This is a genomic window from Skermanella mucosa, from assembly GCF_016765655.2.
GTDB classification, from domain to species: Bacteria; Pseudomonadota; Alphaproteobacteria; order Azospirillales; family Azospirillaceae; genus Skermanella; species Skermanella mucosa.
On record NZ_CP086106.1, the window covers coordinates 115,343 to 230,685 of the forward strand.

Annotated in this window: 98 protein-coding genes, 12 pseudogenes and 3 other annotated features (2 of these 113 running past the window's edge); of the genes and pseudogenes, 55 read left to right on the top strand and 55 right to left on the bottom strand. The window is 61.9% G+C overall.

Translation table 11 applies throughout. The features are described from left to right. From JL100_RS00520 to JL100_RS00580, 14 genes are all read left to right on the top strand, one after another. Nucleotides 1-1,397, top strand: the final stretch of a protein-coding gene (locus JL100_RS00520; RefSeq protein ID WP_202684868.1) for an efflux RND transporter permease subunit. The gene continues 1,783 nt to the left of window position 1, outside the view; the window shows 1,397 of its 3,180 coding nt (coding positions 1,784-3,180); the start codon falls outside the window, past its left edge; its stop codon occupies nt 1,395-1,397. 11 nt (nt 1,398-1,408) lie between these two features. Then, on the top strand, nt 1,409-1,756 hold the full coding sequence (locus JL100_RS00525; RefSeq protein ID WP_202684869.1) for a copper-binding protein: 348 nt from the start codon (nt 1,409-1,411) through the stop codon (nt 1,754-1,756). Nucleotides 1,757-1,989: 233 nt separating this feature from the next. Beyond that, nucleotides 1,990-3,285, top strand: coding sequence for an ABC transporter ATP-binding protein (locus JL100_RS00530; protein ID WP_228420992.1), 1,296 nt, complete (start codon nt 1,990-1,992; stop codon nt 3,283-3,285). Nucleotides 3,286-3,351: 66 nt separating this feature from the next. Next, nucleotides 3,352-3,801 (top strand): hypothetical protein, encoded by a 450-nt coding sequence (locus JL100_RS00535; protein WP_202684871.1) that lies wholly within the window; start codon nt 3,352-3,354, stop codon nt 3,799-3,801. Between the two features lie 194 nt (nt 3,802-3,995). Continuing rightward, a complete protein-coding gene (locus JL100_RS00540) occupies nt 3,996-4,565 on the top strand; it encodes a hypothetical protein (RefSeq protein ID WP_228420993.1) in 570 nt (189 codons plus the stop codon). A 126-nt stretch (nt 4,566-4,691) separates the two neighbouring features. Beyond that, nucleotides 4,692-7,067, top strand: a complete 2,376-nt coding sequence (locus JL100_RS00545; RefSeq protein WP_202684872.1) for a heavy metal translocating P-type ATPase — start codon at nt 4,692-4,694, stop codon at nt 7,065-7,067. A gap of 945 nt (nt 7,068-8,012) precedes the next feature. After that, nucleotides 8,013-8,624 carry a Spy/CpxP family protein refolding chaperone gene (locus JL100_RS00550; protein WP_202684873.1) on the top strand — a complete coding sequence of 204 codons (612 nt, stop codon included), beginning with the start codon at nt 8,013-8,015 and terminating at the stop codon, nt 8,622-8,624. A gap of 50 nt (nt 8,625-8,674) precedes the next feature. Continuing rightward, nucleotides 8,675-8,881, top strand: a complete 207-nt coding sequence (locus JL100_RS36745; RefSeq protein WP_202684874.1) for a DUF2933 domain-containing protein — start codon at nt 8,675-8,677, stop codon at nt 8,879-8,881. Nucleotides 8,882-9,292: 411 nt separating this feature from the next. After that, on the top strand, nt 9,293-9,658 hold the full coding sequence (locus JL100_RS00555) for a hypothetical protein (protein WP_202684875.1): 366 nt from the start codon (nt 9,293-9,295) through the stop codon (nt 9,656-9,658). Between the two features lie 91 nt (nt 9,659-9,749). Continuing rightward, nucleotides 9,750-11,207 (top strand): multicopper oxidase family protein, encoded by a 1,458-nt coding sequence (locus tag JL100_RS00560; RefSeq protein ID WP_202684876.1) that lies wholly within the window; start codon nt 9,750-9,752, stop codon nt 11,205-11,207. A 30-nt stretch (nt 11,208-11,237) separates the two neighbouring features. Continuing rightward, the gene (locus JL100_RS00565) at nt 11,238-11,654 is read left to right on the top strand and encodes a DUF411 domain-containing protein (protein ID WP_202684877.1); all 417 of its coding nucleotides are present in this window, start codon (nt 11,238-11,240) and stop codon (nt 11,652-11,654) included. Between the two features lie 23 nt (nt 11,655-11,677). Next, a complete protein-coding gene (locus JL100_RS00570) occupies nt 11,678-12,121 on the top strand; it encodes a c-type cytochrome (RefSeq protein ID WP_202684878.1) in 444 nt (147 codons plus the stop codon). Between the two features lie 32 nt (nt 12,122-12,153). Further along, on the top strand, nt 12,154-12,915 hold the full coding sequence (locus JL100_RS00575; RefSeq protein WP_228421456.1) for an SCO family protein: 762 nt from the start codon (nt 12,154-12,156) through the stop codon (nt 12,913-12,915). Continuing rightward, nucleotides 12,912-13,781, top strand: coding sequence for a F510_1955 family glycosylhydrolase (locus JL100_RS00580; protein WP_202684880.1), 870 nt, complete (start codon nt 12,912-12,914; stop codon nt 13,779-13,781). Before JL100_RS00575 ends, JL100_RS00580 begins: the two co-directional genes overlap by 4 nt. Before the next feature lie 291 nt (nt 13,782-14,072). On the opposite strand, the gene JL100_RS00585 is transcribed toward JL100_RS00580, so the two are convergent. After that, nucleotides 14,073-14,249, bottom strand: coding sequence for a hypothetical protein (locus tag JL100_RS00585; protein ID WP_202684881.1), 177 nt, complete (start codon nt 14,247-14,249; stop codon nt 14,073-14,075). Nucleotides 14,250-15,510: 1,261 nt separating this feature from the next. Between JL100_RS00585 and JL100_RS00590 the strand changes: the two genes are divergently transcribed. The 6 genes and pseudogenes from JL100_RS00590 to JL100_RS00615 all read left to right on the top strand — a co-directional run bounded on the left by JL100_RS00590 (nt 15,511) and on the right by JL100_RS00615 (nt 22,373). Then, nucleotides 15,511-17,943: a heavy metal translocating P-type ATPase gene (locus JL100_RS00590; RefSeq protein WP_202684882.1), complete on the top strand. Its 2,433-nt coding sequence runs from the start codon at nt 15,511-15,513 to the stop codon at nt 17,941-17,943. Between the two features lie 286 nt (nt 17,944-18,229). Then, the gene (locus JL100_RS00595; protein WP_202684883.1) at nt 18,230-18,679 is read left to right on the top strand and encodes a DUF305 domain-containing protein; all 450 of its coding nucleotides are present in this window, start codon (nt 18,230-18,232) and stop codon (nt 18,677-18,679) included. Between the two features lie 148 nt (nt 18,680-18,827). Further along, complete coding sequence (locus tag JL100_RS00600; protein WP_202684884.1) at nt 18,828-19,850, top strand: two pore domain potassium channel family protein; 1,023 nt, start codon at nt 18,828-18,830, stop codon at nt 19,848-19,850. 51 nt (nt 19,851-19,901) lie between these two features. After that, nucleotides 19,902-20,250, top strand: a pseudogene (locus JL100_RS00605) (transposase); the annotation flags it as partial. Continuing rightward, nucleotides 20,173-20,266 (top strand) — a sequence feature (AL1L pseudoknot). (Overlaps the previous pseudogene by 78 nt.) A 73-nt stretch (nt 20,267-20,339) precedes the next feature. Further along, on the top strand, nt 20,340-20,786 hold the full coding sequence (locus JL100_RS00610) for a hypothetical protein (RefSeq protein ID WP_202684885.1): 447 nt from the start codon (nt 20,340-20,342) through the stop codon (nt 20,784-20,786). A gap of 54 nt (nt 20,787-20,840) precedes the next feature. Further along, nucleotides 20,841-22,373: a M20/M25/M40 family metallo-hydrolase gene (locus JL100_RS00615; RefSeq protein ID WP_228420994.1), complete on the top strand. Its 1,533-nt coding sequence runs from the start codon at nt 20,841-20,843 to the stop codon at nt 22,371-22,373. Between the two features lie 193 nt (nt 22,374-22,566). Here the strand turns inward: JL100_RS00615 and JL100_RS00620 are convergent, their stop codons facing one another. Continuing rightward, complete coding sequence (locus JL100_RS00620) at nt 22,567-25,416, bottom strand: multicopper oxidase domain-containing protein (protein ID WP_202684887.1); 2,850 nt, start codon at nt 25,414-25,416, stop codon at nt 22,567-22,569. A 24-nt stretch (nt 25,417-25,440) separates the two neighbouring features. Between JL100_RS00620 and JL100_RS00625 the strand changes: the two genes are divergently transcribed. Together JL100_RS00625 and JL100_RS00630 are read left to right on the top strand one after the other, a co-directional pair. Then, the gene (locus JL100_RS00625) at nt 25,441-25,812 is read left to right on the top strand and encodes a hypothetical protein (protein WP_202684888.1); all 372 of its coding nucleotides are present in this window, start codon (nt 25,441-25,443) and stop codon (nt 25,810-25,812) included. Beyond that, on the top strand, nt 25,809-26,702 hold the full coding sequence (locus JL100_RS00630) for an IS3 family transposase (RefSeq protein WP_202684889.1): 894 nt from the start codon (nt 25,809-25,811) through the stop codon (nt 26,700-26,702). Before JL100_RS00625 ends, JL100_RS00630 begins: the two co-directional genes overlap by 4 nt. 151 nt (nt 26,703-26,853) lie before the next feature. Here the strand turns inward: JL100_RS00630 and JL100_RS00635 are convergent, their stop codons facing one another. Beyond that, nucleotides 26,854-28,383, bottom strand: a complete 1,530-nt coding sequence (locus JL100_RS00635; RefSeq protein ID WP_202684890.1) for a multicopper oxidase domain-containing protein — start codon at nt 28,381-28,383, stop codon at nt 26,854-26,856. 824 nt (nt 28,384-29,207) lie between these two features. Here JL100_RS00635 and JL100_RS00640 point away from each other — a divergent pair. Beyond that, entirely contained in the window at nt 29,208-29,408 is a 201-nt protein-coding gene (locus JL100_RS00640) for a heavy-metal-associated domain-containing protein (protein WP_228421458.1), read from the top strand. Nucleotides 29,409-29,678: 270 nt separating this feature from the next. On the opposite strand, the gene JL100_RS00645 is transcribed toward JL100_RS00640, so the two are convergent. The 7 genes and pseudogenes from JL100_RS00645 to JL100_RS00675 all read right to left on the bottom strand — a co-directional run. Then, complete coding sequence (locus JL100_RS00645) at nt 29,679-30,512, bottom strand: multiheme c-type cytochrome (RefSeq protein ID WP_202684891.1); 834 nt, start codon at nt 30,510-30,512, stop codon at nt 29,679-29,681. Beyond that, nucleotides 30,509-31,195: a hypothetical protein gene (locus JL100_RS00650; protein WP_202684892.1), complete on the bottom strand. Its 687-nt coding sequence runs from the start codon at nt 31,193-31,195 to the stop codon at nt 30,509-30,511. The genes JL100_RS00645 and JL100_RS00650 overlap by 4 nt, the downstream gene beginning before the upstream one ends. A 23-nt stretch (nt 31,196-31,218) precedes the next feature. Continuing rightward, entirely contained in the window at nt 31,219-33,081 is a 1,863-nt protein-coding gene (locus tag JL100_RS00655; protein ID WP_202684893.1) for a 2Fe-2S iron-sulfur cluster-binding protein, read from the bottom strand. Between the two features lie 62 nt (nt 33,082-33,143). Continuing rightward, nucleotides 33,144-33,974, bottom strand: coding sequence for a Spy/CpxP family protein refolding chaperone (locus JL100_RS00660; RefSeq protein WP_202684894.1), 831 nt, complete (start codon nt 33,972-33,974; stop codon nt 33,144-33,146). A gap of 289 nt (nt 33,975-34,263) precedes the next feature. Beyond that, a complete protein-coding gene (locus tag JL100_RS00665) occupies nt 34,264-34,509 on the bottom strand; it encodes a hypothetical protein (protein WP_202684895.1) in 246 nt (81 codons plus the stop codon). Between the two features lie 1,818 nt (nt 34,510-36,327). Beyond that, complete coding sequence (locus tag JL100_RS00670; protein ID WP_202684896.1) at nt 36,328-37,806, bottom strand: calcium-binding protein; 1,479 nt, start codon at nt 37,804-37,806, stop codon at nt 36,328-36,330. Between the two features lie 425 nt (nt 37,807-38,231). Next, nucleotides 38,232-38,417: pseudogene (locus tag JL100_RS00675) on the bottom strand (IS5/IS1182 family transposase); the annotation flags it as partial. A 108-nt stretch (nt 38,418-38,525) separates the two neighbouring features. On the opposite strand from JL100_RS00675, the pseudogene JL100_RS00680 reads away from it, so the two are divergent. Beyond that, nucleotides 38,526-39,405, top strand: a pseudogene (locus JL100_RS00680) (ISL3 family transposase); the annotation flags it as partial. A 118-nt stretch (nt 39,406-39,523) separates the two neighbouring features. On the opposite strand, the gene JL100_RS00685 reads toward JL100_RS00680, so the two are convergent. Then, nucleotides 39,524-41,926, bottom strand: coding sequence for a Mov34/MPN/PAD-1 family protein (locus JL100_RS00685; protein ID WP_202684897.1), 2,403 nt, complete (start codon nt 41,924-41,926; stop codon nt 39,524-39,526). Beyond that, the gene (locus tag JL100_RS00690) at nt 41,919-43,040 is read right to left on the bottom strand and encodes a ComEC/Rec2 family competence protein (protein ID WP_202684898.1); all 1,122 of its coding nucleotides are present in this window, start codon (nt 43,038-43,040) and stop codon (nt 41,919-41,921) included. The genes JL100_RS00685 and JL100_RS00690 overlap by 8 nt, the downstream gene beginning before the upstream one ends. A gap of 292 nt (nt 43,041-43,332) precedes the next feature. Here JL100_RS00690 and JL100_RS00695 point away from each other — a divergent pair, with 292 nt between their 5' ends. The 7 genes and pseudogenes from JL100_RS00695 to JL100_RS00720 form a co-directional block, all read left to right on the top strand. Next, complete coding sequence (locus JL100_RS00695) at nt 43,333-44,124, top strand: hypothetical protein (RefSeq protein WP_202684899.1); 792 nt, start codon at nt 43,333-43,335, stop codon at nt 44,122-44,124. A 412-nt stretch (nt 44,125-44,536) separates the two neighbouring features. After that, nucleotides 44,537-45,328: pseudogene (locus JL100_RS00700) on the top strand (IS256 family transposase); the annotation flags it as partial. A gap of 154 nt (nt 45,329-45,482) precedes the next feature. Further along, nucleotides 45,483-45,797: a transposase gene (locus tag JL100_RS36750; RefSeq protein WP_407696935.1), complete on the top strand. Its 315-nt coding sequence runs from the start codon at nt 45,483-45,485 to the stop codon at nt 45,795-45,797. Beyond that, entirely contained in the window at nt 45,794-46,141 is a 348-nt protein-coding gene (gene tnpB / locus JL100_RS00705; RefSeq protein WP_203104169.1) for an IS66 family insertion sequence element accessory protein TnpB, read from the top strand. The genes JL100_RS36750 and tnpB overlap by 4 nt, the downstream gene beginning before the upstream one ends. Before the next feature lie 63 nt (nt 46,142-46,204). After that, nucleotides 46,205-47,830 carry an IS66 family transposase gene (gene tnpC / locus JL100_RS00710; RefSeq protein ID WP_228420995.1) on the top strand — a complete coding sequence of 542 codons (1,626 nt, stop codon included), beginning with the start codon at nt 46,205-46,207 and terminating at the stop codon, nt 47,828-47,830. Between the two features lies 1 nt (nt 47,831). Next, nucleotides 47,832-48,053 (top strand): hypothetical protein, encoded by a 222-nt coding sequence (locus tag JL100_RS00715; protein WP_202685343.1) that lies wholly within the window; start codon nt 47,832-47,834, stop codon nt 48,051-48,053. Nucleotides 48,054-48,061: 8 nt separating this feature from the next. Further along, nucleotides 48,062-48,505: pseudogene (locus JL100_RS00720) on the top strand (transposase); the annotation flags it as partial. Nucleotides 48,506-48,565: 60 nt separating this feature from the next. Here the strand turns inward: JL100_RS00720 and JL100_RS00725 are convergent. The 6 genes and pseudogenes from JL100_RS00725 to JL100_RS00745 form a co-directional block, all read right to left on the bottom strand. Further along, on the bottom strand, nt 48,566-48,763 hold the full coding sequence (locus JL100_RS00725; RefSeq protein WP_202685342.1) for a hypothetical protein: 198 nt from the start codon (nt 48,761-48,763) through the stop codon (nt 48,566-48,568). Nucleotides 48,764-48,864: 101 nt separating this feature from the next. Further along, nucleotides 48,865-50,007, bottom strand: coding sequence for an adenylate/guanylate cyclase domain-containing protein (locus JL100_RS00730; RefSeq protein WP_202685341.1), 1,143 nt, complete (start codon nt 50,005-50,007; stop codon nt 48,865-48,867). Between the two features lie 126 nt (nt 50,008-50,133). Continuing rightward, entirely contained in the window at nt 50,134-50,649 is a 516-nt protein-coding gene (locus tag JL100_RS36755) for a copper chaperone PCu(A)C (protein ID WP_202685340.1), read from the bottom strand. 280 nt (nt 50,650-50,929) lie between these two features. Beyond that, nucleotides 50,930-51,736 (bottom strand): transposase, encoded by an 807-nt coding sequence (locus JL100_RS00735; protein ID WP_202685339.1) that lies wholly within the window; start codon nt 51,734-51,736, stop codon nt 50,930-50,932. After that, nucleotides 51,687-52,727 (bottom strand): transposase, encoded by a 1,041-nt coding sequence (locus tag JL100_RS00740; protein WP_202685338.1) that lies wholly within the window; start codon nt 52,725-52,727, stop codon nt 51,687-51,689. The genes JL100_RS00735 and JL100_RS00740 overlap by 50 nt, the downstream gene beginning before the upstream one ends. A gap of 329 nt (nt 52,728-53,056) precedes the next feature. After that, nucleotides 53,057-53,854: pseudogene (locus tag JL100_RS00745) on the bottom strand (IS3 family transposase); the annotation flags it as partial. Further along, nucleotides 53,441-53,570: a sequence feature (AL1L pseudoknot), on the bottom strand. Its footprint overlaps the pseudogene before it by 130 nt. Before the next feature lie 143 nt (nt 53,855-53,997). On the opposite strand from JL100_RS00745, the gene JL100_RS00750 reads away from it, so the two are divergent. The 3 genes and pseudogenes from JL100_RS00750 to JL100_RS00760 form a co-directional block, all read left to right on the top strand. After that, complete coding sequence (locus JL100_RS00750; protein ID WP_202685337.1) at nt 53,998-54,342, top strand: hypothetical protein; 345 nt, start codon at nt 53,998-54,000, stop codon at nt 54,340-54,342. Nucleotides 54,343-54,574: 232 nt separating this feature from the next. Then, nucleotides 54,575-55,242, top strand: a pseudogene (locus JL100_RS00755) (IS5 family transposase); the annotation flags it as partial. A 397-nt stretch (nt 55,243-55,639) separates the two neighbouring features. Further along, nucleotides 55,640-57,003 (top strand): annotated as a pseudogene (locus tag JL100_RS00760) (ISL3 family transposase); the annotation flags it as partial. Between the two features lie 597 nt (nt 57,004-57,600). Here the strand turns inward: JL100_RS00760 and JL100_RS00765 are convergent. Beyond that, nucleotides 57,601-58,176: a cupredoxin domain-containing protein gene (locus tag JL100_RS00765; protein ID WP_228420996.1), complete on the bottom strand. Its 576-nt coding sequence runs from the start codon at nt 58,174-58,176 to the stop codon at nt 57,601-57,603. 235 nt (nt 58,177-58,411) lie between these two features. Here JL100_RS00765 and JL100_RS00770 point away from each other — a divergent pair, with 235 nt between their 5' ends. The 3 genes and pseudogenes from JL100_RS00770 to JL100_RS00780 all read left to right on the top strand — a co-directional run bounded on the left by JL100_RS00770 (nt 58,412) and on the right by JL100_RS00780 (nt 61,793). Beyond that, nucleotides 58,412-59,119 carry a response regulator gene (locus JL100_RS00770; RefSeq protein WP_456115324.1) on the top strand — a complete coding sequence of 236 codons (708 nt, stop codon included), beginning with the start codon at nt 58,412-58,414 and terminating at the stop codon, nt 59,117-59,119. Then, the gene (locus tag JL100_RS00775) at nt 59,119-60,474 is read left to right on the top strand and encodes an ATP-binding protein (RefSeq protein WP_228421460.1); all 1,356 of its coding nucleotides are present in this window, start codon (nt 59,119-59,121) and stop codon (nt 60,472-60,474) included. The genes JL100_RS00770 and JL100_RS00775 overlap by 1 nt, the downstream gene beginning before the upstream one ends. A 61-nt stretch (nt 60,475-60,535) precedes the next feature. After that, nucleotides 60,536-61,793 (top strand): annotated as a pseudogene (locus tag JL100_RS00780) (IS3 family transposase). After that, nucleotides 60,820-60,936 (top strand) — a sequence feature (AL1L pseudoknot). (Overlaps the previous pseudogene by 117 nt.) Before the next feature lie 63 nt (nt 61,794-61,856). Here the strand turns inward: JL100_RS00780 and JL100_RS00785 are convergent. The 13 genes from JL100_RS00785 to JL100_RS00845 form a co-directional block, all read right to left on the bottom strand. Then, nucleotides 61,857-63,041 carry a multicopper oxidase domain-containing protein gene (locus JL100_RS00785; RefSeq protein ID WP_202685331.1) on the bottom strand — a complete coding sequence of 395 codons (1,185 nt, stop codon included), beginning with the start codon at nt 63,039-63,041 and terminating at the stop codon, nt 61,857-61,859. Between the two features lie 949 nt (nt 63,042-63,990). Continuing rightward, nucleotides 63,991-64,707 carry a copper resistance protein B gene (locus JL100_RS00790; protein WP_202685346.1) on the bottom strand — a complete coding sequence of 239 codons (717 nt, stop codon included), beginning with the start codon at nt 64,705-64,707 and terminating at the stop codon, nt 63,991-63,993. 53 nt (nt 64,708-64,760) lie between these two features. Next, nucleotides 64,761-66,536, bottom strand: coding sequence for a copper resistance system multicopper oxidase (locus JL100_RS00795; protein ID WP_202685330.1), 1,776 nt, complete (start codon nt 66,534-66,536; stop codon nt 64,761-64,763). 9 nt (nt 66,537-66,545) lie between these two features. Continuing rightward, nucleotides 66,546-67,118 carry a cupredoxin domain-containing protein gene (locus JL100_RS00800; RefSeq protein ID WP_202685329.1) on the bottom strand — a complete coding sequence of 191 codons (573 nt, stop codon included), beginning with the start codon at nt 67,116-67,118 and terminating at the stop codon, nt 66,546-66,548. Between the two features lie 916 nt (nt 67,119-68,034). Further along, nucleotides 68,035-68,493 (bottom strand): Cu(I)-responsive transcriptional regulator, encoded by a 459-nt coding sequence (gene cueR / locus JL100_RS00805; protein ID WP_202685328.1) that lies wholly within the window; start codon nt 68,491-68,493, stop codon nt 68,035-68,037. Nucleotides 68,494-68,505: 12 nt separating this feature from the next. Then, entirely contained in the window at nt 68,506-70,950 is a 2,445-nt protein-coding gene (locus JL100_RS00810) for a heavy metal translocating P-type ATPase (protein WP_202685327.1), read from the bottom strand. 228 nt (nt 70,951-71,178) lie between these two features. Then, complete coding sequence (locus JL100_RS00815) at nt 71,179-71,520, bottom strand: hypothetical protein (RefSeq protein ID WP_202685326.1); 342 nt, start codon at nt 71,518-71,520, stop codon at nt 71,179-71,181. Nucleotides 71,521-71,661: 141 nt separating this feature from the next. Further along, a complete protein-coding gene (locus tag JL100_RS00820) occupies nt 71,662-71,862 on the bottom strand; it encodes a heavy-metal-associated domain-containing protein (RefSeq protein WP_202685325.1) in 201 nt (66 codons plus the stop codon). 222 nt (nt 71,863-72,084) lie between these two features. Then, nucleotides 72,085-72,666: a DUF6692 family protein gene (locus JL100_RS00825; protein WP_202685324.1), complete on the bottom strand. Its 582-nt coding sequence runs from the start codon at nt 72,664-72,666 to the stop codon at nt 72,085-72,087. Then, nucleotides 72,666-73,121 (bottom strand): DUF305 domain-containing protein, encoded by a 456-nt coding sequence (locus JL100_RS00830; RefSeq protein ID WP_228420997.1) that lies wholly within the window; start codon nt 73,119-73,121, stop codon nt 72,666-72,668. The genes JL100_RS00825 and JL100_RS00830 overlap by 1 nt, the downstream gene beginning before the upstream one ends. A 34-nt stretch (nt 73,122-73,155) precedes the next feature. Continuing rightward, nucleotides 73,156-73,773, bottom strand: coding sequence for a c-type cytochrome (locus tag JL100_RS00835; RefSeq protein WP_202685323.1), 618 nt, complete (start codon nt 73,771-73,773; stop codon nt 73,156-73,158). A 98-nt stretch (nt 73,774-73,871) separates the two neighbouring features. Continuing rightward, nucleotides 73,872-74,072, bottom strand: a complete 201-nt coding sequence (locus tag JL100_RS00840) for a hypothetical protein (protein ID WP_202685322.1) — start codon at nt 74,070-74,072, stop codon at nt 73,872-73,874. A gap of 393 nt (nt 74,073-74,465) precedes the next feature. Next, on the bottom strand, nt 74,466-74,870 hold the full coding sequence (locus JL100_RS00845; RefSeq protein WP_202685321.1) for a four-helix bundle copper-binding protein: 405 nt from the start codon (nt 74,868-74,870) through the stop codon (nt 74,466-74,468). A gap of 826 nt (nt 74,871-75,696) precedes the next feature. Here JL100_RS00845 and JL100_RS36760 point away from each other — a divergent pair. Next, nucleotides 75,697-76,137, top strand: coding sequence for a hypothetical protein (locus tag JL100_RS36760; protein ID WP_407697037.1), 441 nt, complete (start codon nt 75,697-75,699; stop codon nt 76,135-76,137). Nucleotides 76,138-76,240: 103 nt separating this feature from the next. Here JL100_RS36760 and JL100_RS00855 read toward each other — a convergent pair whose 3' ends face one another. After that, nucleotides 76,241-76,681 carry an L-histidine N(alpha)-methyltransferase gene (locus JL100_RS00855; RefSeq protein WP_228420999.1) on the bottom strand — a complete coding sequence of 147 codons (441 nt, stop codon included), beginning with the start codon at nt 76,679-76,681 and terminating at the stop codon, nt 76,241-76,243. On the opposite strand from JL100_RS00855, the gene JL100_RS00860 reads away from it, so the two are divergent. Next, nucleotides 76,648-77,031, top strand: a complete 384-nt coding sequence (locus JL100_RS00860; RefSeq protein ID WP_202685830.1) for a hypothetical protein — start codon at nt 76,648-76,650, stop codon at nt 77,029-77,031. The two genes, JL100_RS00855 and JL100_RS00860, sit on opposite strands and share 34 nt — an antisense overlap. After that, entirely contained in the window at nt 77,028-77,921 is an 894-nt protein-coding gene (locus tag JL100_RS00865; protein WP_202685831.1) for an IS3 family transposase, read from the top strand. The genes JL100_RS00860 and JL100_RS00865 overlap by 4 nt, the downstream gene beginning before the upstream one ends. 258 nt (nt 77,922-78,179) lie before the next feature. Here the strand turns inward: JL100_RS00865 and egtB are convergent, their stop codons facing one another. Next, nucleotides 78,180-79,451 (bottom strand): ergothioneine biosynthesis protein EgtB, encoded by a 1,272-nt coding sequence (gene egtB / locus JL100_RS00870; RefSeq protein ID WP_228421000.1) that lies wholly within the window; start codon nt 79,449-79,451, stop codon nt 78,180-78,182. Nucleotides 79,452-79,858: 407 nt separating this feature from the next. On the opposite strand from egtB, the gene JL100_RS00875 reads away from it, so the two are divergent. From JL100_RS00875 to JL100_RS00890, 4 genes are read left to right on the top strand one after another with little or no spacing between them, the layout of a single operon-like run. After that, nucleotides 79,859-80,584: a response regulator gene (locus JL100_RS00875; RefSeq protein WP_202685724.1), complete on the top strand. Its 726-nt coding sequence runs from the start codon at nt 79,859-79,861 to the stop codon at nt 80,582-80,584. Beyond that, a complete protein-coding gene (locus tag JL100_RS00880; RefSeq protein WP_202685723.1) occupies nt 80,581-81,930 on the top strand; it encodes an ATP-binding protein in 1,350 nt (449 codons plus the stop codon). The genes JL100_RS00875 and JL100_RS00880 overlap by 4 nt, the downstream gene beginning before the upstream one ends. A 50-nt stretch (nt 81,931-81,980) precedes the next feature. Then, on the top strand, nt 81,981-82,358 hold the full coding sequence (locus JL100_RS00885) for a hypothetical protein (RefSeq protein WP_202685722.1): 378 nt from the start codon (nt 81,981-81,983) through the stop codon (nt 82,356-82,358). Continuing rightward, the gene (locus tag JL100_RS00890) at nt 82,355-82,528 is read left to right on the top strand and encodes an IS3 family transposase (protein ID WP_202685721.1); all 174 of its coding nucleotides are present in this window, start codon (nt 82,355-82,357) and stop codon (nt 82,526-82,528) included. The genes JL100_RS00885 and JL100_RS00890 overlap by 4 nt, the downstream gene beginning before the upstream one ends. Nucleotides 82,529-82,808: 280 nt before the next feature. On the opposite strand, the gene JL100_RS00895 is transcribed toward JL100_RS00890, so the two are convergent. Both JL100_RS00895 and JL100_RS00900 read right to left on the bottom strand, forming a co-directional pair. Then, the gene (locus JL100_RS00895; protein WP_202685720.1) at nt 82,809-83,009 is read right to left on the bottom strand and encodes a heavy-metal-associated domain-containing protein; all 201 of its coding nucleotides are present in this window, start codon (nt 83,007-83,009) and stop codon (nt 82,809-82,811) included. Between the two features lie 258 nt (nt 83,010-83,267). Then, on the bottom strand, nt 83,268-84,347 hold the full coding sequence (locus JL100_RS00900; RefSeq protein WP_228421001.1) for a manganese catalase family protein: 1,080 nt from the start codon (nt 84,345-84,347) through the stop codon (nt 83,268-83,270). Between the two features lie 377 nt (nt 84,348-84,724). Between JL100_RS00900 and JL100_RS00905 the strand changes: the two genes are divergently transcribed. Then, nucleotides 84,725-85,210, top strand: coding sequence for a transposase (locus JL100_RS00905; protein WP_228421002.1), 486 nt, complete (start codon nt 84,725-84,727; stop codon nt 85,208-85,210). A gap of 134 nt (nt 85,211-85,344) precedes the next feature. Here the strand turns inward: JL100_RS00905 and istB are convergent, their stop codons facing one another. Next, nucleotides 85,345-86,154 (bottom strand): IS21-like element helper ATPase IstB, encoded by an 810-nt coding sequence (gene istB / locus JL100_RS00910; RefSeq protein ID WP_202685795.1) that lies wholly within the window; start codon nt 86,152-86,154, stop codon nt 85,345-85,347. Continuing rightward, nucleotides 86,151-87,665, bottom strand: coding sequence for an IS21 family transposase (gene istA, locus JL100_RS00915; protein WP_456115307.1), 1,515 nt, complete (start codon nt 87,663-87,665; stop codon nt 86,151-86,153). Before istA ends, istB begins: the two co-directional genes overlap by 4 nt. Between istA and JL100_RS00920 the strand changes: the two genes are divergently transcribed. Next, the gene (locus JL100_RS00920; RefSeq protein ID WP_202685793.1) at nt 87,622-87,831 is read left to right on the top strand and encodes a hypothetical protein; all 210 of its coding nucleotides are present in this window, start codon (nt 87,622-87,624) and stop codon (nt 87,829-87,831) included. The genes istA and JL100_RS00920 overlap by 44 nt on opposite strands. Nucleotides 87,832-87,850: 19 nt before the next feature. Beyond that, the gene (locus tag JL100_RS00925; protein WP_228421003.1) at nt 87,851-88,393 is read left to right on the top strand and encodes a transposase; all 543 of its coding nucleotides are present in this window, start codon (nt 87,851-87,853) and stop codon (nt 88,391-88,393) included. On the opposite strand, the gene JL100_RS00930 is transcribed toward JL100_RS00925, so the two are convergent. From JL100_RS00930 to JL100_RS00950, 5 genes are all read right to left on the bottom strand, one after another. Continuing rightward, nucleotides 88,394-88,825: a hypothetical protein gene (locus tag JL100_RS00930; RefSeq protein WP_228421004.1), complete on the bottom strand. Its 432-nt coding sequence runs from the start codon at nt 88,823-88,825 to the stop codon at nt 88,394-88,396. Nucleotides 88,826-89,066: 241 nt separating this feature from the next. Beyond that, entirely contained in the window at nt 89,067-90,335 is a 1,269-nt protein-coding gene (locus JL100_RS00935) for an IS256 family transposase (RefSeq protein ID WP_202685464.1), read from the bottom strand. 1,219 nt (nt 90,336-91,554) lie between these two features. After that, nucleotides 91,555-93,351 carry a glycoside hydrolase family 15 protein gene (locus JL100_RS00940; RefSeq protein ID WP_202685465.1) on the bottom strand — a complete coding sequence of 599 codons (1,797 nt, stop codon included), beginning with the start codon at nt 93,349-93,351 and terminating at the stop codon, nt 91,555-91,557. Nucleotides 93,352-93,384: 33 nt separating this feature from the next. Further along, nucleotides 93,385-94,200, bottom strand: a complete 816-nt coding sequence (locus tag JL100_RS00945; RefSeq protein ID WP_202685466.1) for an SDR family oxidoreductase — start codon at nt 94,198-94,200, stop codon at nt 93,385-93,387. A gap of 11 nt (nt 94,201-94,211) precedes the next feature. Continuing rightward, entirely contained in the window at nt 94,212-96,860 is a 2,649-nt protein-coding gene (locus tag JL100_RS00950; RefSeq protein WP_202685467.1) for an SPW repeat domain-containing protein, read from the bottom strand. Between the two features lie 562 nt (nt 96,861-97,422). Here JL100_RS00950 and JL100_RS00955 point away from each other — a divergent pair. Then, nucleotides 97,423-97,611, top strand: a pseudogene (locus JL100_RS00955) (IS3 family transposase); the annotation flags it as partial. 953 nt (nt 97,612-98,564) lie between these two features. On the opposite strand, the gene JL100_RS00960 reads toward JL100_RS00955, so the two are convergent. Beyond that, on the bottom strand, nt 98,565-99,134 hold the full coding sequence (locus tag JL100_RS00960) for a hypothetical protein (protein ID WP_202685468.1): 570 nt from the start codon (nt 99,132-99,134) through the stop codon (nt 98,565-98,567). A gap of 445 nt (nt 99,135-99,579) precedes the next feature. Here JL100_RS00960 and JL100_RS00965 point away from each other — a divergent pair, with 445 nt between their 5' ends. Continuing rightward, nucleotides 99,580-99,816, top strand: a complete 237-nt coding sequence (locus JL100_RS00965; RefSeq protein ID WP_202685469.1) for a helix-turn-helix domain-containing protein — start codon at nt 99,580-99,582, stop codon at nt 99,814-99,816. Nucleotides 99,817-100,314: 498 nt separating this feature from the next. After that, the gene (locus JL100_RS00970) at nt 100,315-100,605 is read left to right on the top strand and encodes an IS66 family transposase (protein ID WP_407697038.1); all 291 of its coding nucleotides are present in this window, start codon (nt 100,315-100,317) and stop codon (nt 100,603-100,605) included. 197 nt (nt 100,606-100,802) lie between these two features. Here the strand turns inward: JL100_RS00970 and JL100_RS00975 are convergent. From JL100_RS00975 to JL100_RS01005, 7 genes and pseudogenes are all read right to left on the bottom strand, one after another. Beyond that, a pseudogene (locus tag JL100_RS00975) lies at nt 100,803-101,119 on the bottom strand (helix-turn-helix domain-containing protein); the annotation flags it as partial. A gap of 173 nt (nt 101,120-101,292) precedes the next feature. Continuing rightward, complete coding sequence (locus JL100_RS00980; protein ID WP_202685470.1) at nt 101,293-103,446, bottom strand: protein-disulfide reductase DsbD family protein; 2,154 nt, start codon at nt 103,444-103,446, stop codon at nt 101,293-101,295. Nucleotides 103,447-103,510: 64 nt separating this feature from the next. Beyond that, nucleotides 103,511-104,128, bottom strand: a complete 618-nt coding sequence (locus JL100_RS00985; protein ID WP_202685471.1) for a DsbA family protein — start codon at nt 104,126-104,128, stop codon at nt 103,511-103,513. A 67-nt stretch (nt 104,129-104,195) separates the two neighbouring features. Further along, nucleotides 104,196-104,816 (bottom strand): SCO family protein, encoded by a 621-nt coding sequence (locus JL100_RS00990; RefSeq protein ID WP_202685472.1) that lies wholly within the window; start codon nt 104,814-104,816, stop codon nt 104,196-104,198. A gap of 7 nt (nt 104,817-104,823) precedes the next feature. Further along, complete coding sequence (locus JL100_RS00995; RefSeq protein WP_202685473.1) at nt 104,824-105,282, bottom strand: copper chaperone PCu(A)C; 459 nt, start codon at nt 105,280-105,282, stop codon at nt 104,824-104,826. 165 nt (nt 105,283-105,447) lie between these two features. Further along, nucleotides 105,448-106,008, bottom strand: a complete 561-nt coding sequence (gene lspA, locus JL100_RS01000) for a signal peptidase II (RefSeq protein WP_202685474.1) — start codon at nt 106,006-106,008, stop codon at nt 105,448-105,450. 11 nt (nt 106,009-106,019) lie between these two features. After that, the gene (locus JL100_RS01005; protein ID WP_228421005.1) at nt 106,020-108,182 is read right to left on the bottom strand and encodes a heavy metal translocating P-type ATPase; all 2,163 of its coding nucleotides are present in this window, start codon (nt 108,180-108,182) and stop codon (nt 106,020-106,022) included. A gap of 90 nt (nt 108,183-108,272) precedes the next feature. On the opposite strand from JL100_RS01005, the gene JL100_RS01010 reads away from it, so the two are divergent. Further along, nucleotides 108,273-108,686: a MerR family transcriptional regulator gene (locus JL100_RS01010; protein WP_202685475.1), complete on the top strand. Its 414-nt coding sequence runs from the start codon at nt 108,273-108,275 to the stop codon at nt 108,684-108,686. 130 nt (nt 108,687-108,816) lie between these two features. After that, nucleotides 108,817-109,248: a hypothetical protein gene (locus JL100_RS01015; RefSeq protein ID WP_228421006.1), complete on the top strand. Its 432-nt coding sequence runs from the start codon at nt 108,817-108,819 to the stop codon at nt 109,246-109,248. Here JL100_RS01015 and JL100_RS01020 read toward each other — a convergent pair whose 3' ends face one another. From JL100_RS01020 to JL100_RS01025, 3 genes are all read right to left on the bottom strand, one after another. After that, nucleotides 109,249-110,253 (bottom strand): IS1595 family transposase, encoded by a 1,005-nt coding sequence (locus JL100_RS01020; protein ID WP_228421007.1) that lies wholly within the window; start codon nt 110,251-110,253, stop codon nt 109,249-109,251. Nucleotides 110,254-110,322: 69 nt separating this feature from the next. Beyond that, the gene (locus JL100_RS36765; protein ID WP_407696936.1) at nt 110,323-110,691 is read right to left on the bottom strand and encodes an IS110 family transposase; all 369 of its coding nucleotides are present in this window, start codon (nt 110,689-110,691) and stop codon (nt 110,323-110,325) included. Beyond that, nucleotides 110,658-111,485 (bottom strand): IS110 family RNA-guided transposase, encoded by an 828-nt coding sequence (locus JL100_RS01025; RefSeq protein ID WP_228421008.1) that lies wholly within the window; start codon nt 111,483-111,485, stop codon nt 110,658-110,660. Before JL100_RS01025 ends, JL100_RS36765 begins: the two co-directional genes overlap by 34 nt. A 536-nt stretch (nt 111,486-112,021) precedes the next feature. On the opposite strand from JL100_RS01025, the pseudogene JL100_RS01030 reads away from it, so the two are divergent. Next, nucleotides 112,022-112,885, top strand: a pseudogene (locus JL100_RS01030) (NAD(P)/FAD-dependent oxidoreductase); the annotation flags it as partial. A 207-nt stretch (nt 112,886-113,092) separates the two neighbouring features. Further along, nucleotides 113,093-113,983, top strand: a complete 891-nt coding sequence (locus JL100_RS01035; protein ID WP_202685032.1) for a LysR family transcriptional regulator — start codon at nt 113,093-113,095, stop codon at nt 113,981-113,983. A 259-nt stretch (nt 113,984-114,242) separates the two neighbouring features. On the opposite strand, the gene JL100_RS01040 is transcribed toward JL100_RS01035, so the two are convergent. Further along, nucleotides 114,243-114,722: a cache domain-containing protein gene (locus tag JL100_RS01040; RefSeq protein ID WP_228421009.1), complete on the bottom strand. Its 480-nt coding sequence runs from the start codon at nt 114,720-114,722 to the stop codon at nt 114,243-114,245. A gap of 329 nt (nt 114,723-115,051) precedes the next feature. Between JL100_RS01040 and JL100_RS01045 the strand changes: the two genes are divergently transcribed. Then, nucleotides 115,052-115,343, top strand: the beginning of a protein-coding gene (locus tag JL100_RS01045; RefSeq protein ID WP_202685031.1) for an elongation factor G. The gene runs 1,754 nt beyond the window's last position; the window shows 292 of its 2,046 coding nt (coding positions 1-292); it begins with the start codon at nt 115,052-115,054; its stop codon lies off the right edge, out of view.

The following is a 115,343-nucleotide window of genomic DNA, read 5'->3' on the forward strand; positions in this document are numbered from 1 at the left end:
TCGAGGCCGTCCACGGCAAGATCGGCCGTGCCGAGACAGCCACGGACCCGGCGCCGATCTCCATGTTCGAAACGACCATCAAGTTGAAGCCGAGCGAACAGTGGCGGCCCGGCATGACCATGGCGGGCATCCGGGCGGAACTCGACCGGGCGGTGAGGGTGCCCGGCGTGACGAACGTCTGGATCATGCCGATCAAGAACCGGATCGACATGCTGGCCACCGGTGTGAAGACCCCGGTTGGAATCAAGGTCTCCGGGCCCGATCTTGCCGAAATCGGCCGCATCGCTGCACACGTTGAGGCGGCGGTCAGGACGGTCCCGGGCACGGCCTCGGCCTACGCCGAGCGGCCTGTCGGCGGCCGCTATATCGACGTGGACGTCGACCGTCGGGCAGCCGCCCGGTACGGCCTGAACATCGCCGACGTGCAGCAGGTAGTCCGAACCGCCATCGGCGGCGAGGAGGTCACGCAGAGCATCGAGGGCCTTCAGCGGTTCCCGGTCAACGTCCGCTATCCCCGAGAGTGGCGCGACAGCCCTGACGCGTTGGCCACACTGCCCATCGTGACACCGAGCGGCGCCCACATCGCGCTCGGCGACGTGGCCAAGGTCCGCATCGAGGACGGTCCCGGTATGATCCGCACCGAGAATGCCCGGCTGGGCGGCTGGGTGTTCGTCGACATCGCGGACCGCGACCTCGGTGGCTACGTAGCTGACGCCAAGGAGGTTGTTGGCCATGCCGTCCGGTTACCACCCGGCTACTCGATGACGTGGTCAGGACAGTTCGAGTATCTGGAGCGCGTCCAGGGCCGTCTCACCGCCATCGCGCCGCTCACGGTGGCGCTGATCGCGCTGATGCTCTGGCTGACGTTCCGGCGTCTGGGTGAGGTGCTGATCGTCATGGCGTCGCTGCCGGTGGCGCTGGCGGGCGGCATCTGGCTGCTGTGGTACCTGGGCTTCAACCTGTCGGTCGCGGTGGGCGTCGGCTTCATCGCGCTGGCGGGCGTGGCTGTGGAAACAGCTATTGTGATGCTCGTTTATCTGAACCTGGCACTCAAGCGTCATCAGGCCGAAGCTTTGGCTGCCGGGCGACCGATGACGGTCCGCGACATTGAAGAGGCTGTCATCGAGGGCGCCCTGCTCCGATTGCGCCCCAAGGTGATGACGGTGGCGACCATCTTCGCGGGCCTGTTCCCGATCATGGTGGGCGAGGGCACCGGCTCCGAGGTCATGAGACGTATCGCCACTCCCATGGTCGGGGGCATGGCAAGCACAACGGCCCTGACGCTCATCGTCATCCCGGCCGTCTACCTGGTCTGGCAACGGTTTCTCCTGCGGAACACGGCCGTTGCCGCCGCGGACGACGTCCGCACGCTGGGTTCCGCGCATCCCGCAGAGTGAAGGAAAACATCATGAACGCATACAAGACCGTCATCGCCGTCACCGTCGCAACGCTCCTGACTGGACCGGCCCTGGCCCAATCGAACCAAGACATGCAGGGGATGAACATGGGGGCGCAGGCGACCCAGCCCATCACAGGCAAGGGTGTGGTAAAGAAGGTGGACCCAGCCAAGAAGACGATCAACCTGAACCACGAGGCTATCCCCGCCATCAGCTGGCCCGCGATGACGATGGATTTCCAGGTCGCACCGAATGTTGACCTCTCGAAAGTGCAGCCGGGGCAGCCGGTTGACTTCAGGTTGGAAAAGGGGAACGGGGGCAACTACACCGTCACGAGCGTTACGCCCGCGGCGAAGTGACAGCAGCCCGGAGCCACGCGCCAACCAGGACGTGGCTCCGAAACCCCCATGCCCGCCTGCCGAGGACCGTCAGTCTGCGGCGGCCGAGGTTACGGCAGCCTTGATCCCGCTGGATACGGGCAACTCGCTGCCCCTCCTTCGCCTGATCCGATGCCCCTGTCGTTCAGGTGGCCGTCCTGTCAATAGTTACTTCCAGCTTCTCAACGCCACCCGCACACATCGCTAGGCAGAAAATGGATATCCCTCTCTCCTATCTGACGGAACGCATCCTTCAACTGTGCGATTGGATTGTCACGAGCGTGTTTCCGAATGCGCATTGGTGGCTCCACATCATCGGACATATCGTCCTCGTGGCGATGCCGTTGGCGTTTCTAGGTTTGCTGGGCACATGGCTCATTGGCATCCTCCGTCGACGTCTCTCGAGCAGACCGACGCCAAGGCCAAGTGATCTGGCCTCACCATTTCCTTCGAACGTTTTCGTTTACATCCTCAGGCACACTCGCAGAACGCAAGCCATTCTGCTTGCGGCTGCGCTGGTAACGCTTCCGCTCCTTTATGCGGTCCTAGAGCTTCCGAAGCAGATCATCAACAAAGCCTTAGCCACAGAGGCTGAAACGGTCTCAGTACTAGGAGTCTCACTTTCTCGGTACGAGCTACTTATCCTGTTATGCGCACTCTTCCTAGTGGCTGTCCTTGCAAGCGGGAGCGTGAAGTATTTCATCAACCTCATGAAGGGGCATCTCGCGGAGAGTATGATGCGCAGGATGCGTTTCACTGCCTTCCGCGCCTGGTCCCGCGGAAAGAAGCCGTGCGACCACTCGCAAATCATTCCAGTGCTTGTTCAAGAAGTAGAACCGATTGCCGGGTTCACTGGCGAAGCTTTCTTGACACCGGTTTTTCAGGGCGGAACGTTCCTCACCATTCTGGTCTTCATGGTCCTTCAGGACCCGGTTCTCGGTGCTGCCGCCTTGGCGTTGGTCCCGGTTCAGATCGCAATCATCCCACGCCTCCAACGCCGTGTCAGCGCTCTGTCACGCGAACGGTCGAGGGAACTGCGGTCGTTCGGCTCTGCGGTGGCTGATGCTGACCCGCGCGATTATCATGGGCGGCCTCAACCCGTGCTTCCCGTTGCGAGATCCCTGAAAAAGGTGCAGGCGATCCGTCTGGAAATTTACCGTCGGAAGTTTCTCATCAAGGGCCTGAACAATTTCATCAATCATCTCACGCCGTTCTTTTTCTACACAATCGGTGGGTACCTGGTGATCGAGGGGCGGCTCACCCTGGGTGCAATGGTTGCGGTCCTGGCTGCCCACAAGGATATGGCAGCGCCGCTTCGGGAACTCCTCGGTTACTACCAAGCCATGGATGACGTTCGGGCACGGTACGAGGAGATACGCCGGTTCTTATCGGACCAAGCGGACGCCGATCGGGTTCAGGTCTTCTGTGACAAAGAGATTGAAGCGCCGGCGTCAGCGGAAAATGTTGGCGCAACCATAGCGACGAGCGTTGTTGCGGCGATCGGCAGGTGAGTTTGGTGACCGCCTGCAAACGCTGGGTACCAGCCTGCTTCGAAGTTCGGATGGGGTTGGATCGAAGTGCCTGAGCAACTGTTTTCCCCGAAAGGCGATGAGGCTTCACGGATGCGAAGCGGCACCGGCAAGTTACTGCGGATCGTGTTGACATGCCTGCTTATGCTGGCCGCGTTCACCGTGCCTTTCGTGCAGAGCGCCGCATTAGCGTGCGACAGCCAAGTCTTGACTTCCTACGAGTGGCCGCTCCACGGCGTAGGTGACCACGCTGCCCACAAGGCTAATCATTCGGACTATTACGCCCAGCAGCGCGACATGGCTTGCGAGGATATGGATGGCACCAATGTCCAGTGCCCCGCCGGCGTGCCGTGCATGCTTATGAACCCGGGTCTACCCGTGTCCGGATCTCTCCTTCCAATTGGCCCGCCGTCCGTGGCGGACTTTCTCTCTAGCGTCAGGCTGTTGAACGGCATTGAACTCGATCCTGTCCTGCGCCCTCCTCTACCGCCCGTTTGAACGGGCCGGAACGACCTGCCGCTTGATCTAAGCTTCGGCCCTCCAAACGCCATTCGTTCCATAGAACCGTGGGCAACCTGCATCCGGGGTCCGCGTATACAACGCTCCGACAGGTTTCTCTCGACGAACGAACTTTATCAGTTGCGGACTAGCCGTTGCCTTATGGCCGTGAGGCAGTTCCGAGGGAGGACATCATGAAGAGTTTTACTCGCGTAACGCGCTTGCCCGCCCGCTCGGCTGCGCGTGCTGGGTCGAGGATGCCGCTCGTGGAGGCAGTGAATGAAAACGACCCTGATCACGCCAGTCATGCCGGATGGCTGGCAGCCTTCCGGCGCTACCTAGCGATCATCGCCCTTGGCAACCTCGCGTGGGAGTTCCTTCACATGCCGCTTTACACGCTTTGGGAAACCGGGACAGTGGGCGAGATCGTGTTCGCCGCCGTTCATTGTACCGGGGGCGACATCCTGATTGCGCTGGCTTCTCTGGTAGCGGCCCTCCTCTTGATGGGGAGCGGTGACTGGCCCCAGGGCCGGTTCATGCCCGTGGCAGCCCTGACCATCGCATTCGGCCTTGGCTATACCGTCTTTAGTGAGTGGCTGAACATCGAGGTTCGGGGGACCTGGGCTTATTCCGACTTGATGCCCGTGATGCCCTGGTTGGGAGCCGGCCTCTCGCCGGTGGCGCAATGGCTGGTCATCCCGATCATGGCATTCCATTCGATCCACCCGCGCCGGGTGTCCGATCGTCTCGAAGAAATATCTTGACCTTCCAAAGGCTGGAAGGTCGAACCTATATCCCTTGGCCCGGTGCTTCTGCCGGGCAGGCGTTCGTCCTGCAGGTCCAAGAATGTATTCGGATCGTGGGAGCGCTCGAGGAAATGGAGGACCATCATGGCTGATCTGCATCACGGCCACACGCCTCACGGCCATCACCACGGACGTGATAGCGGGCTGAAGGTGAAGGATCCCGTCTGCGGGATGGACGTCGACCCCACGACATCTAAGCACCGTGCCGAACACGGCGGGCAGACCTTTCACTTCTGCTCGGCCCGCTGCCACGATAAGTTTGTCGCGAATCCTGAGCGTTACCTGAAACCTACGGCCAAGCCCGGTGACCCAGGGCATGCGGAACAATCCTCTCCTCAGAATGGGGTTGTCTATACCTGTCCGATGCACCCGGAGATCCGCCAGGAGGGGCCAGGTAACTGCCCGATCTGCGGAATGGCTCTGGAACCCGTCGCGGGTGGCGTGGAGGGTGAGCCAAATCCCGAACTCGCCGACATGACCAAGCGGTTCTGGGTAGGCACGGCCTTCACCGTACCCCTCTTCATCCTTGAGATGGCGGCCCACATCCCCGGTGTGGGGCTGCACGGTGCTATCTCGCCCCAGACCTCCCTGTGGATCCAGTTCCTGCTGGCTACGCCCGTGGTGCTATGGGCAGGCTGGCCGCTGCTCGAGCGCGGCTGGCGGTCCTTCGTGACCCGCCGACTAAACATGTTCTCGCTGATCGCGCTCGGTGTCGGCGCCGCTTACCTGTTCAGCCTAGTCGCTACTTTCCTGCCCGGCGTCTTTCCGGCCGGGTTCCGGGATGCGGAGGGGCTGGTGGCGGTCTACTACGAGGCCGCAGCCGTTATCACCGTGCTGGTCCTGCTTGGGCAGGTCCTGGAGCTTCGGGCGCGCGAGCGCACTGGTGGTGCCATCAAGGCCCTGTTAAACTTGGCACCCAAGACTGCCCGACGCATCCACGACGGTGCGGACGACGAGGAAATCTCGTTAGACCAGGTGCATACAGGCGACCGGCTCCGCGTCAGACCCGGCGAGGGTGTGCCCGTCGATGGGCTTGTCCTGGAGGGTCGGAGTGCGGTGGACGAGTCCATGGTGACTGGCGAGTCCCTGCCGGTCGAGAAGGAACCCGGTACCAAGTTGATCGGCGGTACCATAAACCAGACCGGCTCGTTGGTCATGGTGGCAGAGAGGGTTGGCTCCGACACCATGCTGTCGCGCATCGTGAACATGGTCGCCGAAGCCCAGCGGAGCCGGGCGCCGATTCAGCGCCTCGCCGACATTGTATCGTCGTGGTTCGTGCCGTCCGTGATCGTTGTCGCAATCCTGGCGTTCGCTGGGTGGATGATCTGGGGGCCGTCGCCGGCCTTCGCCTACGCGCTCATCGCCGCCGTATCGGTCCTCATCATTGCGTGCCCCTGCGCCCTGGGGCTGGCCACGCCGATGTCGATCATGGTGGGCGTGGGCAAGGGGGCGTCGACAGGCGTGCTGATCAAGAACGCCGAGGCGTTGGAGCGGTTCGAGAAGGTCACCACGCTCGTCGTCGACAAGACCGGCACCTTGACCGAAGGCAAACCCCGTGTGACTGCTGTGATCCCTGCTGCTGGGCTCGATGAAGTGACCATTCTCTCCCTCGCGGCCAGCCTGGAACGCTCGAGCGAGCACCCCCTGGCGGCAGCCATCGCCGCCGCTGCCCGCGAGCGGGACCTGCCCATCGAGGAGGTCTCGGATTTCGCCTCGGTCACCGGCAAGGGTGTAACCGGAAACGTCGGCGGGCGCACCGTCGCCCTGGGTAATGCAGCCATGATGCGGGATCAGGGCATTGCTCTGGGCGATTTGGCAGCGCGGGCCGACGAACTCCGGGGCGAGGGTGCCACAGCGCTGTTCGCCGCAATCGATGGTCAACCCGGCGGCGTCATCGCGGTTGCCGATCCGATCAAGGCCAGTACGCCGGAGGCGCTCCGGGCGCTGCGGGAGGACGGCGTCGACATCGTTATGCTGACGGGCGACAACCGGACCACCGCGGAGGCCGTTGCGCGAAAGCTGGGCATTGACAAGGTGGAGGCCGAGGTCCTGCCTGAGGACAAGAACCAAGTGGTCAAGCACCTGAAGGCGCAGGGCCGCATCGTAGCGATGGCGGGCGACGGTGTGAATGACGCCCCGGCCTTGGCCGAAGCCGACGTTGGCGTTGCCATGGGGACGGGCACGGACGTCGCCATCCAGAGCGCGGGGGTCACCTTGGTCAAGGGCGACCTCGCGGGCATCGCACGGGCGCGGGTGCTGAGCCGGGCAACCATGCGCAACATCCGGCAGAACCTTTTTCTCGCCTTCGTCTACAACGCAATCGGTGTTCCGATCGCCGCGGGTTTGCTGTACCCGCTGTTCGGCTGGACGCTGAGTCCCATCATCGCCGCTGCCGCGATGGCCCTGAGTTCAGTCAGCGTGATCGGGAATGCGCTGCGCCTCCGGACACTTCAGCTGTGAGAGGCAGGTCGTCTCTCACATCCCCGGTCAAAAAACAACAATGAGGATAAATGGCATGATGCACAATATGGAAGGTATGGGTTGGATGATGGGGGCGATGGGAATCGTTTGGATCGTCGTCATCATTTTTCTGGTTCTTGGAATCGCTGCTTTCGTCAAATACTTGCGGTCGGGGCGGTAAGATACCTAACGCTACCGCCTCAAGTGCAGTGAAATATGCTTTGGCTACGATCGCAGCCTGGGATACACTAGGGATATAATGCAAGCCTTTCGCCGCATCCTCTCTGTCGCTCTAATCCTGGCGTTTGCGCTCGGGATGACGGCCCAGGCTGCCCAGATGATGCCGATGAACGGCATGGTGGGAGATGCGGCGGTCATGGACATGAGCATGGGAGGCGCAAGCTCCCTCGTCTGTCCGGACTGCGACGACATGGACCAGGGCACGATGGACAGGGCGGCGTGCCAAAGCAGCATCTGCATCGCCCCCCCGATGCTACCGCCTGAGATGTCGAGTCCAGTTTTAATGCCTGCGGGCTCCGCGGTTCTATATAACCCTGCGCTCGGATGGGGGATGACTCCGCATCCGGAGCCATACCCTCCAAGATCTGTCCTCCGCATCTGATCCGTCCGCGCCGACCATTGACGCGGCAGCGGTGACCCCTGATCGGGTCGCGGATTGGCTGCCTCCGACACTCGGAGTCCGTCCAGGTGCACTGGGGAAGCCACTGATGCGAGGACAAGCATGCCTCCTGATTCCCCACCTCCGCCTGAATCGGAAATGCCTGCCACTCGTTGAGAGTCGGCTTGGACCAACTCTCGACTGCTGTTTCCGCGCGATCCATCCGTGATCGGCAACAATAGCCTGTCACGTTTGAATGGCTGCTGTCGTGCCGACGGCTGAGCCGCCTACACGCCAACCAACCTCACAGTTCGATGGAGAGAACGATGAAGTTCACATCCCGCACCCTTCTGTCGGTCCTGGCCCTTGCCACCTCTGTATCGCTCGCACAGGCCCAGACCCAACAGGATCACCAAACCCATAACTCGGCTGGCCAAGGCGCGCCCCAAGGCGTTCCATCGACCTCGTCCGCTCAGCCTCAGGGCAGCATGCAAGGCATGATGGACCAAGGCGACAGGATGCGCATGATGCAGGACATGATGGCGCAGCGGGGGGAGCAGCCCAATGCCGATGCGATGCCCTGCCCAATGATGGCCAACGGCGGCATGGGCATGCCCTTTGAGCGCACCGAGGGCCGAATCGCCTTCCTCAAGGCCGAGCTCAACATCACCGATGCCCAGGCCAAGGAGTGGAGCGCCTTTGCCGATGCCTTACGGGCAAACGCTGCGGTCCACCGATCCATGCACGAGCAGATGGTGAAGGACGAGAAGCCAGCATCCCTGACCGAGCGCTTCGACCGGCGCGAGAAGATGCTGTCCTCCCGGCTAGAGGCTGTGACGAAGCTTAACGCGGCTGCCAAGCCGCTCTTTGCCTCCTTGTCGGAGGAGCAAAGGAAGATCGCCGACGAACTGCTCGGCGGCGCGCTCGGCATGATGTAATTCACACCAGATAGAGGAAGGAACTTAACGTGGATGGACAAACTCGGCGGATGCCCTGGTGGCGCAGTTGGCCCGGGATCAGCGGCCTCGGCCTCCTTGCACTTGCGGCCTTGTTCCTGTCGGTGACGTATCCTGGGCAGTTGACCACGGCTCTGCCATACCTGGGGCTTCTGGCCTGCCCGCTGATGCATCTGGTTATGTGCTCCGGCATGAAGGGCAAGGGAAGCTCCTGCGATAGACCGGGGAACGAGAAGTAATTCCGATGACACCTCGGGGCGCTCGGCATTGGGCGCCCCACCGTGGTGGCCAAAAGGAGAAAGATAATGCAAGTCGCGTTGCCAGGGCCGCGGACGGTTTGCATATGATAGGACGGCAAAAGGTGGAGGCGGAGTATGCGAGCCCAGAGCCTGGAGAAACAGATACTCGATACGTTCAATAGAGCTATGGATGAAGGGCAGCCGGATGCAGCGGAACATCTCCTACGTGCCCTTGAAGCACTCGAGCCCCACGAAATGCGTGCCTCAGCCTTGGAAAAGGCATACGCATCCCTTGCTCGAATTGCCCCTCAGCCTTATTCGCGGCGTCGGGGTCACCGAGAAACCCGAGGGTAGCAGACGTGAGCCGACAAACCTGTTGGCCCGGCTCCCTGATGAGTTCATGTTGAAGTCATGACCTCTCTGCGCCGCATATTGCCAGTTCTGCTGGTCCTGGGCCTTGCACTCGGGACGACGGTGCTGGCTGCCCAGGTGGGTGTGATGGCGGGTATGGCGAGCATGCCGGAGATCGCCGCCGCTACGGATCACAGCGACATGGTGGATTGTAAGGGCTGCGTTTCAAACCCGGACACGGACAAGGGCATGAAGATGGTGAGCTGCCATAGCGGCACCTGCATCGTTCTGCCTGGCCTACTGCCAAATTCGCAAACCAGCCTCCCTGCCGCGGCTGATACCTTCGTTTCTGCGGTGCCGACGGTCCCGGCCGGCCTATTGTCTTCGCCGGACCACAGGCCACCGATACATACATCCCTCGCCTGAAGCGCGCTGACACATGGCGCACCTGATTATTCTTGCCTGACCGGCGGGGCCACATTGGCTATCCGCAGTCAAAATCAGTTTGAGGGACTTTATGCTACAGAACCCTTTTGCTCGGCTGCTGAGCCGACGGTATCTGCTCCTCGCGGGCGGCGCCACCGCCATGGCGGGCCTGGTTCCCGGTTTTGCACGCTCGACATGGGCCACGGAGCCGACACACACACTGACGCCCGGTCCTGGAAGGGTCCAACTGGTCGGCGACGAGTACCCGGAGACGACCGTTTGGGCCTACGACGGCCGCGTGCCTGGACCCGAGATCCGCGTCCGCCAGGGCGATCGGGTCCGCATCGCCGTAACCAACCGCCTGGCCGAGGAGACTACCATCCACTGGCATGGCGTCCGCGTGCCGAATGCTATGGATGGCGTGCCGCACATGCCCCTCCCGCCCGTTGCACCTGGAGAGACCTTTACCTACGAGTTCGACACCGTGGACGCGGGCACGTTCTGGTACCACCCGCACATACGCAGCCACGAGCAGGTCGGCCGCGGCCTGTACGGACCGTTAATCGTCGAGGAGCGCCAGCCGATCCTGGTCGACCGCGATGTCACTTGGGTACTAAGCGACTGGCGGCTGAAGAACGACGCTTCCGTCAGCGACGACTTCGGCAATATGATGGATACCAGCCACAACGGCCGGGTCGGCAATACCGTCACTATCAACGGGCGGGTATTGGACGAAATGCTGGTGCGGTCTGGCGAGCGGGTCCGGCTGCGCCTTATCAACGCCGCCAATGCCCGTATCTTCGGCCTTCGGTTCCAGGGGCATCGGCCGATGGTCGTCGCCATCGATGGTCACCCGGTGGAGCCCCACCAGCCGGAAGAGGATCGCATCGTGCTGGCACCCGCCATGCGCATCGACCTCGTGCTCGACATGGCCGGCACTCCTGGTGACCGCGCTACTGTCGTGGATGATTTCTACCGTGATCTCGCTTACCGGCTGGTGGACTTGAGCTACGGACCGGAGCGTCTGCGAAACCGCCCGCTGAGTGCCCCGATCCGGCTGCCGGCGAACCCAGTTCCCGAGCCGGACCTCTCGGTAGCAGTCCGCCATCAGGTGACGCTGGGTGGCGGCATGATGGGGATGATGGCGGGCGCCATAGTGGATGGGAAGATGACCGACATGCGCACGATGATGCGCAGCGGCATGTCATGGGCCATCAACGGCGTCGCCACCAGCCGGCCCGACGACCGTCATGGTAGCCACGTCATGAACCCCATCCTCACGCTCGAGCGGGGCCGGACCTGCGTCATCGCGATGGTCAACGAGACCGCTTGGCACCACCCCATGCACCTGCACGGCCATACCTTCCGGGTGCTGTCCCGGAATGGACAGCCAACGCGCTTCAAAGAATGGCAGGACACCGTCCTACTGGCGCCGCGTGAGCGCGTCGAAATTGCATTTGTGGCCGACAACCCCGGCGATTGGATGTTCCACTGCCACATCCTTGAGCACCAGATCGCCGGGATGATGTCCACCATCCGCGTCGCCTGAACCGTCAACCCGAATTCCAGGAACACGATCATGCGCATCCTGAAAAACTTAGCCATGATGACACCAGCGAGCGCGTTTGCCATGACAGCGACGCTGGACAAGAATCCTCAGTGTGGCTGTTGCGAGGGTCACGCCGAGCACCTGCGGGCCAACGGTATCGACGTGAAGTCCGTCGCCACTCACGATCTCACCCTGGTGCGGCAGGAGCAGAGTGTACCGATGGATTTCGTGGGTTGCCATATGATGTTGATCGACAGCTACGTGGTCGAGAGCCACGTCTCCGCAGCGGCGGTAAAGCGGCTGCTCGCCGATCGCTCGGTCGTCAAGGGGATCTCACTGCCGGGCATGCCAGTCGGCTCACCGGGCATGGAGAGACCGAGGATCAAGCCGCTCGTAACCTACACTTTTGGCGGCAACGATGAGCCGCAGGTGTTCGCGGTCGAATGATGCGGCGCCGAATCGTGATTTGGATGGGGAGCGCAGCGCTGGCACTCCTCGTCACCGGAAGCACGGCGGCGTGGATCCTTTTGCTCGGCGGTGACCGAGCCGATCCGACCGACGCCGCCCAAGTAGCACTCGGCAGGGCCGTCTACGCCGAAAATTGCGCGTCGTGCCACGGAACCAACCTAGAGGGTCAACCAGACTGGCGTGGGCGAAAACCGGACGGCAAGATGCCTGCGCCGCCGCACGACGCTACGGGGCACACTTGGCATCACCCGGACGAGGTCCTGTTCGGCATCACCAAACAGGGCGTCGCCGTCTTCGGCCCCCCTGGGTACGAGAGCGACATGCCAGCGTTCGGCGGTGTGCTGACTGACGAGCAGATCTGGGCCGTGTTGGCCTACTTGAAGAGCTCATGGCCGCCGGAGATCCGGGTGCGGCAGTCGGCCCTGGAGCAGCAAGTAAAGAGATGACCGCGGGGTTGGCAGACGGCTCCACCATGAGAATGTCAAAACGTGAACAGGCACATCGCCGCCGCCGCGGCAATACTCGTTTTCCTCGATATGGGCGGAGTTGCTCGGGCGCACTCGCTGGAGGAGGTCGAGCATGGCCATCGAGCAGGGACAAGTACGTCGAGATCGTCAAACGCCCGGCGCCGAACTTCCGGCTGGCTGATACTGAGGGACGCATAGTTTCCCTAGACGACCTTAAAGGTAGGGCTGTCGTCCTGTGGTTCATTTATAATAGGCGCCTGGACGAATGCTTTCTGTATATTGAGGCGATCGCGAACATCCAGCTTGACATCAGCACTACTCCCATGAGAGAGCGAGTGCGTTTCGTCGCGATCACCACGGGTCTCGAGCGGGACACGGCTGCCGTCCTCAGAGAATATGGCCCGGCTCATGGCCTGGATCCTGAGAGCGCGATGATGCTGACCAGCGGCCCGGAGGCTCCGACCGCGATTTGGGAACTAGCCAGGCAGTACGGGCTCAAATTCATCCAGACGCCGGATTGGATGCAGATGCATGGGCTGATCATGCACCTTAGTGACCGTGAGGGGAACCTGCGCGCTTGTTATCACGGCCTGGAGTTCAACCCAAAAAGCAAGATCCTGCACATCAACGCGTTTACCAACGACAGGCTTATCAAGGCCCACTACGAATTCGGAGATGGGCAACCCCCTGAGAGCCGTCGTTATGGGACCGCATCCAGCCCTTGTCGTAATCCGCACCGATACGACCCAACGTTACAGGAGAAGCAACAATGAAAATGCGTTTCAAGGTGCTTGCCGCCGTCGCGGGCATGTCTGCACTCGGCGCCGCCACTGCCTGGCAGGCCAGCGCAGCTGAGACGATCCCCCTTTCCAAGGTCTCGCACATCCACGGGATCGCTGTAGATCGGACTGATCCCCGACGGCTATTTCTTGCCACCCATCACGGAGTGTTCCTGACGAACCCGGACGGCACGGCGACGCGCGTGTCAGACGGCCGCCACGACTACATGGGATTTACACCCGACCCGGAGGATCCGAGAACCTTCTACGCCAGCGGCCATCCAGTCACTGGAGGCAATCTGGGCTTCCTCGTCTCCACTGACGGTGCTCGAACATGGACACAGGTTTCTTTGGGCGCCAATGGACCGGTCGACTTTCACGCGATGGATGCCAGCCCCGCTGATCCGAAAGTTCTGTACGGCCTTTACGGCGGGATTCAAGCCAGCCGGAACGGTGGGAAGACCTGGGAGGCAACCGGCAAGCCTCCCGCGGATACTTTTGATTTGGCAGCATCGGCAAGGGATCCGGATACGGTCTACGCCGCGACACGTGAGGGGGTGATGATCAGCCGTGACGCTGGAGAAACTTGGCAAGCCGGCTCCATGGTTCAGCGCCCGGCTACAATGGTCGAGACGACGGACGATGGAACGGTGTACGCTTTTCAGGCTGGGGCTGGTCTGCTGAAAACGACCGAGCCCAGTCTGGCTTGGCAACGGGTGAACAACGGATTTGGGGAGGCTGTCCTGCTTCACTTAGCCGCAGATCCGAAGAATTCAGAGCGCCTGTTCGCAGTTACCGAAAAGAGTCAAGTCTTGGCCAGTCAGGACGGAGGGAAGACCTGGAGTCCGTTCCAGTCATAGACGCGCTATTCAGCCGGCTTTTTGGCATCATTGTGTCATCGGCCATTGTCGTCGTCGTTAACATTATTCGGCTGTAGTAACCAGCCCTCGACCGAAGACTGACGACGGTCGACGGGTTCAGGTTCTCCGGTCCGCTATGCTTCCCTGGGAACCTGAACCCGACGGCGCTTTGCTACGACATTAGTGGGGCAGAATGCCCAAGCGGGCTTGGTCTCCCGCACTTGGCCCAATGGCTGCCGCTTTGGTACACTCTGGTGCAACGGGGATTAGATCATCACGGCCTGAATTTTCCTAGACCGGGTGGCCAGGATTGGGGGCCTTTTCAGCACCATAATTTTCCGGAGTGGTATCGTCAGCCCCCATGTCAGAACGCGCATCCCCAAGATTCTCTGTCTTGATCCGACTATCCTCTGGTTGAGAATTTCCCGGGTTTTTCGGTGCACGGTTGCTGTTCTTTTCATCCGTCATCGTGGTATCCCTCAATTAATTGGTGGTGATTGTTCAACACTCCCAGGCGCTCGTCGTCTCAGGTGCTTCCTATGAGTTTAAAATTATCCATACGGCAGCATTTTCCAGAACCGCATATTTCAGTGAAATGGTCCTGGTATTTCTGGTTCTTTCGCACTTTGCCTGGAAGTGGTGAGTGCGCCGCAGTGCCCTTTGCCCGATCGGCCGCGTTTTCCAACGTGAAGCCGCCGCATCGACACCTATCCTTCGACAGAGATCTCCACGGTTCCAACGTAGAACCACGTAAAGTGCCGAAGAACGAGTCTGGCGGCTCAACCATCCCCTCATTGTTCTCAAAATGAAATCAATGCCATACTGCTCAATGGGCAACCCGCTGTTACCGCCATAGCCGCTTTATGGTTGTGGCGCTCAACAGCTTTCCAATGACTACAACAACCTATAGGCTGATATTTGATGAGCGATGTCGTCGAACAAGTCACTCAGAGGCATCTGGAAGTAAAAAATGAGAGGATTCCTGAGGTCTGGCGGGGCAAGGTCAGAACCAGACCGGCTGCGCATCCGTTCGTTTACAATCAGACAGTACGGCCAGCGCTGCCTTGATCCAAATCATTCGGCTGGATGTTGAATGCCTGCACTATGTGCAGAGAGAGTAAGGGTGGACTTCGCCTCCCGCCGGGGTAGCTATCCTTGACACGATGTTAAGGTTTGCTTTATTACGGAACCCATCCGCAGAAAGTCTGTTTGGAATGCACGGATGTCCCTAGAGGTTCGGTTCGTGCAACGCAGATTGAGGCAGTTGGTTACCATGCTGTTCGTCTTCCTGGTGCTGGGCACTGGAACGGCGACTGCTGCCCGTGCCTGCGAGGACCAGGAATCCCTCAGGCGGATCCTCCCGGCTGCCTCAGCACAGTTCGTGACTTCCGCCAAAAGCGATCACTGCACCACCGGCACCGGGCGCTGCTGCATGAGCCCCTCAAAATGCACCTGCATCTGCGTAGGCACAGCCCTGCCGCCCGGCGTTGCCGTGGGCCTCCAGCGCGCCTCATCCACTGATCTTAATCCGTCCTTGAACTCGAGCGGTGCCGGCCTGACTACCACGCCTGACGGGGATCCTCCAAAAACCTCGTCCCACAGCTGAAGCCGCCCGCCGCGGCATTCCCGACGGCTATCCGGAAGGTGCTCTACTTTCTGTGGACTCCGTCGGAGTCCGGCATTCTGAAATCAGTAGGGCGGAGACGCCCTGAAGAAACCATAGGCTCCCATGAACCGGCAGGACTCAGTCGTTCCCGGCGACCAGCAGCATCACGACCATGCTCATCACGAGCACGGCGGCCACAACCATCAGCACCACGGCCATGGCGGCCAACACGTCGTGCCGCCGCAGGAAACGACCAAAGTAAAGGACCCGGTCTGCGGGATATTGGTCGGCCCGGCCACAACATCCCACCGGTCCGAACAGGCGGGAACGACCTACTATTTCTGCTCCGAGAAGTGCCGCACCAAATTCGAGGCACATCCGGACCATTACATCATGCCGTCCGGCATCCAGGCGAAGGCTGAGCCGACGGCGCAGCCTGGTGTGATCTACACCTGTCCCATGCACCCGCAGATCCGCCAGGAGGGCCCAGGAAACTGTCCTATCTGCGGCATGGCCCTCGAGCCTGAGACTATTTCTGCGGAAACGCAGCCGAATGCCGAGCTTCGGGACATGTGGCGTCGGTTCGTGATCGGGGGCATTCTGACCATTCCCCTCCTGCTGCTTGAGATGGGCGGCCACATCCCCGCCATCGGGCTGGCGCACCTGCTGTCTCCGCGGATATCCGCCTGGGTTCAGTTCCTCATCGCGACACCTGTCGTCCTCTGGGCAGGCTGGCCGTTCTTCATTCGCGGCTGGGCCTCAGTCAAGGCCCTCAGCCTGAACATGTTCACCCTAATCGCAATGGGAACGGGCGCTGCCTACGTCTACAGCGTGGTGGCCGTGATTGCTCCCAACATCTTCCCGGACGGCTTCCGCGGGCCGGAGGGCAATGTGGCTGTCTACTTCGAGGCGGCGGCTGTCATCATCGTTCTGGTCTTGCTGGGCCAGGTACTCGAGCTCCGGGCGCGGGAGCAGACGGGTGGGGCCATCCGTGCCCTCCTGAACCTCGCGCCCAAGACCGCCCGGCGGATCATGCCCGATGGCCATGACGAGGAGGTTCCGCTCGACCAAGTCCACGTGGGAGACCGGTTGCGTGTCCGCCCCGGCGAATCCGTGCCGGTGGACGGCGAGGTGCTGGAGGGCCGCTCTTCCGTGGACGAGTCCATGGTCACCGGCGAGTCCATTCCGGTGGAGAAGGAGCCGGGCTCCAAGCTGATCGGCGGCACTTTGAACGGCACCGGCGGTCTCGTCCTGCGCGCCGACAAGGTCGGTTCGGACACCATGCTGAGCCGCATCGTGCAGATGGTCGCGGAGGCTCAGCGAAGCCGTGCCCCGATCCAGCGGCTGGCAGACATTGTCTCAGGCTATTTCGTCCCTGCGGTCATCGGGATCGCCATCCTGTCCTTCATCGTGTGGTCGATCTGGGGACCCGAGCCCGCCATGGCCTACGGGCTGGTCGCGGCCGTGTCCGTCTTGATCATCGCCTGCCCCTGCGCGCTCGGTTTGGCGACCCCGATGTCCATCATGGTCGGCGTTGGACGCGGCGCCCGCGAGGGCGTCCTGATCAAGAACGCCGAAGCGCTCGAGCGCTTCGAGAAGGTGGACACGCTGGTGGTGGACAAGACCGGCACGCTTACTGTCGGAAAACCGAAGCTGACCGCCATCAAGCCATTGGGTGGGATCGACGAGCGTCTGCTGTTGGCCGTTGCTGCCAGCCTGGAGAAGAGCAGCGAGCATCCTCTGGCCGCGGCCATCATCGCCGCCGCCAAGGAAAGGAACCTGACGATCCAAGACCCGATCGACTTCGCCTCCGTGACAGGGCAAGGTGTCACGGGAACAGTAGACGGGCACCAGGTGGCGCTCGGAAATGCCAAGCTGATGCGGGCCGAAGGTGTGAACCTCACCGAGATGGAAGCCATTGCCGACGACCTCCGTCGCGAAGGGGCGACCGCCATGTACGTGGCGATCAATGGTGCTCCCGCGGGTGTCGTGGCGGTGGCCGACCCTATCAAGGAGAGTACGGCCGCAGCACTGGCTGCACTGAAGGCCGACGGGGTGAGCGTCGTTATGCTCACCGGCGATAACCGCACCACGGCCGAAGCGGTCGCGCGACGGCTTGGGCTGGACGACGTCGAGGCGGAGGTCAGCCCGGAGGACAAGAACGCCGTTGTTCGCAGGCTCAAGGCGGAGGGGCGGGTCGTTGGCATGGCCGGGGACGGGGTCAATGACGCCCCCGCCCTCGCCGAGGCGGACGTCGGCATCGCGATGGGGACCGGCACCGACGTTGCCATCCAATCCGCCGGCGTGACCCTGGTCAAGGGCGACCTCGCCGGGATCGCCCGGGCCAAGGCGCTGAGCCGAGCGACGATGAGCAACATCCGGCAGAACCTGTTCCTTGCCTTCATCTACAACGCCCTCGGTGTGCCGGTGGCGGCGGGCGTTCTATATCCCTTCTTCGGCCTACTCCTGAGCCCGATCCTGGCCGCCGCGGCCATGGCGCTGAGTTCGGTGCCGGTCATCGCGAATGCCCTGCGGCTGCGCATGGCGCGGCTTTAGCGGGACACCTGTCTGTCCAGGTACGTCAATGCCTGGACAGGATGGCGCGGGCAGCCCGGCGGCGCCTCGGAACCAATCCGGGTGCCGCAGCAATAAGGAGGAAATCTCCGCCTGACATGGGTGGCTCTCGCCGTGCCAACGCGGGAGGGCCATTCCTCCGAAGGTCCTCAAAGTAAACCGGCATCCAGAGACGCTATCGGTGCGCTTCTGCCTTTCCATGGTCGCTCGGCGACGAGCCCGGTCCGGCTGATTGCCAACGCCCCCCACACATCAAGAGGTTCCGTCAATGAAGTACTCTCGCTTCGCCGCGATGATCGCCACGTCAACCATCGTGATGTTCGTTCTTATGTACCTGAACGTCTACAGCATCGCCCATGTCCACTGGAGCGAGACGCGGGCCTACATGGCGCTGGTCATGGGCTCGACGATGGCCATCATCATGCTGGCCTTCATGCTAGGCATGTACGCCAACAGGAAGCTGAACCTGGCCATCTTCGCTGGAAGCGCAGTCGTCTTCGCGGTGGCCCTTTACCTTGCCCGCAGCCAGGACACGGTCGAGGACGTCGCGTGGATGAGGGCGATGATCCCGCATCACTCCATCGCCATCCTGACCAGCGAGCGGGCGAACATCACCGACCCCCGCGTCCAGAAGCTTGCCGACCAGATTATTAGCTCGCAACGCCAGGAGATCTCTGAGATGGAGGCGCTTATCCGGGAACTGAAAGCCCGGAACTAGGCTAGCGCCACCCTGAAACGGGGGCAACGGCGCGCGGAGCGCGCCTGAACTGGGGCATTGCCCGACCACTATCCAGGGTGCCGTGCACTGCTCCGGATGCCATCCCATCACCCGAACGTCTTTGCACTGTGTGAATCGGAGTAAGTACGTGAACTGGTTTGCCGCCACCCTCGGTGCTGCCCTTCTCGTCCTTACATGGGCGGACATCATCAAAACGGTTCTTACCCTGCGGGGAGCCGGGCCAGTCACCTCCGTCATGGCAAGACTCGTCGCGCGTCTCGTTAGGCTCGCTTTCCGGGTTACAGGGAAGAGAAGCACGCTCGTTCATTGTGGACCGGCGATTGCGATCCTGACGGTTGCCGGATGGATCCTGCTTGAGTGGACCGCTTGGACGTTTATCGTCTCAACGGATCCCGCTGCCGTTGTCAGAAGCCAAGGAGGGCAGCAGGCGGACGTCTGGGCTCGGATCTATTACGCCGGATACAGCTTCTTCACTTTGGGGCTGGGTGACTACCGCCCCCAAGGAGCCGTGTGGCAGGTGCTGACGAACCTCATGGCAGCCAGTGGCTTCCTGACGATCTCCCTTTGCGCAACGTACCTGGTACCCATCGTGTCCGCGGTCGTGACCAAGCGACAGGCGGCCATCTACATAAGCGCGCTCGGAAAGACTCCCCAGGACATCTTGGTCGCAGGGTGGAACGGCGAGGATTTCTCAAACTTGAAGTCCAACCTCGCATCGCTGGCTCCGACCATCATCGAGATTGGTCAGCAGCATCTCGCCTACCCGATGCTCCACTATTACTACGGCAAACGCCGGGCGGAATCCCTTGCCCTGCAGATGGTCGTACTCGACGAGGCAATGACGCTCTTGGAATGCGCTGTTGATCCGGATGCTCGGCTTCCCAAGACGACAATGAGCCCGGTCGTTGAGGGCATTGGATCATTCCTCGACAGCCTGGACCGCCTACATATCCGCGGTGCCTCGGACGCAACTGTGGCACCGTCCCTCGAGCCGCTCCGGCGCGCAGGTATTCCTGTCGTCAGCGATTCCGGCTTCCAGGATGTGCTGGACCGGAAGGCGCCAAGGCGGCGCGTGTCACGGTCTCTGCTCGATGACTCCGGTTGGGGCTGGCAAGACGTAGTGGGGCCAAGGCAGCCGGATGAAAGATAAGCGAACCGCGTCGGGTTTGCCGGAGGCTTCATTTCTTGAGAGGATGGAGCCATGACGAAATATGCCTCTGAGGTTCGCGAGCGCGCAGTTCGAATAGTGTTCGACCACCAGAGCGATCACGCCTCGCAATAGGCTGCGATCGTCTCGATCGCGGGGAAGATCGGCTGCACGGCGGAAATGCTGCGGGGCTGGGTCCGGCAGGCGGAGCGTGACTAGAACCTCCGGGTAAGTCTGACGAGCGACGACCGGGAGCGGCTCAAGGCGCTGGAACGGGAGATCCGGGATCTGCGTCAAGCCAGTGAGATCTCAGCAGCAAAGCATCGGCGTATTCTGTCCAGGCGGAGCTCGATCGCCGCTTCCAGCCATGATCGCCTTCATCGGCGATCACCGCGCCGCCTACGAGTCGAGTCTCTCGTAGGAGATACGGCAACCGGGGAGATTGACCTAACCTGCCGCCTACATAACTCTCGGCAGAGGATATGATGAGTGTTGCTTTCACCTTTCAACCGCGGTTCTTTTCAGGCAGGTATCTACCTCAAGGGCCTAATGTCGAAATCGTCGCTCATGACCGACTTCCGCCTCGTCGTCGTGCTGACGATGATAATCGGCGCCGTGTCGCTCTTGAGCCACACTGCTTCGCTCCACAACCCCGAGCTCCCTCAGGCGGTTGAACAGGTCCTTCATTCCAGCCTGCCGATCGCAGCCGTGGACGGGGATCACGTACACGACAAAGGAGCGCAGAAGGAACGCCAGCCCGGCCATGTCCATGGCCACAACTCTGCGGACCATTCGCATGAGACTATCGGCTCCGCGATCGTGCTTGCGGAGCCTGGCTGTGCAGAAGGCACGGCATCGCAGAGCCAGCCGCGGCAGAATATCTACGGCGAACCCTTCTTTCGTCTCGACCGGCCTCCGCGTCACGGCTTCCCCTCGTGACTACGCCCGCGCCCCGCGCGCGGCCTTCGGTAGACGAACAACGGAGTCCTGATGATGACCGGATCTCTGCGCAAATGCTGGCCGCGTTCGCTACGCATGCCAGCGTGCACCGCTTTCTTTACTTTCATGACCACTCTCCTGGCGGTTCCGCTCACCAGCCTCACGGCTGCCGCTGAAGGGGCGAAGCCGGGCGAGGGGGGCGTCGTCAGCCGCCGCCTCTCCGCGGTGAAGGCGCAATCGTCGGCTGCTGCCCAGGACGGGCTAGCCGCGAGCGCGGCATTGCGTGCCGCGGTTACGTCAGACAACATTATGCGTCACCTCGCCGCCTTGCAGGCGATTGCCGATGAGAATGGCGGAAACCGGGCCGCCGGTACGGCTGGGCATGAGGCATCGGTCGATTATGTCGCCGGGCAACTACGCGAGGCGGGATATCAGGTTCGTTTCGAAACCGTCGAGATCCCCGTCGTGCAGGAGACGCAGCCACCGCAATTGATGGTGGCCAAGGAATCCGGACTGGAGCTCCGGGATTTCCAACTTCGCACACTGCCTTACTCCGCGGCCGGCTCCGTGAAGGCGCCGTTGCGGATTGCAGGACATGGGTGCGACAAGGGCGACTTCGCCCGGCTTTCAAGTGGCTCGATCGCGCTTGTTCAGCGAGGCTCCTGCTCGGTCTGGCGCAAGGTGAGGAATGCGGCCGCGGCGGGTGCGGCCGCCGTCATTGTTTACGATCAACGCTCGGACCGCATGCCTCCCACTATCACGCAGCGGGTCGGGGAAATGACCGCCATTCCAGGCGTGCGGCTTGACCATGCGACGGGCACGATGCTTGCTGAGGCCCTGCGACGCAGCCCTGTTACAATGCAGCTGAACGTGGGAACAAAGGCTGTGATATATCGCTCCCGCAATGTCATTGCTGAAACCGCGGTCGGCGACCCTGAGGCAGTGGTGTTGATCGGGGCCCATCTGGACAGCGTTCCGGAAGGGCCAGGCATCAACGACAATGGGACCGGCGCTGCCGCGATTCTGGAAGTCGCCCGGCAGATATCCAGCGTCGGCATCAAGACGACAAGCAAGCTGCGCTTCGCGTTCTGGACCGACGAGGAGAACGAGATGCTCGGGTCGCATCACCATGCCGACTCACTCTCCCCTGACGGCCTCAAACGGATCATGGCAGTACTGAATTTCGACATGCTTGGCTCCGCCAATTATGGACGGTTTGTCTATGACGGAAACGGCTCGGCGAGTGAAAAGGCAGGACCACCTGGGTCCGAGTGGATCGAGCGCATGTTCCGGACCTATTTCGCGGCGGTTGGGCTATCTGTTGCCGAGAAGCCGCTTGAGGATGGGTCGGATCACTTGTCTTTCGTCGAGCATGGTGTGCCGGTAGGCGGGCTTCTTGCTGGGGACGGCGAAATCAAGTCCGCCAAGGAAGCAGGAATGTTCGGTGGATCCGCCGGCGCGTCCTATGACCCCTGTTATCACGAAGCTTGCGACACCCTCGACGCAGTCAATCGTACGGGCCTCGACGAGCTGGCCGATGCAGCTGCCCATGGCATAATCATGCTGGGAGATGCTGTCCGTGACTAGGCGGCTTCCAGAACGATAAAGTTCCTGGCTTCATGGAATCTGCTGGTCGATGGCCGTCCCTCCGCCCTAATGGCGCGGAGAGACGGCCATCGACTTGAATACCGGCGAGGCGCTGGCGGCCCATCTCTGGCCCTCGCGAAATCGTCTTAGTAGGGGAGCGCTCATTCGTGCCGGACTGCCCGAGGGCAGCTGGTCAGACTATTGGCACCTTAGCCTTGCGGGCGCGAATGATGCCCCAGAGACCTTGCGGGACCGCCCACTTGAGTATGCCGCTGCGATAGGCGTAATCGCCCGGCGCTCCGACCGTAAACTCAAAGGTGCGAGCCGTGCCAGTGGTGATCGCTGATTCCGAAGCGACCATTGGCGCGTTATCACCCAAGAAGCGCCACTCGCGCCAGACAACACCATGGACCGTAAAGCTTTGATTTCGAGGCTTGTCTGTAGCGCCGATGAGGTGAAGCCTTACGCAGCTATTCTCCGGGACATTGAAGACGGGCGTGGAGGGAGCTGGGTTCGCGAGCCAGGCTTTCGACAGACCGATATTAGTGTGATCAACGGCCGGACCGACCGGTTCGGACCGGTAGTTGAATCCTTTCTGGCCTTGATCCTCATGATCGGGTTCATCCTCGCCAAAAACAGACGGCTCGTCAGCGACCGGACTGTAAATATTGCCGCGTAGGAAGTGGCGCAGGCCATCCTGGAGTAAAAGGGTCATCTCTTCCACTCGCTTCTCTCCCCCGTCGCTCATAACGAAGACAGTGGCGCGTGGGCCATCCCAAGCCTCTTCGGCGTCTTCGGAAAGTGCTGTTTCTTTGCCCGGTGGCACGAAGAACGGGGTTGCGTCTTTAGCCTCGACGATCAACGCGCCGACAAGGCCATGATGCCGATGGTTACGAAAGTCAGCCATGTCCTGGAGAAGAAGTGGCCCCAAGGGTTCTTCCTTGTTCAGTACACGCTCGCCCGGTCGCGGGAGTGGGCGGTGGGTCTTCCAACTATAGACCCTGCGACGCTCGTTCGGTCGTACAGTTTGCCGAGGGTTGCGCCCTACAGTAGCGCCATCGGATTCGGTGACATCGTATCGAAGAAGATCTGCGTGCATTGAAACCTGTGACGAGACGCGCCGTTCGGGCCGGTTCGAAAATGGATTACGCTCTTCCACCGGCACTTGGGGCGCGAAAGGTTCAGGCTCGAGTTCATCGGGTAGTTCGTTGGTGAGATAGACTTTTACGGTCTCTCCCTCTCGGCAGCGCAGTATCAGAGGCTCTTCCATGCCTTCATCCTGGACTTGCCGAACCTCTTTCCGTCCGTCCGGGCCTACTATGCCGGTAAGAAGGTACACAAGGCCGAAAGGGTCCACAAGGTCCGGGCTCCGGTAGGTTATTCTTCTTGGAACTGCGCGTACGAAGAACTTTCGAACGCCATGAACAGGTGCGTAATCATCCTCTTCGCCCGCCCTGTCGGCGCCCGCTTCCTCACCGACTGCTGCCCCAATGATCGCTCTCTCAAAGTCCGCCTCGCCGGCGACCTCTTCCATTTCTGCCACATTTTTCAACAGGCGCAAGAGTCCCTCGGTCTCTTGTTCCTCGGCCTTATCTCCATAGGCGCGGATAAGGCCCCAGCACCCGAGCCAGAGATCGTCCGAGCTGGACAGCTTGTAGAGATAGTCACCGGTCCCGTAAGGCTCCTCCTGAAGGAAGGTGAAGGCTTCGGAGAGGCCGAAGGTTTGCTGATTGCGGATATCCGAGTTGGCATTCACGCGGAAGCGGCGCCAGCGCATACCATGGACTTGGAAGCTGTGCTGCTCCTCATGCGATCCTTGAAGAACGCGGAACCAGATTGGATCATTCTCGAATGTGTCGAAGCGAACAGTGTAGGGATCGCGGTTGTAGGGCGGCCCGGAGCTGAACCAGAGGGCAGGGTCATGTCCGTCGCGGTTGCCAGCATTGCGACCAAGCCGTTCGTGGATTGGGTCGTTTCGATAGTTGAGTGCCATCACACCCTGGTCACCGTGGCCGCCAGGGCGGTCAGGTGGGTTGAGCGGCTGGTCGTTGCGGTCCCACATCGGGACGAAATCGCCAATACCGATGCAGAATTCACGGAATTGCTTCGGCTCGTCGCCCTTCGGCTTGTTGCCGGGCACGTGGATTCGGGCCTGAAGGCCGCTCACGATCCGCTTATCCGCACGAGGGTGCAGGAATTCGGCACCAGCGGGCTCGACGATGAGGCCGCCGAAAAGGCCATGTTTCTGGCGGTAGTTGGCGAATAGATGATCGTGGAAGAATATCGTTCCGAATTCCTGATCAAGCCACCAGCGGTAAATCATCTTCTTCCCAGCGATGGGACCACTCATATAGTTCCACCCAACGCTAGCGCCGTCGGCGCAGATAGGATCGAACTTAACCATATGGACATGCGGCGCGCATTCGCCCTGCCAAGGACGGGCGGGGCAGGGTGGAAATTCGTGATCGAACTCGGTTTCCGGGATCTCCAGTGGAAGATCATTCTGGAGCGTGAGGTTGAGGATTTGGCCATGCTGGGCTCGGAAGAAGAGCGGCTCGGTCTCGCGAACCCCGCTTTCGGGGCTACCCTCTTCTGACAAATAGTAGAGGTGGCCGTGCTTATCGTGCCAGCCATAGCCGTTATACTCGATGCGCATCATTGCGACGGTGAGGTTATGATAGATCGTCCGGCTGCTATTTAGGTCGAAGCGCGTTTCTGGTTCTTCCCACGAGCCGCCCTTTGGCCACTCGTCTTCCTGTCCGATGACGAAGGGACGGCGCGTGAACATTTCGCCAGGGACGGGCGTCTTGTTGAAGGCCTTTCGTTCAAGTACCGTTGGGACAGCGCGATAGTCGAGGTCTGGCGTGATCAGCGCCTTTGCGAGTGGCCAAGGCGGTATCGGCGACTTCTGCCGTATCTCTCCTGGAATGTAGAGCGGGTATCCGGGATGCGAGGGCGTCGGCTTAGGAGGCGGCGTGCGGCCGGGCAACACCAGAAGCCTCTCTATAGGTGTCCCTGATCTGCCGTCGATGAAGTTGGACACCGGATTATCCATATGGAAGAATTGATGGACAATCCGAAGAACAACCCGAAGCTGCCGACGGACTCTGGCGAAAAGGCCGAGCCGAAGGTCATTCAGCGCTGGAGCGCTGCCCGGAAACGAGAGATCGTCCTGCGATTTCTGCGCGGTGAGTCGCTCGACGCGGTCTCGCGCGAGATCGGCGTCGAGGTCTACCGGCTGGAGCGCTGGCGTGACAAGGCGCTGGCGGCACTGGATGCCGGCCTGAAGGAGCGTAGCGACGATGATCCTCTCCAGGCCGGTCTCGACGCCGCCCACAAGCGGGTCGGCGAGTTGAGCATGGAGGTCGAGTTGCTGCGCGCCAAGATCGGGCGCTTGGAGGCTGGAACCCCTTTTCCCCGGGCGAGGTCGCGCAGATGAGCGCAGCGATCTCGCCTTCAACTCAGCGGCCCTATGGCGTGCAGCGGATCTGCCGCATCTGGGCTGTGCCGCGCTCGACCTTTTACCGGGCAAGCCGCCCGGCCGACGCCGCTCCTGCTAGGCCACGCGGACCTAAGCCGCCGGTCGACGACGCCAGCCTGCTCGCCGCCATCCGGGCAGATCTCGCCGCCTCGCCGTTTTCCGGCGAGGGCCACCGCAAGGTCTGGGCACGCCTGCATTACGGTCTGGGCCTGCCGGTTGGCCGCAACCGCGTGCTACGCCTGATGCGCGACAATCAGCTGCTCTCGCCGTTCCGGCGGCCGCCGCGCCCGGCCAACGACCATGACGGCACCATCCTGACCGAGGCCCCGGACGTCCTGTGGGGCACCGACGCCACCCTGGTGCAGACATCCGAGGAGGGCCGGGTCTGGGTATTCGCCGCCATCGACCACTTCAACTCCGAGGTCGTCGGGCATCATGTTTCGACCGACGGCTCCCGCTTCTCGGCACTCGAGCCGATCAGCCAGGCGGTAACATCCCGGTTCGGCGGGATCGCGGCCGATGCCGCCCGCGGCGTGTCGCTGCGCCTGGACAACGGGCCGCAGTATACGTCCCACCACTTCTCTCGCCAGATCAGCCACTGGGGCATAACGCTGAGCTACGCCTTTCCGCACCAGCCGCAATGCAATGGCGTTATCGAACGGTTCTTCCGAACGCTCAAGGAGCAGGCGATCTGGGGCCGAACCTTCCGCACCGCCGCCGAGGTCCGGGCGGCGGTCAGCGACTTCGTCGCCCGCTATAATGCCGCCTGGCGGCTGGAGCGGCTGGGCTATCTCAGTCCGCTCGACTACCGGACCCGACACCTCCAGCAGGAAAGCCGCGCCGCATGATCCATCCCGATGTTCGATCGAGCGCTGACCATCCCGCCGTCCCGACCTGCCACTCGGCAGGCCGCCGCGCGCAGGGCCGCTCAAGCAGGGCCGCAGGCCCCCGCGACAGCGGCTTGTGCTTGACCGGGCCGAGCACGGTGGCATCATCCCCTCAGGTCGGAAGCCCACAACCCAAACCAACTACACCGTAACCCTTCTCCGGTGTCCAAGTTATTAGGGGCGGTACATCTATAGGTGTCCCGTCGGGATAATGGCCAATCCGTCTGCCACGATAGACTGGGTCGTTGCTGTCGAGCAATGCACCGGGCTTGCCTTCCTGAAGTGTCTCGAACGTGCGAAACATGCCCCACATGCCCTCGTGGAAGTGGGGATAGAGGTGGCAGTGCCAAATGACGTCACCTGCGACCTGGTGGCGGTTGCCCGCGCCCCAGACTGGTTCAATGGTATGGCCGGTCTGGGGACTGATTGAGATCGCATCAATCCGCGGCGAGTTGGGATCCTGCGGCACGGCATGCCATTCGTAGAGGTGGAGATGGAAGACATGCGTCTCCTTGGTGCCGCCATGGATCAGGCGGATGCGGACTGGATCGCCAATATAAGCCTTGAGTATCGGTGTCGCAGGATCGCCGAACATCCATGAGCTATGGTGCTGTTCCTCATTGAGTACGGGCCGGTCGAGCACGAGGCCCGCTTTCATCCAGCGCCACAGCAAATGCTCGCGATTCACCATCGGTTCGGCGCGGTATGAAATGGGCATGATCGGCAGGATTTCGCCATGGGAGCCGTGGCCTACATCTCCGCTGCCATCCCCGCCCTGCTGCCCCTGGTCCCGGCGATGGGCTTCGCATGGATCAGGTTCGACGTCGCCGTGGGGTGGCACGAATTCGGGCTCATCATGGAAAAATATGACAAACTCGCGATGGGCTTTGACATCAAAGTCAGCATAATCGCAGGGATCGGGGAAATCATATCCGTCGAGCGTATCCGGCACCGGGATAGGATTCTCCTGCTGTATCCCCTGAGGAATGACGTCCAGGTAAAGCCCATCCATCTCTCCATCATCCTCTGTGGATTTCCGTCCGGTGACGGGATCGCGCCAGATAACGTCCTTCGGCTCTACAATGAGGGCGCCAAAGAGGCCGTGAACGTTAGTGCCATCCTCGCCTCCCGAATAGTTGCCGCCGTCGTGGAAGGGGAAAACGCCCTCGTGTTTACAAACCCACTTGTAGTGGTAGTGGTCGCCAGGATGAGCGAGGCTTGGTTTGTTGTTGCCGACCTGCGAGCCATCGGATGCGGAAGCATGGCCATGGGTATCAACGTTGTAGCCACCGCCGACCAAGTGTAAGCCAACGCAACGCCCTTTGATCTCGTTTTGAAGCTGAACTTCTACGGTCTCGTTCACGTTTGCACGCAATACCAGTGGTCGCACCAGAGGGTGTGGCTGCCTAGCTTGTGCTGCGGTTTCGGGGAGCGGCATTGCGAGCCGGTTTGCGACGGTTTGCGCCGCCTTGGAGTAGACCCGATAATCGTCGCTAGAATTCTGGTTAGCCAATGCACGAATGTATTTCAGAAGTGGAACGTTTCTATTAAGAGCATAGATCAAGCCATTGTGATCGTGATCGCCTTCTTTGTTAAAGTAGATGGGCATCTCAATAGCTGTAACCTTATATACTCTTGACATTTGCATTCTCCCAAATGGTGCCAGTTAAGGTTTAAGCAGACGTAAAGTTAAACCTGCATATCTCTAGCATTCAGATTCCTGTTGCGAGTCACTAGAAAGGGTTTTTCATGGCGGTTAGCAGGTAGCGCTTTACTGGATCTGACCGGATTGAGGTCACAGTGCACAGCTTCTTTTCATATTCCTCCTTTTCATTGTGCCATATTACCGCATCGAAGGAGCTACAGATTATAAGTGCCTAAGCAACGAGAAGTTTATAGTCTCTTTAGATATGTATCTTTATATATTTGGTCGATGACCGCCGGCTCCGAAAAAACTTTGATAAACATAAATTAGGCAAGCAGTGAGTAAGCGTCTTAGCTGTGAGGATGGTGGCGTTCTATACAGAATACCGGACATCTGTGCCGGGGCTTTGCGGACCGCTTTGCTAAGGCATCATGCGCCCCGAGGAAGATGGCCATTATTCAGCGTGCAAACTTGGGGGAGCCCAGCTTTCAACGCTGATTGACACAAGGCGAAATTTGGCCCGGTAGTATCACCCGGCCGATGAAACTCAGGTCCGGCCTTCCGGCTATTGGAATGTCAAGAGATTTCATGGACGCCGTTGGAAGATCGATATGGGCGGACCTACCCGAATGCTAGGGTTTGGAATGCTACTGATGGAAACTAATGCTGAACCTTTTTGTCGCTGTCCCATCGGCAGGAATGCCGACATCTAAAACATGACCAGCCCTTAAAAAGGGCTAATCCTTCCCATCATTGGAAGGTCGAAACTGGGTTCGTCCGTTAACCGGAAGGCAAGAATGCTGGAGTTCAGAGTCGAGGGCATGACCTGCGGCCACTGCGCCCAAACCGTCACCAAGGCCGTCGAGGCGATGCCCGCAGTGGAACGTGCTGTTGTGGCCCGAAGACCGGGGAGGTCGCGGTCGAAGAGAGCGCAGACGAGGCGACAATCCGGCAAGCCATTGAGCACGCCGGGTATGACGTCTACCATGCGGCGTGACGAGGACCAGCGAGAAATGGTTTGAAGCGTAGTTGCGCACTCACAGCCTCTCTCTTGCCAACGATAGTCTAGAGCTGTGCCCGATCAGGTTAACCCGGCCCGCATCACCGCCGCTCTGCATCAATCCGTAGGTTGGACCATGGCCCGACGCATCGCGACGAGTGGAACGGCAGGCTGTATGGACTGGTTCAACCTGATCAAAAACCGCTCTAGCTGCGATCCGGTGCCACACCCACCGCTCCGCTGCCCTGCGTCCGCCACTGATTGGAACATCCCCACGGTGCGGCCCACAGGATTAATGCATGTCGCGCCAGCCGACGCCGCGGATGTTGTTCCAGGCGTCGGTCTGGTGGCACAGGAAGCACTGCTCGACCCGCGCGTTGGCCTGCCCGGCGATGGTGCGGTCCATCATCTCGAAATGCATCATGTAATGGCTGGGCGGCGCTTGGTGGCATTGCGCGCAGTCCTGCGAACGCGGCGAGGGGTGCTGGAAGGTGGCGATCGTCCAGGTCTGGACGGTGTGGCAGCTCTGGCAGTCACGGCCGAACAGCGCCTGGTGCGGATCGCGGCTGGCGTGGCAGGCGGCGCAATCGAGCGTGGGCCCCGTACCGGCCGGCAATGACCGCGAGGCCAGGGAACCGCCGATGAGGTCCGACCCGCTGCCGGCGAGCAAGGCCCGCAACTGCGCCAGGGTGTGGTGGACACCCGCCTCGTCCTCTTGGACACTGTTTTCCCCACCCTCGGCAGCCCTGGCATGCCCCACGGTGGCCAACGCCGCGTGGTCCATGTTGACCGGGCGACGGTCGCGGCCCTGGTGCTCGACATGGCAGCCGGCGCACTCGCCGATGTTGGCGTGGAAGGTGGTGGAAGTTTTCGTCAGCAACTCCGGCGCGGCGGTGGCGTGGCAGGTGAGGCAGGACAGCGCTTCCACTCCGCGGGTCGGTGTGTGGCAGGCTTCGCATTGCGCGCCAAGGAAGTCGTGCACAGCTGAAAGTGGTCCCGGGTTCACCGTTTCGGTCCAGAGCGGGACCGCTGCAGAGCCAGAGCGGTAAAGCGCCACCGGCACGGCGATGGCCGCCGCCATGCCGATCACTCCCAACGCCGCGTAGGCTAAGGTGGTGAACTTCATGGCAACCACCTGAGGCCGTAGTAGATGCCGCTCCAGACGTGCAACGCCAGCAGCGGGTACAGCACGATGGCTGCGACGACGTGTAGCACGACCCACCGGGCGAGGGCTCGCTTCAGTGCTTCTCTCCGGCTAATCGCGTATTCCAGGTCGGCAATGCCGGCGACTAGGGCCGGGATGGGTACGCCGAGCGCCGCTGTCGCGGCGGCCGGAGGAGCACCGCCCTGCAGCGCGGTGGCGATGCCTGAGGCGATCAGGTCGTAGCGGGTTCGGAGCACTCCAAGCTCCTGTCTTTGTTCCCGGATGTCGGTGCCGATTTCGGCCAGGTAATAGCGGCCGACGAAGCCGCTCAGCACGACGAGCAGCATGGACATGACCAGGACAATCCCAAGCAAGCTTTGGTACTGGTGGCCCGTGTGGAGGATGCCGAGCGCCGCACCGACCGCGCCTGCGTAGACGTGAAAAGAGAGAATCGCGCGCAGCGAAGCGCGCCGCTTCAGCCATGGAACGCGCCTGGCCAGCGAATAGGCCAGCAGCAGTACGAACATCAAGGCACTGGATATGCCGAGTATGCTGCCAACCAAGCTGCCTGGAAAGCGCGGTGCCGCGTGCAACAGGAAGCCCGGCACGAACAGCGCAACCATGGTCAGCAACGTCCCGACCGCGAGTCGCTCCTTCCCGCCCATGTTCCGTTCCTTTCCGCCTATGTTCAGGCCTCGACCACGAGGCTGCCGAGAGACTTCGCCTGGCAGGCCAGGATGATGCCCCGAGCCTTTTCCTCCGGGGGCAGGCCCTCCTCGACCTCCATGGTCACCGTGCCCGCCTTGAGCGGAACGGCACATGTGCCGCAGGTGCCAACTCGGCAGGAATAATCGATGTCCACCCCGATCGACTCGGCTGCGTCCAGGACGGTCTGGTCGGGCGTCAGCGGCGCCGTCTTACCCGAGAGTGTGAACTCGACCTGGGCAGTGGCAGAAGGTGGCCTGCCGGTATCGAGGCTTGGAGACGGGGCGCTCGCTGCCGCAGCTTGCGGTGGCGCAGCGGCAGGTACCCGACCCTGAGCCGGACCAAAGGCCTCCGTCTTAATTTTGTCCCTGGCGACGCCAAGTTCCAGAAGCTCTGCCTTGACAGCCTCCATCATAGCTGGCGGGCCGCAGACATGGACCCGGCGACGGGCGATCTCCGGCACGGCATGCGCAATGAACTCCTTCGAGATTGGGCCCCATGCTCCCTGCCATGTCGTTTCCGAGGCGCTCATCATCGTCGCCGCGACATGCAGGTTCAGGTGCCGCTTCTGGAGGTATTCGAGTTCCTCACGGAAAACGAAGTCTTCTACCGTGCGTGCGCCATAGAGGAAGAAAATGTCGCCTGGGAAGGCGCGGTCGGTCAGGTAGCGGATCACGCACATCATGGGCGTGATGCCGATGCCCCCGCCAATCAGGACGATGCTGCCGGCCTCCTCGCCCGTGAAGGTGAAGACGCCCGAGGGTCCGAAAACCTGGAGCAAATCCCCGATCGACACCTGGTCATGGAGGTAGCGGGATTCGGTGCCTTGCTCCTCACGCTTGACGGCGATCTCGACGTAGCTGTGCTGAGCGGGCGACGAAGCGATCGTGTAGGAGCGCCGCACGGGCTTGCCATCGATTTCGGCGGAGAATGTGAGGAACTGGCCCGGCAGGAAGGTGAACGGGAAGTCTCCGCCCTCCGGCTCTATGAGCCGGAATGTCTTGACGTTGTGGGTTTCGGTGAAGATCGCTGCAACCCGCAGGACGCCTGACCAGGGATGCTTTGTGGCGGCCGGGGCTGGCATTCTGCCAGGAAGGGCGGCGGCGTTGACGGAAGCCAACGTCGCCGGTCCAAGGCCGGGAGGCACTCCGGAGACGGTTACCGAATCCGGTGCGGCGCTGGGGGACGGCATCAGGCGCTTGACCAATCCGCCGATCCGCCGCATCCGGGCGTACTGGATCAACAGGGTGCCGGCCAGAAAGGCCACCAGGAACCCCATCGTCGAGAGATGGTACCAGGAGAGACCCCAGGGGCTGCCGCCCATCGCCATCGGCGCCGCCTCGGCCGCCTCCACGCCAAGCTGGTCCCTGAACCAGGCGAGAGCGAACTGCCGCGGTGGCGTTCCCGCCTCAACCGCACGCAGCGCCGCCGTCCCGCTCTCGATCTGCAGCAGGCCCTGGCGGACCACGGCTGCCGCCTGCTCCACCGCCATCGGGTTGCTCGCCGCCAAAGCGTGTTCCAGCCGCACTTGACCCGCGGCGATCGCCTGCGCCCCCCAGCCGAGGCGCCGCTCCGCCTCGGTCTCGATGAACCGGCGTGCTTCCGGCGTAAGCGCGGGCATGTCCAGGAGGGTCGTGTAGAACGGCCGCGGCCCACTACCCATGCAGCCCATCATGCCGCCGCACCCCGCGCCCGGTTGGACGCCCGGCATGGGTGTCACGCCCGTGCCAGGGTTGGCCGGTGCCGTCGCTCCCGGGGTCGGCTGCGTCGGTGCAACTGACCCAGGATGGTGCGCGCTGTGATCGCCGGGATCGGTCTGCGCGAGCGCAGATCCGATCAGCGCCATGCCAACCAGTGCCGCGGCCGCAGCCTGACGCCTTAAAACTCTTCGCCGCACGACGCCCTCGTTCAGAATGATCCGATGAACGGCAGCATGGTGGTGGTTGCCATGCGTTTTTGCGCGTCGTCAAGCTGACCGAAGAGTGTGTTGAAGGCCATCCGCGTCATGTGGATGGCCTCGGTGCGAGCTTTCAGGTGGTTCTCATAGGATTCCAACCGGGCCATGGGATCGGTGGCCGTGGCACCGTCCTGCAGCGCGGCACGGGCAGCGTCGAGGTGATCGCGCCCGGCGCGGAGGGTATTGGCGAAAGAATCCCAGGCGGGCACTTGAGCGTCGGTAATATGAAGTTCAGTGCGGAGAAATGCGATGCGTCCCTCAAGCCGCGCGGCGGAGCTGCCCATAGGCTGCGCACTGTCGGCCATGGCACCCGTGCCCATGTCCATCGTGGCACCGCTGCTGGCGCCATTCTGCATTGTCGGCATCGCCTGTTGCGCAGCGCCCATGCGCATCATGTTCTGCATCATGGAACACATGGTCATCGGCTGCTGCGGCATCTGGCCCATCGGCATCTGGCTTTGGCCAAGCATTCCGCTGCCACTGCTACCGCCGGCTGCCGGTGGCTGAGTGGCCGGCATACCGGGCATGCTGGGCATTGCGCCACCCTGCGCCGGCTGCTGCATTTGCATTGCATCATCGCCTTCCATAGGCATCATGCCCATCATGCCGGGCATTGCGCTGCTCGGTGCCGGCTGCTGCGCTGTGGCATTGCCCATGGGCATCATGTCCATCATGGCGAGCTGGATGGACAACCCAGGCTCCTCTGCCATTGCGTTCAACGTCAGCAGAGGCATGAGCGCCGTGACTGCAGCGGTGACGAAGATCGAGTTTTGCTTTGGCATAAGGGGGCCCTTCCTGTGGCAGCTCCGAGGGCAGCGCACTGAGTGATAACGTCGTGCGGAACACTCAGAAAGCGTTCATTTTGGCTTCATTGCACTTCTTATTATCGGTATCGAGGGTTCATAGCTCGGCGGCGCGTATTGCCGTGCGTCGAACACACAGCTCAGCCGGCTGTAAAACCGGAAGAATGCCTGCTGATCAAGGTCTGGATAAAACCGGTTCTGGAGCTGTCCGACAGATCAGGTTCTGGTTCCTCCGACTTAGCGCTCTTCCGATGCAGAACGAGATGCACTACATGCCTATGACCTCGAGAGCTTCCTGCACGTTCTGCAAAGCTTCATCATGTCGCCCAGCATTGTGAGCAGTCAGCGCTTGCGCCCGCAACTCCTTGACCTGGGTCTGCTGTTGGGGCGTCAGCATCGAACCGTGCTGCTTTGACTTCTCGTCGAGCGCTGCGAGCTGGCGCGGGCATTGGTTTGCCAGCACTGGCGAAGCTAGGCCGATGAGGAGAGCAGAGGAAATCAGAAGCAGCCGCATGACACATTCCCACAAAAATTTTGTGGTCGTAGTTTACGATAGTCGTTGGCGGTGCCGCTAGACAGAAAGCCGATCGGAAGGTGTTCTGCAACAATTTGTAACAAGCGAGCAGAATCCTGATACAAAGGCTGGCATATCTGCTTCAGACCCTGTCAAATGTGGCTCTATCGCGAGTGGTTCGCCTCACGCCCACTTTCTACAACCACCCTCCACTTTCGCTTCAAGGCCTCGAAATCCAAAGCCGTACCGCAGTTGCAACCTGAACACAACGTTCAGCGATGGCGCCATCTCGCACTGATCAACATGGAGCGCGGAAATAAGTGATTTTCTAGCCCCGACCGTCAGCATAGCATCGCGTCCTATGCCTTCCAGCGAACCGCAGCACTTATTTCCGCGTCCGTCATGATCCCAGATTATCGAATCCGCCTTGCAGATTCGCCGCTTGCAATCTTTTCTGCCCGTTCCGCGTAGATCCGCGCTAGGGCTTGTTTGTCATCCTTGATGGCGGCGCGGGATTCATCGAGCCAGAAATTCGCCTCCGCCCTTGCGGATGAGTTCGATGCTCTTTCAACAACGCTGACACTTCGCGCAAGATCAGCATCCGTGAACGACTGAGCAGAGGCAGTGGTGACGCTCCAGCTTCCAACGATCATCGAAGCCAGGAGTAACATACTTACATTTTTCATATCTACACCTCACAGAGACTTGGAAGTTCCGGTACTAAGTCTTTGGAATACGTCAGTGTTCCAGATTCATTTAGCGGAACTTCCATCGTACCAAAGTGTTCGGCCGCCATTGGCAGACAGCAAAACTTGGTAATCCTGATATAAACCTATTTTCGTTACGAACTGTTATTTATCGTAACAAAATGTGCGTTATGGACGTCAAAATCAAGACTCCATTGCAGAGTGTTCAATGGACCAATAAACAACTCCATACATTCTAAAGAAATTCAACGTTATGTGCCTTGATGGCTCTCATTCTTGCTCGCTATCCCCGATGCGGCAGTCGCCGCCCGAACCGATCCGACGCGCCGCCGTCAGCTCGTATGAATGGCTACGGTCTGTCGTTCAACGCCGTCGCTCACCTGCTCGGTACCACGGCGTCATCGGCGCTTTTGCTAATAAGTGTGCGGCTATATCGATCAGTACTGTGCGCCAAGCTGCCGCCGGCCGACCCGGTCGTGATCGAACTCGATGAGATGTGACACTTCCTGCAGCGTAGGACAACAAAGTTCGGATCTGGAAGGCCTGTGACCGCACGACCGGGCAGCTGGTTGGCTGGGAGTGCGGCGACCGCGGCGAACGAACCGTCCGGCGCTGTTCGATCGCCTCGCGCGCTGGAAAGTGCGCCTGTTTTGCTCCGACAAGGATGTCGTCTACCCGCTGGTGCTGGCAGTCGGCGGCCACTACCAAGGAAAGGGCGAGACACTATTGCCTTGGAACGTAACGCCCAGCAGCGGTATTGGACACCAGCTCTTCGGCGACGCGCTATTATCGTCTCCAAGTCCCTCGTCGTGCCTGTCGCGTATCGAAAGAATGCGTTGTCAGCACGACAGCGGTGGTTTGCCGCCGTAGAAGGGACCGAGCGTCGGGTCGCCCTGTTTGCCCATTTGGAAGTCAACAACGAGGCTGCTCCTGTAATGTACAGGTCGCCCATCCAGGCCAGCAGGTTCTTCGTAATGAGATAAAACACAGCACTTTGCCATGGAACCCTCACACCCCGATGAGACGTGCCGTGTACCATGGGGCAATATGCCCGGTTTGACAAATTATTGAATGAGCGGGCTGGGATAGCCCAGCCCGCCTAGCACCTTTATCAGGCTACGAATAAGTAGTCAGAAGCCGGATTTGACGAAGCTGCCTCATCATTCTGGAAGATGTACTCCGAACCTGAAACGGTTATCGCTGGATCGTTCTCGAAACGGCCACGGAGCCCATCGTCGGCGTTGAACATGAAATCATCCTGCGCCATCTGGTTTCTAGCAAGACCAGCAAGGAAGATTGATCCTTCGACTTCTGAATCGGTGTCAGTGTTCCAACTAACCAGCACGCCGTTGTCACCATTGCGGGCCGTGTCCGCCACAATCACCTCATCCGGCAGGATATCGCGGAAGGCAATGTGGTCGAAAGCACCCGGACCTGCGTCGAAGCCGCCAATCACTACATCGTTGCCGCTGTCAGGTGCTACGATGAAAGCATCGGCACCATCTCCTCCATCAAGGTTATCGCTGCCCATGCCACCTTCGAGCATGTCGTGGCCAGCACCAGCATATAGCGCATCGTTACCATCGGCACCCATGAGGCTGTCAGCCATCATGCCACCATGGATCTCGTCGTTGCCGTCCTCGCCCTTCAGATCATCCTGTCCATCACCGCCGCTGAGCACGTCGTTTCCTTTGCCACTCCACAAATCATCATTCCCGCCTTCGCCGAAGAGAAGGTCATCGCCTGCTCTGCCGATAAAATAATCGCGATCGGAGGTGCCTTTGAGCGTGTCTGCAGTGTCACTACCGATTTTCACCGTAAACCCGTCAAAATCGAAGGCTTTCCTGGCTTTATCCGCGCCGCCTGGTTGCGGGGGTTCCGCTTGGTTACCCTCATTCTTGATGAACTCAGTAGCCGTGACCTGATTGGCATCCGCATCGGTTGGGGTAATGACTTTGCGGTCGTCGGCGAACATGAAGTCGTCCTGAGCAAGATCGGCTTTCACGAGACCCTGCAGCAAGACCGAACTCTCGCCCTCGTTCCAGCTGATCAGCACACCGTCCTTCGTGTCCTTAAACCGAAGTTCTTCAGGTTCTATGGCCCGCAACGCCAAGTGATCGAGCATGCCTGGCCCGGCTGCAAAGTCCTTGATGATATCGTGACCACTGTCCGGAGAGATTACGAAAGCATCACCACCCGGCCCACCTGCGAGAACATCGTCTCCCGCTCCACCCTCAAGGTCGCCGTGTCCGGATCCCTCTTGAAGATGGTCGTTGCCAGTACCGCCGCGCAGGCTGTCGGCCTCAGGACCTCCCTTGAGGCGGTCGTTGCCGGCACCACCATCAAGATGGTCCATGCCACCCTTCCCCGTCAGGCGATCGTTTCCACGGCCACCTAACAGATCATCGGCCATGGTCCCACCAGAAAGGCGATCGCTGCCACTCCGGCCAAATACTACATCCATGTTATCAGAACCTGTGTACTTGTTTTTTCCCCCGGTTCCAATATAGAGGCTGATGTCGTCAACCGTGAGACGGGTTTTGACTTGGTGCATACTGTCCTTGCCAATGTGACTTGCCTCGGTTCCCATGCGTGCTTCCCCTCGTGACGTTTCCGTACATGAAGTTGATTGGATACTGTTGTTGCCCTGCCAGCGCAAGTGTCTGCCATACACTGCTATCATGGCTGACCTAATACCGACCTCAAGGAGCATGACTTACTTGCCAGTCTTCAACTCCATGTGACTGCTTACAAACATGTTCTTATTTACGCCTGAAGCTCAGTACCCTGCGTAGATAGAGGTCTATGCAGCTTATCCGCTGTACATGATTTCTCTCCAGTGATCCCGTGGAGCCGGTAGAGTGAACTCGGCCCCCCAAGCTTTGGTTCCTAGGACCAGTACTAATGTTACAATTTGTAATATTAAAAAATAATCTGAAACATATAAATTAGCGCAAACCATCGTGGAGCTTCGGAGCGTCAGCAGCTTCGCGGGTTCATCGATTCCAAACTGAGCTTTTTCCCACCCAGTGGCGCTTTGGTCATCGCCCCATCCACCACCATCCAACTCCAGTCGATTCCGGCCAAGCCATGGTAGGCCAACAGCCCCTCGCGCCAAAATCCCTCGAACACCCCGGCGCCGGTCCACTCATGAAAGTGTCGGTAGGCCGAAGGCGGGGAACAGATGCCGGTCACCTGCAGAGGACACAAAAGGGTCCATCCGCATTCCCGGTGCAGGGTGAGTGCGCCGCAGGGTGAGAATAATCATATGAGTAGAAACGCTTTATCTCCGCGATTGTCGTCTTCTCCGTGTTCAGTTCGTTGCTTTCCCTGCTGCCCGCCGGTCTCGCGGTCGAGCGGGTCGTCGTCCACCCGGATCGCGTCGTCGTCGTTGCTGTTCGCGCTCGCGCCGCCACAGCGTCCTGTCCCTTGTGCCGGCGCCGCTCGCGTCGCGTCCACAGCCGCTACACTCGCTGTCTAGGGGATCTCCCCTGGCCGGGGAGGATCGCGAGCTCAGTCTCCAGGTCCGTCGCTTTCGCTGCTCCGCCCCCAGGTGCCCGCGCCGGATCTTCGCCGAGCGCCTGCCGGAGGTAAACTTGCCGAGGGTTCGGCGGACCGTCCGCCTCGCCAAGGCGCAACGCCGCATCGCCCTGCATGCCGGAGGCGAGTCGGGCGCCCGCCTGGCGAACCGGCTCGCCATGCCGGTCAGCGGCGACACCCTGCTTCGCCTGATCCGGGCGGCTCCCCTCCCGGTGGCACCGATCCCGCGCATCGTCGGCATCGATGACTGGGCCTGGCGGCGCGGCCGGCGCTACGGCACCCTCATCGTCGATCTGGAGCGCAGCCGCCCCGTCGACCTGCTGCCCGATCGCGACGCGGAGACCGTCGCCGCGCCTGGCTGAAGGCGCACCCCGGCGTGGAGATCGTCGCCCGCGACCGGGCCGGCGCCTATGCCGACGGTGCCCGGACCGGTGCCCCGGATGCGGTCCTGGTGGCTGACCGCTGGCATCTTCTGCGCAATCTCGGCGACGCCCTAGCCGGCATTCTCGACCGGCACCACCGGGCCATTCGCGCCGCGGCCAAGGCAGCCACGGCGGTGACCGCGGTTCCGGTTCCCAGCACTCCGCCGGAACCCCGGCCGCTGACCCGCAGCCACCAGCGTCAACTGGACAAGCGGGCGGCGCAGCACTGCACGCCCGCGGCTGGCCATAGGGCGCGGTCTCCCGCAGCACCGGCCTGGACCGCGGTAGACGGCCTCCCCTTTCCCTGCCGCTTCACGCCATCGGAGAAACCTTTATTATGGGATATTATGCTGTTCTGGCTATTTCACTTTTTACCAGCTCGATCTTCCCTTCCGCGAAGTATTCCGCCGAGAACACCGGAACCGGCAAAGGGGCATTGGACTGGATCAGCATCAGCGTTGGCATGCCCTGGGTCACGTTCACCAACGCCATGGCTGAGATTGTCAGCAAATCCGTCGGCGACGGGAGCGCGCAGCCGTCCGGATGGCTGTGCCAAGTCCCTATGAGGTGCAGCCGTCCGGCGCTCCGACGCAGTAAAGCTGCGGCTTTCGGGCATCGGTCGACGCTTGGCAGGTCGAGGTCGCGTGGCGTGCCGCGCGTGCCGGCAGGCGCGGGCGTCGCCGAAACGACGGTGACGCGGCGAACGATCCGGTCCCAACCCCCGAACAGGTAGCCGCCCGTTTCGTCCGGCAGCCTGTCCGCGCGCATGCGTCGAAGATCCTCGAGGGCTGCCGGCGAGATCCGTACGGACCAGCCCTCTGGTACGGTGAAATGGACGAACTTTGGTACCTCGAACCAGCGCCAGCCCATAGGACGCAACTTATCATCGAGGGGATTAAGGCCGAGGCCGCTTGCGACCATTGGATCGTCCTCACGCAGAACATCAATCAACGACGGCATGAATGCGGTCGCGTGCTGGTCGATTGCGAACTTGGGGAGCCGCATGGTCGCGGAAGCGCAACCGAACCCAAGCACCATCTCCTTGAGGCCGGCGGCTCCCCCACGCTCGCGCCGAAGCCACTCGCGGACGACATCGTCGTGGATCACGAGGGAGACGAGCACCTGATAGAGATCGAAGGGGTCCGGGTTTCCACCAGGAGCTCCGATCGACAGCACTCCCAATCGACCGCTATCGAAGATCTCAGCCCGAAGAAGGCGCCGACCGTGGTCAACGGCGCAGAGTCGGTTGCGCACCCTGGGATCGGCCGTCGCATCGAGGACCGCCTGCGTCGGCGCCAGTACCTCCCGGAGACGATCGTCCGGCGCGGTCAGGACGTTCATGTGGGCTTCCTGCACGTGGAAAGCGACCCTGCGGCGTCCTGGATCCGACGCGCTCATTGGCAGGCACGGGCCAAGCTCCGAGGCGAGTTGCCGGCCCCATTCGGCCTTCGCCCTACCGAGGTCGCCGTTGCGGCCGGCATGGCGGGCGAGATTGTGCGATTCGATGTGATCGTCGTCGATCGGGACGAGGCGATCAAGGCCGGCGCGCAGGAGCAGTTCCTCGAGGGCGCTGCCGAGGCTCCCCACGCCGACGAGCCCGAGGCCGCACATGGGTGGCGTGCCGGAGATGCTCTGGAACAGGGACGGGTCCGGCAACGGCAGAGGCATGGCCCTCACGACCCGGTTGTCCGGATCGACAAGACGGCGCTCCGTACCCGCCCTGATCATAAAGGCCGCCAGTTCATACCGCCGCGCCTCTGGATCTAGCGAGAGGCCGTGGATGTCCTTCAGCAGCGGCCTCGTCCTGCGCAGGGCGACCACGAGGATCGCGGCCTTGTCCATGCTCGCGAAGCGGCGCCCGGTGGCGCCCCCGGCATCGACGGTCGCGAAGGCGTGCTGCAGCGTCCCTGTAACCCCGACCTCCTCGAGCTGCCGGATGACCTCCTGCATGGACACCGGATCGGCGAAAACAGGCTGGTCCGTTTCTCCCCAAATCAAAATCCATGGGAAGTGCTCGAAGTTGGCCTGCCGTCGCCGCGTCTCAGTGACCTGCGCCTGGCACGCCTCCGCCAGCGGGGAGCCGCCTCTCCCGCCGCGTCCGGTCGGGTCATAAACCTCGGAGAACAACCGGACAAGCCGCGGCGCCAGTTGGCGCGCTATGCCGGTCGCGAAGCCTTGGGCATCGCCCCTGTCAGCCGTCTCCTGGAAGAAGGCGGGATCCGCCAAGATTCCTACGGCGTCGTCGCCTAGGGCGCTTTGGCCGAGCGGGATTGGGTGCCATTCGGTCGTGTCGAGCGATCCCGCCGCAGCATCGAGCAACCAGCGCCGTAAGGTCTCGATGATCCCGCCGATTCCGAAGCGCAGGTAGATATGGTCGAGACCCGCGCGGGACAGGCAGAGGCTCGCGGGCCAGTCGGTCGGACCCGGATTGATGTGCGACAGATCCCGAGGAAAGTCGGCCCGCAGCGCGAAAACGACCGGCGCGTGCAGCCCGATGTCTCCCGCGTCTTTCCAAGCCAGAGCGATCGGTTCAGGGTCGTTCAGGCGGAGCACGGGGGCCGTCAGCCCGGGCGCCGCCATGTCGAATCGGACGTGCAGCCGGCCGGGAGAGGCCTCCCCCGCTCCGTCGAACCGCCAGACTGATATGCTCTCCGCAATCACGCCGTCCGCACGGGCGATAGCGGCGACTTCGCCGCGCAAGGCCGGCGACCAAGCCACTGTGCCGAGCCGGGACCAGTTCTCACCCATAGCTGCCGCCGCCTCCCACGGACGAGGCCACCGCGGGCGCGGCGAGCGGCTTGGCCTGCTTGCGGCGCGACGGACCACTCGCCGTAAGGTCGAAGATAACGTGCTCGGGCTTGCCGTCGCCGTTAGAGCCGGTCACCAGGAAGCGGTCCCGGTCGGCCTGCATCACCTTGGTCAGATCGTCGGTTTCCGCCAGGATCTTGTAGTACCTGTTCCTGGCGTGGCTGCTGGGCGGCGTGACGTCCCGGCCGAACCGGCGGCTGGACGAGACGACGTAACCGGAGCCGAGCTGCCGACCGAGGACCTTCAGCGCTTTCTTGGATTCAATGAACTCCTCGTCTTTGCCGGGATTCACCACCCAGCCTAGGGACCGCCGCGAGCAGTGATGCACCGCCAGCAGGACGTGCCAGTCCAGGGCCGCCGGGTCCTTGAGCAGGATCTTATCATGGATCCGCTCGAGGACTGCGACCGTTGCATCGCCGAGCAGCAGGATGTGGTTCTTCCCTCCGTTCACGGTCACGGTCCAGCGGATCCCGAGGCTCGTGGGGTTGCAGCTCTCCCGCAGCTCGCCTTTCTTGGGTTCTGGGATGTGCGCTTCCGCCTGGGTGGGGGCGAGAACCCTCCATTCCGCGTTCCCGAAGCGACCCGACACGACAGCGTCGTCCACGCTCCGGACCACGAGCCTGTTGCCATCCTTATCGGCGGCCGGGGTACTCTGCAGCTCCTTGCGCCGCCTGATCTCGCCCAGGATCAGCTTCGATTCGTCCTCGTCATAGGCGCCGTTGGCCGCATAGGGGCTGCACCAGATCTCCTTGATCAGAATTAAGGGATCCCCCTCGTCGGGATCGCTGACCCAGTCCTCGGGCGGGCCGAGGTAGAAGACGTCGCCGGCGCCCCGCACGTGATCCTTGTCGGGGTGGGTCAACACGAACAGGTCGAGGCAGTCGTCCGTGCAGGCATCGCGGATCTGCGGGGTGAAGTCCGGTTTCGAATCGTCGTCGGGATCCGCATGGCCCTGGCAGTAGTGGATGTCAGTCATGATCGTCGTGCCGCCCGCCTTGAGCAGCACGCTGTCGCCATTCCCCGATGCGAAGAAGCTCAGCTTGTTTACGGTCATGGTCTCTCCAAACTCCTTTTGCGGGGACAGCGTCACTGAATTTGCGGGTGGCGGAACGCCCTCTGATTGGACCTTCACCGCTGGCGGAACATACACGCAACATTGGCGGGCAATCAACAGCTTGTATGCCGTGAACATTCTATGACACAATCTATCGAAGATCAGTCGCCCTTGCCCTCAGCCGGCGCAAGGGTCCAGATAGGCCACGCGCCTTGAAGTGGTCATCGGCCTGCGGTCTGTCCCAGGCAGACTTCGGCGCGACCGACAACGGAGAACACGAACGGTGAGTGTGATGGCCATACCCCAGGTTTCGCTAAGGGGCTTCGACGCCTACAGCCGCAACGCCCGGATCTATCCTGCCATCATCGCGGTGGCCCCGGCGCTCGCGGCAATGGCGCTGCTGGTCTCATGGAGCGGTATCTCAGTGTCGAACTCGATCGCGGCCTTCGGCATTCTGCTGATCCTGTACGCCGCCTCCGATGTGGCGCGGCAGCAAGGAAAGCGGCTGGAACCAAAGGTTTGGGAAAGGCAGGGAGGCGTGCGTTCCGTGAAATGGCTCCGGCGCAATGACCCGACATTCGACGAGGTGACAAAAGACCGCTACCGTGCCTTCCTCGCTGCCAAGCTCGGGCGACCGGCTCCGTCGGCGGAGGAGGAGGAGGGCAATCAGGCCGCCGCGGACGAGTTCTACGATGCAGCATGCACCTGGCTGCGCGAAAACACGCGTGACACGAAGAAGTTCAAGCTACTGTTTGACGAGAATGTGTCGTACGGCTTTCGACGAAATATGCTTGGATTGAAGTGGCCTGCAGCGATCCTTAACTTGATCGTGACGGTGACCTGCGCATGGTTGCTGTGGAAACGCTGGCCCCTCGACCCCAACGATAACTTCACCACAAGGGTGCTCATCGTTCTGGTGGTGGCCCTGATCCATGCCGCCTATCTGCTGTTTGCGGTGACGTGGAGGGGTCTGCTCGAGGCGTCCTATACGTATGGACGACAGCTCATTATCTCAACTGAGACACTGATGGCTGACGCGCCGAAACGCAGGGCAAAGCCGAAGGCAAGCACCACCCGAGCATGACCATACCTGGCTCTCCAGCGGTAGGGGCCGGCTCCACCATTCCACTGCTGGTACCCGATTACCTCCCCTGTTTTGATGGTGTAGCACGAGGAACTGGCTTGGCGATATGAGGATGGCGTTGCCCGGCCGGTTCTGATTCTATGGGCGGTATGACGCGTAAGGGACCTGTTGATCTTTCCGGGATGGACCGCCGCTCCTTCGAGGCTCTGAACCCGAAAACCCGGGTTGAGCTGCTGTGCCGCTTGCATGCGCTGGCGATCGAGCAGGTGTCAAGGTGCAGGCAATTTTGGTCCTTCCGCATTCCCGGTGCACAAGCCCTGGGTGAACTTCCACATCGTGCTTTCTCCGAGTCATGGAGAGTGTCAGGAATTTCGTGTGAGGGCGGGCATACTGGGAGAAAAGGAGATCCCGCATGGCTCGTCGCAAACCCCCCGTCATCCCTGACGCCCTGCTCGACCAACTTCTTGCCGGGTCCGACGCGAAGAGCGCGTTCGATCCGAACGGCCTTCTGGACGGCCTGAAGAAGGCGCTTGCGGAGCGGGCGCTGAATGCCGAGATGGACCATCATCTCGCCGGCGAGAATGAGGCCGGCAACGGCCGGAACGGCTACGGCCGCAAGACGGTGCTGACCGACACCGGCAAGCTGGAACTGGAGATCCCGCGCGATCGGCGGGCGACCTTCGATCCGCAGCTCATCGCCAAGTACCAGCGTCGCTTTCCAGGCTTCGACGACAAGATCATATCGATGTATGCCCGCGGCATGAGCGTGCGGGAGATCGTCGGGCACCTGCGCGAGCTCTACGGCGTGGAGGTCTCGCCCGACCTGATCAGCGCCGTGACCGACGCCGTGCTGGACGAGATCGCCGCCTGGCAGGCCCGGCCGCTGGAGCCGGTCTACCCGCTGGTGTTCTTCGACGCCCTGCGGGTCAAGGTCCGCGACGAGGGACTGGTCCGCAACAAGGCCGTCCACGTGGCCCTCGGTGTGCGGGCCGACGGCACCAAGGAGATCCTCGGCCTGTGGCTGGAGCAGAACGAGGGCGCCAAGTTCTGGCTGCGCGTCCTGAACGAGCTGCGCAATCGCGGCGTGGAGGACATCCTGATCGCCGTGGTCGACGGGCTGAAGGGCTTTCCCGACGCCATCCAGGCGGTGTTCCCGCAGGCCATGGTCCAGACCTGCATCGTGCACCTGCTTCGCAACAGCGTAACCGGCCGGTCCAGGCCGCCTTACAAGGACTTTGCTATCGAGATAGCTTACGTCGTTAACGACGTCGTTATGGACATCAACAGCGAGGTGAGATATGCGGGTGGAGGTGCTGAGCAGGGGAGAGCGCCGGCGTCGCTGGTCATTGGACGAGAAGATGCGGATTGTCGCCGAGGCTGCCGCTCCCGGGTCCAGCGTCTCGGAGGTGGCCCGCCGGCATGACATCTCCCGGCAGAACATCTATCAGTGGCGCTGCGAGTTGAAGCACAAGGCTGTCCATCCAACGGGTAAGGCCGTGTTCCTCCCGGTCGAAGTGACGGAGGACGAGCCGGGCCCGGGCGCTGGATGCGGCGGGGATGTGCCAGGCCACCCTGTCGAGATCGGGCTGCGCAGTGGCCGCACCCTCCGCTTTGCCGCCGACATTCCGGATCGCGTTCTGATGCGGCTGATCCGGGTCGCGGAGGCGGCATGATCGGCCCGGGCACCGGCGTTCGGGTTTATCTCGCCTGCGGGGTCACGGACCTGCGCAAGGGGATCGCCGGGCTGGCGGCGGTCGCGCAGGAGCATCTCCGGCAGGCCCCCGGCTCGGGTGCCGTCTTCGCCTTCCGGGGGCGTCGGGGCGACAGGATCAAGCTGCTCCACTGGGACGGCCAGGGGTTTTGCTTGTATTACAAGGTTCTCGAGCAGGGCCGCTTCCCCTGGCCAGCACCTTCGGACGGATCGGTACGGCTGACGGCGGCACAACTCGCAATGCTGTGGGAGGGAATAGACTGGAGACGTCCCGCCTGGACTTCCCGGCCGACGCGGGTCGGGTGACATTCTCTGGTCATGACTGAGGGATTACTGTTGCCCGCCATGAAGTTCTGCTAAACTAGATCCATGCAGCAGCAGCCCGATGTTCTGCCCGACGACCCAGCCGCCCTGAAGGCGATCATCCTCGCCCAGCGTGAGGAGATGGCCCGCGCCAGGGCGTCGGCGCTGGCCTTCGAGGCCCTGGTCCAGGCGCTTCGGATCCAGATCGCCAGGCTGCGGCGGCAGCGGTTCGGACCGAGTTCGGAGCGGATCGACCGTGAACTCGAGCAACTCCAGCTGACGCTCGAGGACGTCGAGGTGGCGATTGCCGCCAACGATGCTTCGGGCGAACATTCCGATGCCCGTGACGCCGGGGAGGAGCCGGCATTACCGAGAGGCGAACCCCGCCGGCGGGGTAAACCGCGCCTTCGCGACGACGCGCCGCGCGAGCGGATCGTGCTCGATCCCGGCGACCACTGCCCCGACTGCGGAGGCCCGCTTCGTCTGCTCGGCGAGGACTTGTCCGAGGTTCTCGAGTTCGTCGCGGCCAAGCTCAAGGTGATCGAGACCAGGAGGCCGAAGAAGTCCTGCCGGCTGTGCGAGAGGATCGTCCAGGAGCCGGCGCCGCCCCGGCCGATCCGGCGGGGAATGGCGGGTCCCGCCCTGCTGGCCCATGTCCTGGTCTCGAAGTTCGACGATCACCTTCCCCTGTACCGCCAGGGCGAGATCTTCGCCCGGATGGGGGCCGACATTCCCCGGTCCACCCTGATCGACTGGTGCGGCCAGGCGGTCGCGACCCTGCGGCCCCTGACCGACCTGATCCGCGCCGAGGTCATGCGGTCGGACCGGCTGCATGCCGATGATACGCCGATCCGCGTCCTTGATCCGGGACGCCGCGCCGTCGAGGGCAAACCCCGCGGGGTCAAGGAAGGGCGGATCTGGGTCTATCTCCGCGACGACCGGCCCTGGGGCGGGAGCGATCCGCCCGCCGTGACCTACTTCTTCTCGCCCGACCGCAAGGGCGAGCACCCGCAGGCCCATCTCGCGGGCTTCGAGGGCGTGTTGCAAGCCGATGCCTACGGCGGCTTCAGGAAGCTCTACGAGCCGGGCGCCGAGGGCCATCGGCGGATCCGCGAGGCGGCATGCTGGGCTCATCTGCGCCGCGCCTTCCACGACGTCTGGAAGTCCACCGGCTCCCCGATCGCCTTCGAGGCGCTGGAGCGGATCGGCGTCCTGTACGACATCGAGCGCGAGATCACCGGGCGGCCGGCGGAGGAGCGGCGCCGCATCCGGCAGGAGCGAAGCCGAGGTCCGGTCGAAGCCTTCCAGGCCTGGTGCGAGGACCGGCTCCGGCGCATCCCCGGCAAGGGCGACCTGCCGACGGCGATGCGCTACTTCCTCAAGCGCGTCGAGGCCTTCTCCCTGTTCCTCGAGGACGGGCACGTGGCGATTGACAACAACCCGGCCGAGCGGGCGATCCGGCCGATATCGGTCGGCAGGAAGAATTATCTCTTCGCCGGCTCGGACGCCGGCGGCGCCGTGATCGCGGACGCGATGACGATCATCGAGACGGCCAAGCTCTCGGGTCTCGATCCCGAGGCTTATCTCGCGGCCATACTCGACCGCATCGGCGACCATCTGATCACCCGACTGCACGAACTCCTGCCCTGGAACTGGGCCTCCAGCGAGGCGCTTCGGGCACAAGTCGCCTGAAATGGCCGCGATCAGCTCCGTCTTCACCATCGCCCGCGTCGCCGAAATGCTCGGTGAGGACGAGGATCTGCTGCACGAGGTCAGCCTCGACATGGAACCTGAGGACGGCGTCCTCTGGATCTACGGTGTCGGAGGCGAGGAAGTCCTGGCGTTCACTGCCTTCGGCATCGAGAACCTGCGCGATCTCATCCCCCTCTACAAAAAACCGGTCCCTAGGCCTTGAGCGGCCGGTTACGCAACAGCCTGGAGTTCGTCTCCTGGAAGGACCGCCGGGCCGTCGCAGCCGCCCTGAAGGACATCTACAGGGCGATCGACGCCACGACCGCCGAGGCCGCGCTGGAAACCTTCGAGGACAGCGCCTGGGGGCGCAAGTATCCGGCCATCGGCCCGTGCTGGCGCCGCGCCTGGAACGAGGTGGTGCCGTTCTACGCCTTCCCGGCCGAGGTCCGGCGTATCCTGTACACCACCAACGCCATCGAGTCCTTGAATGCCAAGCTCCGTCGGGCCGTTCGCGCCCGAGGCCACTTCCCGACCGACGACGCCGCCCTGAAGCTGATCTTCCTGGTCTTGCACAGGACCGAGAAACAGTGGACCATGCCGGCGCGGGAGTGGGCCATGGCAAAGGCTCAGTTCGCCGTCCTCTTCGGTGAGCGCTTCACAAAGGCATTCGCCTGATCATGCGAAACCGCCCGCCCTCACACGAAATTCCTGACACTCTCAGAAAAGCGTTTCTCCTCATATGATTATCCTCACCCTGCGGCGCACTCGCCTTGCACCGGGAATGCGGATGGACCCAAAGAAGATGGCGTCCATTGTCGCGCGATCCGGAGCGCGCCGGTTGTGGCATCCCAGCGAGCGCGGCAGCAGCGCTTCCGTGCGCTGCCAGAGCTCATCCGGCAAGTGCCAGCTGGTATCCTGGATCAGCACACCCATTGTATCCTCCATACCTGATTGCTTCGCCTTCAGTCTGTCCTTGGCTGCACGGAGCATCGCGCCCCTTCCACTGTCACCAAGCTCCTGAGGAGTGATCCGTTTCAGAGCCCTGCCGCCGCAGAGAAGTCCAGACGCACGACTTCCATAGGTCGAGATTTGCCACGGACGGGCATCAGGCCGAGTGGTGTCGCCTTCATCTCTGAAGGTAGCGGAACCTGGTCAAGAACAGAGCGACTTACAAGGATACTACTGCCACTGGTACGGGCAATTTGCTCAAGTCGAGCTGCCGTGTTCACTGTGTCGCCAAGGAAGGTGATCTTCTGCTTAAACTCACCAACTTCCCCAGTCACCACAGGCCCTAGATGCATTCCTGCCCTATAATCAATTTCATGACCATACCGCTGATGGAATACTGAGCGACTGCCATCCAACCGCTTCTTGAGCAAGGGGAAGAACATCAGCGCATCACGGCTATCTTTCCCGACTGGCCAAGTAACAATAATCTCATCTCCGATATAGTCGTGAACATCACCGTTGCAATCGAACGCCACACGTCCAGCTATACGGAAGAAATCATCCAGGTAAGCGTGAAATTTGAGATCACCGATCGTCTCAGCGATAGCTGTGGAGTTGGAAACGTCAAGGAAAAGAAATAGGCGCACTTCATGCTGCGGCCGATGATAACGGCCAACAAAGAAGTTGAATAGAACATTAGATCCGAGAAGCCGACCTGCGGCCAGCAATACGTTTGCGACAAAGGCAGCAAGCACCGTGGCTATGATGGTTTCCCTATGAGCCAAAAGATCCGTCAGTGGGGGGCCATCAGAGTGGTGGGTTAGGCGCGACCCGATCGCCGTGCCAAGCAAAATCCAGAATGCATATCCGGTTGACTTAATCAGAACGAGAAGTCCGAAGGGCCATCGACGGCTCGGTGAAAAAACCAGCCAGCGACGGAAAAGAACCTCGTATCCCACGATCGGAACACCTATCACGGTGACTGTGACTGCGGCATAAATCGCGCCGTCCTTTGGGGATGGACCTGTTAAGGCTCCATAAAGTGCAGCTAGAGCTAGGACACCGAGTCCAACCCAGATGAAACGGAATAAAGTTTTTAAATTTATGTAACTTGGAGCGAAACGGCGAGCCTCGTCTCTCGACAACCCAACGCAGTCTCCCAACGCTTGTGGATGAGATTCTTTTGTCAAAGCTGGACCATATTTACTGCTTTTTTGTTGCTGTCTCACACAGGAACTTAGGCATATTTGATTTTACAGCATGCCATCACGACGTTCATCCAGTAGGCCACCTTTTCTCCCATATGCGCTATGAGAAAGGCACAGGGACTCCGACCAGAGGCACGCGCCTTGCCCTCAATGAACATGGACCAAAGTACTTTTGCTCCAACCCCTGAAGTGCAATGTTATCGGAAAATTATCTCCGGATTGAAGAACTTTCTCCAGCGGGTAAATCTCATAATGGAGGTGGGAGGTTGTAAGATCCAACGTCTCTTCTGACGGGATACCAATAGATTGCAGGACTGAAGTGTTTTCGGAGCCTACGCGTGCGACAAGCTCTGTCTTTGCTGCCACGGGCGTTGATATTCCAAGAAGATGGAGATCTGTACGGCTATTGTTTGTAATTTGGAACCTCACTCTCGATCGACCACCCTTCGCGGTGGGCGTTGCGGTCGCGGCTTCTATACGTATGTCGCCCAGATCTACCGACTCATCCGCAAACGCGGGATGTATCGTGAGCACCATCAAACCTCCCAGAGACCAAGCAGCAATCCAGCGCAGCACGAATGATGGCAATGAAATTTCAATGCGATTGTAGAAAATTTTCAATAAAGCTCGGCCGCACGTGGAAATTCTAACTGTGCCTGTCATTGACTTGCATCCTGATGTTCGAAATCAGACCTTGAGTGAGGTTTTGCTCGTTTCTGAAGGCTCAGCTCCTCTCGTCCCATGGGTGCTTCAAAGGTGAAGCATAGCATGAGATGACCGTCTGTCTTATTTTTCGTATGTAACAAATCATTGCAATGAGTTATGCGACCTTGGATGATCTGCTAGTGATCACCACCGAACCTTGCTTCCCGATGCTGTAAAGGGCGGATGAAGCTTGGTCCATCCGCATTCCCGATACCGCTGGCGAATTCCCTATGCGGTTTTAGGCATGGTTTTCAGAACCGGGTGAGACGGTTTGCGATGAAGAAGATGGCTGCGGCTGTGAGCAGGGCGAGGACGATCCGGCCCAGCTTATCGTGCCTTCGGTCCAGGCGTTTGTTGGCCAGCAGCCAGGCGCAGCCGTGCTCAACGATGCACCGGACCTTACCGAGCCCGGACCCATGCGCCTCACCGACTTTCCGAATGTGGGGACGGATGCCGTCACGCAAGCAAAGCCAGCGGTTGTACTGCATTCGGCATTGTCTAAAGCCCCGGCGCTGTCGTAGCCTGCGTCAGCATAGAGCTTGCCAATGGCGACGCAGACGACCTGGGCCAGACGCAGCAGGTCGGAGAAGAGTTTCGTGTCGTGGACGCTGGCGGCGGAAGGGATGACCGCCAGCGGGATGCCGTCGGTCGCGACCACGACGTGATACTTGGTCCCCGCTTTGCCGCGGTCAGTCGGGTTCGGGCCAGTCAGCTCGCCGCCTCTCTTGGCCCGCACCGAGCAACTATCGACCACGACGTCCCATGCGGTGACGTCCGGACCCGAGCGCGCCATGCGGACGAGGACGGCATGCACCCGGTGGAGCAGCGCCGTTCTGTGCCACTCGTCCAGGCGGCGACGCAGAGTAGAGCCTGAGGCGCGCCCGTCGACGGCTCGGAGCGCGCGCCATTGGACACCCTCGCGCACGAAGAAGCGGAGCGTCTCGATGACTTCCGCGGTGGGCACTGGCGGACGACCGGGACCAGGAGGCCGGTCCTCAATCCGGTCGATGATCCCCGCTACCAACTCCGCCACCGTCGCCCTCATGCTCGCCTCCTTGCGCCGAAGGCACAGGAAATCGATGGCAGGTCAGCCGGTTTCCAGCAGGGTAATCACCAAGTGAGAGTTCTGGAAACCGCCCCTTAGGCATCATGAGGGCGGTAAATGCCAATTGGCGGGTTTGGGCACGCGGTTCAGCGATCAGCCAGCAATAGATGCGGCCCAGGTCGATGGCGGCGATCAGGAGATGCTGCAAATGCGTCTTGGCCTGTCCGATATAACGCGAGCGCCGCAGATGGAAAGCCCTGACGCCTTGTGAGATTGTTCCTTCGATACCGGCCCGTTTGCCATACTGCTCGCGGAACTCTGCCGTTTTCTCCCGATGCCGGGCCGCCTGCAAGGCGATCTGAAGCTCCGGCACCTGCAGGGTCAATGTGCGCCGGACACCATCGGCGTCGATACAGTCGAGGCGGTGGGGACAGGCCTTGCAGGTCGAACTGGCGACGTTGACCCCGATGACCGGTTTGCCCCTGGGTTCCTGCGTCGGGACCCAGTTGGCACTGGTCTGCCCGGCCGGGCAGATCGCCTGGCGCCGCTCCCAATCGATGGTGAAGTCCTGCGCGGCGAAGCCTTTGTTCTCGCGCCCTCGGCGGTGATAATCGCCGCGCGTCGGTCCCAGCAGGTCAACGTCGTACCGGGTGCGGCTGGACAGCAGGCGTTTGGCATCGACATAGCCGGTATCGGTCAGATGCACCGCCGGGAACAGACCGTCGGCGGCCGAAGCATGGTGTATCGTCTCCAGCACATCACCGTCGGCCACAGGAGCAGCAGTGATTTCCACGTGGGTGATCAGGTGAGGCTGGTTGTCCTCGCAGCTTTCCGTGAGATGCACCTCGTAGCCGACCCAGGAGGTGCTGCGTTTCTTGGCGAAATGCGCTTCGGGATCATAAGGCGACGCAATGAACAGGGCCGACGGCGGCACCCCCTCCGCTTCGAGCAAGTCGATGCCGATGCCATGGCCTGGCTGCGTTCTCTCCATGGCTCCCCGCAGGTGCCCTACGTATGCGCCCGCGTTCAGATACCACCGACACACGTGTCCGGCGGCATCATCAGCATTTCGCCTATTAAGCCGTGTGGGTGAGCGCGATCTTTCAGCCCTCGGACGCCGATCAACTGGTTCGTGTTCCTCAACCTTCCAGTGCTACAGCCTCGGGAACCATCTCGGCGTAACGGCTTCGCCTCAATCCCCTTTATCTGCGGGCTACGTCACCCTGCCAGTTGACGGCAGGTCACCGCCGCTTGGGCTCATGCCCCCTCACAGCAGAGGGCAAGGCTTTTCTCATTCTCCTCCTTTCTCATCAGCATTCCAGCGATATGCACCCCGGACCATCCGGGACGAGGCGCACCATACGTGAAATCGGCGACCCACAAGGCATTCGGGCGGGATGCCTGGAACTGCCGATTCACCCGGTCCGCAGGGCATGACGCCGCCCGGTCTCTGATCGTGGTGCGCACCGTCTTGCCGCGCGTCGCCCCCTTCAGGCCCATGCGCTGCATCAGTCGGGCCACCGTGCAGCGCGCCACGCCAAGGCCTTCCCGCCGCAACTGCCGCCAGACCTTCCGGACCCCGTAGGCCTGGAAATTCCCGTCCCAGATCCGCCGGATAGCCACGCTTACCTCGACGTCGTTTCGCCAGCGGGCCGGCGCCTTGGACGCGTCAGTCCGCCGGACAGCATGGGAGTGATATGTGGACGGGGCGACCGGAGCGACGCATGCGTCGCTCCTTGCAGGTCGGCTCGACCCCGTGGACGGCGCGATGCTCGTCGATGAAGGCGATCATTTCCTGAACGGGCGGTCGAGCTCCGTCTGGGCAAAATAAGCCGACGCCTTGCGAATGATCTCGTCCGCCTGGCGCAGCTCGCGGTTCTCACGCTCCAGCGCCTTGATCCGCTCCTGTTCGTCCGTGGTCAGGCCGGGTTGCTTGCCCTGGTCGCGCTCGGCCTGCCGGACCCAGCTCCGCAGCGTCTCCGCCGTGCAGCCGATCTTCGCCGCGACCGAGCTGATCGCCACCCACTACGAGGCGTACTCACCTTCGTGCTCGAACACCATCCGCACCGCGTGCTCGCGGACTTCAGGGGCGAATTTGGGTGATGTCTGCTTCGTCATGATGACCCCAGTCTCTCAAGAAACGGAGCCTCCGGTAAACCCGGTGCGGTTCACCTGAGATCTTGATCTATGCCTTGAGCCAGTCCATCGTAGCGGGTTGCGACAGCGCGCCATTCCTTCAGCCTGTTTCAGTGGAGAGTAAGGTGGCAAAGAAGAGCATATCGGCTTGGGTCGATGAGGGTCTTGCAGGCAAGGTCGATCGGGTCGCACTTGAGGAAGGGCATAAACCCGCACAGATCCTGGCGGCTGCAACGGAATTCTACATGGCACTACCAGAAGTAGCCCGCCGGAAATGGCGTCAGATCTCATCGCGCGGTACGGACGAAGAAATCAATCTCGCCCTGCGAGAGGTAACGCGCTCTCTGGTTCGTTCACACCTCAACATGTCCATCGACCGCGGGCATGATCAACCCCGCCAGCCAGCAGGCGCCCTCGGAGTGACATACATCGCTCCTAACTTCGACGCTCCGGACAGCGGCAGCAACTAATACTACAGCCGGGACTTTTCGACAGTCCCAATGATATCAATAATTTACGGGACAGGGCAAAACCAAGGCGATTCAGCTAACTTATTGATATCGTGGGACAGATCCGATCATTATCGGAAAGTCCCGGCTGTAGTACTAAGGTCTGTGGACATTCATGGTTAAGAAGAGGGTTGGCTTGACGGGCGGGATCTGATTGAAGACTGGAAAACGGAGGCCAATCATGATCCGCCTGATGTTGAGCGACGCCCAGTGGGGGCGTGTCGAGCCGCTGCTGCCGGGCAAGGCGGGCGACCCGGGCCGGTCGGGCACGGACAACCGGCTGTTCCTCGAAGGCGTGCTGTGGCTGGTGCGCACGGGCTCGCCGTGGCGCGAGCTGCCCGAGGCGTTCGGGTGCTGGAACACGGCCTTCCGGCGGTTCCGGCGCTGGGCCTGCAGGGGCGTGTTCGAGCGCCTCTTCGAAGCCCTGTCGGGCGACCCCGACTTCGAGTACGCCCTGGTCGACGGCACCATCGTCCGGGTCCACCAGCATGGCGCCGGCGCAAAAGGGGGACTTGCACTCAGGCCATTGGCCGCTCGCGCGGCGGCCTGACGACCAAGATCGTTGCCCTGGTCGATGCGCTCGGCAACCTGGTCCGCTTCGTCCTGCTGCCGGGCCAGCGCCACGACAGCGTCGGTGTCGCGCCGCTGATCTCCGGCCTCGAGTTCGAGGCCCTGATCGCCGACAAGGCCTTCGACATCGACTGGATCCGCGCCGACCTCGACGATCGGGGAACGCTGGCGGTTATCCCGCCCAAGGCCGACCGCGTCCGCCCGATCCCCTGCGACTTCGCGATGTACCGCTGGCGTCACTTGGTCGAGAACTTCTTCTGCAATCTCAAGGAGTTCCGGCGCATCGCCACCCGCTATGATAAGACCGACAGTAGCTTCACCGCGGCCATCCATCTAGTTGGTTCCTTCCTGGCCCTCAAGTGAATGTCCACAGACCTTAGTGCATAGACGCTAACAAAAGATTCAGTGGCCACCCAGGCGCTTCGCGGGTTTGGCAAGGAATTTTGCGAACCTTCTGAATGCGTCTGAGCACTAGACACTGTTGGCAAAATCGACGATCAGGCCTGAGGATGCCCAAAGCCCGATCAGCAAGCTGATTTGGAGCGGGATTTCCCGCCGAGCACCGCCGTCCAGACGGCCGCTTTGGAATTAGCCAACAGTGTCATTCCCGGTGCAGGACGAGTGCGCCGCAGGGTGAGAATAATGATATGAGGAGAAACGCTTTATCTCCGCGATTGTCGTCTTCTCCGTGTTCAGTTCGTTGCTTTCCCTGCTGCCCGCCGGTCTCGCGGTCGAGCGGGTCGTCGTCCACCCGGATCGCGTCGTCGTCGTTGCTGTTCGCGCTCGCGCCGCCACAGCGTCCTGTCCCTTGTGCCGGCGCCGCTCGCGTCGCGTCCACAGCCGCTACACTCGCTGTCTAGGGGATCTCCCCTGGCCGGGGAGGATCGCCAGCTCAGTCTCCAGGTCCGTCGCTTTCGCTGCTCCGCCCCCAGGTGCCCGCGCCGGATCTTCGCCGAGCGCCTGCCGGAGGTAAACTTGCCGAGGGTTCGGCGGACCGTCCGCCTCGCCGAGGCGCAACGCCGCATCGCCCTGCATGCCGGAGGCGAGTCGGGCGCCCGCCTGGCGAACCGGCTCGCCATGCCGGTCAGCGGCGACACCCTGCTTCGCCTGATCCGGGCGGCTCCCCTCCCGGTGGCACCGACCCCGCGCGTCGTCGGCATCGATGACTGGGCCTGGCGACGCGGCCGGCGCTACGGCACCCTCATCGTCGATCTGGAGCGCAGCCGTCCCATCGACCTGCTGCCCGATCGCGACGCGGAGACCGTCGCCGCCTGGCTGGAGGCGCACCCCGGCGTGGAGATCGTCGCCCGCGACCGGGCCGGCGCCTATGCCGACGGCGCCCGGACCAGCGCCCCGGACGCGATCCAGGTCGCGGATCGCTAGCATCTTCCACGCAATCTCGGCGACGCCCTGGCCGGCATTCTCGACCGGCAGCACCGGGCCATTCGCGCCGCGGCCAAGGCAGTCACAGCGGTGACGCCGGTTCCGCTTCCCAGCGCTCCGCCGGAGTCCCGGCCGCTAGCCCGCAGCCACCAGCGTTAACTGGATAGGCGGGCGGCGCGGCAGGCCCGCTTCGAGGAAGTCGCAGCACTGCACGCCTGCGGCTGGTCGCAGAGCGCGATCTCCCGCAGCACCTGGCCTGGACCGCGCCACGATCCGGACATGGCTGCGGGCGGGCCGACTCCCGTCGTGGAGCAAACCGGCTTATGGGAACGCGATCGACCGCCATGCCGAGTACCTGCGGCAACGCTGGGCCGAGAGCTGCACCAACACCGCCCGGCTGTGGCGGGAACTCCGCGACAGGGGCTATTCGGGCCGGCCCAAGACGGTGCAGGAACGGGTCCGGCGCCGGCTGCGGGGCACCGGTGCCGGGCCTGCCGACCCGGCGCAGGCCGCGACCGGCTGGAAGGCACCCTCCGGCCGGCGTGCGGCGTGGCTGGTGGTGGCCGATGCCGACGAGATCGAGACGACACCGTAGGGAAGTTCGTCGAGGCCCTGCTTGCCGGATCGCCGGACTTGGCCGCGGTGACCGCGCTCGCACGGGAGTTCCGGAAATGAACCAGAGCACAGCCACCGCCTGGCCCGGAGGTCCGGCACCGAAACGGTGGCGGAACACCACCCCTGGGATGCAGTCTGCGACCTGGATCGAGTAGTCGGGAACCGTTTCACCATCCGACAGGCGCAGAAAGCCATGCAGCGACAAGGAATTGGCGCAGACCCAAGCCATCTCGCGCTCGGAATCCAACTCCTCGAAGACCGACGAACAGCATGTGGAAGTAGAGACCCGGAGGGATCAACGGACGGCCAACGCCGCCCCTGTAGTACCCCTGGCACAGCATTTCGACAGCCTCGTCGAACTCGGCCTCGGCCAGCACCTCATTGACCAGCCGTAAAACGCGTGCCGGGGGGCTAGGTCCACGGCCAACCGGCTCCCACTACGACGCGCCCTCAGCCGATTGCTCAGCCGTCCCATTGCCATGCTGTCAGTTCTCGAACTGCACCGCACCAGCGTGCATAGATTTGGAACCAGCCCGGTTTGTCAACGGACTGCTAGGCTGTACCACCGGCAAGCGCACCCAATCCATAGGCCGTCGCGACGATCAGGCGGTGCCTCATCATGGATGCTCCGCTTTGATTCAACAAAGGCAGTCAGCGCTGAAACTTCACATTACCGACCATGCCGGATTCGTAGTGACCAGGGATGTTGCACGCGAACTCGATCTTGCCGCCCTGCGCAAATTTCCAGGTTAGTTCCTTCGTCTGTCCCGGCGGCACGAGAACGCTGTTCGGATCGTCATGCTTCATTGAGTGTGCCATCCCAGGCATCGTGGAATGGTCCATGTTCATGGCCTTGTCATTCACGCCGGTCGGGGTGAGCATGCCGTGCTCCATCATCATCGCCATTTCCTTCTGATGGACGGCATGCATCTCGGCCGTTCCGATGTTGAACTCATGCAGGAGTTGCCCATCATTGCGCAGAACGAACTTGACCGTTTCGCCGGGTTTCACCTGGATCGACTCCGGCTCATAGGCATTGTCGATCAGCTTGATCTGAACTATCCGGGTCGATTTGCTTGCTTTGCCCCGTTCGCCGATGGTCTGGCCGCCATGGCCATGGCCGGCTTCGCCTGGACCTGCCCAGACAGCGTTTGGAAGCGTAAGTCCCATAATAACAACAAGGACGGCGACGGAGGAAACGCGGACACTATGGCTAAAAATTTGCAACTTGTATCTCCTTTAGGAAAGCCACCTTGGCCGTGTCCAATGATGCATCACCGCAACTATAAAAAGAATCGCGGCGGTGGACTGGGCTCTTGAATGTATGATTGCTCATCGAAGGTAACCGGGCAATGGCTGCGATGTAACAAAGTGTTGCAGGTGGTTGGCTGTGGTTGATGCCGGTATATCTTTGGCTTATTCGTAAAATTATTTGATGGATGATGGAGGCGTCTTGAGTACGATGGGCCATATTCTCGTCGTAGATGACGATGCCGGAATTCGCGAGCTTCTCGCAAGATTCTTGCGGACGCATGGCTTTCGCGTCGATCACGCGAGAAACGGTATTGAGATGCGCCACGCCATGGGGGATGCTGAATATGACCTTGTGGTGCTCGACATCATGATGCCCGGTGAGGGCGGCCTCAGCCTTTGTCATGATCTTCGCTCCCGATCCCGGGTTCCCGTTATCATGTTGACCGCTATGGGAGACGAGGCCGATCGGGTTGTCGGTTTGGAAATGGGCGCCGATGATTATGTGCCGAAGCCCTTCAGCCCGCGCGAACTTCTTGCCCGTATACGTGCGGTTTTGCGCCGCAGCACAGCTGCGCCAGAGACTGGGACTCCGCGTTCCGATAAGGTGCAGTTCGCGGGCTGGATGCTAGATAAGTCCCGAAGGGAATTGACCACCCCAGACGGGGTGACGATTGATCTTACCGGCGGAGACTTCGATCTTTTGGTGGCATTCGCCGAGAATCCAAATCGGGTTCTTACACGGGACCAGTTGTACGATATTACACGAGGTCGATCTGCTCCGCCCCTCGACCGCAGCATCGATGTTCATGTGAGCCGACTGCGCCGCAAACTCGAACACTGCGCCGGAGGGCACGATATCATCAAGACGGTACGCGGCTCCGGGTACGTTTTCGCCGCCATCGTAGAGCCGGCTTGATGCGCGTCCTGCCGGATACGGTGGCCGGGCGAACGATTTTGGTCATGCTGATCAGCCTGCTTGCCTCGCACCTCCTCAGCGTGTTCGTTTACCACACCGATATGGTAAGGCGTGTAAGCAGCACCAGTGAACATGCTTTGGCTGAACGTTTGCTCTCCGCCAAAGGTCTGATCGAAATTGCCCCGCCCGCCCAGCGGGATGCCATTGCGCATGCTGTCTCCAGTCGCGACGAAACGGTGCACTGGATGGTTGATGCGCCACTCGGCAACGGACCGGGGCCTGAAGCTCTGGACAGCCTTGCCGGCCAGATAAGGGCTTTGCTTCCGGAAACATCGCCCAGCGATCTCCGGGTCGCATATGAGCAGGCGCCAGGCCTTGATGCTCGTCCTAGCGAGGGCAGCGGCCGCATTCTCGCCTCCGCCAAGCTCAAGGATGGCTCATGGGTGACCGTGACAGCCCCGCCCTATGGTGATCATGGTTTGCTGAGTTCCGAAGCGGCCATTTCGACAACGATCATGGCGCTCGCGATCATTGCGGTAGCAGCGGCGATGGTCCGCTTCCTCACAAGACCGCTTCGGAGTCTTGCTGTTGCCGCGGAACGCTTCGGGCGTGACGTCATGGCTCCAGCGCTGGCCGAAGCAGGGCCGCGTGAGACCAGAATGGCTGCAAAGGCGTTCAACGGTATGCAGGAACGCATCCGCAAGCTTCTCAATGATCGCACCCAGATGCTGGCCGCGATGTCCCATGATCTGAGAACCCCGATAACAAGATTGAAGCTGGAGGCGGAATTCGTCGGGGACGAGGATCAGAGAAAGCGCATGTTGCGTGATTTGGACGACATGGAAGCCATGGTCGGGTCAACGCTTGCGTTCTTGAAGGATGGTGTCGATGCGGAGCCCGTTAAGGTTGTCGATGTCTCGACGCTGGTTGCGAGCGTTTGTGAGCAGATGGAAGACGCCGGTATGCCTGTTGTATATCACAGCACCACTTCCGCCCCCCTGAGCTGTCGTCCGATGTCCTTGAAACGGGCATTCACCAACGTAATAGACAATGCAGTCAAGTACGGAGCGGCGGCCCACGTCAGCATGGCTCAGGACTCTGATCAGTACGCGGTTCTTGTGTCTGACAACGGGCCAGGTATCTCGCTCGATGAACAAGAAAAAGTTTTCGCTCCCTTTTACAGAGTGGAAAGCTCCAGAAGCCGTGAAACAGGAGGAACCGGGCTTGGTCTGTCTGTAGCTCAATCCATAATCCGGTCCCATGGCGGTGAAATCAGCCTTGAGAATAAAGCCGACGGTGGCTTGCTGGTCAAGATTTCTCTCCCAAAAACAGTGCCAACGGTAGATGCAGCGTAACCTTCAACTGAACCGCGCCGGGTTTACCGGAGGCCCCGTTTCTTGAGAGACTGGGGTCATCATGACGAAACAGATATCACCCAAGTACGCCCCTGAAGTCCGCGAACGCGCGGTTCGGATGGTGTTCGAGCACGAAGGCGAGCACGCCTCGCAGTGGGCGGCGATCAGCTCGATCGCGGCGAAGATCGGCTGCACGGCGGAGACGCTGCGGGGCTGGGTCCGGCAGGCCGAGCGCGACCAGGGGAAACGGCCCGGCCCGACGACGAACGAGCAGGAGCGGATCAAGGCGCTGGAGCGCGAAGTCCGGGAACTGCGCCAGGCGAACGAGATCCTTCGCAAGGCATCGGCGTATTTCGCCCAGGCGGAGCTCGACCGCCCGTTCCGGAAATGATCGCCTTCATCGACGAGCAGCGCGCCGTCCACGGGGTCGAGCCGATCTGCAAAGTGCTGCCGATCGCCCCGTCGACTTACCGCGCCCATGCCGCCCGGCGGACTGACCCATCAAAGGCGCCGGCCCGTTGGCGGAGCGATGCGGAACTCAGCGTGGCTATCCGGCGGATCTGGGACGGGAGCTTCCAGGTGTATGGCGTCCGGAAGGTCTGGCGGCAGTTGCGGCGGGAAGGCGTTGACGTGGCGCGTTGCACGGTGGCCCGCCTGATGCGGCGTATGGGTCTGAAGGGGGCGACGCGAGGCAAGGCGGTGCGCACCACGATCAGCGACCGGGCGGCGCCGTGTCCGCTCGACCGGGTGAACCGTCAGTTCCGGGCGCCCCGCCCGAACGCCCTGTGGCTGGCGGATTTCACGTATGTCGCGACGTGGCAGGGCTTCGTCTACGTGGCCTTCGTCATCGACGCCTTTGCCCGGCGGATCGTCGGCTGGCGGGCCTCCAGCACCGCCCACGCCGGCTTCGTGCTGGATGCCCTGGAGCAGGCGCTCCACGACCGCCGGCCTGCCAAAGGCAGCGGTCTCATTCATCATTCCGACCGCGGGTCGCAATATGTTGCTATCAAGTACACCGAGCGTCTCACCGACGCTGGCGTCGAGCCCTCCGTGGGAAGCGTTGGCGATTCTTATGGAGCTTCAGCTAACGCCGAAGGCGATACAATGCCTTGGCCGAGACGATCAAAGGCCTCTACAAGACCGAGGTGATCCGGCGCCGCGGGCCATGGCGCAACTTGGAAGCCGTCGAGTTCGCCACCCTGGAATGGGTGGACTGGTTCAACCACCGGCGCCTGCTCGAGCCCATCGGCAATATCCCGCCCGCCGAGGCCGAAGCGCGCTACTATGCTCAAACCGAGGACGTCGCCAGGGCGGCGTGACTCAAGCCAGATAGCCTCCGGAAAACTCGGTGCGGTTCACTCCCGAAGGCTCTGCCGAATCCTTCAACTGGTTACCAACGGCCCTTCGATCTCCCAGTCGGTTACCAACCCCATTGGATAGGAGCCCCCCGCAGAGGTTTGAGAAATTTCATTGTGGCAATGCATGGGGTATTGGAGGGGGTATTTTTCCTGAACCATTTTCCAGGGCGCCGGCGGCAGGTCCGGCGGCATGGTGAAGGGGAGCAGGACATCCTTGATCATCATCGGCGGCATGAGCCAGACATCGTGTTCATAGAGATTCTGCTGATAGACGGGAACGCCCCTGGCATTACTCTGGGTCAGCACGAAAACATGGTTACCGTGGATGTGAGGAGAGTGCGTCGCCAAGCCGGCGTTCATCGTGCGCAGCAGCGCCGGCTCGCCGACATGCCCGGTCGGGCAGGTGGCCTTGTCATGCGCCGAGTCCAATCCGCACAGGCCGTTGATCGTGAAGTACCGCGGATGAAACTGCTCTTGGAACTCCGATGCCGAGAGATTTTCCCCGTCAGCAATCCGGCGGCACAGGACCGGGTCAATTTGGTTAAAGATCCAAACATACTCGCGCCCGGGCTGCCATGGCTTGCCGGGGAAGCGGGCCGGCTTGCCGTCGATCGTCGCCTCGCCAAGTGCGGTGAACAGTGACTTCATGTTCGCCGTCGCGCTTCCCGCAGGATAGGGCATCGGCTTCTTCCTGGCGGCGCCGTCCGCATAGCCATTTGACGGCTCCACGATCAGTGCACCGTGCAGGCCGAGCAGGCGATTCATCGGGGCATTGTCGCCATCCACGTAGAAATAGGTTCCCGGCTTGGTCGCCGTGAACTCGATCCGCGCCTTGTCTTCACCGTCGCCGTCACTCGGGGCCAAGCCGACGACGGCGGACATGTTCTGGCCCAGGATCTGAAAGCCGTGGGGGCGGGAACTGGAGTTCCGGATGTCGATACGGACTGTGTCTCCCTGCTTAACCCGGAGAATCGGGCCCGGTATCGACGGTGGTTTTCCCGTATGGGCAAACGCGTACATCGGCACGGTGCTTCCGTCGATCAACTCGACATCAACGTCAACGATCTCCAGATCGAAATCAGCGTCCTCGCCGGTCGGGACGTCGCCAGGGTCAGTTGTTTGTGCAGCAAGAAAGGAAGGTAGAGAGGCGGTGGCTGCAGTAAATATAGAAAAAGAACTGCCATACTTCAGGAATTGACGTCTGCGCATCGAGCATTACTCCTTCGGAAGATATTCTAAGGGGAATTCGCATGGTGCATGACGGAGCATTCAGGTAGTCTGAATCGTGCAGAGATCAATGGTTCGCCTAGTTGTTATTTACGGATCCAAACTGTCATGCTGTATCTCCTCATACAGAGCAGATAGGAAGGCAATTTATACTATAAAACTCTCAAAATTTCACAGTTAAAGTTGCGGGCTTCTATCGTAGTCATGCGAGTTTGGCACTCAGTGACATGTCCACTTGCCTCCTTCGTGACATCTTCAGGAAGATGACGAAACAGCCCGAAACCATATTCCAGGCTTCCTGGTATTAATCCGCCAGACTCCAAGTATCTACTGTAGCATGAGATCTGACCGATAGAGTTGACCTTGAAGCCCAAAATGCCCGCGATTATTCCGCAACCAAATCCAGCCTCACCAACGCTGTTATCGGCAGAGTGGGACCGCTTTGATGTTTGACGGGTAGAGCTACCGCGGTAACGACCACATTCTTCTCAGCAGTTGTCTAAACTCCTGATCGCAATGAATCCTGAGTTGGAAAACGAGAGGTGGTCTGGAAACAGGGTCCGAAAGGGCGATCTCGACAGGCTGCGCGAAACGCCACTATATTTGGCGACGGCTTCGAAAGGCTGAGATGAAACTGGCAGGCGATCGCTAATCCCGGCGCCAAACAGGTCCAACCGTTGTACCTGGCAGACTTGATCAGAACGAGCCAGCCAGACGGTTAGTGGCGCGGCAGGCTGATGACTACTGCCATAATGGGAGCATTGACGGCACCCTCAACGGGTGACGGTTCCATCAGCAGCCCGTACAGTGACGCCAGAAGCAGGTCGCCAATGACGAAGCAAACGAAGTACCGCAAGGCCCGTCCTTGTGAGGTTCTCCTGTGCGAAGGAAAGGAAGTCGGGGCGGCCACTGCAATGACCGCCCCAATGCCTCAGAACCAGAAACGGACACCGGTGACGAAGGACACGTCACTGGCATCCTCACCGTGATCGCGGGCGATGTCGGCGGTCTCGCCCAGCTTCCGCTCCCAACTCACGCCTATGTACGGCGCGAACTCCCGGACGATCTCGTAGCGCAGGCGCAATCCCATCTCGATGTCGTTGAAGCCGGGACCGACATCGAGTTCCCGGACCCGCTGCGCCGAGACGTTAACCTCGGCGACCGGCTGGAGGATAAGTTTCTGCGTGATGAGCAGGTCGTACTCGGCTTCCAGGCGAGCGCTGAAGTCGCCGTCTTCACTGACGAAAAGCTGGGCGGTCACGTCGAAGAAGTACGGCGCCACCCCCTGGAACCCGACCACGCCGTAGGTCGTCTGCGGCTGAGGACGTACGTCGTGCCGAATACCGATCTGCGCGTCCCAGAACTCGGACGTCATACGGCTGTAGAGGAGCTGGAATTCAGCCTCCTCCACCTCCCCATCGACGGGTTTGCTGCCCTCGGCGTTGAACCAGATCTTGTTGGTATCTCCGCCGACCCAGCCCTGAACGTCCCAGTCGATCGAGTTCTCGCCGTCCCGCCAGCGGTGCTCGAACCGGTCGATGAGAAGCGTCCCGAGAACCGGCGGTTCCTCGTGGAACTGTTCGGACGGTTGCTCCTCGGCGGCCCGGACCGAGCCCGCCGAAATCGCCAGTAGGATGGCCCCGGCCATGAGAGCAGCCCTGTGCGGGACCATTGTCGTTATTGTCATCCGTCGTTCCTGGATCAGAGGCTTGCCGTGCGGGGTTCGACGATGAAGCGCGTCATCATGCCCGAGGCCATATGGTAGAGGAGATGGCAGTGGAAGGGCCACTCACCGGGCTCGTCCGCAGTCAACTGCACCGTCGTGACTTGGCCCGGCGGGACGAGCACAACATGCTTCTTTGGCATTCGATCCGTCGCGCCGTTCTCGAGTTCCACGAACATCCCATGCAGGTGCATCGGGTGTGCCATCATGGTCGTGTTCACAAATCGGATGCGGACACGGTCACCATAGGCCACCCGGATTGGGGCTCCCTCATCGAACTTCTGCCCGTTCAGGGTCCAGATGTAGCGCGACATCATACCGGTCAACTGGACTTCGATCTCGTGGGTAGGCTCACGCAGATCCTTGGCCTTGGAAAGCGCCTTCAGATCCGCATAAGAGAGAGCTTTGGCACCGGGCGGTGTGCCTGCGTCGGCCCAGCCTACCGCCTGATCCTTACTTCCCGCTGCACTCTGATTCATGCTTGGCATGTTGCCGTGATCCATGCCGGGCATGTTGCTGTGATCCATGCCCTCCATCGAGCCGTGATCCATACCAGGCATGGCGCTGTGGTCCATGCCGGACATATTGCTATGATCCATGCCGGCCATCGAGCTGTGGTCCATGCCCGCCATGCTGCCGTGGTCCATACCGGGAGCCATTGCCATGTCGGCCATTGTCAGGATGGCGCGTGGACGCCGCTCGGGGATTTCGCCTTCCATCCCTTCGCGGGTCGCGATCGTTGCCCGGGCGAAGCCCGTGCGGTCAATCGATTCGGCGAAAAAGGTGAAAGGCTTGTCTTCCGTGGGCATGACGATGACGTCGTAGGTTTCCCCAACGCCAAAGCGGAACTCATCCACCTTCACCGGCACCACGTTCTGCCCGTCGGCAGAAACCACGGTCATTGGCAGTCCAGGAATGCGGACGTCGAAGATCGACATGGCCGACCCGTTGATGATCCGCAGCCGCACCCGCTCGCCCGGATTATAGACTGCCGTCCAGTTGTCCCGCGGACCCTTGCCGTTGACCAGGAACTGGTAGCCGGTCACATCGGCGAGGTCGGTGGCGTCCATGCGCATCTCGCCCCAGGCGAGGCGGTCATTGATTGTGGCTCCCAGGCCGTCGCGCCGGGCGTCCCGGAAGAAATCGACCAGGGTGCGCTTATTGTTGTTGTAATAGCCCTCGCTGACCTTGAGCTTGCGCAGGACGTTCTCAGGGTCCTCCGGCGTGTGGTCGGAGAGCAGGACCACATAGTCGCGGTCGGCCCGGACGGGATCACGCCCGGCGGGCTCGATCACGATGGCGCCGTACATGCCCTCCTGCTCCTGGGAGGCGGAGTGGCTGTGGTACCAGTAGGTACCCGCCTGGCGCAGTCTGAAGCGGTAGGTGTACGTTTCGCCTGGGCCGATAGGCTCGAAGCCGTTGAAGCCAGGAGCGCCATCCATGACGCCCTGGATCAGCAGCCCGTGCCAGTGAATGGAGGTTCCTTCATCCAGCCGGTTGGTCACGTGGATGACTACCTCCTGGCCCTCACGCCAGCGCAGTGTGGGCGCCGGGATAGAGCCGCCGATGGAGATGGCATTGCTCGTTTCACCGTCGATGGTGATGCGGGTTCGTTCGACTGCCAAATCCAACGACTGATCCGCGGCCGCGAAAACGCGGCGCCCGGGATAGATCGTGACGATGCCCGCCACGCCCGCCGCTCCGGCGAGCTTGAGGGCGTCGCGGCGTGAGAGGCCGCGTGATGCTTTGTGCATGCTGTCCCCTCAGCGCTGGAAATTCACCTTGCCGACCATGCCAGACTCGTAATGGCCGGGCATGTTGCAGGCGAATTCGAGAGTTGTTTGCTTGGTGAACTTCCAAGTCAGCTCTTTGGTTTGGCCGGGCTCGACAAGGACACTGTTCGGATCGTCATGCTTCATCGAGTGGCCCATGCCAGGCATCTGGGAGTGGTCCATGTTCATCTTTTTCTCGTCCATGCCGGTGGTGGAAAGCATGCCATGCTCCACCATCATGGCCATCTCCTTCTGGTGGGCGGCATGCATCGCGGCCGTGCCGATGTTGAACTCGTGCAGGAACTCGCCCGTGTTCTTGACGACGAAACGGACCGTCTCACCGGCCTTTACCGTGATAGTGTCCGGCTCGTAGAAGTTGTCGCCCATCTCGACCTGGACGGTGCGCGTTTTGGCTGTCGCCTTGGCGGGTTCACCGATCGCGGTGGTTTCATGCTTGTGACCAGCCTCGCCAGGGGCGGCGACAGCCAAGCTCGGTGCTGCGAGGAGACTGGTGCTTGTTACCAGGGCGGCGATGGCGTTCAAGGTGCGAATGTTCAGACGCATGTCGAGTGTCCTCTGTCCCTGACTTCGCCGAGTCAAGCGAAAGCCAGGAAGATTGCGGCTCCCGGCCAGGAAGGGCCGGAATGGGGAAGGAATGGATGTAAGGGTGCAGCGACCGAACAGCCTCAGGCATAAACAACAGGGAATGCGGCCGACGAGCCGGTCAAGCACGGACGCGAAAAGCGTGCGCAACTGGGCCGTCGTGGGTTAACCGTTCCCGGTTAGGAACCTTGAACTGGATCGACGCTGGTTGCAGTGCGTCCCACTGACGGAGAGGCGTGCTGCGAAGCCTCGGGCCCGCGCTGTTCCGCGGGCAGATGGCCTCAGATCGAGGCCCTGGGAGGGCGGCGCAACGGAGGTACGGAGCGCTTCCGGAGCAAGTCGTCGCTCACGATTTGCAAACGAGCGGGCACCCACTCGATGGGCCTTACCTGGAGATCGGTCGGTTCCAGGGCCGAAAGGCCACCGCAGGTCATCACGCAGCATCCCCGGTGGGGGAGTCTGGTGTCATCCTCGTGGTTGCCCTGGTCCTGGTGATCGCCATGACCCTGGTAGTCCCCGTGTTCGTCGCAGTCGGCTGCAGCCCCTTCGACCATGGACAAGACATGGTGGGGCATGTCGGCCATTGCAGCATCAGGCGCGGTCAAACCTCCCCAACCGAGGAGGAGGCCGAACAGCACAGCCGCTAGAAAGCGCATGAACCGCATGCCTACTGCCAATCCTGTCCAAGGGCCGCGCCCGAATGCCGCACCGTAATGCATCAATCACAGCAGTTGCAAGAACATCTAGACTTCTGCGCGTTGCATTTCAACCCTACCCGTCGTCGGGATGGCATGATCGTACCCGGACTTGGATATACGGCGAGATTCGCTCCGCTACGTCGATGACCTGACCTTTTTTCCACGGGTTCTCACTACGGTCATGGGGTTTGGTCTGCACCCGCCGCTCCCTTGTATGGAGGGCGGCCACTCCCCTGTGCCATTCGAGGGGCGGAGTTCTCGAGGTCCCGCAGGATGGGACAGTCCGGCCGGTGGTCGCCCTGGCAAGCGTCAGCAAGTTCCTGGAGTGTGTCGCTCATCGCCCGCATCTCGGCAATTTTGGCTTCGAGCTCGGCGACATGTTCGAGCGCGATCTGCTTGACCTCAGCGCTCTCCCGGTCCTTATCCTGCCACAGGCCGACGAGGTGCTGAATACGCTCTATACTGAATCCCAGCGTGCGGGCCCGCCTCACGAAGCGCAAGATGTTGACCTCATGCGGCGTGTAAACCCGGTACCCCGAAGCGGTTCGGCCCGCCTCGGGGGTCAGCCCGATGCTCTCGTAGTAGCGGATGAGTTTGGCATTGACGCCGGACGCCTTGGCCGCCTGCCCGATATTCATGACTGTTCCTTCTCAGGTGCCCCGAGGCTTCCAGCCCCGTAGCGTGAGCGCGTTGAGGACGACGCTGACAGAGCTCAGTGCCATGGCTGCACCCGCTAGTACCGGGCTGAGGAACCCCAGCGCCGCCAGCGGAATGCCGACGAGATTGTAGATGAAGGCCCAGAACAGGCCCTGGCGGATCTTGGCGTAGGTGCGCCGGGACACGTCGACCGCGCCGCCGACGAGCACCGGGTCGCCACGCATCAGGGTTATTCCGGCAGTCGCCATTGCCACATCGGTACCGGTCCCCATGGCGATGCCAATGTCGGCGGCCGCCAGTGCTGGAGCGTCGTTGATGCCGTCGCCGACCATTGCCACGACCTTGCCCTCACGCTTGAGGGTCGCCACCACGTCGGCCTTATCGCCCGGCAGGACCTCGGCGAATACCCGATCGATGCCCAGATCCCGCGCGACGGCCTCGGCGGCGCCCTTGCTATCGCCCGTGACCATGACTGCTTCGATCCCCTGATCGTGCAGCGCCCGGACGGCATCCCGGGCGGCCTCCTTAATCGTATCGCCGAATGCAATCAGCGCCAGCACTCGCTTTTCCGGCGCGACCTCGGCCAGCCACGACACCGTCCGGCCCGATGTTTCCAGTTCAGAAGCTCTGGCAGCGAGGGCGGTGTCATCCAGGCCGGTTTCCGCCATCAGGCGCTTGGTGCCGAGTTGCATCTGTCGGCCTTCCACGACACCCGAGACCCCGCGCCCGGCCAGAGCCTTGAAGTTGGCGAGACCGCCTGGTGGGACGCCGTCCTGCTTCGCCCGAACACGCACCGCATGGGCCAGGGGATGTTCGCTGCCCTGCTGGAGTGCTCCGGCGACGCGCAACGCCTCCGCTGCGGTGAAACCATCGGTCAGGACAATGTCCGTCACCCGCGGCTTACCCTCGGTCAGCGTGCCCGTCTTGTCGAAGGCGACAGCCGTGACGGCGTGCGCCCGCTCCAGGGCCTCCGCGTCCTTGATCAGAATGCCGTGGCGCGCCGCAGCGCCGGTCCCAACCATGATGGATGTCGGGGTCGCGAGGCCCAGCGCGCAGGGACAGGCGATGACCAACACCGAGACGGCGGTGATGATGGCGGCTTCCGCATCGCCCGAGACACTCCACCAGGCCGCGAAGGTAATCGCGGCGATGACGAGGACGATCGGCACGAACACCGCGCTGACTCGATCAACGGTGCGCTGGATCGGCGCCTTGGATGCCTGGGCTCCCTCGACCATGCGCACGATCTTCGACAGCATGGTCTCGGAACCAACCGCAGTGGTCTCCACTGCCAGCAGGCCATCCACGTTCATGGAGCCGCCCGTGACGTTAGCGTCGGCCGTCTTCTCGACCGGTAGCGGCTCTCCTGTCAGCATGGATTCATCGACGCTACCGGCGCCCTCCACCACCCGGCCATCCACCGGGATGCGCTCGCCGGGACGAACAACTACGACGTCGCCAGGCTTGACCTGATCAACTGGCACTTCGACCTCAGTGCCGTTCCGGCGCACCCGGGCGGTGTCCGGCCGGAGATCCATCAGCGCGCGGATTGCAGCAGCCGTCTGTCCCTTGGCGCGTGTCTCCAGCCACTTGCCCAACAGCACGAAGGTGATCAGGACGGCCGAACCCTCGAAATAGAGGTGCGGCATGCCGTGCTCGATGGGCGCGGTCAACATCATGTAAACGCTGAGGCCCCAGGCGGCGGTGGTTCCGATGGCAACCAGAAGGTCCATGTTTCCGGTGCCCGCCCGCACAGCCTTGTACGCCGCCTTATAGAAACGCCAACCGAGCCAGAACTGCACGGGGGTGGCCAGCAGGAACTGGACCCAGCCCGGCGGCATCACGTTGTAGCCGGCGAGATCGCCGACCATGCCGATCACGAGCGGCACCGACAGCGCGGCGCCGATCAGGACGTGTCGAAGCTCGCGATGGCTACGCGCCTGCGCCTCGTCCGGCGCTCCGGTGGCCGCCTGGTCCTGGGTGACGGGGCTGGCCTGGAAGCCCGCCCTCTCGACCGCGGCGACTAAGGCGGGCGCGTCGATGCCGTGGCCGGTGACATGAGCACGCTCGGTCGCAAGATTGACGGCGGCATTGGAGACGCCCGACACCCTCCTCAACGCCTTCTCGACGCGGCCAACGCACGATGCGCAGGTCATGCCGCCGACGCGCAGATCGAACTCGGCGGCCGCGGGCTCGTAGCCCGCCCTGATGATGGCATCGACGACGCCTTGGGTATCGGGTCTGGGATCGACGAAGGTGATCCGCGCCTTCTCGGTCGCGAGGTTCACGGACACGTCGGTGACGCCCTCCACCTTGCGGATGGCCTTCTCCACGCGACCCACGCACGATGCACAGGTCATCCCACCGATCCCGATATCGATTTCGGACGCGGCCTGCTCCTGCGGCGCGACCGTCTCCCTTGCAGCTGCGTAAGCCATGAATGGCTCCTGTTCTCCATAACTGCAGACGTAGATAGGCCTTCCAGCTATTGGAAGGTCAAGGGGGATTCTTGATCGAGCGTTTCACCGGTGGCAAATCCAGGGCAGCTGCCAAGCCGACACAAACGGCCAGCGCAGTTGCTCACGCTGGCCGCGTCCCGGGCTTACAACTAATCCGAAGCTTGGCGTACCTCAATCCTGCCGGCGGGCCAATACGCCGTCCTCGCACTACTGAGACATCATTTCTCGGCAGTGCTGCATCATCTGTGAGTGGTCCATCTGGCCCATGCCACTGGAATTCGCGGCACCACCGTGGGCCATGCCGCCGCCCTGCATCGTACCGGACCCGTCCCCCTGCATCATGGCGCGGCAGTGCTGCATCATCTGAGTATGATCCATCTGGCCCATGCGCGAGTGGTCCATCTGCCCCATGCCGGAGGTGCCCATGGTCCCGCTCTGGCCGGTCGGTGAAGCCGTCCGCGGCGCCTGGGCTGTTCCGCTGGAGCAGGCGGCCAGGCCCACCGCAAGGGCGGCGAAAGCGCTGGTCCGTAGTGTGTAATTGATCATCATCGTCTCTCTCCCTGACACTGTTAAAAAAACCAGCAGGAGCCGCCATCCGTCGGGACAGCTTTCGCGGATGTTCGGTTCCCATCCAAAAAGGAGCAGCCTGGGAGCGCGCAGCGTCACCCTAGCTCCCTTGTCACTACGCCTTTACGCCGCGTCGCGGACGTCGTATCCGGCGTCCTCGATGGCTTGTCGAACCGCACGCTCGTCGGCGCTGCCCTCGATAGTCACCTCGCCGGCCTTCAGATCCACAAGAGCGCGTTCGACCGCGGGCACGGCCTCGACGGCCTTGGTGACGGTCTGGGCGCAATGACCGCAGGTCATTCCCGCGACTTTTAGCTTTAGCATGATGGTCTCCTCCGTGAATAATGGCTACTACTCTGTTCACGTACTCGTGTTTTATGATCAGACGGATCGGGGACCGGGAATTCGGCTCCAGATAAGTGCACTTGCCGATGGTCGGTGGCGTTGCGACGCTTCGTTTCTGCACGCGAGGGCCTCTAGTGACGTGGGCTTCGGGCCACAGTCTGGCGGGCACTCCCACAGCCAACTTGCACCCTCCGGCTTTCTTCACGGTGATTCCACCGGCGGCTCGGACGTGCAGTCCAGATAGCCGCGATACCCAACTTTGAGGTTCGGCTCAATTTCGAAAATCATGTTCGCCTCCTGGCGTTGAACGCCGTCACCATTATCGGCGCTTGTTCCGGGATCAGGCAAAACAGTCATTCGGATTGGATCGGCAACCAGAGAGAAATTCCCACCCTGCCCGCTGCCATTGCCGTCATCGATCGGTTCTGGTTCCAGGGCGACCAAGCTCCCGTTCAACTTGACGACCCCGCCACCCGCACCTCCATCAGGGTCCATGTTCACTGACAGAACCGGCCCACCCGAAGTTGTGTATCGGAACTGGCAGTAGAGTCCCGACCCGACCGCTTTGCGAATTTGCGCGTCGTTCATCGTGGCGGGATTGACTTTAGGGATATGTGCCCCCGAAAGCGCTTCCTCCGCGGGCACGAGCCTCGCGATCTCGGGTGCTTGCACGGCCTCCAAGTCATCATCCGGTGCGTCATTCTGATCGCATCCCGCGAGCAGCCCGGGGATGAGTATAAGAAGAAAAGGCACCTGCCCGATCCGGGGAAAGAACTCGCCCATCAGTCCCGCGCCTCCAGGTCGGCGGCGAGGTACTTCATCTCCGCGATCTCACGCTCCTGCGCCTCGATGATCTCGTCCGCGAGCTCACGAACCCGTGGATCGGTAATCTGCGCACGCTCGCTCGTCAGGATCGCGATCGAATGGTGTGGGATCATCGCCCGCATGTACTCGACATCATCCACCGTCGCCTGACTGCGCACGATCCAGAGCGCAAAGGCGAACACCATAATTGCCCCCCCGAATATGGCGAGGTTGACCGCCCGCTTCCTGTACATGCCCAGCATATAGCCGAGCATGATGACGGACATAGTCGCCCCCATGACGAGGGCCATCCAGGCGCGGGTCTCGCTCCAGAAGATGTGCTCGAAGGAATAGGTGTTCAGGTACATCAGACCGTACATGACGACGGTCGAGGTCGCGATCATTGCGGCGAAGCGCCAGTACGACATCTGCATGAGGCTCGTTCTCCGTGGTTAGCGCGCCCTAAAGTCAGTTCGAATGGCCGCCGCTGGATGCCGCGCCGCCCAGCGCCGCGTACTCTTCGGGCGTCATGGCCGGCAGCTCCTTGACGAAAGCGGCGATGCTCCAGAGCGCCCGGTCGTCATGGGTCGGCCCGAACGCTGGCATTCCGGACATCTTCACTCCATGCTTGACGAGCCAGAATATCTCCTCCGGTTCCCACTCGGCAGCCGCCTCGGCGAGATGAGGCGGCCTCGGCCGCATGCCGTTTGCCCAAGTGGACCGCTCGACGCCCGGTCCGGCGTGGCAATGCTGGCACATCGACTTGTAGGAACCTGCACCGGCTCCGATCATTTCCGGGGTAAGGCTTTCGGGTGCGCCAACGTCCGCAGCGCGACTCTTGACGGAGTTGTGGAGGGTGGTGTCGAACGCCCACCGCGTAAAGGAGGTGTGTTCCTCCGTCGCGGCGACGTTGAACGCCCCCGAGTAGATGAAGAATAAGCCGGCGACGCCAAGCAACGCTAGAACGCCCAGGGCACCGGCAGTAACGGAAAGGCCTACGGTTTTCTTCCGGTTATCCATCTCCATCTCTTTCCGGCATAATTTCTCAATGCCTTTTCCACGCTCACTCTCCGGTTTGTTGCACATGGGCATCTCCGCCCCGTAGCTAGTGGCGTCCGCAAAACACGCAGGTCATCTCACAGAAAGTTATTTGCAACTTGCCGGGTGACTGGGCTACACCCTGGTTATGTTTTTCCGGGTGTCCGATTGAGTTCGACCTCGCGGGCGGCTGTGCCCCGATCAGCGGGCGCCCCCTTCATGTCTTCGCTTACCCTCTGAACTTCGGCAGCGCTGTTTCGCTCGGGGCGACGCGGTTCCTGTGGGCTGGTTTGCCGCTCGAGATCTTCGTCGGTGCCTTGCCTGGCGTTGCTCTCTTTGCTTTCCATAAGATCCTCCTCGTTATCCTCCGGGATGGGGTTAAAGCCGAGACGACGAGATGAATCCGAAGAGGGACGCCAGTCCTGCCTGCTTCGGCCCGCGCTCGCCGAGCGCCTTGCCCATTTGCTCGCGGCTGACAAGTACCTGGATGCCTGCGGAGATGATGTAGCCGAAGGTGAGTACTCAGAGCGCCTGCCACAGCATGCCGGTACCGGTGTACAAGGCTCTCCAAACATGAACCATACTCCCTAGTCCGTTCAATCTGCCGGTGCGGCACCCTCGAAATAGTGACGACCTTGCCGATCAAGGCCTCGTCCGCCGCGCGGCGATCAGTCCGGGCGCGGTCTTCTTTCGGATGAGCGACCCCGCGGAGAACGGATCCACGAGGTCGCCCAAGTCGATCAGGCGGCCATGCTCTGAAGCGCGGCCTGACAAGCCTGCTCACAGCGTCGGCACGACTCCGCGCAGATCCGGCAATGCTCGTGCATCGACGCATGGCTGTCGCATTCTGCGCCGCACATACGGCAAGCGGCCGCGCAGGCCTGCAGCGTTAAACGGATCAGTTCTTCATTGGACCCTGTACGGCGTGTCGCGATCGATCCAGTGGCAGCACAGATATCTGCACAATCAAGGTTGAGCCGAATGCACTGGCGAAGCTCCTTGACCATGTCTTCAGCGAGGCAGGCATCTGCGCACGCGGTGCAGGTTTGGGCACAGGAGTAACATTCCTCAATGCAGCGAATCAGGGCATCATTGATATTACCCTTTACTTCCGGGTGCGTTCCGATCATCTCGCGAGCTAACATATCACGTTCTCCCAATGTTTGGCGCAAAGGTTTGATCCAGCAGCGTGCTTCCTCTTTCCAACCGTAATAGAGGATGTAGATTAGTCCAGGATCCGAAATAGAGAATGCTTTCGGTAAGGACGTAACCTCACGCAGATTGCTCCAGCAAGAGGATCTGAGTGCCTGGCCATGTTCATGTCGGTTTCCTCGTCCGGTTGGTGCCCTTCCAACATTCCACATCGCCCAGCCGTTTCGCGCATCAGGTCACTTGTAACACTTCGTAACAAGCCAAAACTTTCTGAAACACAATCGCCTGCATCTGAGTCACTGCCGGGGTGTTAGATCCCATTTTATGATCGGACAAACCCACACCACATGGTAGGAAGATGCCCCTTAACCTACAACATTTTGCATTCTCGGGTATTTATCACACGGGTTCTTATTGGACTGTCTTGGTGGTCGCAGCGTACGAGAATATAGAGAATTATAGCCGTATTTTGTATAGTCTACAGAAATTCACGGTTTTGCGTCTGGATGGCTTCCATTCTTCCTTGCTGTCCTCGGTGCAGCAGGCGCCGCCTGATCCGGTTCGGCTTCATCGCCGGCAAGCAGAGGTAGCGCTGTAAACGGTGCCGCTACCAGTTCACTCGACCTGAAGTCCATCGCACGCCGGAACCGACGCGATGCGCGGCCGTCAGTCTGTACGGCTACAGTCTGTCGTTCAACGCCGTGGCCGACCTGCTCGGCACGACGACGCAGTCGATGCTGCGCTGGGTTGTGCCGCTATGTCGATCAGTACTGCGCCAAGCCGCCGCCGAGCGACGCGGTGGTGATCGAACTCGATGAAATGTGGCGCTTCGTGCAGCGCAAGGACAACAAAGTCTGGATCTGGAAAGCCTATGACCACGTGACCGGATGGCTGGTTGACCGGGAGTGCAGTGGCCGAGACGAGCGGACCTTCCGGCGGCTGTTCGACCGCTTCGCGCGCTGGAAGGTGGCTGTTCTGCTCCGACCGCTATGTCGTCTACCCGCTGGTGCTCGCGGTCGGCAGCCATTATCAGGGCACGGGCGAGACCGTTACCCTGGAGGGCAACAATGGCCAGCAGCGGCATTGGACCCCGATCCTGCGGCGGCGCTCTATCGTCATTTCCAAGTCCCTCGCCATGCCTCTCGCGCATCCAATGGATGCGCTGTCGGCCTGACAGCGGCGGCTTGCCACCGCGAACGGGATCGAGCGTCGGGTCGCCCTGTTTGCCCGTCTGCACGTCAACAAGCAGGCTGCTCCTGAAATGTACAGGCTGCCGATCCACACCGGCAGGTCTTTTGCAATCAGCTAAAATGCAGCACTAGCCCGTGAAACCCTCGCCCCGCACTTCGATTCGCCAACTTGGCTACGAAGGCGAGGCTCCTCCGAAACTCAGGAGTTGGACGCTGAAGAGTCCCTCGCCGTCTGTCCAGCACTCGACGCTGCGCCACCCCGCAGCCTCAGCCAAGCGGCGGAACCCTGCCACGGTGTACTTGTAGGAAACTTCGGTGTGGATCGTCTCGCCGGCCTCGAAGCAGAATGGCACGCCCGCCACCTGCGCCGTCTGTGCCCAGAGGCTCTCCAAATGCATCTCAACTCGCCCGAGTCGCTCGTCATAGAAGGCCCGGTGGATGAAGCCGCCGAGGTCGAACGTGCCGTCCAGTTCACGGTTGATCCGCTCAAGGAGGTTCAGGTTGAAGGCTGCGGTGACGCCGCGCGAATCGTTGTAGGCGGTGATCTGCCGTCGATGAAGTTGGACACCGGATTGTCCATATGGAAGAAGCGATGGAAGATCCGAAGAACACACCCAAGCTGCCGACGGACTCTGGTGAGAAAGCCGGGCCGAAGGTCATTCAGCGCTGGAGCGCCGCCCGCAAACGCGAGGTGGTCCTCCGTCTGCTGCGCGGTGAATCGCTCGACCTGATTTCCCGGGAGATCGGCATCGAGACTTATCGGCTGGAGCGTTGGCGCGACAAGGCGCTGACGGCGATGGATGCCGGCCTGAAGGAGCGCGCCGACGACGATCCCGTCCAGGCTGGTCTCGACGCCGCCCACAAGCGGGTCGGCGAGCTGAGCATGGAAGTCGAGTTGCTGCGCGCCAAGATCGGGCGCCTGGAGGCTGGAACCCCTTTTCCCCGGGCGAGGTCGCGAAGATGAGCGCGGCGATCTCGCCTTCAACCCAGCGGCCCTACGGCGTGCAGCGGGTCTGCCGCATCTGGGCCCTGCCGCGCTCGACCTTCTACCAGGCGCGTCGCCCGGCCAACGCCGCTCCTGCCAGGCCACGCGGCCCCAGGCCGCCGGTCGATGACGCCAGCCTGCTCGCCGCCATCCGGGCCGACCTCGCCGCCTCGCCGTTCTCCGGCGAGGGCCACCGCAAGGTCTGGGCGCGCCTGCACTACGGCCTGGGCCTGCCGGTCGGTCGCAACCGCGTGCTGCGCCTGATGCGCGACAATCAGCTGCTCTCGCCGTTCCGGCGGCCGCCGCGCCCGGCCAACGACCATGACGGCACCATCCTGACCGAGGCCCCGGACGTCCTGTGGGGCACCGACGCTACCCTGGTGCAGACATCCCAAGAGGGCCGGGTCTGGGTATTCGCCGCCATCGACCACTTCAACTCCGAGGTCGTCGGGCATCATGTCTCGACCGATGGCTCGCGCTTCGCGGCACTCGAGCCAATCAGCCAGGCGGTGACATCCCGGTTCGGCGGGATCGCGGCCGATGCCGCCCGCGGCGTGGCGCTGCGCTTGGACAACGGGCCGCAGTACACGTCCCACCACTTCTCCCAGCAGATCGGCCACTGGGGCATGGCGCTGAGCTACGCCTTTGCGCACCAGCCGCAAGGCAACGGCGTCATCGAGCGGTTCTTCCGGACCCTCAAGGAACAGGCGATCTGGGGCCGGAGCTTCCGCACCGCCGCCGAAGTCAGGGCGGCGGTCAGCGATTTCGTGGCCCGCTACAACGCCGCTTGGCGACTGGAGCGGCTGGGCTACCTCAGCCCGCGCGACTACCGGAACCGCCACCGCCAGCCGGAAAGCCTTGCCGCATGATCCATCCCGATGTTCGATCGAGGGCTGACCATCCCGCCGTCCCGACCTGCCACCCGGCAGGCCGCCGCGCGCAGGCCCGGTCAAGCAGGGCCATCGGCCCCCGCCACAGCGGCTTGTGCTTGACCGGGCCGAGCACGGTGGCATCCTTCCTTCAGGTCGGAAGCCCACAACCCCGACCAACCACCCCGTAACCCTTCGCCGGTGTCCAATCTATTGGTGGCGGTACAGGTGCAGCGTTGGAAGCCGAAGACTTCTCCATCATGCATCCTCGGCCAGCCGCAGACCGGCAAACATCCAGCGCTGGTGCGGATAGAAGAAGTTCCGGTAGGTGGCGCGCACATGCTCATCCGGTGTTACGCAACATCCTCCGCGTAGGACATATTGATTCGCCATAAACTTGCCGTTGTACTCGCCCACGGCACCCTTTGCTGGGCGGAAACCGGGATAGGAAGAGTAAGCGCTCGCCGTCCATTCCCAGACATCACCGAACATTTGAACGGGCTGCATTTCGGTGGTGAGTTTCGCCTGAACGGAACGCAGCAGACCACTTCCCAGCATGTTACCCCGCACCGGCAATCCGCGTGCGGCATTCTCCCATTCGAACTCGGTGGGCAGTCGTTTGCCAGCCCAGCGGGCAAAAGCGTCGGCCTCGTAGTAGCTGACGTGACAGACCGGAGTCTCGTCGTCGATCGGGATCTCGCCCATGAGCGTGAATTGAACCCAGCCACCGTCGCGCCGCCGCCAGTAACCTGGCGCCTCCCACTGCTGAGCATTTACGGTCGCCCAGCCGTCTGCAAGCCACAGTGTCGGCGTCCGGTAGCCCCCATCCTCAATAAAAGCCTGCCAGTCACCATTGGTTACCGGCCGCGAGAACACCCGGTGTGAGTGCAGCAGCGTCTCGTGAAAGGGACCCTCATTGTCGAAGGCGAAGCCCTGCCCCTCATGACCGATGCCGACAATTCCACCGTTGAAGCCAATCCAGCACCCCTCCTCCTTGGTCGTGGCTGGCGCGGGGCGGAATGAACGGTAGGCCGGGGCTGTCGGATTACAGGAGAAGAGGTGTAACAGATCCATGAGAATCAGCTCCTGGTGCTGCTCCTCATGGACAAGGCCGAGAGTGATGAGTGGTGTCAGCTTTTCGTCCGCTCCCTCCAGGAGGACGTGCATGGCGGTATCTACATGCCGGCGGTAGGCGAAGACTTCGGCACTGCCTGGCCGGGTCAGCAATCCTCGGGCGGGCCTCGGGTGACGCGCGCCGACTGTGTCATAATAGGAGTTGAAAAGGTAACTAAAGGATGAGTTGAAAGGCTGGTAGGACGGCAAGTGGGGCATGAGCAGGAAGGTTTCAAAAAACCAGGTTGTGTGCGCCAGATGCCACTTGACTGGACTCGTATCCGGCATCGACTGGACGACCTGGTCCTCCGGTGATAGTCCACGCGTGAGATCGATCGTGGCATCGCGGATGCGGATATAGCGCTCAAGTGACGTTGCCGCTTCGCACTGGGCTGCGATCCCCACCGTGTCCATCATTCTGTTAATCCTCCACCCGGGAAATCTGCAAAAGCTGCCTCAGCCACGATCCTTCCATCAGAGGCGAGCCATCACACGATGGTGCGTCATCAAAGTCGGGCGATGACTCCTATCCACCTCTTTCGAGGAGGCGCATTCGACGGAGCAGGGTGTCTGACGAGATATGCAGCTATCAAGTTGTATAGAGTTTTGCGCGGTTATTCGCGCAGATCCAGCGGCAACCAAAGCGGCTCTGGAGTTGCAGCAGCATGTTCATGACGGCTTCCTGAGGTTCGTGTCTTCCAAACACGCATCATCGTTCAGCCGTTTCGCGAGAGAGCTCACTTGTAACACTTCGTAACAGGCTGAAATTCTTTGCAGCAAAAGCGGCTGCATCAGAGCGCTCATCCAGGTGTTATCCAGATGTCATGGAAACCACAGCCCACATCCTCATTGTCGACGACCATCAGGAAATCCGGGATCTGCTCGGCCGCTTCCTGGAGCGACATGGATTTCGATCGACCGTCTGTCGGGATGGAGCCGAGATGCGGCGCGCACTCGAGGCCACCCGTTTCGACCTCATCGTACTTGATCTGATGCTACCCGGTGACGACGGGCTCAAGCTCTGCCGCGAACTTCGATCGCCCGAGGCCGGGAACCCCGACATCCCCGTCATCATGCTAACGGCGATGGGCGAGGAAACTGACCGGATTGTCGGCCTGGAAGTGGGAGCCGACGACTACCTCCCGAAGCCATTCAACCCCCGAGAACTCCTCGCCCGCATCAGGGCTGTTCTACGCCGCACGGCCGGCCCTCATTCCGGTATCGTCAAGGCACCACATGAGTACCGGTTTTCCGGATGGGTTCTGGACCTCGTCCGGCGGGAGCTGACATCCCCACCCGGAGCCCTGGTCGCCCTCACGGGCGCCGAGTACGACCTTCTTCTCGCTTTTCTGGAGCGACCAGGCCAGGTGCTGAGCCGCGACCAGCTGCTGGAACTCGCGCGAAACCGCATCCACGGCTACGGCAGGAGCGTCGATGTCCAGGTCAGCCGTCTCAGGCATAAGATGGGTGACGACACATCCCTCAGCCCGCTCATCAAAACCATACGGGGATCCGGCTATGTCCTCACCGCGGATGTCGAGCGGGCATGATGGCGAGGATGGTGGCGGCTCTGCGATCGCTGGTGCCGGACACTATCGTCGGCCGTGCCGTGGCAATCCTGCTGGTAGCACTGGCTCTGTCGCACCTGCTCAGCATGGGCTGGTACCAATCCTACCTGTCCTATCAGGCCGACCTGGTCGATGAACGGGTTGCGGCCGAGCGGATTGCGGCGGTCAAACAGGCCGTCACGGCCCTGCCGCCCGAGGAGCGCGAGAGTGCCGCGCATTCCCTGTCCGGCCGCGGCCTCACCGCCCATTGGGGCGCCATTCCGTTGGTCGAGGAGGCGTCCGCCCGTGACGATCGACTCGATATGCTGGTGCGCCGCCTTCAGCAGTTGGTTCCCGAGATCGACGGCAACGGCCTTCGTGTCGCCTACGCGGCGAAGGGATACGGCGCCGACCATGTCCTGCTGGTATCGACAAGGCTGCCCGACGGAAGCTGGATCAACGCCCGGGCGACGGCACTGAGCGCCCTAGACAGGCAGGATCGGCACTTCATCGTTCCGACCACGCTGATGTCGCTCGCCATCCTGGCCGTCTCCATCTATCTGGTGCGCGTCTGCACCGCCGAGTTCAGGAGCATTGCCCGCGCGGCGCGACGACTCGGGGTTGATGTGACGGCGCCACCCCTGCCGGTCCATGGGCCGGAAGAGGTGCGGGAGGCTGCTACGGCGTTCAACGAAATGCAGGGCAGAATCCGCACCCTGGTAACGGATCGGACACAAATGCTTGCCGCCATCTCACACGATCTTCGCTCTCCCATCACGACCATCCGGCTGCGCGCGGAGTTCATCGAGGAGGGCGAAGAGCGTGACCGCATCCTGGCCCAACTGGACCAGATGGAGGCTATGGTATCCGCCACGCTGTCCTTCCTCAGGGACGACGGAGGACGGGAGGAGACCAAGGTGGTCGATGTCAGCGCGCTGCTGGCGACCATCTGTGACGACCTGTCCGATGCGGGCCGTCCGGCATGCTTTCGGGGTCCCAGCGGGGCGACGATGAGATGCCGTCCGATTGGCCTGAAACGTGCTTTGGCGAACCTGATCGAGAACGCGGTCAAGTATGGCGCCTCCGCCACCGTGATTCTGGAGACTTCGCCGGGCCGTCTGGAGATCTCGATCGACGACGAGGGCCCAGGCATCCCCGACACCGAACTGGAGGCGGTGTTCAATCCATTCTACCGTCTTGAGGAGTCCCGCAATAGGGAGACGGGTGGTTTCGGTCTCGGCTTGACGGTGGCCCGGTCGGTCATCAGGGGGCACGGTGGCGATCTGGTCCTGGAGAACCGCCCGTCCGGCGGACTGCGCGCCTTGATTACGCTCCCATGGGTGTCCTGACCCTTCCGGAGGCAGGTCCTCGAGCGCAGCATGCAAACTAAACTGCTCCCTTGATCATGATCAAGGTGGTTTTTCCGGACCCTCCCCATGTTGCCGATGCCGGCCCGTCCTATCAGCCTGACAGAGCAGTTGGTGTCTGCTCAATGGCATCATTACGAAGCGGGGATGAAAATATGGCCATGCGGCGCAGGTCGGAAGTTACGCTCAAGACAGTGGTGATCAGCCTACTGGCACTGGTGACGTTGCTCGTCTACGCTGTCCCGAGTTACGCCGGCTTACTGCCCGACGACTGTTGGATTGCGCTCAACGAGCAGGTAGTAGTCACGACAACCACCGGAACCGTTGATAGCCGTGACTATAGGCTTCTGCGCCTGACCGGGCGGGAAAAAGCCGTGCGATCATTCACAGATCATCCCTGTGCTAGTTGAAGAAGCAGGCGATCTGGGGCCAGATCTTCTGCACCGCCGCAGAAGTCAAAGCGGCTTTCTGCGATTTCGTCGCCCGCTACAACGCTGACTCGCGAATGGAGCAACTGGACTATCTCATCCCGCTCGACTACCGGAACCGCCATCTCCGGCCGGAAAGCCTTGCCGCGTGATCCATCCCAATGCCCGATCGAGGGCCGAACATCCCGCCGTCCCGCCCTGCCGAGCGGCAGGCCACCGCGCGCAGGGCCAGTCAAGCAGGGCTGAAGAAGCATTGGCACCGTGAGCCATGCTCGACAGCGACTTGCGCCTGACCAGACCGAGCACGGCGGCATCCTTCCTTCAGGTCGGAAGTCCACAACCCGGACCAAATACCCTGTAACCTTTCTCCGATGTCCAATCTGTTGGTGGCGGTACAACTTGTCTACCCTCATCTCGGCATCCGCCCTAACTTCAAGCAGCGACCTTAACCGAAAACCCGGCATTCTCAATGGCCTGCCGCACGGCCTGCTCATCCGGATTGCCCTCGACAATTATCTCGCCGGCCTTTAGGTCCACCAAGGCCCGCTCTACAGAAGGGATCGCTTCAACAGCTCTCGTAACGGACTTGGCGCATCCACCGCAAGCCATTCCATCAACTCTCAGCTTCAGCATGATACTCTCCTTGTTACTATGATCCGCCAAATACAAAGCTTCCAGTAGCTGGAAGGTCAAGGCTATTTCGGAATCCGCTGAGGCTTTTTCGTGATTACACCGCCCTTGATGCTCCAGGGCTGGCGTTGGTGAACGGAAGCAAAGGAACCAAGCCGCGGTGGCGTAGAGAGCAGGCTTGACGAAAGTAGAAGGTTGATTGCGAACCGGCCTAATTCCTGGGTCTAGGCTTGGCTTTCTGGTCAGCATCGCCAGACTGCACTACCGTAATGCGGTGCACTTTTGGATAATACCCGTTCCCCGGAGCAAGGAGGTGGAGCGGTCCCGGAACAGGTAAGCCCTTCTCCGGGAGCGTTCCACATCCCTGTTAGCGGTCGGGGACATTGAGCGGGGCATCCAACTTATCCTGCGGATAGGTCGACCATTGAGTCGGCCCAGGGGGCGTGACGGCCTTGATTTCCCCGCTCCGCATCTGGCTGAGTTCAGTCTCGATCTTCCGGGCTTCCTCCATGGTCCGGGTGGTACCCTCTGGCTGGTGGTCGAGTTCGCCGCGTGTCTCGACGACGTGCCTATGCGGATCGTCGACGTAAGTCCACTGCTCGCCCGGCTGCCACGGCCCCTGGCCCTCGTTCCATGGCCCGCGGGCGTCAGCTCCGTTGGACATGTTGAAGTAAGTATGCGTATGCTTCGGATTGCCCTGGCGGACGCCTGGTGGGAAATTGGGCTGGATCGTCTCCAAGGCGGCGTTGAACACTGGAAGTGGGCAATCTCCCGCGTCATCAAGAAACTGAGGGTTTCCTTGACGTAGGCATCGTCGGTGAACTTCATCAGATACTCGTAGACGATTTTGGCTCGGCTTTCCGCGGCCATGTCCGAGCGCAAGTCGACCGTGAGATCACCGTTGGCGTTCACATAGGCGGCTGTCCAGGGAATACCCTGGCTGTTTGTCAATTCAGGGCCACCACCAGTCAGCGCCCCAAATTGCGGGTTCATGAGCGCCTCGTGTATAAGTTCCTCCTTGGCAGCCTTGCCATCCATCATTTTCATGATCGGATTTTCATCAGCGATGTCCTTGATCTCGCCGTGCACGCCACTCAGTAGCATCGTGATTGTGGCGCCGACGATCTCGAGGTGGCTCAACTCCTCGGTCGCGACATCCATTAACAGGTCGTATTTGTCCGGATAGGGACGGCGGGCCGCGAATGCCTGCACGAAATACTGCATCGCGGCTTTAAGTTCTCCGTTGCCACCGCCGAACTGCTCCAGAAGAAGAGCGGCAAACCTCGGGTCCGGCTCCGATACTCGGGCGTTGAACTGCAACTCCTTAGCATGTCGGAACATGGTGCATTCCTTTCCAGCTCTATGATGGCCTCATCTGCCGATGGGGCCGGAAGGCGGTCCGCGGCTTACCATTTGGTTGAAGGCTCGGACTCTCCAACCCGGGTGACCTGGACCAACTTGACGGGAAACAGCGTCACGTACAAATGGCCCTACGGAGAAGCGCCTCCGCAGGGTCAGTGCTGATCAAGTGGCCATGCTCTGAAGTCCGGTCTTATGTATCAGCCGCCACCAGAGCAGGATGGAATACGAAGTATTGTGCCCTATCGTCGCGGCTTTCGGATAAGTCACTGACAAAAAAGAACATATAGCGAACATAGTGCTTCCGCAGCGGCATGATCGCTGTAGACTCTGGGGATCGCCGAAGCCGGAGATTGCCCATGTCGCAGCACTTTCTCCTGAGCGCCGCCGCCCGGACCGTCAGCCTGAAGCAGATCCTGCGGATGGAGGAGGATGAGGCCTGGACGCTGTTCTGCACGATCCGCTGGCCGGAGACCGAGGGGGCGCCGGTGTGCCCGCACTGCGGCTGTCCGACCTGCTGGTCCTGTCCGCGGCCCAATGGGGCGCCGCGGTTCCGCTGCTCGGCCTGCCGGCGCGACTTCAGCCCGACGTCGGGCACCCTGTTCGCCTTCCACAAGCTGGAGATCCGCGATTACCTGGCGGCGGTCGTGATCTTCTGCGACGAGGTCAAGGGCAAGGCAGCACTCGCGCTGTCGCGCGACCTCGACGTCCAATACAAGACAGCCTTCGTGCTGGCCCACAAGATCCGCGAAGCGATGGCCTCGGAGGTCAAGGACCTGCGGCTTGGTGGCGCCGGGCGGCACGTCGAGATCGACGGCTGCTACGTCGGCGGCCACGTCCTGTAGCGCGACAATCTGGATGAGAAGCGAGCGACAATCTGGATGAGAAACAGCGGTCGCAGTGGAAGCATGATTGCCGCTGTTTACAGGAAGAGCAAGAGCGTGGTTGAGGTTTTGGCCTGATTGACGCGGCGCGACAATCAAGAGGTGGATTTGGGCGTCGCGTGGGCGGCGGGGCGACCCCGGCCCCGTTTTTGCTCGAGGGCGGTTCGCCGGCGATAGCTTTCGACGTTCATCTCGAGGATCGTCGAGTGATGAACAAGGCGGTCGATGGCGGCGAGCGTCATGGCGGGATCGGGGAAGATCCTGTTCCAGTCGCCGAAGGGCTGATTGGCGGTGATGAGCATGGATCGGCGTTCGTAGCGGGCGCTGATCAGTTCGAACAGGACCGAGGTTTCGGCCTGATCCTTGCTGATGTAGGCGATGTCGTCGAGGATCAGGAGATGGTACTTGTCGAGCTTGTCGATTGCCGCCGCGAGCGCCAGATCGCGGCGCGCGATCTGAAGCTTCTGGACGAGGTCGGTGGTCCGGGTGAACAGGACGCGCCAGCCGTTTTCGACCAGGGCGAGGCCGAGAGCGGCGGACAGATGACTCTTCCCGGTACCAGGCGGCCCAAAAAGAATCAGATTGGCTCCTTTTTCAAGCCAGCTGTCGCCGGCCGCGAGCGCCATGACCTGAGCCTTGCCGACCATGGGCACGGTGTCAAAGTCGAAGCTCTCCAGGGTCTTGCCGACCGGCAGCCGCGCGTCGACGAGGTGCCGCTCGATGCGGCGCCGGTCGCGCTCGGCGATCTCATGTTCGCTCAGGGCCGCCAGGAAGCGGGCCGCCGGCCAGCCTTCCTTGTCGGCCTGGTCGGCGAACCGGGACCACAGGAGCTTGATCGCCGGCAGGCGGAGTTCGGTCAGCATCAGCTCCAGGCGGGCGGCATCGACGGGATCGGTAGTCTTCATGCGGCATCTCCAACGAGTTGGACGGTGCCCAGTTCGTCATAATCGGACAGTGGCGTCAGCGCGACGGTGACGTCCGGAACGCGGGCGGGATCGGGTGCGAAGCGGGCTTCCAGGGTCCTGAGATCGGGCAGCCGGCCGGCCGCGAGATCCTGGTCGAGCGCCTGGGCGAGGCCGGCCTCGCAGCCCCGCTCGTGGGCCAGCGCCAACAGGCCGACCATGATCTGGCAGGCCTTGCGGTCGGGCTGTGCGGCGAGCAGCGCGTCAAAGGCGCCGGCATAGGCGGCGCGTGGGAAGAGCTGGTCGCGGTAGACGAGGTTGAGCAGCGCCATGGGCTTGCGCTTCAGGGCATGGATGACGTGGCGATAGTCCACCACATGACCGTGCTTGCCGCTGGGATGGGAGCGCCCGCGCGGAACGGTCATCACAGGGGTCGCGCCGAGGAAGCACTCGAGCCGGTCGTCGTACAGCCGGACCCGCAGGCGGTGACCGATCAGCCGCGAGGGCACCGTGTAGAACACCTTGCGCAGGGTGAAGCCGCCGCTCGAGGTCACCGTGACGAGGGCGTCCTCGAAGTCGCCGGTCCGGCGCTCCGGCAGGGCCTTGAGGGCGGCGCGCTCCAGGTCGATCCGCTTGCCCTGGCGCGCGTTGCGGCGGCCGACGAGTTCATCGATAAAGCGCCGGTAGCCCGGCAGGTCGGTGAAATCGCGGCTGCCGCGCAGCAGCAGGGCGTCCTCCAGGGCCTTCTTCAGATGGCCGTGCGGACTTTCAATGGCGCCGTTCTCGTGGGCGACGCCGGTGTTGTTGCGCGTCGGGGTCATGCCGTAGTGGACGCATAGGGCATCGTAGCGTCGGGTCAGGTCTTCGCGGGCGTCGCGGTCGAGGTTGCGGAAGGCGGCCGACAGGCTGTCGCTGCGATGCTCGGCTGGAACCCCGCCGAGCGCCCACAGGGCGTTCTGCAAGCCCTCGGCCAGAGCCACGAAGCTCTCCCCGCCCAGCACGACATGGACATGCTCCCAGCCGGAGAACGCCAGACGGAAATGATAGAGCCTGTGTTCGAAGGGCGTGCCGGCGATGTGGACGCCCAGTTCCACCACGTCGGTGAAATCGGACAGGCCCTGCAAGCCCGGGGGATGCTCCTGACGAAAGATCACCTCCCTCTCCGGCCCATGGACCGCCCGCCAGGAGCGTATCCGGCGTTCGAGCGTGCGTCGGATGGCCGGCCCCAGCTCGGGATGCCGGCGCAGGATCTCCTCCAGCACACCGACCGGGCGCAGAGCCGGGGCCGCGCGGAGCATTGGCAGGATCTCGCCGTCCCAGACGGCGGCGAGCGGATCGGGGCGACGACGCCCGCGGGGCTGCTTGGTCCGTGACGGGAGTTGAGGATCGGTCTCGATCCGGTAGGCCGTGGCCGTGCTGAAACCGGCCTTGGCTCCCGCTACGGCCGGATCGTTAGTTTGGCGAAACTTCATGTACAACCTCATCTGGCGATCGGTGACGTGTCGGCCGGGCAACGGCGGGCTCCTCAGCGGCGTGAAGAGACCCATCATTGCTCAGACCATCGCGACCGCCAGACGGCGTGATCCGATCAAGGATCACACCGTCGCCAGCGCCGTGCCTCCGATCGGGCTACGCCCTCACTCCGGCACGGCGCTGGCGACACTTTCTCATCCAGATTGACGCTCCGTTCTCACCTTGATTGTCGCGGGATAACGTCCGGCCCGCGAACCGCAAGGACGATCGCATAGACCGGCGTCTGGCGGAGAACCGGAGCGGCCGGCGCCAGGTCGTCGTGGTGATCCGGGAACGCGCGCTGTCCGGCACCAGCCTGGGCGCCACCTTGCCCGCCGTGTTCGCCAGCGAGGATGCCGCCGCCAGCTTCATCAAGGCCAGGGTCGATCGCGCCTCGACGGTGCACGCCGACGAGTCTTCGGCCTGGAACGCCCTGCATGCCCGGTTCGACACCCGGCGGATCAACCACTCGGTCGAGTACGCCAACGACGAGGCCTGCACCAACCAGGCGGAGGCTTATTTCGCAAGACTTCGCCGGGGCGAGATGGGGCATCACCATCGCATCTCCGGCGTCTATCTGGTTCGCTACGCGCGGGAGGCTTCCTGGAAGGAAGATCACCGGCGCGACCGCAACGGCCTGCAAGTGCGCACCGTCCTCGTGCTGGTCACCCGCACCGGTCCGTCTGTCGATTTCTGCGGCTATTGGCAACGCAGCCGCCCCGCCGCCTGATCACTCGCGCACCTGCCAGCTGACCAGGACACCGTCCTGGATCCGCTCCACCAGATCGGCGGCCTGCCGGTTCAGGGCATTGCTGACCAGCTTGCGCAGCAGCTCCGCCGTTCGGCCGTCCTGGGGATCGAGCCCCCGGCGCTCCATGATCTGCACGGTGATCTCGCGAACTGACAACGCCGCCGGCGCCGTTCGCAACACCTCGAGGAGCAACCGGGCCAGTTCGCCCGGCTTGAACCAGCTGTTGGGCCGGCGCACCGCCCTTGGAGGGATCGTTGCCGGCTCGAACTCGGGCGCGAACAGCCGCAAGACCGCGTCAACATGCAACAAATCGGCCCGGTGCTGGCCGATCCGCTTTTCCAGATCGGCGATGCTGCCGGACAACTCGGCCCGCTTGTCCTTCAAAGCGGCAACGACATGCGGTTCGGCCATAACCCGTATCCTCTTGAAAAGATGGGGTTATGCTCCTCATGTCGGGGGTACTTTGCAAGCCGCTCTTGGTGGCGGCAGCTACATAAGACCGCTGAAGTCCGACTTGGCAAGCCTGCGCACAGCGTCGGCACGGTTCCGCGCACATTCTGCAATGCTCGTGCATCGACGCATGGCTGTCGCATTCCGTACCGCTCAGGCGACAAGCGACCGGAGCTATAGCGGAATTTGGGTGACGGTCCGATCAGGCGGCGTCCTGTGAGGCGGGATCGGAGACCTCGATGCCGTCACGGAATGTGATGCCCTGAATGACCTTGGGCAACTGGTTTTCGCCCTGAAGGCGGCGCCAGGTTTTCGCGGCGGCGGTGATCAGCTTGAAGACCATCAGCCTGGCGGTTTGCTGCGAGAGCGCGCCTTTGGTCCGGAATGTCCGGTGCCGTACGGTCGCGAACACGCTTTCTATGGGATTCGTGGTCCGCACGTGATCCCAGTGTTCGGCGGGGAAGCCGTAGAAGGCGAGCAGAGCCTCGCGGTCCCGGGTCAGGCACTCGACCGCCTTGGCGTACTTGGCCGCATACTTCTTCTCGAAGGTGACCAGGGCGGCTTCCGCCGTCTTGCGGTCCGGAGCCATCCAGATCTCCCGCAGGTCCCGCTTCACCGCGGGCTGGACGGACCGGGGCACCTTGTTCAGGACATTGACCGATTTGTGTTGCCAGCAGCGCTGATGCCGGGTCGCGGGGAAGACCTCCTCCAACGCCTTCCAGAACCCGAGCGCGCCGTCGGCGATTGCCAGTTCGGGGGCGACCGCCAAGCCGCGGGCCTGGATGTCGACCAGCAGCTCGCGCCAACTCTGCGCGCTCTCGCGCACGCCGACCTGGAAACCGACCAGCTCCTTCCGGCCCTCCGGGGTGGCGCCGATGATCACCAGCATGCACTCGGCCGCCGGTTCCATGCGGGCCTGGAGGTAGACGCCGTCGGCCCAGACATAGACGTACCGGCGGGCCGACAGGTCGCGCCCCTGCCAGCGCGCGTAGTCGGCCGCCCAGTCCTCCTTCAGCCGGACGAGGACGGCGGGTGACAGGTTCGGCGCCTCCTTGCCGAGCAGCGCGGCCAGGGCTTCCTGGAAGTCGCCGGTGGAAATGCCGCGAAGATAGAGGATGGGAAGCAGAGCATCCAGGCTGCGTGTCCGGCGTGCCCAGCGCGGCAGCAGTGTCGAGGTGAAATCGATGCGCTCGCCGCCATTCTCGGCACCGCGGTCGCGGACCTTGGCCCGGCGGACCTCGACCGGGCCGATGCCGGTCTGGATCACGCGCTCCGGGCCGTGACCATGCCGGACAAGCCGGTCACGGCCATCCGGCAGTTTGAGGTCCTTCCGCTCGGCCAGGAAAGCCGCCACCTCCGCCTCGATCGCCTGCTCCAGCAGCCGACGGGCTCCGGTTCGCAAAACGGCGGTCAACGGGTCGTCGATCTCGTCAGGCTGACGCAGCGGGACAACTTTGCTATCTTCGGTCATGGCGTATCGCTCCCTCGTGGAGGTTCTGGCAGGTTTGGTCACCCACCTCGATACGCCGCCTTCCTCAGACCGTCATCACCCAGTTTCCGCCATAGCTCAAGCGACCGCGCAGGCCCTCAGTGTGAAGCGGATCAGTTCTTCGTTCGATCCGGTGCATCGTGTCGCGACTGATCCAGTGGCCACACAGATGTCCGCGCATTCGAGATTGAGCCGAATGCACTGACGGAGTTCCTTGACCATGTCCTCGGCCAAGCAGGCGTCCGCATACGAGATGCAGGTCTGAGCGCAGGAGTAACACTCCTCGATAGAGCGAATCAGGGCGTCACTGACGTTGCCCTTCACGTCGGGATGTATATCAATTATCTCGCGGGCCATTATGCTACATTCCCCCAGTGTTTGTTATGATGGCTGATCTCAGCATAGTGCTTTGTCTTGCTACCTTCTTAGAGGCGCAGTTTCATAAATAAAGCAACTCGTAATCCGAAATAAAACGAGATCACAACGAGTGCATGATCTCATCCGACTTGCCCTAACTAAGGACATCCAGCCTCCTCGGCGAAACCTCTGGAAGGGACAGAATCGGGCAGCACGTTTGACTACTCTGGACTGGGTGAGAACACTATTTCATAGACAGCCGAGGGAGGCATGTACATCAGGCAACATTGGCGCGACAGAGGACGCCGCTTCGAGTCATGCCCATTATCTGATGAGGTTCCAGCGTGCCTGCAGCACATTTCCCGGACCGAGATTTCTCAAGCAAGCACCATGTCAATCAGGCACTTCTGGATGCACTGCTACATGTTCGCGACGGCCTCCTTTGCGAGGTTGATGCCCTTTAAACACTCCATATCACTAGCCGTCTCGCGAACGAACTCATTTGTAACACTTCGTAACAAGCTGAAGTTCTTTGAAACTAAAGCGGATATCATAAGCAGTACCGGCGTCTTTGATCGCTGTGATGCTGGAGCGGTCTTTGCGGGACGGCGGTGCCATATGTAACGGGTCTAGTGACTGTCGATAATGGCCGCAGGCACAGCCCTCCGCCCGTCGGGCGCCGACCTTCACTCATCCCGGAGGGGCATCCAGGCAAGAGCGCCGCAACTAAGGGCAGACGCGAAAATAAGTTATGCAGTTTGTGGAAATAAACAGGGCCGGATGCCTTCAGTATGGAGGAGTTAAATGCATTACATATTCCTGCGTCTGTCTTAAAGAAGCATTCTTAGCTGCTGGCGCGTTGCGTTGCGGGCCGGAGGCCTGCAGACAGGTTGCGGGCACTGTTGGCAAGAGCAAGGTGGCTGAAGGCCTGTGGAAAGTTACCAAGATGCCGGCCGGTGCGAGGATCATACTCCTCCGCTAAGAGGCCGACATCGTTTCGCAAGTCCAGAAGCCGTTCGAACAAAGCGCGCGCATCATTGTGCCGTCCCAGGAGGGCTAGATTGTCTACGAGCCAGAAGCTGCAGGCCAAAAATGCTCCCTCCCCGGGTGGCAGGCCGTCAGCTGCTTCTCCGGTATTATAACGTAGCACTAACCCATCCACGACAAGACGTTGCTCGATCGCATTGACGGTCTGCTGGACGCGTAGATCACTTGGGGGTAGGAAGCCGACCAGAGGGATTAAAAGCAAGCTGGCATCCAGCTCCGTCGACCCATACGATTGCACGAAGCTGCTTAGATCGGAATTGAATCCGTTGCGACATACGTCTTCGTGAATTGTGCGCCGAAGTTTGCGCCAATGCTCCACAGGGCCTTTGAGGCCCAAGGTCTCCACGCCCTTGATAGCACGGTCGAGAGCAACCCAGGCCATGACTTTGGAATGGGTGAAGTGGCGGCGCCCCCCACGCACCTCCCAGATGCCCTCATCGGGCTCTTTCCAGACTGTCTCGAGATGATCAACAAGTGCGCGCTCCAGAGCCCAGCCCGCTTCGCTCCCGGGAAGCCCTGCGACTCGTGCCTGGTAAAGAGCGTCGATCACCTCTCCGAAAACGTCGAGTTGGAGTTGCCCGAACGCGGCATTGCCCACGCGGACAGGCTGCGAGCCTTCATAGCCGGGCAGCCACGGCACCTCCCACTCGTTTAGATGGCGCTCGCCGGCGACACCGTACATGATCTGTACCTGTTGGGGACTTCCTGCCGCAGCACGCAGCAGCCACTCGCGCCAAGCGCATGCTTCTTCTAAGTAGCCGGCGTCAATGAGCGACAACAGTGTAAACGTAGCATCTCGCAGCCAACAGAATCGGTAGTCCCAATTGCGGGGCCCTCTGAGTTGTTCCGGTAGAGAGGTGGTCGGCGCGGCAACTATGCCGCCCGTCGGGCGGTAGGTTAAAGCTTTGAGCGTAATGTGGGAGCGCAGAACGGCATCGCGCCACTCACCCGTGTGCTGACAGCGCGATGACCACTCTTGCCAGAATGCCTCGGTGTCCTTGAGAGCAGCAACCGGGTCAACAGGCTCCGGCAGGCGGAGGTGTGAGGGGCCGTAGGTGAGGACGAATGAGGCACTCTCTCCCGCATGAATCGTGAATTCACCAAGGGTCTTAAGATTCTCACCATGGAGTGGGACTGTCGTCCGCAGTACGACCATATCCGGGCCTGCGATGGCCCGCAAGCCAGTCCCGTCTGGCAAACGAGTGACCCACGGGATCATGGTGCCGTAGCCGAAACGAAGCACCAACTCCGTACGCATTGTAACTTGCCCACGCCTCCCGACAACGATGCGCACTAAATCGGATGCAGCACCACGTAACGGCATGAAGTCAATCAGTGTGACGGCGCCATCCGCCGTCACAAAGTCAGTCTCCAGGATCATTGTCCCATTACGGTAATGTCGACTGACACGCGGCCCCGACTCGACGGGAGCAACGATCCAGTGTCCATGCTCCGGCCCGCCGAGCAATGCAGCAAAGCACGCGCCAGAGTCAAACCGCGGCCAACACAGCCAGTCGATTGATCCGTTACGATCCACTAGGGCTACGGTCTCGCAGTCGCCGACCAGCGCATAATCCTCAATCCGAGACGGCATCTTGGGCTCCAAGGTGCAGTTAAAGAAACAGGCTCAACCGTTCTCCCGGAACCCCGGATAGAGGGCCATGCCCCCGTCGACGAATATTGTGGTTCCAACCACATAGTCCGATGCATCCGACGCTAGCCAGACCGCGGCTTTCGCAACGTCTTCCGGCTCGCCGACCCGCCCGTAAGGGATCAGCTCAAGCAGCTTGCGTTCAGCCGCAGATGTACTCCAGGCCTCCCTGTTGATTGACGTCTTGATGGCTCCCGGCGCATTGCCGTTTACCCGGATGCCATGCTCGGCTACCTCCTGGGCGAGGCTTTTCATCATTAGCATGATGCCACCCTTTGATGCCGCGTAGTTGATGTGCCCAGCCCAAAGAACAACTTCATGGACAGAGTACAAACAGATAATTTTACCCCGTGCTCGTGAGACCGACGGGGCAACTCCCTGCTTCAGGAACCGCCGGACTGCCTCGCGGGCGCACAGGAACTGGCCTGTAAGGTTCACGTTGATGACACGCTGCCACTGATCTAAGGTCATATCGCTAAAGGGCGCGTCCTGTTGAATCCCAGAGTTCGCTACCAAGATATCAATTCGGCCGAACTCACCGATGAAAGCATCGGGCATGGCTTGGACCTCGGTCTCATTCGAAACATCAGCTTCAAGTGGGATCGCTTTACTACCACTCTCTCGGATGTTCTCGACAATCCGCTGTGCTCCTTCAGGATGGGAGCGGTAATTGACACCAACTGCCGCTCCGGCGGCCCCTAAGGCATAGGCGGTAGCAGCTCCGATGCCTGAGCTGCCACCGGTTACCAGAGCCGCTTGGCCATGTAACGGATGAGGATTATCATGAACCATGATTGTATTCCTCAAATGATGTACCGGTCCCAGCTTGCATAGTGCTCGTTGCTACGTCGCCCACGCGGCAGACTCAGGCCCATAAGCGCCAACCCCAAAATGACGCTCGCTATGGCAGCTAGATTTGAGGCACCGTCAAGAAGCCAAGGCGCAACGACGAGCCACACGCCGAACAGAACGTTGATGAACCGAAGCGGGCGAGCCACCTCTGCCGTCGCAATGATCGCCACGGTGATAATCAGCGCGCCGACGATATGGTCGCTGTTGGCCATCTGGCCCGACGTTCCGAAGATAGGCCGGGTCAACATGAGAAACGCGCCAATGGCCATTGAAACGCTGAGCGTCCAGGGCAATGTGACACCGCGTATCGTATCCATCCAAATCGCACGGGGGCTTGAGAGTGTATCGGAGGTGTCCTCCTGGCCGCCGTCAACCGCGTCGCCCTGAAAGAAGGTCCGGACCAGCGGCTTGCCCCGGCAATGAGCCCAGTACAGAAACTGTCCCATCGCGATTACCTCGTCCAGGGCGAAGGGGATCATGACGAGCATTGCGGCTGCTGCGAGCAATGCGGGCGTGCTCCAAGTGCCGATCACAATCGGCTGGATGATGATGAAATAAATGCTCACTACCCCAAGCGGGATCACAAGGATGCCGAAGAAGGTCACCATCCACGGCATTGTACGCCAACGGTCGCGGGTGCCCATGACTGCCATAAGGATCTCGAGTATGTAACTCACGGCACCCAAACCCGCATCCGGGATGGGCCAAGCCTTCGAGACGGCCGAGGTAATAATCTCCTCCGTACCGTTCTTCGGGTCGAGGGGATTGCCCGCGAAGACCGGCTCCCAGGCGTAATCAACGTGCCCGAGCTGGTAAGCGGTAAGCATGCGCGAGATAAGAAGGCCAATAAGGCCCAGAGCGGCAATTGGTAGCCGCTGCGCGCCGGTCGATGGACAGTAGGTCCAGCCGGGTGGCACCACCTTCGGGTCCATCATGCCAGCCATGCTCATGCCTGGCATCATGGGTACAAGTACAGAGAAGGCGATCACGAGCGAGCCGACGAGAAGGTTGTTTTGGTATTGCGCTGCGCTCGGGCTCCAAAATAGAAGCGGAGCGAACAAGAGCCAGATTCCAATGAAGGTGACCGCCCACTGCGCGAACCAGGCTGTTCGTTTGGAAAGCGAAAGAGTGCCGAACAAGGCGATTAACAGCCCGCTGACAATGTCGCTCGCCATGAGGGCGCCCGCTCGCCATTCGACTGAGGGCAGCCCGCGCTCTTCAGTCACAGCGTGGACCGCAGCGCCTACTGTCTCGCTCGAAACCGCGTCATAGACCAGCGGACTGGCTGCGAGCCACAAGCCTAAGCCGACGTTGGCGAAATGTGCCCAACGGGTGCGCCGGGCGTCCTGCTCCATCATGGCCATGTGATCATGACCACCCATACCGGTCATTGGGTCATTTCCGGAATGGGCATCACCTTGTTCTGTGTGACCCATCGCGGCATGGTCGGCACTATCGTCGTCATGAGCCAAGGCACTGGCGGCTGCGCCGTGGTCCGTGCTTTCTTTCGGAGTTTCGCGTGCTGGCCGCTGTCCATGCCAAGCGACGAGAGCGGGATTCAGCTTGTTTGCTTTGTACCAAGCGACAGGGTCCCGCTGGAGCGCCGCCACGATCCGGGGGAGTGTATCGCGCAACCTGTGTTTCGGTTCCCAGCCAAGGAGTTCGCGCGCCCGTGAAGTGTCCAGCACATAATGGTCGTTTGCCTGCTCGACCATCCAAGGCTTGATGAAATCGTCTGAGCCGATTACCTCATCCTGAAGCCATGTACCCACTTTGGCAAGACCCTGAGGAACACGCACCGTCATCCAGTTCTCACCATGCATGGCTTCACCGATGATGTTCTGCACTTCCGCATACCCCACCGCATCTGACTCGCCGATGAGGAGCGGGAGTTCAGGCGGGAGATCGCGACGGCGCTCGACCAGGCGGGCGATAGCGTCACTCAGGTCGTCGATGTGGACGAAGGACTGACCGGCACAAAGCATCCCGGGGTAAAGGTGGGCGATGAGCCGGTGCTCATAAATCCGTGCTACCTGCTCAGCGATAAAGGGAGAGTGGCCAAGATCGTCATAGACGCCAGCGACTCGGAGCATAACCACCGGGATTTGTCCGTGCCGTTCGTGCAGCAGGCGCTCTGTGCGCACCTTCGACTCGGGGTAAGACCAGGACGGTTCGACAGGCGAACTCTCGTTGATGAGCTTGTCTGGCCGATTGGTAGGCTTATGGACCAGCATCGTGCTCGCCAAGACGAACTGCTCGACGTCAAAGTCTTGAAAGCTGTCTATCAGCCGACGTGTGCCCTGGACGGTAATCTTGTCGTAGAGCGCGTTCGGTTCGCCTGAAACATCATAGTAGGCGGCGAAGTGCAGGACGGAGGCGATATGTGTCCCAAAGCGGCGGCGAACCTCCTCTAAGGCAACTATCACCTTTTCGTCTGAGCTCAAATCAAAGTCAACGGCGTGGGCTGGCGCCGGCGGGTCAGGCGGACCGGGACGGTCAAGAGCAACAAGCGTATACTGCTCAGCCAGTCTTTTGATGACGCCGCTGCCGATGAAGCCACTTGCACCTGTTAGAACAATGACATCCTTATTCTCCGGCATTCATTATTCTCCTGCTCTTTACATTTTCAAGGTGGCAGCGGCGCGAATCACGCTTTCGAGCGGCGGATGAGTTCTACCCTCTTCTTTTGATTGTTCGCGGGAACTGGCTCCTCGGATGACCATCTGGACTTAGGATCGGCGAGTGACAACCGGTTCAGGTTAACTGCCGCTTTGCCGTGTAAATGCCTGCATGCTAATCGCGGCTGATGACCAGTCTGCACGCAGGCCGTGTCATTGGCTTTGCATCTCACTCTCCCTCACCAGCTTGAACAACGCTTCCGGGCCCTTGAGGTGTTTGAGGCACAGCTTTAGCCCGTGTTCAACATTTGATTGGCGCATCACCTGCAGTGGTGACGCACCTCATCAGGTAGTGACGCCTTCTCAAACACAGCCGCAATCCGGCAGTTTCCCCTGCCGGCTGATTTGTAACAATTCGTAACGAAGGGAGGACGGCCTCAAGGATCCCCTCGTCGCCAGGCAGTGCACTCCTGGGCTGTTCAGTTCTTACCGCGATGCGTGCAAGGATGATCTGGCAGCCTGCCAGGATCGCGCAATGAACTGAACCGCACCGGGTTTACCGGAGGCCCCATTTCTTGTGAGGTGGACCCTGGAAGCCGTCGAGTTCGCCACCCTGGAATGGGTGGACTGGTTCAATCACCGGCGCCTGCTCGAACCCACCGGCAATATCCCGCCCGCCGAGGCCGAAGCGCTCTACTATGCTCAAACCGAGGATGCCGCCAGGGCGGCGTGACTCAACCAAATCGGCCTCCGGGAATCCCGGCGCGGTTCAGTTCAGCGGTGACGCGCCGACCGGGCGCGCTCTTGATCCGGCCACTACAGCGGATTGCGTTAAATCTGGATCGCTTTGGAGCGTGGTGTGGCCCAGAAATGCCAGAGCAACGGTATGGGTGCTTCGGATTTAGCGCACGGCACTGTAGCCCTGTAGCGCAACCGAACTGAAGGAGCCCAACAACGATTACCGGCTTGACACCAAAAACCCCATACAAGCAATTACGACGTCGAAGCTTTTCGGCATGCCGGGTTCCTGAGTCCTGTTGGTCTTTTCGGGATATTGCTGCTTCTACCGAAATCATGCTTAATACAACTATGCCAGCACGATCAAGTTGTTAGCCGAACGAGAACTGGACAACTTTTGCGAGGAAAGGGTCGGTGCGGAGCTTTCATAGAAATCTCAACCGGATGCCCAGTTCTTCAGAGCAGGTGACATACATCCTGCAACGCTCACCTGTATATGCTCCAGGGGCCGAAGTCATAAAACTAGAGAGACAAGCGTACCGAATGCTTGACTTAAGTGGGATGTTTCCTTACTCAGTTAACCGATCATCAAACCACTTAGAAGCTTCTTCAAGACTGTGGAAGAGCATGTACCCATCTTCTGGCTGCAGGCGGCGATCACATGAGTAACCATAATGGATGCAGCCATCTGATCTTTCAGTCACAATTCCACGTACGGCCCCATAGGCAAAGATAAGCCAACCGCGAGCAACTAGCCGTCTGTCCCCTAAACGGATTGGTAGCAGACGAACATTCATCTTGTCCTCCAGTTTCCAACATGCGCCCCAATGTGAGTTTATATGGCAGCGGGGAAAGTGGGGTGGCAAATGCCACCCCATGAAGACCCTAGCATGCCAAACCAAACCCCACCCCACCAAAGCAAAACCGAAGAAGTTCAAACAAGAATCTTTACAACTGAGACACACTGAACCTGCCGAAGCGTGGCCTCCAGTCTCCTAAAGCAAACTGCTCACCAGCAAGGCAAAAAATATCTAAGATGTCGCGCTCGTTCAGCAGTGAACACTGATAATGTATTTCAACATCAGCTGCCCATTGGCGTACTATCGGTCTAGTTCTAATCGTTCGATTTGCGTTAACACGTACTGGAGAGCGGATGCGGTATTCAGGATTAGCCCAGAGGTCGTCTAAACTTGAAGGGCCATCGTAGATCAGTTTCGAATTGTTCGGACAAATGAGGCCGGCCAGAGCAGCACGGCCAATTCTACGAGTTCGGGCCCCGCGCACAAACATGGCCTCAATGGCTTCACCAGGGATTACCAATTTGCCGTGCTCTGCCCAAAGACTACCATACCACTCGATCTGAGCAATTCTTTCAAAATCCGCATCGGTCTTCAGCTTCTTTCGGGTGATTTCACTGAGTTTACGGCTAAGAGGATGAAGAGGATCGGCCAACACAGCCGCGCGCATAATCAAGGGCGCGACGCCGGTCATCCGGATATGCAGCAACGAGTAGGTCATGAAGGGCCTCCTCTTCGATCGAAGGAAATGTCCTATTTACCAGATGGCGAACTTCCTGCACGTACACCGGGCTTTTTGCATAGCGCCAGCGTCGTTCGCGGTCAGTAACGGCGAAATGGCATTCCGTACAAAGGGTCGTGAGATCCTCTGGTTGTTCGTGACCGAGTCGCTCGTAGGTTCGGTGATGGACCGTCAGAACCACCTCTGGGGGTGCTCTGTTGCACAAGCGGCAGCGATGATCAGACCGTCGCAGCTCCTCCAGACGCGCTGGGTTCCTGCGCCACAGGCTGCTCCGAATATACTGCTGATACGTATGGTTCATCATATCAGACCTTTTTGGCTTTAACTGCCTGACGGCGGCGCCGTGGTGCCTCCGCGCCAATTCCTCCTCCGTTTGTAGACTATAGTCCGTAGACTTCCTGTCTGCAACACGCTTGCGTCCGGTATGGACATACGTTTGTTGGTAGGACAAAATTTACGTCGGCTGCGCCAAGCTAGAGGGTGGTCACAGGAGGATCTTGCTCTCACCGCCGGCGTGGACCGGACTTATGTCAGTGGCGTAGAACGTGGAGTGCGCAATCCAACGGTAATGGTGCTCTGCCAGTTCGGTGCTGCGCTTGGCGTTGAAGCTGCTGTTTTGATCCTCGAAGAAGGTCGGTGTATTGTTGACAGGAAACAGTAATTGTTTCAGCGGGGTAGAAAAAGGTTCATTATCATTGTGTCGCCGTTCGACCAGCCCGTCCGACAACAGAGGCTCAGTGATCAAGAGCGATGCAGCTGCGGAAGGACTGGTTCCTTTTATATGCTCGTCCAATCGCCCGTTTGCACCAACCTGCACCGGGAATGCGGAAGAGCCAAGCTTTTATCCGCCCTTCATATAGAAACCGGCATTACAATGCATGCCTCTTCAGCCGCCCGTCGATCCGGGGTTCGGACACGCCGCAGTGAGAGCAGCAATGGTATGGATTCTCGCCGCCGGTCGGCTCCGTGGGGTAATCGTGATAGTACCTTTCCTCAACCGTTGCCGTCTTCCTTCTCATTCGTCAGATCCGGGCTGCGCTCGATCCACTCCAGTCGCACGTCCATCCGGCCCCCGGCGCTCACGATCTAGCCTAGCTGCACGTCCACCGGCTCCCCGATCGCCTTCGAGGCGCTGGAGCGGATCGGCGCCTTTTACGATATCGAGCGCGAGATTACCGGGCGACCGGCGGAGGAGCGCCGCCGAATGCGGCAAGAGCGGAGACGAGGTCTCGTCGAAGCCTTCCAGACATGGTGCGAGGACCGGCTCCGGTGCATTCCCGGCAAAGGCGGCCTGTCAACCGCAATGTGCTACTTCCTCAAGCGCGTCGAGGCATTCTCCCTGTTCATCGAGGACGGGCGCGTGGCGATCGGGCCCTTGGGCAACGCGAAGCGGTACAACAACCCGGCCGAGCGGGCGGTCCGGCCGATCTCGACGAATTGTTCATTATGACCCCTTCTTCAAGTGTCTGGAAGCATTGAGATCTGATTATGGTACTAGCTGCGCGGCAATGCTCGACCGCATCGGCGACCATCTGGTCACCCGCCTGCACGAACTCCTGCCCTGGAACTGGGCCTCCAGCGAGGCGCTCCGGAAACAAGCCGCCTGAAATGGCCGCGATCAGCTCCGTCTTCACCATCGCCCGCGTCGATCTCCCGCACACCACGCCCCTGGGCACGCAGCAGCGCGATTTCCTCCCGCTCCGCAAACTGCAAGTACCGTCCCGACGGCGGCTTCTCCGATGATGAGAACCTCGCTGGTGGCATGCCGCCTGCCTCTCGGAACCACCGTGTCCCCACCGCGGGCGACACTTTGGCAAGAGATGCCGCATCCTCGCTCGTTTGTCCCGTCGCAATCGCCGCCCAGAATTGCCGGGGCTCCTCACGTTGCGCTACGAGGGGGGCCGGCCAGGTGACCGCAGGGGAGCCCGCCCAGATCGATCCGATCGCCGCTTCTGCTTCTTCATCGCAACCTCCTGCGTCAGGCTGTTGCGACGACCGCTTAAATCTGCCGTCCTGTTCGAGGCCGCTCGGGTGTCCCTGACCGTCATGGTCATGATCGGCATGATCATGCCCTTGATCCGTCCCATTCCGGGAGTTCTGGATCGGTGTTCATAATTCCGTGTTCATCCGTGCTCTCTCAGCGCGCTCGTGGCGCATCGTCGGAAGCGTTCACCTCAAAGCCGCCCTTAGTGTTCTGTGAATTCAGGGTGGAAGCGTCCCGTGCTCGCCCAAGCGCGTCCAGGACGGTCTCTGTTGACAGGAGTTCCGGCAGGATGATCCCGCTCGGCGCGCCGGGGCCGTAGACGGCGTTGAACGGGATGCCGTAGCGATCGTTCCGGGCCAGGTAGTCCGAGATCCGCGGGTCGGGACGCGTCCAGTCGGCCCGCATGGGGACCACGCCCGGTGCCGCCAGCGCGTCCGCGACCTTGCCCCGGTCGATGACCAGCGACTTGTTCGCCTGGCAGGTGATGCACCAGTCAGCCGTCACATCCACGAACACCGTCCTCCCCTGCGCGACCAGCCGGCCGATCTCGACCTGGTCGAACGGCGCCCATGCCGCCGCCGTCCCGGTCGTTTCCGCGGGTTCGCTCAGCAACGCCGGGGACGCCACCGCGGCGGACAGCGACACCGCCACCAGCCCCAGCGTCGCCGGGAAGCCGAGGCGGTTCCGGAGGATCAGTGCCGCGCCGAGCACGGCCAGGGTGCCCGCGATGACGAAGGCGGCTTGCCAGGAGGTCTGGGCCGCCAGCACCGCCAGCAACCATGCCGCGGTCCCGAGGAGTGCTACGGCCAACACCCGGCGAAGCATGGCCATCCACCGGCCGGGCCGGGGCATGAGGCTGACCAGCCGTGGAAAGGCTGCAACCAGCAGGTAGGGCGATGCCAGGCCGACGCCCAGTGCGGCGAAGATGGTCAGGATCTCGACCGGACCGCGCGCCAGCGCGAAGCCAACGGCCGTGCCGACGAACGGGGCCGAACACGGCGTCGCCAGCAGGGTCGCGAAGGCCCCGGTTGCGAAGTCGCCGGCATGTCCGCTCCCGCCCGCGCGCCCCAGGACCGTGGCGAGACGGGACGGCAGGGGAATGTCGAGACCACCCGCAAGACTGGCGGAGAAGGCGACCAGCACGGCGGCCATGGCCACCAGGAACAGCGGCTGCTGGAACTGCACGCCCCAACCGACGGCGGATCCCGCGAGTTTCAGGCCGATGAGCATGCCCGCCAGCAGGAGCATGGAGGTCATGACCCCCGCGGCCGTCGTCAGGAAGCCCAGCCGCACGCGACGACGCCCGGTGTCGCGCCGGTCGATCACCGACAGCAGCTTCAGACTGAGCACCGGCAGCACGCATGGCATCAGGTTCAGTACAAGCCCGCCGAGCAGCGCCAGGAGAAGGATTGGGGTCAGGTCACCGATACCCGTGCCGCCGGTCTTTGATGCGGCGACCGTGACCCGGGCTTCTGCGGCCCTTGGGCCGTCCGTCACGGTGACCACAAACGTCCTGCCAGGCATGGTCACCAGATCCGGACCGGACGTGACCGGCAGTCTGGCCGTGGCCCCGCGGCCATCCGGTGCGAATGAGATCTCCGGCTTGCCGAACGTCCAGTCACCGCCCTCGACCAGCACGTCGGGTTCGACCATCGGCCTGCTGGAGGCGATGCGAACCGCCAGGGCCCCCGGCTTGCCGGTCTCGACCGAAGCTGCCTCGACCTCCAGGCCTGAGCGTACGCCGTCGTCGGGCACCTGCGCTTCGAAGCGGGCGACCAGGTTGGCGGCTTCGGCGTCGGCCGCAGCCGGCCCGGATGGCAGGTCGAGTGCGATCTCCAGGGAGACCGGGATGCAGACGGTGCTGCACACCAGCACGTCTGCTCGGCCGCGCAGGACTACCGGCTCACCCTGACGTTCGACCCGGATGTCGAGCGGGAAGACGACCTCACGGTCATAACCGAAGGTTTCCAGTCCGAACAGGGTGAAGCGGTGCGGCGCGGGCCATCGCCAGTCCACCCCGGCGACGTTCGCGGAGGCCGACCAGTCCACCGTCGGTGGCGCGCCGGCATCGCCGGGCGAACGCCAATAGGTTTTCCAGCCGTCCGCGAGCATCAGGTGCAGGCCCACCGGAATGGTTTCCCGATCGCCGACAGCCTCCACGGGCGAGACTAGCCGGGCCTGCAGGGTGTCGTGGCTCGACCACTCACCGATCGTGGCGGCGGCAGGACTGCCGAACCACGCAGCTGCCGTGGCGAGCACTGCCGCGACGCTCCGGATGCCCAGGCCCGCCGTCATCCTGTTTCTCATCACACTGCCTCTCGATGTCCCGCGCCTCAGCCTAAGCACGCGAAATCCTCTCGCCGGCGGCGACTCAGGGCTTCGGCAGCAACGGTTCGACAGCCTTCTTGAACTCATCAATCGGGAGCACGCCCTTGTAGGTCTTGCCATCGATCACGAAGGAGGGGGTCGATTCTACCCCGTGCTTCTGCTCGCCCTCGAGGCGGGACTGGACGATGGAGTCCTGAAGCGCCTTGTCGGCCCGGCAGGCATCGTAGGCAGGGCGTGACAGGCCGGCCAGTGCGCCGATACGCGCCAGAGCCTCGACCGGGTCCTTCCCGTGGGACCAGTCCTCCTGTTTCGAGAACAGGACCGAGAGGACCGGGAAGTAACGCTCGGGTGCTACGCACCGTGCCAGGATCGCCGCTTCCAGGGCTATGCGGTCCAGGGGGAAGTCGCGGTAGACGAGGCGGACCTTACCGGTGTCGATCAGCTCCTTCTTCACCTGCGCCAGGACCTCGTTGTGGAAAGTCGCGCAATGATGGCAGGTCAGCGAGGCATACTCGATCACCTCGACCGGAGCATCCGGGCTCCCCAATGCGCGGGGGGCTGTGGCGGTCTGCGGGACAGTCGGCGTTTGGGCGATGGCGGCACCGGAGAACAGGCACGAGGCCGCCAGGACGGCGGCGCGAAGGGTTCGGTTCAGGGGCATCGGGTAACTCCAAGGGGGCTGGTTGGTTTATCGGGATCTGGTGACGGGGTTTGGCCCGTCTTCCGGCTCATGAGTCCTCAAGCAGGAGGCGGAGTTTGCCGGCGGCGACCTCCGGCTTCTCGTGGATATCGAGGGTCGAGCGCGGACGGCCCTCATCGTCCAGCAGCAGCATCGTCGCCGTGTGGTCCATGGTATAGCCCCCGTCGTCCTGGGGAACCTTGCGCGAATAGGCGCCCAGGCTCTTGAGGGCGGCAGCGACCTGATCCGGGGCGCCGGTCACGCCGATAATGCGCGGATCGAACAGGTCGGTATACTCGGCCATGACGTCGGCCGTGTCGCGCTCCGGATCGACCGTCACGAACAAGGGTCGTACGGCTTCAGCCTGCGGGCCGAGTGCCTGGAGCGTGCTCGCCACGTAGGACAGCGAGGTCGGGCAGACGTCGGGACAGTGGGTGAAACCGAACACCACCAGCGTTGGCTTGGCCCGCAGGTCATCGGGCGTGAAGGCGCTGCCCGTCTCGTCCAGGAGCCGCCAGTCAGCTCCCTCGGCCATCGGACGACCAGGTTCGACCAGACCCTCGCGCAATGGTACGTCGCGCGATACCAGCCAGGTCAGCAAGGCGGCCGAGATAACGACCATGCCGACGAGCGCCCACAGGAAGAAGCGGAGATTCCTCAGATTGGCCATGGCATCCTCACTCCGGTCCCATGGCGCCGGGCTTGCCGACCTTGACCGGGACCTCGACCTGCCCGGCCTTCTCGAAGGTGATGGTCAGCGGGAACTGCTGGCCGACCTTCAGGCCACCTTTGAGGTCCATCAGCATGATGTGCGTCCCGCCGGGCCTCATCTCCAGCGCCCCACCAGGCGGGACGCTGAGCGGACCAGCCTCACTCATGCGCGAGACATCGCCTTCCTGTCTTGTCTGGTGGGCCACGGCATGGCCCGCAACTGGCGTTTCCATGGACAGGATACTGTCGGGCTCAGAGCCGGTGTTCCTGACCGCCAGATAGGTGGCGCCGGTTTTGGCGGACGGTGTGGTGGCGCGCGCCCAAGCCTGCTCGACAACCAAATCACCTGCGGTTACCTCGGCGGCGTGCGCCACCGAGGTGATAATGGTGACGGAAACGGCAATGGCTGAGAGAAATGATTTCACCTTATCCATTCTCCTGGATTGAGCTGGCACTGGCAGCCGGGCGAACGCACTCTGTGCGGCTGGCTGGATGGCGCGTTTGAAACCTTGGGCACACTCTCCGGCGTTTTCGTCTGTCAATTCGATCAGGGATCGGCAGCTCGCAGCGAGCCTGGATCGGTTCGGCTGTCATGCTTCGTTCCTTTTATCCTCTATGGCCCCATTTAGCGGCAGCGCGTTGACCTTCTTGTCGGCGGCACGATCGGCAGCCCACGAATGCAGCAGCATTGCCGCGACGCCGCAGAAGATGGCTGCGTCGGCTAGGTTGAAGGCGGGCCAGTGCCAGCCGAGCGCATGGAAATCCAGAAAATCGGTCACCGCTCCCTGACGCACCCGGTCGATCACGTTGCCGATGGCGCCGCCAATGACGCCGCCGATGGCCGCGGCCTCGATCCGGCCGTCGGCACGCCGGGCCCACACGATGAGAGCGGCCACTATGCCCAGGGTGAGGCCGACCAGCAGCCAGCGGCCGAGCGCCTCGTCGCTGCTGAGCATCCCGAAGCTGACCCCGCGGTTGAAGCCAAGTGTCAGGTTGAAGAACGGGGTCACCTCGACGAGACGCGGAGGATCCATGACATGCTCAAGGATCACCCACTTGGATGCCTGATCGGCGGCCGCCGCAAGGAGGGCAACCGCCAGCGCCAGCCAGAGACCAGTTCTCCGGCTTGTGGCGTTTTCAGAGTTCGTCATAGCGCCTTTCTTCACTTCGCCCGGCGGAGCAGCCGCAGGGCGTTGAGGGTGACCAACACGGTGGCCCCGGTGTCGGCCAGGATGGCGAGCCAGAGGTCAGTGACACCGAGCAGGGTGGTGACGAGGAACACGGCCTTGAGGCCGAGGGCGACCGCCACGTTCTGGTGGATGTTCGTCATCGTCGCGCGGGACAGCGCGATGAGGTCGGCAACACCCTCGACCCGGTTGCCCAGCAGGGCGGCGTCCGCGGTCTCCAGAGCGACGTCGGTCCCGCCACCCATGGCGATGCCGACATCGGCCGCCGCCAGCGCCGGGCCGTCGTTGATGCCGTCGCCCACCATGGCGACCGGTGCCCCGACCTTCAGGGCCGCGATCTCGCTCAGCTTGTTCTCGGGCAGAAGGTCCGCCTTGACCTCGATGCCGAGCTTCCGTCCGATGGCCTGCCCGGTTCGGCCATTGTCGCCGGTCAGCATGACGCTGCGGACGCCGAGCTCCCGGAGTGCCGCAATGCCCCGCAAAGCGTCAGGCCGCGGTTCGTCGCGCAGTGCGATCAGGCCCACCGGCTGTGCGTCGGCCAGGACCACGACGACGGTCTTGCCCTCGTCCTCCAGGGCGGCGATGCGGTCGGCAGGGATGCTCTCCGGGCCGCAGCGTTCCAGCGCGTGGCGCGGCGAGCCGACCTCGACGAGTTTCCCGCCGACCACGGCCTGCGCCGCTCTTCCTGGAAGAGCCTTCTGCCCGCGTGCCGGTCGGAGCGGTATGCCGTCGCCCGCTGCCCGGTCCAGGATGGCCCGCGCGATCGGGTGGCTGGAGCCGTTCTCCACGGCGGCCGCCATCCCGAGCAGGGAGCGTTCGTTCCCCGTCAGCGACACCAGGTCGGTCACCTGCGGCCGTCCCTGTGTCAGCGTTCCGGTCTTGTCGAAAGCGATGGCGCGGACCCGGCCGATCGTCTCCAGGGCACCACCGCCCTTGATGAGCAGGCCGCGCCGCGCGCCGGCGGCGATGCCGGAGGTGATGGCCGCCGGCGTGGAGAGGACCAGGGCGCACGGACAGCCGATCAGCAGCAGCGCCAGGCCGCGATAGATCCAGGTGTGCCAGTCCGCCCCGAAGGCGAGCGGCGGGACCAGCACGGTCAGGACCGCGACCAGGATGACGAAGGGCGTGTACCGCGCGCTGAACCGCTCGATGAAACGCGCCGTCGGCGACTTGGACGCCTGCGCTTCCTCGACGAGGTGGATGATGCGGGCGATGGTGTTGTCAGCTGCCGCCCGCATCACCCGGACCTGCAGTGCGCCGGTTGCGTTGATGCCGCCCGCGATGACCGCTGAGCCGACCTGCTTGGGAACGGGAACCGACTCCCCTGTCACCGGGGACTCGTCCACGTCGGACTCGCCATCGACGACCTTGCCGTCGGCCGGGACGCGATCACCGGGCCGGACGAGCACCACTTGGCCGATCTCCAGGCGCGACGCCGGAACCTCGCGGGCGATCTCCCCGTCGATCACGAGAGCGGTTCGTGGCACGAGTGCCGCCAGCGCCTCGATGCCGGACCGGGCCGAGCCCGCCGCAACACCCTCCAGGAGCTCGCCGACGGCGAACAGCAGGACGACGATCGATGCCTCGGCCGTCTCGCCGATAATGAGTGCTCCCGCGGTGGCGATCGACATCAGCATCTCGATGCTGAAAGGCGAGCCGACGCGGGCCAGGGCCAGTGCTCGGCGTCCGAACACGGCCAAGCCCACAAGAGCGGCGGGGACGAGAGCGTAGTCCTCCAGGGCAGGGGCGAACCAAGAAACCAGAAAGCCTACGGCGACGAAAAGCCCGATCAAGCCGGTCAGACGGGCCTTGGGCGTCATCCACCACGGCTGCTTCGCGGGAGCGGCGACGTCTGTCTCGCCTTCGACCAACACCGGGATGCGGTCCATGTCTTCGACGCCGAACCCGAGACCCCGGATCGTGCCCTCCAGCTGCTCACGGGGGGTCGCGGCCTCGTCAAGCTTCAACCTCAAGACCTGGGAGTGATAGCTCAGGCTGACGTCTTCGACGCCCGGGAGGCGGCCGACGGCCGTCTCGATTTTGGTCGCGCAGCTCGGGCAGTCCATGTGCGCAACCTTGTAGCGGAGAGTGCTTTTGCCCTCGGCCGCTAATTGCCCGATGTGTGCCTCGTCCAGCATGGTACTCCCCGTGAACATCGGAGGGCGGATGCCGCCGCCGTCTGAGTGTGCTAAACATGGACCCTGTAGCAGCTACAGGGTCAAGGGGCCATGTCGGAGAAAATCACGTCGGTCGATCACACCATCGGCGCGCTGGGCAAGCTGACCGGCGTGAACATCGAGACCATCCGCTACTACGAGCGGATCGGCCTGCTGCCCGAACCGGCGCGCAACTTAGGCAACTACCGCGTCTACGGGGAAACGCACGTCCGGCGGCTGACGTTTATCCGCAAAGCGCGCGGCCTCGGGTTCCCGATCGAAGCGGTGCGCCGAATGCTGGCCCTGTCGGACCAGCCGGACCGGCCCTGCGGCGAGGTGGACGCCCTGGTCGTCGAGCAGATGCGCGAGGTTGAGCGTAAGATCGCGGACCTGGAGCGGCTCCGGGCGGAACTCGACAGGCTCGCCCACCAGTGCCGCGGCGGGCTGGTTTCGGACTGCCGCATCATCGAGGCGTTGACACCGTGAGGCATGGAGGGTCGTGGATCGGAAATACTGCGATATATCCGGTCTTATGTAGCTGCCGCCACCAAGAGCGGCTTGCAAAGTACCCCCGACATGAGGAGCATAACCCCATCTTTTCAAGAGGATACGGGTTATGGCCGAACCGCATGTCGTTGCCGCTTTGAAGGACAAGCGGGCCGAGTTGTCCGGCAGCATCGCCGATCTGGAAAAGCGGATCGGCCAGCACCGGGCCGATTTGTTGCATGTTGACGCGGTCTTGCGGCTGTTCGCGCCCGAGTTCGAGCCGGCAACGATCCCTCCAAGGGCGGTGCGCCGGCCCAACAGCTGGTTCAAGCCGGGCGAACTGGCCCGGTTGCTCCTCGAGGTGTTGCGAACGGCGCCGGCGGCGTTGTCAGTTCGCGAGATCACCGTGCAGATCATAGAGCGCCGGGGGCTCGATCCCCAGGACGGCCGAACGGCGGAGCTGCTGCGCAAGCTGGTCAGCAATGCCCTGAACCGGCAGGCCGCCGATCTGGTGGAGCGGATCCAGGACGGTGTCCTGGTCAGTTGGCAGGTGCGCGAGTGATCAGGCGGCGGGGCGGCTGCGTTGCCAATAGCCGCAGAAATCGACAGACGGACCGGTGCGGGTGACCAGCACGAGGACGGTGCGCACTTGCAGGCCGTTGCTGTCGCGCCGGTGATCTTCCTTCCAGGAAGCCTCCCGCGCGTACCGAACCAGATAGACACCGGAGATGCGATGGTGATGCCCCATCTCGCCCCGGCGAAGTCTTGCGAAATAAGCCTCCGCCTGGTTGGTGCAGGCCTCGTCGTTGGCGTACTCGACCGAGTGGTTGATCCGCCGGGTGTCGAACCGGGCATGCAGGGCGTTCCAGGCCGAAGACTCGTCGGCGTGCACCGTCGAGGCGCGATCGACCCTGGCCTTGATGAAGCTGGCGGCGGCATCCTCGCTGGCGAACACAGCGGGCAAGGTGCCGCCCAGGCTGGTGCCGGACAGCGCGCGTTCCCGGATCACCACGACGACCTGGCGCCGGCCGCTCCGGTTCTCCGCCAGACGCCGGTCTATGCGATCGTCCTTGCGGTTCGCGGGCCGGACGTGGCCGCCGACGTAGCAGCCGTCGATCTCGACGTGCCGCCCGGCGCCACCAAGCCGCAGGTCCTTGACCTCCGAGGCCATCGCTTCGCGGATCTTGTGGGCCAGCACGAAGGCTGTCTTGTATTGGACGTCGAGGTCGCGCGACAGCGCGAGTGCTGCCTTGCCCTTGACCTCGTCGCAGAAGATCACGACCGCCGCCAGGTAATCGCGGATCTCCAGCTTGTGGAAGGCGAACAGGGTGCCCGACGTCGGGCTGAAGTCGCGCCGGCAGGCCGAGCAGCGGAACCGCGGCGCCCCATTGGGCCGCGGACAGGACCAGCAGGTCGGACAGCCGCAGTGCGGGCACACCGGCGCCCCCTCGGTCTCCGGCCAGCGGATCGTGCAGAACAGCGTCCAGGCCTCATCCTCCTCCATCCGCAGGATCTGCTTCAGGCTGACGGTCCGGGCGGCGGCGCTCAGGAGAAAGTGCTGCGACATGGGCAATCTCCGGCTTCGGCGATCCCCAGAGTCTACAGCGATCATGCCGCTGCGGAAGCACTATGTTCACTATATGTTCTTTTTTGTCAGTGACTTATCCGAAAGCCGCGACGATAGGGCACAATACTTCGTATTCCATCCTGCTCTGGTGGCGGCTGATACATAAGACCGGATATATCTGCCGCTAAACCATGCATCGCCTTTTGATCGATGGTAGCTGAGGTGGACCCCGGAAATGGGGTCCACCTCAGTCCGGGCGGCGCAGACCGCGACTTGAACGAGAGTCGTTTTGAGGTGAATGTTGCCCTTGCGGGCGGCCGTGCTCTTCTTCTTTCCGGCGCTCTCGTGATTGCCAGGGCAGACCCCGGCCCACGCGGCCAAGCGCTTGGCGTTGCCGAACACGGTCATGTCAATACCGATCTCCGCGTTGATCGCCACGGCGATCCGGCCGTCAACACCGAGGATCTGCCGGAGCAGATGCCGCTGCGCCGCGTAGGGCTGGGCCTTCTCCTGGATGCGCTCGTCAAGGGTACGCAGATCCGCCTTGATCGCCTCGACCCGCCGGAGGTGGAAGGCCAGCAGGTAGCGGTGATGCTCGGTCGGCCGTCCAGCGCCAGGGCCAGCGGCTCCAGCTTGCGGCACAAACTCCGCTCCGCCAGGTCCGCCATCTCCTGCGGCGTGGCGGTGTTCTCGATCAGCGCCTTCAGCATCGCCCGACCGGACACGCCGAACACCTTGCTGACCACGCTGGCCAACTTGATGTTGGCGCTCTCGAGCAGCTTGAGCGTGCGGTTCTGCTCGGTCGCCAGCGCCTCGGCCAAGGAGCGCCGTAGCCGGACAAGGTCACGCAGGTCGCGGATGGGCGGTGGTGGCACGAAGCTCGGCTTGACCAGGCCGTGGCGCACCAGGTCGGCGATCCACTCGGCGTCCTTCACGTCGGTCTTGCGCCCCGGCACATTCTTAATGTGATGGGCATTGGCGACAATCAGCTCGAAGTGGCCTTCCAGGATGGTATGGACCGGTTTCCAGTAAATCCCGGTGCTCTCCATGCCGATATGCGTGACGCCCAGTTCCTTGAGCCAGCCCCGCATCGCCTCCAGGTCCCGGGTCAGGGTCGAGAAGGTTCGGATCTCCTTGCGCGGCTTGCGGTCGGCCTCGCCGATCAGCACACAGGCGACCACCGTCGCCTGATGGACGTCGAGACCGGCACAGCGTTCGATGATTGCTTCCATCATCGCCTCCGTGAAGCTGTTGCCATGGCGATCGCTGCACCGCAAGTCAAAGACAGAAGCTGTCCCCCGTGCTGGCCCGAACCGGGTCGCGACTCTCGGTGATGCCTGGATGCGGTACCGGTCAATCTCCTATGCGGGATGGATCACCTATCAGAATCCAACCTCCCTGCAATCGCCGTCTGATAGATCGACACCTTCGGCGATCATCTCCAGCGGCTTCACCATTTTTTCGTGAACCGGTGGTGCGCGCCCGCGCGCAGGGGATCTCCTATCTAGCTTCTTTATGCCTGCGTATCAGTTGGCCTGTGTCAGCTTGGCGGTTGGGCAACCGTATTAGACGGATCAACGAGTGCCACGCCGATCGTTAGCCGTTCCCGACCAAAAAGAATTTTATTAAAATTTATCGAGCAATGGGTCCCCGCCTAGGCGGGGACCCATTGCTCGATTCGCCAACCTGCTTTACTAACGTTTCGACATTCAGGTAAGTTTTGGACAGCAAGTAGGAGGTTACCATTTATGTGTAGGGGCACTATAAGGAGAATTATCCCGGGTTCGCCGACGTCATCCAGGGTCCCTGGCTGATGGAGCAGATGCAACGTCAGGCCGAGCATGTCGGGACCGAGATGTTCTTCGACGTGATCACCGAGGTCGATTTCACCCAGCGCCCGTTCCGGGCCAAGGCGGACAGCGGCGACCTCTTCACCGGCGACACCGTGATCATCGCGACCGGGGCCCAGGCGCGCTGGCTGGGGCTGGAGAGCGAGCGCACCTTCGCCGGCGCCGGCGTCTCCGCCTGCGCCACCTGCGACGGCTTCTTCTTCCGCGGCAAGGAGATAGCGCTGGTCGGCGGCGGCAACACCGCGGTCGAGGAGGCGCTGTACCTGACCAACCACGCGTCCAAGGTCACCGTGATCCACCGCCGCGACGCGTTCCGCGCGGAGAAGATCATGCAGGAGCGGCTGTTCCGCAATCCCAAGATCCAGGTGGTCTGGGACACCGTGGTGGACGAGATCCTGGGCGAGGGCGGCGAGGGCGCGCCGAAGGCGGTGACCGGGCTGAAGCTGCGCAACGTCAAGACCGGCGACGTCTCGACGCTGCCGGTCGAGGGGGTGTTCATCGCGATCGGCCATGATCCGGCGACCAAGGTCTTCCAGGGCAAGGTCAACACCGATCCGGAAGGCTATATCCTGACCGCCCCCGACTCGACCGCCACCAACGTGCCCGGCGTGTTCGCCGCCGGCGACGTGAAGGACAAGGTCTACCGCCAGGCGGTCACCGCGGCCGGGATGGGCTGCATGGCGGCGCTGGAGGCGGAGAAGTTCCTGGCCCAGTCCGAGGGATCGCCCGAGGAGGCGCTCCGCGAGGCGACGACCACGCAGATGATCGGCGCCTGGGACTGAGTCCCCCTTTTAAGGTGGCGACCGCCCGGAAACGCCCCTCGAATCCGGCGTTTTCGCGGCGGTTGCCCGTTATTCGTGCTCTTTCGATCCTCACGACCGTGGCCTTGATGTACGTCGCGGTATATCATCGTAGTGTCGGCGCATTCCGCCGACCAAGATGACGCGACGGACGGACATCATTCCGCCCGCCGATGAACGGGACGTTTCATGGACTGGGATAAGCTTCGGGTCTTCCACGCCGTGGCCGAAGCCGGCAGCTTCACTCATGCCGGTGAAAGCCTGAATTTAAGTCAATCCGCGGTCAGCCGCCAGATCAGCGCGCTCGAGGAAAGCCTGAACGTGCCGCTGTTCCACCGGCATGCCCGCGGCCTGATCCTGACCGAGCAGGGCGATCTGCTCTACCAGACCGCGCGCGACGTCTTCGCCAAGCTGTCGATGACCGAGGCGATGCTGACGGAGAGTCGCGAGCACCCCAAGGGGCCGCTGAAGATCACCACCACGGTAGCCTTCGGGACGACCTGGCTCACTCCGCGCGCCCGCGAATTCCTGCAGATCTACCCGGAGATCCAGCTTTCCCTGCTGCTGGACGATACCGAGCTGGACCTGGGCATGCGCGAGGCGGACATCGCGATCCGCATGACCTCGCCGCGCCAGCCCGACCTGATCCAGCGCCACCTGATGACCATACGGTTCCATGTCTACGGCCATGTCAGCTACCTCAAGCGGAAGGGCGTGCCCAAGACGGTCCAGGAATTGGACAACCACGACCTGATCGCCTATCCGTCGGACATGCGGGCGCCCATCACCAACATCAACTGGCTGCTGGACGCCGGCGATCCGCCCCAGGGAACCCGCAATCCCATCATGCGCGTCAACAATGTATACGCGATCTTCAAGGCGGTGGAGAGCGGTCTGGGCATGGCCGCCCTGCCGGATTACATGGTCGAGGGCAGTCGCGACATCGTGCGGGTGCTGCCCGAGCTGAACGGGCCCACGGTCGAGACCTATTTCGTCTACGCCGAGGAACTGCGCCACTCCAAGCGCATCGCCGTGTTCCGTGACTTCCTGGTGCGCAAAGTGGCGGAGACGACGTTCTGAACAGATCGTTGCATATCAAAGCCATGCGGAGGTTGCATGGGCGCTTCCCCAAATCGTGCATGGAAACTGGGCAGCGCATGACCAAATAATCATCTGGCGGTGTTGCGATGCAATATCCGCTGTTTCGCCCCGGGCTCCGGTCCGGGGTTGGGTCTTCGGACCCGCGTCTCCCAGACGTGAAGCCTCCCTGTTCAACTCGCCCGCAAGTCTTTCGATTTGCGGGCGTTCTTTTTTGCGGGGAGGGGCGGCGCCGGCCGCACTATTCGTAAATCCCGATATAGGCCACCAGGTCCTTGCCCGGCACGCGCTTCACGAAGGAGTTCTTGGGCTCGATGCGGTTGGAGACCGGGTTCAGCCAGCGGTAGCTGACCCAGCCCTGGCCGCTTTCCGTCGCGACCTTCAGGATGTCCTTGACCATGAAGCGGCCGTCAGGGTCCTTCAGGTTGATCACGTTCTGGCCGACTCCGGCCGGGCGGGGCGGATAGGCCAGCCAAGTCCCGGTCAAATCGATCACGTTGACATAGATCTCCCCGAAGCGGAATTCGCCAGCCTGGTTGAAGACCTCCCGCGCGGCTTCGATCCCCCGCGACTCGATCAGCGTCGCCGCCTTCAGGGTCAGCGCCTCCACCTCGTCGCGCGTCGGCTTGGCGGAGTCGGCGCCGGCGGCGCCCGCCAGCATCAGGACGATGGCCCCGACCAGGGCAATCCTGCCGCTCCAATCCGCGATGAACTGGCGCATCATCATTCTCCCGACCGGAATAGCTGCAAAACGCGAGCACACCTATTAATACAAACGATATGGTTGTCAATGGAGTTGAATGTCCGGGCGCAGGGGCAAGAATAGACAGAACATTTGGTATAGTTTGCAAAAGGTATCGCCGCCGTGCGGGACTGTCGCACCTCTTCGGCGGTGCAGCATGTTGTTTTTCATGGACAGTCATCGGCGGCGGGAGGACGATCGATCGTACCGATACGGTAGCGGGTCGACGACGTCCACGGCCGTCGTTTCAAGACAGGCCGAACCCGCGGACGCCCCCGATCCGTCAGAACGGTACTGGGAGGTTCCGAATGCCAAGCACCAGAATCGCGGGGCCACGTTGCGCCGCCCTCGTCGGCCCCTATCTCAGCGGCAAGACCACCTTGATGGAAAGCCTGCTGTTCGCGGCGGGCGCCGTCACCCGGAAAGGCACCGTCAAGGACGGCAACACGGTGGGAGACAGCGCGCCGGAAGCGCGCGCCCGCAAGATGAGCGTCGAGGTCGGGCTGGCCAGCGCCGACTATCTCGGCGAGCGATGGACGTTCCTCGACTGCCCGGGCTCGGTCGAGCTGTCCGCAGAGGGCCAGGCGGCCCTGATGGTCG

Excerpts from the sequence above, each read along its gene's own strand:
- JL100_RS00525 (WP_202684869.1), top strand. The coding sequence starts at position 1,409 with ATGAACGCATACAAGACCGTCATCGCCGTCACCGTCGCAACGCTCCTG.
- JL100_RS00530 (WP_228420992.1), top strand. The coding sequence starts at position 1,990 with ATGGATATCCCTCTCTCCTATCTGACGGAACGCATCCTTCAACTGTGC.
- JL100_RS00540 (WP_228420993.1), top strand. The coding sequence starts at position 3,996 with ATGAAGAGTTTTACTCGCGTAACGCGCTTGCCCGCCCGCTCGGCTGCG.
- JL100_RS00545 (WP_202684872.1), top strand. The coding sequence starts at position 4,692 with ATGGCTGATCTGCATCACGGCCACACGCCTCACGGCCATCACCACGGA.
- JL100_RS00550 (WP_202684873.1), top strand. The coding sequence starts at position 8,013 with ATGAAGTTCACATCCCGCACCCTTCTGTCGGTCCTGGCCCTTGCCACC.
- JL100_RS36745 (WP_202684874.1), top strand. The coding sequence starts at position 8,675 with ATGCCCTGGTGGCGCAGTTGGCCCGGGATCAGCGGCCTCGGCCTCCTT.
- JL100_RS00555 (WP_202684875.1), top strand. The coding sequence starts at position 9,293 with ATGACCTCTCTGCGCCGCATATTGCCAGTTCTGCTGGTCCTGGGCCTT.
- JL100_RS00560 (WP_202684876.1), top strand. The coding sequence starts at position 9,750 with ATGCTACAGAACCCTTTTGCTCGGCTGCTGAGCCGACGGTATCTGCTC.
- JL100_RS00565 (WP_202684877.1), top strand. The coding sequence starts at position 11,238 with ATGCGCATCCTGAAAAACTTAGCCATGATGACACCAGCGAGCGCGTTT.
- JL100_RS00570 (WP_202684878.1), top strand. The coding sequence starts at position 11,678 with ATGGGGAGCGCAGCGCTGGCACTCCTCGTCACCGGAAGCACGGCGGCG.
- JL100_RS00575 (WP_228421456.1), top strand. The coding sequence starts at position 12,154 with ATGTCAAAACGTGAACAGGCACATCGCCGCCGCCGCGGCAATACTCGT.
- JL100_RS00580 (WP_202684880.1), top strand. The coding sequence starts at position 12,912 with ATGAAAATGCGTTTCAAGGTGCTTGCCGCCGTCGCGGGCATGTCTGCA.
- JL100_RS00585 (WP_202684881.1), bottom strand. The coding sequence starts at position 14,249 with ATGACGGATGAAAAGAACAGCAACCGTGCACCGAAAAACCCGGGAAAT.
- JL100_RS00590 (WP_202684882.1), top strand. The coding sequence starts at position 15,511 with ATGAACCGGCAGGACTCAGTCGTTCCCGGCGACCAGCAGCATCACGAC.
- JL100_RS00595 (WP_202684883.1), top strand. The coding sequence starts at position 18,230 with ATGAAGTACTCTCGCTTCGCCGCGATGATCGCCACGTCAACCATCGTG.
- JL100_RS00615 (WP_228420994.1), top strand. The coding sequence starts at position 20,841 with ATGACCGGATCTCTGCGCAAATGCTGGCCGCGTTCGCTACGCATGCCA.
- JL100_RS00625 (WP_202684888.1), top strand. The coding sequence starts at position 25,441 with ATGGACAATCCGAAGAACAACCCGAAGCTGCCGACGGACTCTGGCGAA.
- JL100_RS00630 (WP_202684889.1), top strand. The coding sequence starts at position 25,809 with ATGAGCGCAGCGATCTCGCCTTCAACTCAGCGGCCCTATGGCGTGCAG.
- JL100_RS00635 (WP_202684890.1), bottom strand. The coding sequence starts at position 28,383 with ATGTCAAGAGTATATAAGGTTACAGCTATTGAGATGCCCATCTACTTT.
- JL100_RS00640 (WP_228421458.1), top strand. The coding sequence starts at position 29,208 with ATGACCTGCGGCCACTGCGCCCAAACCGTCACCAAGGCCGTCGAGGCG.
- JL100_RS00645 (WP_202684891.1), bottom strand. The coding sequence starts at position 30,512 with ATGAAGTTCACCACCTTAGCCTACGCGGCGTTGGGAGTGATCGGCATG.
- JL100_RS00650 (WP_202684892.1), bottom strand. The coding sequence starts at position 31,195 with ATGGGCGGGAAGGAGCGACTCGCGGTCGGGACGTTGCTGACCATGGTT.
- JL100_RS00655 (WP_202684893.1), bottom strand. The coding sequence starts at position 33,081 with ATGGCGCTGATCGGATCTGCGCTCGCGCAGACCGATCCCGGCGATCAC.
- JL100_RS00660 (WP_202684894.1), bottom strand. The coding sequence starts at position 33,974 with ATGCCAAAGCAAAACTCGATCTTCGTCACCGCTGCAGTCACGGCGCTC.
- JL100_RS00665 (WP_202684895.1), bottom strand. The coding sequence starts at position 34,509 with ATGCGGCTGCTTCTGATTTCCTCTGCTCTCCTCATCGGCCTAGCTTCG.
- JL100_RS00670 (WP_202684896.1), bottom strand. The coding sequence starts at position 37,806 with ATGGGAACCGAGGCAAGTCACATTGGCAAGGACAGTATGCACCAAGTC.
- JL100_RS00685 (WP_202684897.1), bottom strand. The coding sequence starts at position 41,926 with ATGGGTGAGAACTGGTCCCGGCTCGGCACAGTGGCTTGGTCGCCGGCC.
- JL100_RS00690 (WP_202684898.1), bottom strand. The coding sequence starts at position 43,040 with ATGACCGTAAACAAGCTGAGCTTCTTCGCATCGGGGAATGGCGACAGC.
- JL100_RS00695 (WP_202684899.1), top strand. The coding sequence starts at position 43,333 with ATGGCCATACCCCAGGTTTCGCTAAGGGGCTTCGACGCCTACAGCCGC.
- JL100_RS36750 (WP_407696935.1), top strand. The coding sequence starts at position 45,483 with ATGCGGATTGTCGCCGAGGCTGCCGCTCCCGGGTCCAGCGTCTCGGAG.
- tnpB (WP_203104169.1), top strand. The coding sequence starts at position 45,794 with ATGATCGGCCCGGGCACCGGCGTTCGGGTTTATCTCGCCTGCGGGGTC.
- tnpC (WP_228420995.1), top strand. The coding sequence starts at position 46,205 with ATGCAGCAGCAGCCCGATGTTCTGCCCGACGACCCAGCCGCCCTGAAG.
- JL100_RS00715 (WP_202685343.1), top strand. The coding sequence starts at position 47,832 with ATGGCCGCGATCAGCTCCGTCTTCACCATCGCCCGCGTCGCCGAAATG.
- JL100_RS00725 (WP_202685342.1), bottom strand. The coding sequence starts at position 48,763 with ATGGGTGTGCTGATCCAGGATACCAGCTGGCACTTGCCGGATGAGCTC.
- JL100_RS36755 (WP_202685340.1), bottom strand. The coding sequence starts at position 50,649 with ATGACAGGCACAGTTAGAATTTCCACGTGCGGCCGAGCTTTATTGAAA.
- JL100_RS00735 (WP_202685339.1), bottom strand. The coding sequence starts at position 51,736 with ATGAGGGCGACGGTGGCGGAGTTGGTAGCGGGGATCATCGACCGGATT.
- JL100_RS00740 (WP_202685338.1), bottom strand. The coding sequence starts at position 52,727 with ATGGAGAGAACGCAGCCAGGCCATGGCATCGGCATCGACTTGCTCGAA.
- JL100_RS00770 (WP_456115324.1), top strand. The coding sequence starts at position 58,412 with ATGGGCCATATTCTCGTCGTAGATGACGATGCCGGAATTCGCGAGCTT.
- JL100_RS00775 (WP_228421460.1), top strand. The coding sequence starts at position 59,119 with ATGCGCGTCCTGCCGGATACGGTGGCCGGGCGAACGATTTTGGTCATG.
- JL100_RS00785 (WP_202685331.1), bottom strand. The coding sequence starts at position 63,041 with ATGCGCAGACGTCAATTCCTGAAGTATGGCAGTTCTTTTTCTATATTT.
- JL100_RS00790 (WP_202685346.1), bottom strand. The coding sequence starts at position 64,707 with ATGGCCGGGGCCATCCTACTGGCGATTTCGGCGGGCTCGGTCCGGGCC.
- JL100_RS00795 (WP_202685330.1), bottom strand. The coding sequence starts at position 66,536 with ATGCACAAAGCATCACGCGGCCTCTCACGCCGCGACGCCCTCAAGCTC.
- JL100_RS00800 (WP_202685329.1), bottom strand. The coding sequence starts at position 67,118 with ATGCGTCTGAACATTCGCACCTTGAACGCCATCGCCGCCCTGGTAACA.
- cueR (WP_202685328.1), bottom strand. The coding sequence starts at position 68,493 with ATGAATATCGGGCAGGCGGCCAAGGCGTCCGGCGTCAATGCCAAACTC.
- JL100_RS00810 (WP_202685327.1), bottom strand. The coding sequence starts at position 70,950 with ATGGCTTACGCAGCTGCAAGGGAGACGGTCGCGCCGCAGGAGCAGGCC.
- JL100_RS00815 (WP_202685326.1), bottom strand. The coding sequence starts at position 71,520 with ATGATGATCAATTACACACTACGGACCAGCGCTTTCGCCGCCCTTGCG.
- JL100_RS00820 (WP_202685325.1), bottom strand. The coding sequence starts at position 71,862 with ATGCTAAAGCTAAAAGTCGCGGGAATGACCTGCGGTCATTGCGCCCAG.
- JL100_RS00825 (WP_202685324.1), bottom strand. The coding sequence starts at position 72,666 with ATGGGCGAGTTCTTTCCCCGGATCGGGCAGGTGCCTTTTCTTCTTATA.
- JL100_RS00830 (WP_228420997.1), bottom strand. The coding sequence starts at position 73,121 with ATGCAGATGTCGTACTGGCGCTTCGCCGCAATGATCGCGACCTCGACC.
- JL100_RS00835 (WP_202685323.1), bottom strand. The coding sequence starts at position 73,773 with ATGTGCAACAAACCGGAGAGTGAGCGTGGAAAAGGCATTGAGAAATTA.
- JL100_RS00840 (WP_202685322.1), bottom strand. The coding sequence starts at position 74,072 with ATGGAAAGCAAAGAGAGCAACGCCAGGCAAGGCACCGACGAAGATCTC.
- JL100_RS00845 (WP_202685321.1), bottom strand. The coding sequence starts at position 74,870 with ATGTTAGCTCGCGAGATGATCGGAACGCACCCGGAAGTAAAGGGTAAT.
- JL100_RS36760 (WP_407697037.1), top strand. The coding sequence starts at position 75,697 with ATGTGGCGCTTCGTGCAGCGCAAGGACAACAAAGTCTGGATCTGGAAA.
- JL100_RS00860 (WP_202685830.1), top strand. The coding sequence starts at position 76,648 with ATGGAAGAAGCGATGGAAGATCCGAAGAACACACCCAAGCTGCCGACG.
- JL100_RS00865 (WP_202685831.1), top strand. The coding sequence starts at position 77,028 with ATGAGCGCGGCGATCTCGCCTTCAACCCAGCGGCCCTACGGCGTGCAG.
- egtB (WP_228421000.1), bottom strand. The coding sequence starts at position 79,451 with ATGATGGACACGGTGGGGATCGCAGCCCAGTGCGAAGCGGCAACGTCA.
- JL100_RS00875 (WP_202685724.1), top strand. The coding sequence starts at position 79,859 with ATGGAAACCACAGCCCACATCCTCATTGTCGACGACCATCAGGAAATC.
- JL100_RS00880 (WP_202685723.1), top strand. The coding sequence starts at position 80,581 with ATGATGGCGAGGATGGTGGCGGCTCTGCGATCGCTGGTGCCGGACACT.
- JL100_RS00895 (WP_202685720.1), bottom strand. The coding sequence starts at position 83,009 with ATGCTGAAGCTGAGAGTTGATGGAATGGCTTGCGGTGGATGCGCCAAG.
- JL100_RS00900 (WP_228421001.1), bottom strand. The coding sequence starts at position 84,347 with ATGTTCCGACATGCTAAGGAGTTGCAGTTCAACGCCCGAGTATCGGAG.
- JL100_RS00905 (WP_228421002.1), top strand. The coding sequence starts at position 84,725 with ATGTCGCAGCACTTTCTCCTGAGCGCCGCCGCCCGGACCGTCAGCCTG.
- istB (WP_202685795.1), bottom strand. The coding sequence starts at position 86,154 with ATGAAGACTACCGATCCCGTCGATGCCGCCCGCCTGGAGCTGATGCTG.
- JL100_RS00920 (WP_202685793.1), top strand. The coding sequence starts at position 87,622 with ATGTACAACCTCATCTGGCGATCGGTGACGTGTCGGCCGGGCAACGGC.
- JL100_RS00930 (WP_228421004.1), bottom strand. The coding sequence starts at position 88,825 with ATGGCCGAACCGCATGTCGTTGCCGCTTTGAAGGACAAGCGGGCCGAG.
- JL100_RS00935 (WP_202685464.1), bottom strand. The coding sequence starts at position 90,335 with ATGACCGAAGATAGCAAAGTTGTCCCGCTGCGTCAGCCTGACGAGATC.
- JL100_RS00940 (WP_202685465.1), bottom strand. The coding sequence starts at position 93,351 with ATGCCGTCTCGGATTGAGGATTATGCGCTGGTCGGCGACTGCGAGACC.
- JL100_RS00945 (WP_202685466.1), bottom strand. The coding sequence starts at position 94,200 with ATGGTTCATGATAATCCTCATCCGTTACATGGCCAAGCGGCTCTGGTA.
- JL100_RS00950 (WP_202685467.1), bottom strand. The coding sequence starts at position 96,860 with ATGCCGGAGAATAAGGATGTCATTGTTCTAACAGGTGCAAGTGGCTTC.
- JL100_RS00960 (WP_202685468.1), bottom strand. The coding sequence starts at position 99,134 with ATGACCTACTCGTTGCTGCATATCCGGATGACCGGCGTCGCGCCCTTG.
- JL100_RS00965 (WP_202685469.1), top strand. The coding sequence starts at position 99,580 with ATGGACATACGTTTGTTGGTAGGACAAAATTTACGTCGGCTGCGCCAA.
- JL100_RS00980 (WP_202685470.1), bottom strand. The coding sequence starts at position 103,446 with ATGAGAAACAGGATGACGGCGGGCCTGGGCATCCGGAGCGTCGCGGCA.
- JL100_RS00985 (WP_202685471.1), bottom strand. The coding sequence starts at position 104,128 with ATGCCCCTGAACCGAACCCTTCGCGCCGCCGTCCTGGCGGCCTCGTGC.
- JL100_RS00990 (WP_202685472.1), bottom strand. The coding sequence starts at position 104,816 with ATGGCCAATCTGAGGAATCTCCGCTTCTTCCTGTGGGCGCTCGTCGGC.
- lspA (WP_202685474.1), bottom strand. The coding sequence starts at position 106,008 with ATGACGAACTCTGAAAACGCCACAAGCCGGAGAACTGGTCTCTGGCTG.
- JL100_RS01005 (WP_228421005.1), bottom strand. The coding sequence starts at position 108,182 with ATGCTGGACGAGGCACACATCGGGCAATTAGCGGCCGAGGGCAAAAGC.
- JL100_RS01010 (WP_202685475.1), top strand. The coding sequence starts at position 108,273 with ATGTCGGAGAAAATCACGTCGGTCGATCACACCATCGGCGCGCTGGGC.
- JL100_RS01015 (WP_228421006.1), top strand. The coding sequence starts at position 108,817 with ATGGCCGAACCGCATGTCGTTGCCGCTTTGAAGGACAAGCGGGCCGAG.
- JL100_RS01020 (WP_228421007.1), bottom strand. The coding sequence starts at position 110,253 with ATGTCGCAGCACTTTCTCCTGAGCGCCGCCGCCCGGACCGTCAGCCTG.
- JL100_RS01025 (WP_228421008.1), bottom strand. The coding sequence starts at position 111,485 with ATGGAAGCAATCATCGAACGCTGTGCCGGTCTCGACGTCCATCAGGCG.
- JL100_RS01035 (WP_202685032.1), top strand. The coding sequence starts at position 113,093 with ATGGACTGGGATAAGCTTCGGGTCTTCCACGCCGTGGCCGAAGCCGGC.
- JL100_RS01040 (WP_228421009.1), bottom strand. The coding sequence starts at position 114,722 with ATGCGCCAGTTCATCGCGGATTGGAGCGGCAGGATTGCCCTGGTCGGG.